The organism is Patescibacteria group bacterium (genome assembly GCA_028710985.1).
Classification (GTDB): Bacteria; Patescibacteriota; Patescibacteriia; order JAHJFT01; family JAHJFT01; genus JAQTTB01.
This window is the reverse complement of sequence record JAQTTB010000001.1, coordinates 87,542-202,533: the sequence shown is the minus strand read 5'-3', so window position 1 is coordinate 202,533 and position 114,992 is coordinate 87,542. Positions and strand designations below refer to the sequence as shown.

Annotated in this window: 115 protein-coding genes, 7 tRNA genes, 1 other RNA gene and 1 pseudogene (1 of these 124 cut by a window edge); 99 read left to right on the top strand and 25 right to left on the bottom strand. The window is 50.3% G+C overall.

Annotation, left to right across the window (positions count from 1 at the left end; all coding sequences use genetic code 11):
• Positions 1-1,310, bottom strand: partial view of a DUF262 domain-containing protein gene (locus PHW53_00975; GenBank protein MDD4995033.1) — the 5' portion only. 403 nt of this gene lie to the left of the window's left edge; the window shows 1,310 of its 1,713 coding nt (coding positions 1-1,310); it begins with the start codon at positions 1,308-1,310; its stop codon lies beyond the left edge, outside the window.
• Between the two features lie 68 nt (positions 1,311-1,378).
• Positions 1,379-1,452, bottom strand: a tRNA-Lys gene (locus PHW53_00970).
• A gap of 758 nt (positions 1,453-2,210) precedes the next feature.
• Here PHW53_00970 and PHW53_00965 point away from each other — a divergent pair.
• On the top strand, positions 2,211-3,482 hold the full coding sequence (locus PHW53_00965; protein MDD4995032.1) for a His/Gly/Thr/Pro-type tRNA ligase C-terminal domain-containing protein: 1,272 nt from the start codon (positions 2,211-2,213) through the stop codon (positions 3,480-3,482).
• Positions 3,483-3,534: 52 nt separating this feature from the next.
• Here the strand turns inward: PHW53_00965 and PHW53_00960 are convergent, their stop codons facing one another.
• From PHW53_00960 to truB, 4 genes are all read right to left on the bottom strand, one after another.
• On the bottom strand, positions 3,535-3,819 hold the full coding sequence (locus PHW53_00960) for an HU family DNA-binding protein (GenBank protein MDD4995031.1): 285 nt from the start codon (positions 3,817-3,819) through the stop codon (positions 3,535-3,537).
• Between the two features lie 69 nt (positions 3,820-3,888).
• Complete coding sequence (locus PHW53_00955; GenBank protein MDD4995030.1) at positions 3,889-4,695, bottom strand: TIGR00282 family metallophosphoesterase; 807 nt, start codon at positions 4,693-4,695, stop codon at positions 3,889-3,891.
• Between the two features lie 36 nt (positions 4,696-4,731).
• The gene (gene rny, locus PHW53_00950; GenBank protein ID MDD4995029.1) at positions 4,732-6,261 is read right to left on the bottom strand and encodes a ribonuclease Y; all 1,530 of its coding nucleotides are present in this window, start codon (positions 6,259-6,261) and stop codon (positions 4,732-4,734) included.
• 227 nt (positions 6,262-6,488) lie between these two features.
• Positions 6,489-7,193 (bottom strand): tRNA pseudouridine(55) synthase TruB, encoded by a 705-nt coding sequence (truB, locus tag PHW53_00945; GenBank protein ID MDD4995028.1) that lies wholly within the window; start codon positions 7,191-7,193, stop codon positions 6,489-6,491.
• 304 nt (positions 7,194-7,497) lie between these two features.
• On the opposite strand from truB, the gene PHW53_00940 reads away from it, so the two are divergent.
• The 14 genes from PHW53_00940 to PHW53_00875 all read left to right on the top strand — a co-directional run bounded on the left by PHW53_00940 (position 7,498) and on the right by PHW53_00875 (position 20,960).
• Positions 7,498-8,115, top strand: coding sequence for a hypothetical protein (locus PHW53_00940; GenBank protein MDD4995027.1), 618 nt, complete (start codon positions 7,498-7,500; stop codon positions 8,113-8,115).
• Positions 8,116-8,357: 242 nt separating this feature from the next.
• A complete protein-coding gene (infB, locus tag PHW53_00935) occupies positions 8,358-10,367 on the top strand; it encodes a translation initiation factor IF-2 (protein MDD4995026.1) in 2,010 nt (669 codons plus the stop codon).
• A 12-nt stretch (positions 10,368-10,379) separates the two neighbouring features.
• On the top strand, positions 10,380-10,712 hold the full coding sequence (gene trxA, locus PHW53_00930) for a thioredoxin (GenBank protein ID MDD4995025.1): 333 nt from the start codon (positions 10,380-10,382) through the stop codon (positions 10,710-10,712).
• Between the two features lie 7 nt (positions 10,713-10,719).
• Positions 10,720-11,649, top strand: coding sequence for a thioredoxin-disulfide reductase (gene trxB, locus PHW53_00925; protein ID MDD4995024.1), 930 nt, complete (start codon positions 10,720-10,722; stop codon positions 11,647-11,649).
• Positions 11,650-11,685: 36 nt separating this feature from the next.
• The gene (locus PHW53_00920; protein ID MDD4995023.1) at positions 11,686-12,027 is read left to right on the top strand and encodes a rhodanese-like domain-containing protein; all 342 of its coding nucleotides are present in this window, start codon (positions 11,686-11,688) and stop codon (positions 12,025-12,027) included.
• A gap of 123 nt (positions 12,028-12,150) precedes the next feature.
• A complete protein-coding gene (locus tag PHW53_00915; GenBank protein MDD4995022.1) occupies positions 12,151-13,029 on the top strand; it encodes a PP2C family serine/threonine-protein phosphatase in 879 nt (292 codons plus the stop codon).
• Positions 13,030-13,031: 2 nt separating this feature from the next.
• Complete coding sequence (gene leuS, locus PHW53_00910; protein ID MDD4995021.1) at positions 13,032-15,503, top strand: leucine--tRNA ligase; 2,472 nt, start codon at positions 13,032-13,034, stop codon at positions 15,501-15,503.
• 4 nt (positions 15,504-15,507) lie between these two features.
• Complete coding sequence (locus PHW53_00905) at positions 15,508-16,113, top strand: class I SAM-dependent methyltransferase (protein ID MDD4995020.1); 606 nt, start codon at positions 15,508-15,510, stop codon at positions 16,111-16,113.
• A 58-nt stretch (positions 16,114-16,171) separates the two neighbouring features.
• Complete coding sequence (locus PHW53_00900; protein MDD4995019.1) at positions 16,172-17,671, top strand: ComEC/Rec2 family competence protein; 1,500 nt, start codon at positions 16,172-16,174, stop codon at positions 17,669-17,671.
• Positions 17,652-18,539: an MBL fold metallo-hydrolase gene (locus tag PHW53_00895; GenBank protein MDD4995018.1), complete on the top strand. Its 888-nt coding sequence runs from the start codon at positions 17,652-17,654 to the stop codon at positions 18,537-18,539. Before PHW53_00900 ends, PHW53_00895 begins: the two co-directional genes overlap by 20 nt.
• A 65-nt stretch (positions 18,540-18,604) precedes the next feature.
• Positions 18,605-19,201, top strand: coding sequence for a nucleoside-diphosphate kinase (locus tag PHW53_00890; GenBank protein MDD4995017.1), 597 nt, complete (start codon positions 18,605-18,607; stop codon positions 19,199-19,201).
• An 18-nt stretch (positions 19,202-19,219) separates the two neighbouring features.
• Positions 19,220-19,684 (top strand): hypothetical protein, encoded by a 465-nt coding sequence (locus PHW53_00885; protein ID MDD4995016.1) that lies wholly within the window; start codon positions 19,220-19,222, stop codon positions 19,682-19,684.
• A 357-nt stretch (positions 19,685-20,041) separates the two neighbouring features.
• A tRNA-Pro gene (locus PHW53_00880) sits at positions 20,042-20,114 on the top strand.
• Positions 20,115-20,234: 120 nt separating this feature from the next.
• Positions 20,235-20,960: an SDR family NAD(P)-dependent oxidoreductase gene (locus tag PHW53_00875; GenBank protein ID MDD4995015.1), complete on the top strand. Its 726-nt coding sequence runs from the start codon at positions 20,235-20,237 to the stop codon at positions 20,958-20,960.
• On the opposite strand, the gene PHW53_00870 is transcribed toward PHW53_00875, so the two are convergent.
• A complete protein-coding gene (locus PHW53_00870) occupies positions 20,952-21,989 on the bottom strand; it encodes a radical SAM protein (protein MDD4995014.1) in 1,038 nt (345 codons plus the stop codon). The two genes, PHW53_00875 and PHW53_00870, sit on opposite strands and share 9 nt — an antisense overlap.
• 62 nt (positions 21,990-22,051) lie before the next feature.
• On the opposite strand from PHW53_00870, the gene PHW53_00865 reads away from it, so the two are divergent.
• The 6 genes from PHW53_00865 (at position 22,052) to PHW53_00840 (ending at position 29,337) form a co-directional block, all read left to right on the top strand.
• Complete coding sequence (locus PHW53_00865; protein MDD4995013.1) at positions 22,052-22,684, top strand: hypothetical protein; 633 nt, start codon at positions 22,052-22,054, stop codon at positions 22,682-22,684.
• 66 nt (positions 22,685-22,750) lie between these two features.
• Entirely contained in the window at positions 22,751-25,048 is a 2,298-nt protein-coding gene (locus PHW53_00860; protein MDD4995012.1) for a DUF3160 domain-containing protein, read from the top strand.
• The gene (locus tag PHW53_00855; protein MDD4995011.1) at positions 25,045-26,748 is read left to right on the top strand and encodes a CapA family protein; all 1,704 of its coding nucleotides are present in this window, start codon (positions 25,045-25,047) and stop codon (positions 26,746-26,748) included. The genes PHW53_00860 and PHW53_00855 overlap by 4 nt, the downstream gene beginning before the upstream one ends.
• Positions 26,738-27,871 carry a PEP-utilizing enzyme gene (locus PHW53_00850; protein MDD4995010.1) on the top strand — a complete coding sequence of 378 codons (1,134 nt, stop codon included), beginning with the start codon at positions 26,738-26,740 and terminating at the stop codon, positions 27,869-27,871. Before PHW53_00855 ends, PHW53_00850 begins: the two co-directional genes overlap by 11 nt.
• Before the next feature lies 1 nt (position 27,872).
• On the top strand, positions 27,873-28,808 hold the full coding sequence (locus PHW53_00845; protein MDD4995009.1) for a PEP/pyruvate-binding domain-containing protein: 936 nt from the start codon (positions 27,873-27,875) through the stop codon (positions 28,806-28,808).
• A gap of 10 nt (positions 28,809-28,818) precedes the next feature.
• Entirely contained in the window at positions 28,819-29,337 is a 519-nt protein-coding gene (locus tag PHW53_00840; GenBank protein MDD4995008.1) for a hypothetical protein, read from the top strand.
• A gap of 70 nt (positions 29,338-29,407) precedes the next feature.
• On the opposite strand, the gene PHW53_00835 is transcribed toward PHW53_00840, so the two are convergent.
• Positions 29,408-30,013 (bottom strand): hypothetical protein, encoded by a 606-nt coding sequence (locus PHW53_00835; protein MDD4995007.1) that lies wholly within the window; start codon positions 30,011-30,013, stop codon positions 29,408-29,410.
• Between the two features lie 153 nt (positions 30,014-30,166).
• Here PHW53_00835 and PHW53_00830 point away from each other — a divergent pair, with 153 nt between their 5' ends.
• Positions 30,167-32,062 carry a hypothetical protein gene (locus PHW53_00830; protein MDD4995006.1) on the top strand — a complete coding sequence of 632 codons (1,896 nt, stop codon included), beginning with the start codon at positions 30,167-30,169 and terminating at the stop codon, positions 32,060-32,062.
• A gap of 69 nt (positions 32,063-32,131) precedes the next feature.
• Positions 32,132-33,046, top strand: coding sequence for a tRNA 4-thiouridine(8) synthase ThiI (locus tag PHW53_00825; GenBank protein MDD4995005.1), 915 nt, complete (start codon positions 32,132-32,134; stop codon positions 33,044-33,046).
• 29 nt (positions 33,047-33,075) lie between these two features.
• Here PHW53_00825 and PHW53_00820 read toward each other — a convergent pair whose 3' ends face one another.
• Positions 33,076-33,249, bottom strand: coding sequence for a bL28 family ribosomal protein (locus tag PHW53_00820; GenBank protein MDD4995004.1), 174 nt, complete (start codon positions 33,247-33,249; stop codon positions 33,076-33,078).
• Positions 33,250-33,308: 59 nt separating this feature from the next.
• Between PHW53_00820 and PHW53_00815 the strand changes: the two genes are divergently transcribed.
• The 43 genes and pseudogenes from PHW53_00815 to PHW53_00605 all read left to right on the top strand — a co-directional run bounded on the left by PHW53_00815 (position 33,309) and on the right by PHW53_00605 (position 62,154).
• Entirely contained in the window at positions 33,309-33,980 is a 672-nt protein-coding gene (locus PHW53_00815) for a site-2 protease family protein (GenBank protein MDD4995003.1), read from the top strand.
• Between the two features lie 264 nt (positions 33,981-34,244).
• Positions 34,245-34,661: a 30S ribosomal protein S12 gene (gene rpsL, locus PHW53_00810; protein MDD4995002.1), complete on the top strand. Its 417-nt coding sequence runs from the start codon at positions 34,245-34,247 to the stop codon at positions 34,659-34,661.
• Between the two features lie 139 nt (positions 34,662-34,800).
• Positions 34,801-35,271 carry a 30S ribosomal protein S7 gene (gene rpsG, locus PHW53_00805; GenBank protein MDD4995001.1) on the top strand — a complete coding sequence of 157 codons (471 nt, stop codon included), beginning with the start codon at positions 34,801-34,803 and terminating at the stop codon, positions 35,269-35,271.
• Between the two features lie 13 nt (positions 35,272-35,284).
• Positions 35,285-35,488 carry a hypothetical protein gene (locus PHW53_00800; protein MDD4995000.1) on the top strand — a complete coding sequence of 68 codons (204 nt, stop codon included), beginning with the start codon at positions 35,285-35,287 and terminating at the stop codon, positions 35,486-35,488.
• Positions 35,489-35,502: 14 nt separating this feature from the next.
• A complete protein-coding gene (gene fusA, locus PHW53_00795) occupies positions 35,503-37,578 on the top strand; it encodes an elongation factor G (protein MDD4994999.1) in 2,076 nt (691 codons plus the stop codon).
• 18 nt (positions 37,579-37,596) lie between these two features.
• Positions 37,597-37,887, top strand: a complete 291-nt coding sequence (locus PHW53_00790; protein ID MDD4994998.1) for a hypothetical protein — start codon at positions 37,597-37,599, stop codon at positions 37,885-37,887.
• 201 nt (positions 37,888-38,088) lie between these two features.
• On the top strand, positions 38,089-39,279 hold the full coding sequence (tuf, locus tag PHW53_00785) for an elongation factor Tu (protein MDD4994997.1): 1,191 nt from the start codon (positions 38,089-38,091) through the stop codon (positions 39,277-39,279).
• Between the two features lie 62 nt (positions 39,280-39,341).
• Positions 39,342-39,689 (top strand): 30S ribosomal protein S10, encoded by a 348-nt coding sequence (gene rpsJ / locus PHW53_00780; protein MDD4994996.1) that lies wholly within the window; start codon positions 39,342-39,344, stop codon positions 39,687-39,689.
• 216 nt (positions 39,690-39,905) lie between these two features.
• On the top strand, positions 39,906-40,514 hold the full coding sequence (rplC, locus tag PHW53_00775; protein ID MDD4994995.1) for a 50S ribosomal protein L3: 609 nt from the start codon (positions 39,906-39,908) through the stop codon (positions 40,512-40,514).
• A gap of 1 nt (position 40,515) precedes the next feature.
• Complete coding sequence (rplD, locus tag PHW53_00770; GenBank protein MDD4994994.1) at positions 40,516-41,151, top strand: 50S ribosomal protein L4; 636 nt, start codon at positions 40,516-40,518, stop codon at positions 41,149-41,151.
• 1 nt (position 41,152) lies between these two features.
• Positions 41,153-41,599, top strand: a complete 447-nt coding sequence (gene rplW / locus PHW53_00765) for a 50S ribosomal protein L23 (protein MDD4994993.1) — start codon at positions 41,153-41,155, stop codon at positions 41,597-41,599.
• Between the two features lie 6 nt (positions 41,600-41,605).
• Positions 41,606-42,451, top strand: a complete 846-nt coding sequence (rplB, locus tag PHW53_00760) for a 50S ribosomal protein L2 (protein MDD4994992.1) — start codon at positions 41,606-41,608, stop codon at positions 42,449-42,451.
• Positions 42,452-42,454: 3 nt separating this feature from the next.
• Positions 42,455-42,805: a 30S ribosomal protein S19 gene (gene rpsS / locus PHW53_00755; protein ID MDD4994991.1), complete on the top strand. Its 351-nt coding sequence runs from the start codon at positions 42,455-42,457 to the stop codon at positions 42,803-42,805.
• A 5-nt stretch (positions 42,806-42,810) separates the two neighbouring features.
• A pseudogene (gene rplV, locus PHW53_00750) lies at positions 42,811-43,137 on the top strand (50S ribosomal protein L22).
• A 108-nt stretch (positions 43,138-43,245) separates the two neighbouring features.
• Positions 43,246-43,917 (top strand): 30S ribosomal protein S3, encoded by a 672-nt coding sequence (gene rpsC / locus PHW53_00745; GenBank protein MDD4994990.1) that lies wholly within the window; start codon positions 43,246-43,248, stop codon positions 43,915-43,917.
• A gap of 6 nt (positions 43,918-43,923) precedes the next feature.
• Positions 43,924-44,337 (top strand): 50S ribosomal protein L16, encoded by a 414-nt coding sequence (gene rplP, locus PHW53_00740; GenBank protein MDD4994989.1) that lies wholly within the window; start codon positions 43,924-43,926, stop codon positions 44,335-44,337.
• 2 nt (positions 44,338-44,339) lie between these two features.
• On the top strand, positions 44,340-44,567 hold the full coding sequence (rpmC, locus tag PHW53_00735; protein MDD4994988.1) for a 50S ribosomal protein L29: 228 nt from the start codon (positions 44,340-44,342) through the stop codon (positions 44,565-44,567).
• A gap of 6 nt (positions 44,568-44,573) precedes the next feature.
• Positions 44,574-44,825 (top strand): 30S ribosomal protein S17, encoded by a 252-nt coding sequence (gene rpsQ / locus PHW53_00730; GenBank protein ID MDD4994987.1) that lies wholly within the window; start codon positions 44,574-44,576, stop codon positions 44,823-44,825.
• 4 nt (positions 44,826-44,829) lie between these two features.
• Positions 44,830-45,201 carry a 50S ribosomal protein L14 gene (gene rplN, locus PHW53_00725; protein MDD4994986.1) on the top strand — a complete coding sequence of 124 codons (372 nt, stop codon included), beginning with the start codon at positions 44,830-44,832 and terminating at the stop codon, positions 45,199-45,201.
• A 4-nt stretch (positions 45,202-45,205) separates the two neighbouring features.
• The gene (gene rplX, locus PHW53_00720) at positions 45,206-45,526 is read left to right on the top strand and encodes a 50S ribosomal protein L24 (protein ID MDD4994985.1); all 321 of its coding nucleotides are present in this window, start codon (positions 45,206-45,208) and stop codon (positions 45,524-45,526) included.
• A gap of 4 nt (positions 45,527-45,530) precedes the next feature.
• Positions 45,531-46,070 (top strand): 50S ribosomal protein L5, encoded by a 540-nt coding sequence (rplE, locus tag PHW53_00715; GenBank protein ID MDD4994984.1) that lies wholly within the window; start codon positions 45,531-45,533, stop codon positions 46,068-46,070.
• A 5-nt stretch (positions 46,071-46,075) separates the two neighbouring features.
• Positions 46,076-46,261, top strand: a complete 186-nt coding sequence (locus tag PHW53_00710; GenBank protein MDD4994983.1) for a type Z 30S ribosomal protein S14 — start codon at positions 46,076-46,078, stop codon at positions 46,259-46,261.
• An 8-nt stretch (positions 46,262-46,269) separates the two neighbouring features.
• Positions 46,270-46,665 carry a 30S ribosomal protein S8 gene (rpsH, locus tag PHW53_00705; protein MDD4994982.1) on the top strand — a complete coding sequence of 132 codons (396 nt, stop codon included), beginning with the start codon at positions 46,270-46,272 and terminating at the stop codon, positions 46,663-46,665.
• A gap of 9 nt (positions 46,666-46,674) precedes the next feature.
• Entirely contained in the window at positions 46,675-47,241 is a 567-nt protein-coding gene (gene rplF / locus PHW53_00700) for a 50S ribosomal protein L6 (GenBank protein MDD4994981.1), read from the top strand.
• A gap of 14 nt (positions 47,242-47,255) precedes the next feature.
• The gene (gene rplR / locus PHW53_00695) at positions 47,256-47,618 is read left to right on the top strand and encodes a 50S ribosomal protein L18 (GenBank protein ID MDD4994980.1); all 363 of its coding nucleotides are present in this window, start codon (positions 47,256-47,258) and stop codon (positions 47,616-47,618) included.
• A gap of 213 nt (positions 47,619-47,831) precedes the next feature.
• Positions 47,832-48,326: a 30S ribosomal protein S5 gene (gene rpsE / locus PHW53_00690; protein ID MDD4994979.1), complete on the top strand. Its 495-nt coding sequence runs from the start codon at positions 47,832-47,834 to the stop codon at positions 48,324-48,326.
• Positions 48,327-48,329: 3 nt separating this feature from the next.
• Positions 48,330-48,791, top strand: a complete 462-nt coding sequence (gene rplO, locus PHW53_00685) for a 50S ribosomal protein L15 (GenBank protein ID MDD4994978.1) — start codon at positions 48,330-48,332, stop codon at positions 48,789-48,791.
• A gap of 5 nt (positions 48,792-48,796) precedes the next feature.
• Complete coding sequence (secY, locus tag PHW53_00680; GenBank protein MDD4994977.1) at positions 48,797-50,071, top strand: preprotein translocase subunit SecY; 1,275 nt, start codon at positions 48,797-48,799, stop codon at positions 50,069-50,071.
• Positions 50,072-50,147: 76 nt separating this feature from the next.
• A complete protein-coding gene (locus PHW53_00675; GenBank protein MDD4994976.1) occupies positions 50,148-50,792 on the top strand; it encodes a nucleoside monophosphate kinase in 645 nt (214 codons plus the stop codon).
• Positions 50,776-51,558, top strand: coding sequence for a type I methionyl aminopeptidase (gene map / locus PHW53_00670; protein MDD4994975.1), 783 nt, complete (start codon positions 50,776-50,778; stop codon positions 51,556-51,558). The genes PHW53_00675 and map overlap by 17 nt, the downstream gene beginning before the upstream one ends.
• 5 nt (positions 51,559-51,563) lie before the next feature.
• Positions 51,564-51,968, top strand: coding sequence for a Holliday junction resolvase RuvX (ruvX, locus tag PHW53_00665; protein MDD4994974.1), 405 nt, complete (start codon positions 51,564-51,566; stop codon positions 51,966-51,968).
• Positions 51,968-52,741, top strand: coding sequence for a DNA repair protein RecO (gene recO, locus PHW53_00660; protein ID MDD4994973.1), 774 nt, complete (start codon positions 51,968-51,970; stop codon positions 52,739-52,741). Before ruvX ends, recO begins: the two co-directional genes overlap by 1 nt.
• 272 nt (positions 52,742-53,013) lie before the next feature.
• The gene (locus PHW53_00655; protein ID MDD4994972.1) at positions 53,014-53,310 is read left to right on the top strand and encodes a GIY-YIG nuclease family protein; all 297 of its coding nucleotides are present in this window, start codon (positions 53,014-53,016) and stop codon (positions 53,308-53,310) included.
• Positions 53,311-53,563: 253 nt separating this feature from the next.
• The gene (locus tag PHW53_00650) at positions 53,564-54,193 is read left to right on the top strand and encodes a hypothetical protein (GenBank protein ID MDD4994971.1); all 630 of its coding nucleotides are present in this window, start codon (positions 53,564-53,566) and stop codon (positions 54,191-54,193) included.
• Between the two features lie 395 nt (positions 54,194-54,588).
• A complete protein-coding gene (gene asnS, locus PHW53_00645; protein MDD4994970.1) occupies positions 54,589-55,884 on the top strand; it encodes an asparagine--tRNA ligase in 1,296 nt (431 codons plus the stop codon).
• Positions 55,885-56,007: 123 nt separating this feature from the next.
• Entirely contained in the window at positions 56,008-57,411 is a 1,404-nt protein-coding gene (aspS, locus tag PHW53_00640) for an aspartate--tRNA ligase (protein MDD4994969.1), read from the top strand.
• A gap of 3 nt (positions 57,412-57,414) precedes the next feature.
• Positions 57,415-57,723 (top strand): hypothetical protein, encoded by a 309-nt coding sequence (locus PHW53_00635; GenBank protein MDD4994968.1) that lies wholly within the window; start codon positions 57,415-57,417, stop codon positions 57,721-57,723.
• Position 57,724: 1 nt separating this feature from the next.
• A complete protein-coding gene (locus PHW53_00630) occupies positions 57,725-58,228 on the top strand; it encodes a YbaK/EbsC family protein (GenBank protein ID MDD4994967.1) in 504 nt (167 codons plus the stop codon).
• A 3-nt stretch (positions 58,229-58,231) separates the two neighbouring features.
• Positions 58,232-58,930 carry a ScpA family protein gene (locus PHW53_00625; GenBank protein MDD4994966.1) on the top strand — a complete coding sequence of 233 codons (699 nt, stop codon included), beginning with the start codon at positions 58,232-58,234 and terminating at the stop codon, positions 58,928-58,930.
• Positions 58,931-58,933: 3 nt separating this feature from the next.
• Complete coding sequence (scpB, locus tag PHW53_00620; protein ID MDD4994965.1) at positions 58,934-59,482, top strand: SMC-Scp complex subunit ScpB; 549 nt, start codon at positions 58,934-58,936, stop codon at positions 59,480-59,482.
• 2 nt (positions 59,483-59,484) lie between these two features.
• The gene (locus tag PHW53_00615; protein ID MDD4994964.1) at positions 59,485-60,465 is read left to right on the top strand and encodes a serine hydrolase; all 981 of its coding nucleotides are present in this window, start codon (positions 59,485-59,487) and stop codon (positions 60,463-60,465) included.
• 1 nt (position 60,466) lies between these two features.
• A complete protein-coding gene (locus tag PHW53_00610; protein MDD4994963.1) occupies positions 60,467-60,964 on the top strand; it encodes a small multi-drug export protein in 498 nt (165 codons plus the stop codon).
• Positions 60,961-62,154: a glycosyltransferase family 1 protein gene (locus PHW53_00605; GenBank protein ID MDD4994962.1), complete on the top strand. Its 1,194-nt coding sequence runs from the start codon at positions 60,961-60,963 to the stop codon at positions 62,152-62,154. The genes PHW53_00610 and PHW53_00605 overlap by 4 nt, the downstream gene beginning before the upstream one ends.
• A gap of 44 nt (positions 62,155-62,198) precedes the next feature.
• On the opposite strand, the gene PHW53_00600 is transcribed toward PHW53_00605, so the two are convergent.
• Both PHW53_00600 and PHW53_00595 read right to left on the bottom strand, forming a co-directional pair.
• Entirely contained in the window at positions 62,199-62,666 is a 468-nt protein-coding gene (locus PHW53_00600) for a hypothetical protein (protein MDD4994961.1), read from the bottom strand.
• Between the two features lie 10 nt (positions 62,667-62,676).
• Positions 62,677-62,753 (bottom strand) — tRNA-Met (locus PHW53_00595).
• Between the two features lie 137 nt (positions 62,754-62,890).
• On the opposite strand from PHW53_00595, the gene PHW53_00590 reads away from it, so the two are divergent.
• Positions 62,891-63,055 (top strand): hypothetical protein, encoded by a 165-nt coding sequence (locus tag PHW53_00590; protein MDD4994960.1) that lies wholly within the window; start codon positions 62,891-62,893, stop codon positions 63,053-63,055.
• A gap of 71 nt (positions 63,056-63,126) precedes the next feature.
• Here PHW53_00590 and PHW53_00585 read toward each other — a convergent pair.
• Together PHW53_00585 and PHW53_00580 are read right to left on the bottom strand one after the other, a co-directional pair.
• Positions 63,127-63,202, bottom strand: a tRNA-Met gene (locus tag PHW53_00585).
• Positions 63,203-63,245: 43 nt separating this feature from the next.
• Positions 63,246-63,332 (bottom strand) — tRNA-Leu (locus PHW53_00580).
• 90 nt (positions 63,333-63,422) lie between these two features.
• On the opposite strand from PHW53_00580, the gene PHW53_00575 reads away from it, so the two are divergent.
• Entirely contained in the window at positions 63,423-64,214 is a 792-nt protein-coding gene (locus PHW53_00575; protein MDD4994959.1) for an AAA family ATPase, read from the top strand.
• 18 nt (positions 64,215-64,232) lie between these two features.
• Positions 64,233-65,099 carry a ParB/RepB/Spo0J family partition protein gene (locus tag PHW53_00570; protein MDD4994958.1) on the top strand — a complete coding sequence of 289 codons (867 nt, stop codon included), beginning with the start codon at positions 64,233-64,235 and terminating at the stop codon, positions 65,097-65,099.
• Positions 65,100-65,101: 2 nt separating this feature from the next.
• Here PHW53_00570 and PHW53_00565 read toward each other — a convergent pair whose 3' ends face one another.
• Complete coding sequence (locus PHW53_00565; GenBank protein MDD4994957.1) at positions 65,102-66,583, bottom strand: RelA/SpoT family protein; 1,482 nt, start codon at positions 66,581-66,583, stop codon at positions 65,102-65,104.
• A 126-nt stretch (positions 66,584-66,709) separates the two neighbouring features.
• Here PHW53_00565 and PHW53_00560 point away from each other — a divergent pair, with 126 nt between their 5' ends.
• On the top strand, positions 66,710-67,231 hold the full coding sequence (locus PHW53_00560) for a hypothetical protein (protein MDD4994956.1): 522 nt from the start codon (positions 66,710-66,712) through the stop codon (positions 67,229-67,231).
• 53 nt (positions 67,232-67,284) lie between these two features.
• Here the strand turns inward: PHW53_00560 and topA are convergent, their stop codons facing one another.
• The 5 genes from topA to PHW53_00535 all read right to left on the bottom strand — a co-directional run bounded on the left by topA (position 67,285) and on the right by PHW53_00535 (position 74,231).
• Entirely contained in the window at positions 67,285-69,477 is a 2,193-nt protein-coding gene (gene topA / locus PHW53_00555; protein MDD4994955.1) for a type I DNA topoisomerase, read from the bottom strand.
• A 54-nt stretch (positions 69,478-69,531) separates the two neighbouring features.
• The gene (gene dprA, locus PHW53_00550) at positions 69,532-70,629 is read right to left on the bottom strand and encodes a DNA-processing protein DprA (GenBank protein ID MDD4994954.1); all 1,098 of its coding nucleotides are present in this window, start codon (positions 70,627-70,629) and stop codon (positions 69,532-69,534) included.
• A gap of 232 nt (positions 70,630-70,861) precedes the next feature.
• The gene (pth, locus tag PHW53_00545; protein MDD4994953.1) at positions 70,862-71,413 is read right to left on the bottom strand and encodes an aminoacyl-tRNA hydrolase; all 552 of its coding nucleotides are present in this window, start codon (positions 71,411-71,413) and stop codon (positions 70,862-70,864) included.
• A 2-nt stretch (positions 71,414-71,415) separates the two neighbouring features.
• Positions 71,416-72,759 (bottom strand): ribosome biogenesis GTPase Der, encoded by a 1,344-nt coding sequence (der, locus tag PHW53_00540; GenBank protein MDD4994952.1) that lies wholly within the window; start codon positions 72,757-72,759, stop codon positions 71,416-71,418.
• Complete coding sequence (locus PHW53_00535; GenBank protein MDD4994951.1) at positions 72,756-74,231, bottom strand: LCP family protein; 1,476 nt, start codon at positions 74,229-74,231, stop codon at positions 72,756-72,758. Before PHW53_00535 ends, der begins: the two co-directional genes overlap by 4 nt.
• A gap of 142 nt (positions 74,232-74,373) precedes the next feature.
• Here PHW53_00535 and PHW53_00530 point away from each other — a divergent pair.
• The 20 genes from PHW53_00530 (at position 74,374) to PHW53_00435 (ending at position 101,152) form a co-directional block, all read left to right on the top strand.
• Positions 74,374-74,447 (top strand) — tRNA-Val (locus tag PHW53_00530).
• Between the two features lie 173 nt (positions 74,448-74,620).
• Positions 74,621-75,229, top strand: coding sequence for a signal peptidase I (gene lepB, locus PHW53_00525; GenBank protein MDD4994950.1), 609 nt, complete (start codon positions 74,621-74,623; stop codon positions 75,227-75,229).
• A 14-nt stretch (positions 75,230-75,243) separates the two neighbouring features.
• Complete coding sequence (gene hisS, locus PHW53_00520; GenBank protein MDD4994949.1) at positions 75,244-76,593, top strand: histidine--tRNA ligase; 1,350 nt, start codon at positions 75,244-75,246, stop codon at positions 76,591-76,593.
• Positions 76,594-76,652: 59 nt separating this feature from the next.
• Positions 76,653-76,901 (top strand): 30S ribosomal protein S21, encoded by a 249-nt coding sequence (locus tag PHW53_00515; protein ID MDD4994948.1) that lies wholly within the window; start codon positions 76,653-76,655, stop codon positions 76,899-76,901.
• Positions 76,902-76,917: 16 nt separating this feature from the next.
• A complete protein-coding gene (locus tag PHW53_00510) occupies positions 76,918-77,376 on the top strand; it encodes a GatB/YqeY domain-containing protein (GenBank protein ID MDD4994947.1) in 459 nt (152 codons plus the stop codon).
• A 32-nt stretch (positions 77,377-77,408) separates the two neighbouring features.
• Positions 77,409-79,211, top strand: coding sequence for an Ig-like domain-containing protein (locus PHW53_00505; protein ID MDD4994946.1), 1,803 nt, complete (start codon positions 77,409-77,411; stop codon positions 79,209-79,211).
• Between the two features lie 108 nt (positions 79,212-79,319).
• Positions 79,320-88,829, top strand: a complete 9,510-nt coding sequence (locus tag PHW53_00500; protein ID MDD4994945.1) for an IPT/TIG domain-containing protein — start codon at positions 79,320-79,322, stop codon at positions 88,827-88,829.
• Positions 88,826-89,287, top strand: coding sequence for a hypothetical protein (locus PHW53_00495; GenBank protein MDD4994944.1), 462 nt, complete (start codon positions 88,826-88,828; stop codon positions 89,285-89,287). The genes PHW53_00500 and PHW53_00495 overlap by 4 nt, the downstream gene beginning before the upstream one ends.
• A 35-nt stretch (positions 89,288-89,322) precedes the next feature.
• Positions 89,323-89,949, top strand: a complete 627-nt coding sequence (locus tag PHW53_00490; GenBank protein MDD4994943.1) for a hypothetical protein — start codon at positions 89,323-89,325, stop codon at positions 89,947-89,949.
• 11 nt (positions 89,950-89,960) lie between these two features.
• Positions 89,961-90,989, top strand: a complete 1,029-nt coding sequence (locus PHW53_00485) for a hypothetical protein (GenBank protein ID MDD4994942.1) — start codon at positions 89,961-89,963, stop codon at positions 90,987-90,989.
• The gene (gene ybeY, locus PHW53_00480) at positions 90,986-91,414 is read left to right on the top strand and encodes an rRNA maturation RNase YbeY (protein ID MDD4994941.1); all 429 of its coding nucleotides are present in this window, start codon (positions 90,986-90,988) and stop codon (positions 91,412-91,414) included. The genes PHW53_00485 and ybeY overlap by 4 nt, the downstream gene beginning before the upstream one ends.
• Position 91,415: 1 nt before the next feature.
• Positions 91,416-91,784: a diacylglycerol kinase gene (locus PHW53_00475; protein MDD4994940.1), complete on the top strand. Its 369-nt coding sequence runs from the start codon at positions 91,416-91,418 to the stop codon at positions 91,782-91,784.
• Positions 91,785-91,833: 49 nt separating this feature from the next.
• Complete coding sequence (ftsA, locus tag PHW53_00470; GenBank protein ID MDD4994939.1) at positions 91,834-93,087, top strand: cell division protein FtsA; 1,254 nt, start codon at positions 91,834-91,836, stop codon at positions 93,085-93,087.
• A gap of 174 nt (positions 93,088-93,261) precedes the next feature.
• Entirely contained in the window at positions 93,262-94,455 is a 1,194-nt protein-coding gene (gene ftsZ, locus PHW53_00465) for a cell division protein FtsZ (protein MDD4994938.1), read from the top strand.
• A gap of 79 nt (positions 94,456-94,534) precedes the next feature.
• Positions 94,535-95,005: a transcriptional regulator NrdR gene (nrdR, locus tag PHW53_00460; protein ID MDD4994937.1), complete on the top strand. Its 471-nt coding sequence runs from the start codon at positions 94,535-94,537 to the stop codon at positions 95,003-95,005.
• 12 nt (positions 95,006-95,017) lie between these two features.
• Positions 95,018-96,298: a trypsin-like peptidase domain-containing protein gene (locus PHW53_00455; protein MDD4994936.1), complete on the top strand. Its 1,281-nt coding sequence runs from the start codon at positions 95,018-95,020 to the stop codon at positions 96,296-96,298.
• A complete protein-coding gene (gene pyk, locus PHW53_00450; protein ID MDD4994935.1) occupies positions 96,295-97,737 on the top strand; it encodes a pyruvate kinase in 1,443 nt (480 codons plus the stop codon). The genes PHW53_00455 and pyk overlap by 4 nt, the downstream gene beginning before the upstream one ends.
• A 44-nt stretch (positions 97,738-97,781) precedes the next feature.
• Positions 97,782-100,172, top strand: a complete 2,391-nt coding sequence (ppsA, locus tag PHW53_00445) for a phosphoenolpyruvate synthase (protein MDD4994934.1) — start codon at positions 97,782-97,784, stop codon at positions 100,170-100,172.
• 97 nt (positions 100,173-100,269) lie between these two features.
• Positions 100,270-100,893 carry a hypothetical protein gene (locus tag PHW53_00440; protein MDD4994933.1) on the top strand — a complete coding sequence of 208 codons (624 nt, stop codon included), beginning with the start codon at positions 100,270-100,272 and terminating at the stop codon, positions 100,891-100,893.
• Between the two features lie 183 nt (positions 100,894-101,076).
• A tRNA-Asp gene (locus tag PHW53_00435) sits at positions 101,077-101,152 on the top strand.
• A 171-nt stretch (positions 101,153-101,323) separates the two neighbouring features.
• On the opposite strand, the gene PHW53_00430 is transcribed toward PHW53_00435, so the two are convergent.
• The 6 genes from PHW53_00430 to smpB form a co-directional block, all read right to left on the bottom strand.
• On the bottom strand, positions 101,324-102,034 hold the full coding sequence (locus PHW53_00430; GenBank protein ID MDD4994932.1) for a hypothetical protein: 711 nt from the start codon (positions 102,032-102,034) through the stop codon (positions 101,324-101,326).
• Positions 102,035-102,156: 122 nt separating this feature from the next.
• Complete coding sequence (gene rplT, locus PHW53_00425; GenBank protein MDD4994931.1) at positions 102,157-102,501, bottom strand: 50S ribosomal protein L20; 345 nt, start codon at positions 102,499-102,501, stop codon at positions 102,157-102,159.
• A gap of 2 nt (positions 102,502-102,503) precedes the next feature.
• Positions 102,504-102,695, bottom strand: coding sequence for a 50S ribosomal protein L35 (locus PHW53_00420; GenBank protein MDD4994930.1), 192 nt, complete (start codon positions 102,693-102,695; stop codon positions 102,504-102,506).
• A 4-nt stretch (positions 102,696-102,699) separates the two neighbouring features.
• A complete protein-coding gene (gene infC / locus PHW53_00415) occupies positions 102,700-103,251 on the bottom strand; it encodes a translation initiation factor IF-3 (protein MDD4994929.1) in 552 nt (183 codons plus the stop codon).
• Between the two features lie 175 nt (positions 103,252-103,426).
• Positions 103,427-103,816, bottom strand: a transfer-messenger RNA (tmRNA) gene (ssrA, locus tag PHW53_00410).
• Positions 103,807-104,256 carry an SsrA-binding protein SmpB gene (gene smpB, locus PHW53_00405; protein MDD4994928.1) on the bottom strand — a complete coding sequence of 150 codons (450 nt, stop codon included), beginning with the start codon at positions 104,254-104,256 and terminating at the stop codon, positions 103,807-103,809. Before smpB ends, ssrA begins: the two co-directional genes overlap by 10 nt.
• A 77-nt stretch (positions 104,257-104,333) precedes the next feature.
• On the opposite strand from smpB, the gene PHW53_00400 reads away from it, so the two are divergent.
• From PHW53_00400 to PHW53_00360, 9 genes are all read left to right on the top strand, one after another.
• Positions 104,334-105,401 (top strand): AI-2E family transporter, encoded by a 1,068-nt coding sequence (locus PHW53_00400; protein ID MDD4994927.1) that lies wholly within the window; start codon positions 104,334-104,336, stop codon positions 105,399-105,401.
• On the top strand, positions 105,394-105,840 hold the full coding sequence (locus tag PHW53_00395) for a hypothetical protein (protein ID MDD4994926.1): 447 nt from the start codon (positions 105,394-105,396) through the stop codon (positions 105,838-105,840). The genes PHW53_00400 and PHW53_00395 overlap by 8 nt, the downstream gene beginning before the upstream one ends.
• Positions 105,841-105,855: 15 nt before the next feature.
• Entirely contained in the window at positions 105,856-106,623 is a 768-nt protein-coding gene (locus PHW53_00390; GenBank protein MDD4994925.1) for a hypothetical protein, read from the top strand.
• Between the two features lie 2 nt (positions 106,624-106,625).
• Complete coding sequence (locus PHW53_00385) at positions 106,626-107,387, top strand: hypothetical protein (GenBank protein MDD4994924.1); 762 nt, start codon at positions 106,626-106,628, stop codon at positions 107,385-107,387.
• A 65-nt stretch (positions 107,388-107,452) separates the two neighbouring features.
• On the top strand, positions 107,453-108,625 hold the full coding sequence (locus tag PHW53_00380) for a PDZ domain-containing protein (GenBank protein MDD4994923.1): 1,173 nt from the start codon (positions 107,453-107,455) through the stop codon (positions 108,623-108,625).
• A 29-nt stretch (positions 108,626-108,654) separates the two neighbouring features.
• Positions 108,655-109,281, top strand: coding sequence for a hypothetical protein (locus tag PHW53_00375; protein MDD4994922.1), 627 nt, complete (start codon positions 108,655-108,657; stop codon positions 109,279-109,281).
• Between the two features lie 399 nt (positions 109,282-109,680).
• Entirely contained in the window at positions 109,681-111,213 is a 1,533-nt protein-coding gene (locus tag PHW53_00370) for a hypothetical protein (GenBank protein ID MDD4994921.1), read from the top strand.
• Between the two features lie 50 nt (positions 111,214-111,263).
• Positions 111,264-112,898: a putative metal-binding motif-containing protein gene (locus PHW53_00365; protein ID MDD4994920.1), complete on the top strand. Its 1,635-nt coding sequence runs from the start codon at positions 111,264-111,266 to the stop codon at positions 112,896-112,898.
• Between the two features lie 522 nt (positions 112,899-113,420).
• The coding region (locus PHW53_00360) for a MopE-related protein (protein MDD4994919.1) at positions 113,421-114,992 on the top strand (1,572 nt) is incomplete at its 3' end.

Genomic DNA, 114,992 nt, shown 5'->3' with positions numbered 1-114,992 from the left:
TTTTTAATAAGTAGAACATAAAGCAAAAAAACAAATGCTTTGTTTGCTTCTCGTAATGCACTTCTTTCTAACCCATCCTGAATCCATTCGAGATTGATGTGTTTTCTTACTTTCATAGCGGTTTGCATTTCAAGAAAGGGGAAGCTACTCATATCTTGAATCATCTTGATATCACGGCTCAACCGTGTGTCCACGCTGGAGCTATAATGTCCATTCAGATTTGCCAGCATAAACCAAGAAGTCATGCGCTCGCGATCTTCTGCGGGCATTTCCTCGAGTTTCTCAAAACTTACTTTTGAAAAATATGTCGCTAGCGGAATTAAAGTTGTTTGAGAAGGAATCAGACGCGCACTTCTCATACCAAATTCTTTTTCAATGAAATTGAAAGTAAGCTGAAGCGCTCTACTGCTCGTATTGAGTCGCCTAGCTATATCGTCGGTAGAGATTTCTCTAATTCGTTCAATATTGGCTTTAAATTGTTTCGGTTTCGCTAATTGCGTTTGTGAGAGTCCAAAATTAGAGAATACGGAGCGGATGATAGGTTGTATAAATGCATCACGTTTTTCATACTCTTGGTATAGTTGTACAACTCGTGTTTTTAACTCACCGCTTAACGTTCCGGCCAAGAAAGAAAGCATAAGTTCGACATTCCCTATTCTCAGACCTTCTTTATTAATGCGCACAAATGCCTCTGCCATTCGAGAAAATATATCTTCTCTTTCCGTTGCTTCTCCTGAAGTTTCCATAACATATTGAGGTATTGGATACTCTAGGATTTTTTGTGCTATTGCGCGTATTTTGTTGAAGTCGTCTGCGTTATAGTTATTATTTAACTCAGTGAGTGTTTCAACATCATGACGGCAGAATGCCTTTACAATTTTTGAGCAATCGATGCCCCTATTTCGGTGCTTAATAAATTTATCGGACGTGGGGTCGTATGCGATGGGGTCGCATGTTATTCTCTCGCCGCCGCGCACTACTGCCCAGTCGTTGAAAAGAAGAAGCAGAGAGGTAGTGCGTTGCTGTCCGTCAATAACGAAATACCTATCTGTAGTATTTGAGGGTGCACTATCAACCAACGGGACGGACGTTGGATCAATGTCGGAAGCAACTTCTGGCGATGGCTTCCAAAGTATGGTTGCTCCTATCGGATAATTACGTACAATAGAATCGAGCAACTCCTTGACATTGTCTGCATCCCAAACATATTGTCGCTGAAAAGATGGTAACCAATATCTGCCTGACGGAATTTCGTCGTCGATAAGTTCTTGTATCGTTTTTTTTCTTACATCGATGCTTATATTTGCCATAGGCTGTATTTAATAATTTATCAGTCGATTGCACATGCCTCTTTGTTTTTTTCCGTCCGGCTTTGCTCTGCGCCCAGAGGGATTTGAACCCACGACCGTTTGCTTAAGAGGCAACTGCTCTACCAAACTGAGCTATGGGCGCAAGGCAAAGCGGACGAGACTAAAATTTAAGCTTATTGTAGAGAAATATTTATTAATCGTCAAGTAGGGGCGACTCGCGAGTCGCCCCTACTTGACAAAATCGTAATTTATGCTAGAATTGCCTTATAAAACACAGCGCCCCGTTTTTTTGGGGTCAGCGACCCGTCACTCGCGAGCGACGGGTCAGGGAGGTGGCATGAGAGGAGAGGACTCGGTGGTTGCACGGTACGCAACGGCAGTGCGGCGAGGTACGCGCGGACTCGCGTCAACGATCGGCGGAACGCAGAAGACGTTTCCTCCCGGTCGCCGATGCGATTTTCCGGGATGCGGTACGGTCCTGTCGACTTTCAATGGCAGCAAACGTTGCTGGCCGCATCAGTTCAAGAAGCTGAGGGGAGCCAGAACACAGTGAGGAGGGTGGAGTGAGACAGAGCGAAGATGAGGAGAGATTCCTCCAGGGAGTGGCGGCTGGTCGCGTGATCGCGTCGGGAATCAGCTTGCCGGAGCTCATGGAGGATGACGACGGTCTTTGCGTCTACGGATGCAAAGAGCCAGTAGCCGAGGGCAGCGATCGCTGCTGGGACTGTCTGGACTCTTACGAACGCAAAGAGCTCATAAGGCGCAAGGGGAATAGGAGGTGCTTCAAAAAGAGGAAGTAGACGCTTCCCACAACTTAACTGTCCCGTGTTCTCGTGAACACGGGATTTCTTTTCATCCAGAATTGCCATTTGGCCGTTTTTTTGATATTATTTTCATAATATGAAGTATTCTCAACTTTTCGGAAAAACCAGAAAAACCGCGCCGCATGACGCGGAATCAGTCAACGCGAAACTGCTTTCCCAGGCCGGGTTTATTGAACAGATGATGGCCGGGGTTTACGCGTACCTGCCCCTGGGCCTCCGCGTTTTGAATAAAATAAAAAATATCGTGCGGCAAGAAATGAACGCAATCGGCGGCCAGGAGATGCTGATGCCGGCCCTGCAGTCAAAAGAGCTCTGGAGCGAAACCGGCCGCTGGGAAAAGCTTAAGGAAATAATGTTTCAGTTCAAGTCCCGCGACAAGGAGCTGGGGCTCGCGACAACGCACGAAGAGCCGATCGTCGATATCGCGCGGCGGCATGTCAATTCATACAAGGATTTGCCGTTCTATCTTTATCAGATACAGGACAAATTCAGAAACGAGCCGCGCGCCAAATCCGGCCTGCTCCGCGGCCGCGAGTTTTCCATGAAGGATTTGTACAGTTTTCATTGCGACGAGCAGGATTTGAATGATTTTTACGCCAAGGCAACCGAAGCGTACAAAAAGATTTTTACGCGCTGCGGGCTTGAAGCGATTGTGACCCAAGCCTCGGGCGGAGAATTCACGAACGAATATTCCCATGAGTTTCAGGTCGTGACTCCGAACGGCGAAGATACCATATTCCATTGCGCTTCCTGCGGGTGGAGCCAGAATAAGGAAATCGCCGAGGTGAAAGACGGCGGCAAGTGTCCGTCCTGCGGCGCCGCGGTGGCGGAAAAGCGTTCAATCGAAGTGGGCAACATTTTTAAACTCGGGACGCGCTACAGCCACGACATGAAGCTTAGCTACACGGCGGCAGACGGAAAGAAAAATGATGTAATAATGGGATGTTTCGGCATCGGTCCGTCCCGCGTCATGGGGTCGGTGGTTGAGGTCTTGAGCGACGAGCGCGGCATCATCTGGCCGAAATCAATCGCGCCGTATCTCGTGCACATTGTTTCACTTTTCGCGAAAGACGAGGATACGAGCACGGAGATTGCTTCCGCGGCGGCGAATCTTTCCGATCAGCTCGCCGCGGCGGGCATTGATGCGCTTTGGGACGACCGGGAGGGAGTGTCGGCCGGGGAGAAACTCGGGGATGCGGATCTCATCGGCGCGCCGCTTCGCATCGTGATTTCCGACCGGACCATGAAGGACAATGCCGCGGAGTGGAAATTTCGGCAGGAATCCGAAGTCCGCATGGTGAGCCTGGGCGGAGTGTTTGAAGAAATCGAGAACTGGGCCAAGGAATAATTAAAAATAAAAATTCACCCATGGATGCGGGTGAATTTTTTGATTTTGTAAATTACGCCTTACCCTTGAGCGCGTCCTTCAGGGCTTTGCCGGCCTTGAATTTTGGAACCGTAACCGGCGGAATCTGGATTTTTTCAGTCGGCCTCTGGGGATTCACGCCGATGCGGCCGGCGCGGGTCTTGGCGCTGAAAGTGCCGAATCCGGCGATCGTGACTTCACCGCCCGCTTTAAGGGTTTTTGTGGTGATATCGGTATACGCCTCAATCATGTCTTCGGCCTGCTTTTTGGTAACGCCAACGCGGTCGGAGATTTGGTTGATAAGTTCTGCCTTATTCATATTGAGTGGGGATAATTATTAATTATTAGCCTAAGTATAGCACATTTTTCAGGATATCCGCAATAGGGCTTATTTTACGTCAACCACGGTTTGCAGGAGCTTGATTTTCAGGCATTGGTGGGATTTTGAATCAATCTCAAAATAAACCGCGTTCACTTCGCACCGGCCGGTTTCGGCAAATTCGTGCATTTGCGGGATTTGGGTAATAAAATTGTTGAGAATCACGTTTTGTTTTACTCCGATGACCGAGTTTTCTTCGCCGACCATGCCGATATCGGAGATGTAACCCGTGCCCTGGGGCAGGACTTTGGCATCGGCGGTTGGTATATGGGTATGGGTGCCGAGCACGGCCGAAACGCGGCCGTCGGAGTAAAGGCCGAAAGCGACTTTTTCGGAAGTCGTTTCGGAATGGAAGTCCACAATAATCGCGGGGTTCTGCTTAATGTGCCTGTGGACCATTTTATCAAGCGCGAGAAACGGAGAGTCAAAGCTTTCGCGGAAACCGACCTGGCCGTTGAGGCTTGCGATGAGCACCGGATGGCGCTCAACTTCAATGAGGCGGCAGCCTTCGCCCGGAACACTGGTCGGATAATTTAACGGCCGGACAACGAGGCGGGAGAGTTCGGGATCATCGAATATTTTTAAGCCGGCTTTATTATCAAAGATATGATTGCCGCCGGTGAAAAAATCAATTCCCGCAGCCATGGCCTCGCGCATGGTCGAGGGCGTAAAGCCTTTGCCGTGGGCCAGATTCTCGGCATTGGCGCAAACCAAATGAGGCGCGTATTTTTTACGCCATTTGGGAACGATTTGGGCGAGGGCGCGGCGGCCGATTTTGCCGACCACGTCGCCGAAGAAGATGAACTTGAGGGTCATATATTGGACGGGTCGCATATATGCAACCCTTACATTTTATCGGGCGTATTCAATCACGCGGGTTTCCCGGATAACCGTAACCTTGATTTCACCGGGATAGCGCAATTCTTCCTCGATTTTTTTGGCAATATCATGGGCAAGCTTGGTTGCGGCCGAATCGTCAATCTGGGTCGGCGTAACAAAGACGCGGATTTCGCGGCCGGCCTGAATGGCATAAGCCTTTTCAACGCCGGCAAAACCGGTGGCGGTTTTCTCCAGGTCGCCAAGGCGCTGAATGTACTGCTCGAGCGTGTCTTTGCGGGCGCCGGGCCGCGCGCCGGAGATGGCGTCCGCGGATTTGCAGATGGCGCCTTCAACAGTCGTCGGCCGGTCTTCATGGTGTTCAATGCAAATTCGCGCGATCTCTTCGGGGAAGTTGAATTTTTTCATGATATTGTAGCCGATTTCCGGATGCGAACCCTGGATATCATGGTCAACCGCTTTGCCGATATCGTGGAAGAGTCCGCCGATGCGGCAGATTTTGACATTGGCGCCGAGTTCCTGGGCGATCAGGGTGGAAAGATTCGCGACTTCAACCGAGTGCTGAAGCACGTTCTGTCCGTAAGAAGTACGGAATTTCAAGCGGCCGAGTATCTGGACAAGCTTGGGATCAATTTCGGCAATGGAAACGCCGGTCTCGTAAAGAGATTCTTCACCGGATTTCTTCATGCTCACGGCAAGTTCTTTTTTGGCTTCTTCCACCTGTTCTTCGATGCGGCCCGGGTGGATGCGGCCGTCCTTGATGAGGCGCTGAAGCGCGATTCTCGCAAGCTGGCGGCGGATCGGAGAGAATCCGGAAATCATAATCATGCCCGGCGTGTCGTCAATCAGGATTTCGGTGCCGGTAAGCTGTTCAATTGTTTTGATGTTGCGGCCTTCTTTGCCGATAATGCGCCCCTTCATTTCGTCGTTCGGAAGCTCCACGTTCGTGGTGGTTGTCTCCTGGGCCTGCGAAGCGGCGCAGCGCTGGATGGCGAGGGAAATGAGTTCGCGTGATTTCTTTTCAATTTCTTCATCGCCCTGATTTTCCATTTTGCGGATGCGCGCGGCGATTTCTTCCTTGAGTTCGGCTTCGGTCGCCTCAAGCAGGCGTTTTTCCGCCTGTTCGCGGGTGAGCCCGCTGATTTCCTGAAGCTTGGCAATGGCGTCTTCGCGGATTTTACGGACCTCTTCCTTGACCTGCTCGACGCGGGTGATTTTTTCGTACAATTTTTGCTGTTTCTCCTGGAATTCAAGCAGTTTTTGGTCAAACAAAGACTCGCGTTGTTCCAGACGCTGTTGAAGGTGGGTGAACTCGCGGCGGCGCTCTTCTTCCTCGTGCTTGGCCTCGTCAATAATATGAATGGCCTTTTCTTTGGCAGAAAGCATGAGCTCCTGCTGCTTGACGCGCGCGTCAGCGATAAGTTTTTCGGCCCGGCCCGCGGCGGTATCGATCTGTGTTTTAATGATAAAGTGGCGGATCGTATAGCCGACAACCAGGCCGATGAGGGAGCCGGCGGCGATAAGAAGTATATAAGTTGAATACATAAAAATCTCTCTAATCGGAGAGATTTCAGGCAATGTTAAAAAATTTTCCAAAAATTAGTTCGCTCGAGCGGACTGCGCTATATCTTGCGTGAGTTGTCTTTGCCCGGTTTTTAAACGGGATGAGAAATTGAAATTCATGTTAAAACAAGCTCAAGTTTGGATGGAAATTTTTTAACAATCGACTGCCTTAATCTTCCGAAATGATTATTAATTAATGTAATTCCATACTAGCACACATTCCGGAGCTTGGCAAGGGGCAGGCGATTTTTGAGGTATTTTTCCCAATTTTCGCGGTTTATTTTTTCGAGGTTTACGGCCCGTAAAACGGGGATGCGGCCGATTTCGGTCCGCCGGAGGGCGGTAAGATACGCGCCCGTGCCGAGGGCGGTGCCGAGGTCATGCGCGAGCGAACGGATGTAGGTTCCGCTCGAGCAGGAGACCGAAAAGGCGAGAGCCGGCCAGGCGTATTTTTTAAGCCGGATTTGGTGAATAATAATTTTGTTCGGTTCGCGCGCGATTTCTTTTCCGGCGCGGGCGAGGTTATACAATTTTTGGCCGTGAATTTTTTTCGCCGAGAACATGGGCGGAATCTGCTCCTGCTCGCCGCGGAATTTTAATAGCGCTTTTTTAACTGCGGCAAGACTCGGTTTTTTTGAAATTTTCTTTTTGGTGATTGCGCCGGTTTTGTCATGAGTGTCGGAGCGGGCGCCGAGGCGCGCGATGGCCTCATATTTTTTATCCATTTTTAAAAATTCGCCGAGTTGCCGCGTTGCGGGACGGCCGATTCCCAAAATCAAAAGGCCGGTGGCAAACGGATCAAGCGTGCCGGCATGGCCGATTTTCCTCTCGCCGGTGACGCGGCGCAGATGAGCGACCACATCATGCGACGTCCAGCCCGCGGGTTTATCAATTAATATAAATCCGGTTTTCATGGGTTGATTGTATGACGCGTCAAAGATAATGGCAAGCAATGTGTCATCCTGAGCCCGAGCGGAGCGAGGGGCGAAGGATCTCACAGTTTCGGGATGACTGTTCATGGCGCCACGTCGATTTCTGCGAAATGCGAGATCCTTCGCCCCGGCATTCCGCTTCGCGGAAGTCGGGGCTCAGGATGACAGCGATAAAGGAATGCGGGTTGACGGTTGGGCGGTTCCGTGCTTTAATACAACGACGCTATGACGGCCATTGGGCTGCCCTCTAGCGTAATATCAACCCAAGAGCAAAGGACTGACTGTTATGGATGACACTCGGCTCACGCTCCACGAAGCGCGCGGATCATTAAACGATCTTAACGATAAGCTGGCCGGCAAAGAAGGAGAAACCTGGCTCGCGGCGCTCAAGCGGTTCCTCCGCAAGGAGAATCCGTGGCCGGTCGATTTCCCGGTCTGGAAAACGATCAAGCTCGGCACGGGCCTCAAGACGGCGGACGACTTCTGCCAGGCTCTTGCGGCCGCCAGAGTCCGCGTCGGCTCCAGGGCGCGCGACATTATGAATAAGCCCGCTTTTACGGCGGCAATCGAAGAGACCGAGGTTGACCTCGTGGCCGCTTCGGTAGCCGAGCTCGGTTTCCCGGAGGGTGCGACCTGGACCGAAATCAACAAACGCGCCAAGGAGCGCGGCCTCGCGCTCTGCCCGGCCGAGGTCGGCCCCCAGCTTCGGCTCCAGTACCCGGACCAGCCCATGGGCGAGCGGCGCTTAATCGCCATGGAGCCCATTACCGATTCGGATGGCGATATCAGGGTGTTCAATGTTGGACATGATGACGACGACGGTTGCTGGCTCGGCACGGACTACGACAACCCTGGCCATCGCTGTGGCGCTGGCTACCGCTGGGTTTTTCTTCGACGCAAGTAACGGCGATTCGTGAATCCGCCGCGACTGTGCTTGAACGAGAAATCTCACTTCCCGCATCTGTCTCTCGATGGATGCGGGGATTTTTTTTAAGGACGGGGCGAATGGCAATTCAGCGCCTACTGTATTATTTTTCCGATTCACCGATTAACTGATTCACTAGTTCTCCAATCTCCGCCTTGTTGACCAACCCTTGAAAATACTATAAAATGTGCCTACAAGAGCAATACGCTCTAATTTATTTTATGAACGTTACCGAGATCGCCCGACAATTGAACGTTTCCGCCAAAGAGCTTTTGGAAAAACTTCCGGAGCTGGGAATTGATATTGGCAAAAAAGCAATCAAGGTTGATCCGGCGCAGGCCGAACGGATTGTGCAGAAATGGGCCGAATATCAGCGCAAATTGCGTGCCCAGGAGCATCTTAAGGAGCGCGAAGAAATAATGGCGCACCAGGACGAGACCGCGGTAGAAGAAGCCGGGGAGATAGAATTGCCGCCGCTTGTCGCGGTGCGCGACCTCGCAAGCAAAATGCAGATGCCGGTCACCGAACTCATCAAGATTCTCATGAAAAACGGGATTCTGGCTTCGCAGAACGAGAGGATTGATTTTGAAACGGCTTCAATCATGGCCGAAGATTTAGGGTTCAAGGTAAAGAAAGAACAAGCGACCGCGGAAGGCGCCGGGGAAGAAGATCTTGAGAGAATAAAGAATATAATGGAAGCCGGGCGCGAGCATAAGGCCGTGCCGCGTTCGCCGGTAATTGTGGTAATGGGCCATGTTGACCACGGAAAAACGCGGCTTCTGGACGCGATCCGCAAAACAAACGTGATGGAGGGCGAGGCCGGCGGCATTACCCAGCATATCGGCGCTTATCAGATTGAGCGCAACGGCCGGCGCATTTCTTTCATTGACACTCCTGGCCATGAGGCGTTTACGGTGATGCGTTCGCGCGGCGCCAAGGTCGCGGATATCGCTATCCTTGTCGTGGCGGTGGATGACGGCGTTCAGCCGCAGACAAAAGAAGCGGTTGATATCATTCAGGCGGCCAAGATTCCGCTCGTTGTGGCTTTGAATAAAATTGACAAGCCGGATGCGAATGTGGAAAAAACAAAAAAAGATCTTTCCGATATCGGACTCCTGCCCGAAGAGTGGGGCGGCAAAACCGTGATGCAGGAAATATCGGCAAAGCAGGGCATTAATATCGATAAGCTTCTGGATATGGTTTTGCTGGTCGCGGATCTGGAAAAAGACCGCATTACGGCAAACCCCGACGGTCCGGCAATCGGCACGATTATTGAATCGCACGTTGACAAGGGCGAAGGGCCGGTGGCAACGGTTTTGGTGCAGAACGGCACGCTCCGGGTCGGCGACTGCCTCGGCGTGCACGGAGCAAATTACGGCCGGGTGCGCGCGCTTCGGGACTGGCGCGGCGAGGATATGGCCGCGGTTCCTCCGGGAACGCCGGTAAAAATTCTGGGATTCAAGGCGGCGCCGGCAGTCGGAGATATTATGGAAGTCTCAATTAATCCAAGCGAGCTTGAAACAAAGAAGGTAAAGGCAAATCGCCGGATAATCGACGAAATGACCGGCACGAAACGGATTCCGATCGAGGGCGAGGTCAAGGCGCAGTTTAATTTTGTCATCCGCGGGGATGTGCTCGGTTCGATTGAAGCGATTCTCGGCACCATTGAGAAGGTTGACGTACCCGGGCTCGCGATCGATGTTATCGCCAAGGGGCTGGGGAACATTACCGAGGGCGACGTGCTTGCGGCCGAAGCGACCGGAGCGGTAATCTACGGGTTCAACGTAAAGGCCTTAGCGGCAGTCGAGGAGCTGGCCCGCGAAAAAAAAGTTGAAATAAAATATTTTAAAATAATTTACGAGCTCTTTGATGATATCGAGGGCCGGCTTAACGCGATCGTGAAACCGGAAATCGTGATAACCAAACTTGGCCGGGTGCGCGTTGCGGCGATTTTCCGCCATGAGGCAAAATACATGATTGTCGGCGGGCCGGTCATTGAAGGCGCGGCCGAGGCGAATGCCAAAGTCAATATTTGGCGCGGCGAGGAGCTTATCGGTGAAGCGGATATTACGGAATTGCAATCCGGCAAGCAAAAAGTGAACGACGTGATGCTCGGCCAGGAATGCGGCCTCAAACTCGCGGGAAAAACAAAGATAGAGGTCGGCGATATTCTGGAAATTTTTAAAGAAGAGTCAAAAACTAAGGAAATAAAATTATCCGTTAAAAATTAATTATTTCAAACTATGTCCGAAGTCGAACTTAATGACAAGAATTTTGATCAAGAAGTGCTCGCGTCCAAGGTTCCGGTTCTGGTGGATTTCTGGGCGCCATGGTGCGGACCCTGCCAGACCATGCTGCCGGTTATCGGCGAGACTGCCAAGGATTACGATGACAGCACTCTCCGCGTCGGTAAATTGAATATTGACGAGAATAAAGTGACGCCGCAAAAGTACGGTATTATGAGCGTTCCGACATTTATAATTTTTAAAAATGGTCAAATTGTCGATCAGTTCGTTGGTTCACAGTCAAAGCCGTCTTTAAAAGAGCGTATTGACCAGGTAATTTCGGCGGAATAATTTTTCTATGGCCGATGAAGCGAAAAATTTAATAATTCTCGGTTCCGGGCCGGCCGGGCTCACGGCCGCAATATACGCCGGTCGGGCGGGACTCGCGCCGATTATAATGGAGGGAATGAAGCCGGGCGGACAGCCCATGGGCACGACCATGGTGGAAAATTTTCCAGGTTTTCCCAAGGGCGTTTTGGGGCCGGAGCTCGTGACCCGCATGCGCGAACAGGCCGAACGGTTCGGCGCTAAATTTTTAGCCGGCGATGCCGTAAGCGTTAATTTTAAAAAGAATCCGTTTATTGTTCAGATTGGCAAAAAAGAATATTGGACAAAGTCGCTTATAATCGCAACCGGCGCCGATCCGCGCTGGCTCGGCGTTCCGGGGGAAGAAAAGTTCCGCGGACGCGGGGTTTCAACATGCGCGACCTGTGACGGCTTTTTTTATCGCGATAAAGTGGTGGCCGTGGTGGGTGGCGGCGATTCGGCGCTTGAAGAAGCAATATTTCTGACGCGTTTTGCCAAGAAGGTAATTATTATTCATCGCCGGGAAGCGCTTCGCGCGTCGCGTTTTATGCAAAAGCGGGCAGATTCCGAATCCAGGATTGAATTTTATTTAAATAAAGAAATTGAAAAGATAGAAGGGGAAAAAGTAGTAAGCGGAGCGAGTCTGCGCGATACAGAAACCGGTGAGATTTCAAATCTTGTCTGCGATGGCATTTTTATGGCAATCGGTCACGATCCGAACACGAAAATTTTTCAGGGCCAGCTCGAGCTTGATGCCAAGGGTTATATTAAGATAAAAAATGGCGTGGAAACCAGCGTTCCGGGCGTATTCGCGGCCGGTGATGTGGGAGACCCGCATTACAAGCAGGCGATTGTTGCGGCCGGCGCCGGAGCAATGGCGGCGATTCAAGCGGAAGAGTTTTTGACTAATACGTCGGCGTAGTCATGGAAACAAGAGGCGTGATATAATAGAATGGCAATGGCAAAGATAATAAAAATTGATGAATTGAGAGCCAAGCTCGACGCCGAGGAAAATTTTTATCTCATTGACGCGCGGTCGGGCGAGGATTTTGAACATAATCATTTGCCCGAGGCGATCGGCCTCGCCTGGGGGCCGGATTTTGAGAAAAGCCTGCCGCATATCCTGCCGGACAAGGATTCAGAAATCATCGTCTACGGCACGAACGAGTCCTGCGTCATGGCAAAGGGGGCGGCGGATTTTTTGGAAAAAGCCGGATATGCGCGAGTCGGCCTTTTTAGCGGCGGAATGGTCGCGTGGATGGAGGCCGGCTATGCTTTGGAATTTGGACGGGCGAGCTAGAGCACAAAATATTGGAAACGAGGTATAAATATCGCCAAAAAGGCGATTTTTAATTTATGAGAAGATTTTGTTTGAAATAAAAGTCAATTTTTGATAAGATTATCACATAATTTGATAATCTGTATGTTTAAAAGTGAACGACCAACAAGTCCACAGTGGGGCCGAGGTCTGGAGAGAAAGGAAAATATTGAAGGTGAACCCGTGTGGCAGGAAATTGTGGGAGGCCAAATTGAGGGGAGGGGCGAGGAGCATGTTAAATACAATATGGGCCTGCAGGATGAATTTGATATACGAGAAGGATTTATGGGCCGGCGGGATACGCTTTGGGTTGGAGTTTATGATGGCCATTATTATTCGCCTGAATATGAGACTGGGGCGATTTTTCCGCAACGGATTGCCAAGACATGGATCGCGGGGATTTTTGAGAAGGAGCTTAATCAGGGCAAGTCGTACGAAGAGGCGTTCCGAATCGCTTTTGAGGTTGCGAGTGACGAGATCTGCGCGGTGGGAACCGGTGGGACGACGGCCTCGGTCGTCTTGCTTGAGGGTAACGAGGGTTGGGTGGCGAACGTCGGCGATTCACATGTTTATAAATTTTCCGCATCCGGTCAACCCGAGCAACTGAACGTGAATCACAACGTGGGGAACAATATTGCGGCGCGACAAGAGGCGGTTGGACGCGGCGGAGTTTACGCAAACGGTTATATTCATAAACCAGGCGGAACCGGATTAAAATTGTCGCGGGTATTGGGCGACAGCAGTCTCGGCGATGTAGTGAGCCATGAGCCGGCGGTATTCAAGTTTGAAATTACGGATGATGATAAGTTTTTTGTCATTGCGAGCGACGGGCTTTGGGATGATGTTGTGCTCAAAAAAGTGCAGAGTATTTTGGACACCTCGGCGAACGCACAGGAGGCACAGAAAAAATTGATGGAAGCGACTATCAAAGATGGTATTAATTACGACGATGCCACGGTTATCGTCGTTGCGCTGAAAAAATGATTATGGACAAATATATTTTTAAAAAAATTGAAGAAAAGTGGCAGAAGTTTTGGGAAAAAAATAAAATTTTTGCGGCCAAAGATTTTTCGGACAAGCCGAAATATTATTGTCTCATTGAATTTCCTTATCCCTCGGGCGAGGGATTGCATGTCGGGCATCCGCGAAGCTACACGGCGCTCGACATTATCGCGCGCAAACGCCGGATGCAGGGTTTTAACGTACTTTACCCGATCGGCTGGGACGCGTTCGGTCTGCCAACCGAAAATTACGCGATCAAAACCGGCATTCATCCGAGAGCGGCCACGGAAAAAAATATCGCGAATTTCAAGCGGCAGCTCAAGTCGCTCGGGCTTGCGTTTGACTGGTCGCGCGAGGTGAATACCACGGATCCGAAATATTACAAATGGACGCAATGGATGTTTTTGAAATTTTTTGAAAAAGGCCTGGCGTACAAGGCCAAGATGCCGATTAATTGGTGCCCATCATGCAAGATCGGGCTCGCGAACGAAGAGGTGGTGAACGGGGAGTGCGAGCGTTGCGGCGGCCAGGTAGAGAAGCGCGAAAAAGAACAGTGGATGCTGAAGATCACGGAATACGCGGAGCGGCTGCTTTCCGGGCTTGATGATGTTGATTTTTGGGAGCGCATTTCCAAACAACAGACTGATTGGATCGGCCGGAGCGAGGGAGCGGAGGTTGAGTTTGGAATCAGGAATCAGGAATCAGGAATCAGGGTCTTTACGACGAGACCGGATACTTTATTTGGGGCGACTTATATGGTTGTGGCGCCGGAGCATGAGATTCTTAGGAATCGGGAATTAGGAATTAGGAATCAGGAAGAGATTAGAGAATATGTGGAAAAAGCAAAGCGAAAAAGCGATTTGGAACGGTCGGATCTAAACAAGGAAAAAACCGGCGTCAGGCTTGAGGGAGTTATGGCAGTTAATCCGGTGAACAATGAAGAGATTCCGATATATGTCGCGGATTATGTTTTGCCGGGCTACGGCACCGGCGCGATCATGGCCGTGCCGGCGCACGATCAGCGCGACTGGGAGTTTGCCAAAAAATACGGACTGCCAATCCGTGAAGTGGTGCAGGGCGGAGATATAAAAAAAGAGGCATTTACGGGCGACGGAATTATGGTGAATTCCGGATTTTTAAACGGGAAAATCGTGCCTCAAGCGATTCGGGACATGTTGCAATATCTGGAAGAGCGTGATTTGGGCTCGCGCGAAATTAATTATAAACTGCGCGACTGGGTTTTTTCGCGGCAAAGATACTGGGGAGAGCCGATTCCGATCGTAAATTGTCCCAAATGCGGTTTTGTGCCGGTCGCTGAAAAGGATTTGCCGGTTCTCTTGCCGGAAGTGAAAAAATATCAGCCCACCGATACGGGCGAGTCGCCGCTCGCGGCAATTACGGACTGGGTCAGAACAAAATGCCCGAAGTGCGGCGGAGAGGCGCGGCGCGAGACCGACACCATGCCGAACTGGGCCGGAAGCTCATGGTATTTTCTCCGGTATTGCGATCCCAAAAACGATAAAGCTTTCGCGGACATGGAAAAATTAAAATACTGGATGCCGGTGGACTGGTACAACGGCGGCATGGAGCATACGACTCTGCATCTTTTGTATTCGCGGTTCTGGAATAAATTTTTGTATGATGAAGGATTGGTCCCGACCGACGAACCGTACCGCAAAAGAACTTCGCACGGCCTTATCTTAGCCGAGGGCGGGGAGAAGATGAGCAAATCGCGCGGCAACGTGGTGAATCCGGACGAAATGGTAAAAAAATACGGCGCCGATGTTTTCCGGCTGTATGAAATGTTCATGGGGCCGTTTGATCAGCCGGTGGCCTGGGATACAAAGGGCGTGGAAGGCGCGAATCGTTTTTTGAACAAGGTCTGGAATATTTTTTCGCACCAGATTGAGATGATAAAATTTTACGAAAAGCGCGGGGAGAAGCCGTTGCACGCCGGCGAGGACGAGCTCGTGCGCGAACTGCACCGGACCGTGAAAAAAGTAACCGAGGACATTGACGAGATGGGCTTCAACACCGCGGTGGCGAGCCTGATGTCGTTTTTGAACAAGGTGACGGCCGCGGCCGGGGAAGCAAAAGAGGAAGACGAAGCCTGGTATCTGCTTGATCGCGACGACACGCAGGATTTCCTGAAGCTACTCGCGCCGTTTGCGCCGCATATTTGCGAAGAACTCTGGTCGCGGATCGGGCACAAGACTTCGATTTTCGAATCCGATTGGCCGGGCTATAATCCCGAATTTATTGAGTTCAAAGAAATCGAGCTTGTTATTCAGGTGAACGGCAAAATCCGCGACAGAATAAAGGTTCTGGCTGGCATCACGGAAGACGAAGCGAAAAATCTCGCGCTCAAGAGCGAAAAAGTTTTAAAATTTTTGGACGGCAAAGCGCCCAAGAAGATTATTTTCGTGGCCGGGAAGCTCGTGAATATTGTGATTTGAAACTATGCGAGCCGTGGAATTGTTTGAAAAATATAAAAAAGGCAAGCATTGGGACGCGCATCCGACCGAGTACGCGGAAAGGTTCGCGGACTTTTTGAAAAATAATAATTTTCACGGCTTGGTCGTGGACATCGGTTGCGGTCGGGGCCGTGATGTCATTGTTTTTAAGAAAAGTGGATTTGACGCGCTCGGCATTGATATTTCACAGGATGAGATTGAAGCGGCGCAGGCCAATTGCCGAGATTGCCGCTTTGACCAGCAGGACGCGGAAAATTTGGAATTCGGCGACGAGGAGGTTTCGGCATTTTTTATGATTAATATTATTCATTATCTTAATGCGGAAAAAGCGCTCGCCGGGATTTATCGTGCTTTGACCCTCGGCGGATATCTGTTCATTCATTTTAATCTTTCGATTACTGACGAAAAAGGCAATGTTGATTATTCCGGCGATGAAAATGATATTTTAAAACTTGTCGAGAAATTCAAAGTTATTGAAAAACGACAGTTCACGCGCGAAGATAAATTACCGCAATTGCATAAACATGAAATTCTGGAATTTTTGCTTCAAAAACCAATAGAAGCTACTGGATTCCCGCCTGCGCGGGAATGACGCAAAAACGAAAACCTTACAATTGTCATTCCCGCGAAAGCGGGAATCCACGCTCAATATGAGGAATAGTCTCACCGTAATAGCTCACTCAAAATCAAAAATATTTTTAATCTGCTGTTTTGCGTTCATCGTCGGCATTGCGGCGGAATCGATCGCTCAAAGAAATTTTGAATGGTGGCTGCCGGCGAGCGCGGGTGCGGCCGCCATATTTTTTTTGAGCGTTTTTTGGAAAAATAAACGAGTTAGATTGATCTGTTTTTCGGCTTTATTCGTTATTTTGGGCGCGTGGCGATTTTCCGCGAGCCTGCCGGATTTCCGGGCGGATAAAATCCAGGGGCATTATGATGAATATATAACCTGGCAGGGCGTTGTTGCGGCTGAACCGGACGCGCGGATTGACGGCATTAAATACACGGTCGCGGCGCAAAGAATAATTTCTCCCGAGGATCGGAGCGTTGGCGGCCGCGTGTTGGTTTCGGCCGGGCTTTTTCCGGAGTTTAAATATGGTGATATCATTGAAACGGCGTGCGAGATCAGAAAACCGGAGGCGATTGAGGATTTCCGCTATGACGAGTATTTGGGCAAAGACGGTATATTTGCGCTTTGTTATCCGCGCGCGGAAATCAAACTTGTTTCTTCCGGGAGCGGCAATCCGGTTTTATCCGGCTTGCTTTTCGTGAAAAGCAAATTCGCCGAAATGACGAACCGGATTTTTTCCGAACCGCAGGCAAGCCTGCTTGCCGGAATACTTTATGGAGCGCGAAGCGGTTTGCCGGATGACGTAAAGAATAATTTTCAGGCGACCGGCGTATCGCACATTGTGGCGATTTCCGGGTATAACATAACCATCGTGGCGTCCGTGCTTCTCGCGATGGCATTCGGACTGGGATTTTCGCGGCGCAAGGCGTTTCCCTGGATAGTCGGGGCAATAATTATTTTCGTGATATTTACAGGCGCCTCGGCTTCGGTGGTGCGCGCCGGTATTATGGGCGTTCTCGTGCTCGCGGCCAAACAGTCCGGACGGGCGTCAAGAATTTTTAACGTGCTTGCACTCACAGCAGGGCTCATGTGCGCTGTAAATCCGCGCGTTCTCATGTTTGACGCCGGGTTCCAGCTTTCATTTATTTCAACCGTGGGACTCGTGTATCTCGCGCCGCTTCTTGAACCGTGGTTTAGTCGCGTGCCGAAAATTTTGGGACTCCAGGAGTCGCTTACTTCCACGATCGCGGCGATTGTCGCGACCGCACCGCTCATTATTTTTCAGTTCAGCCGGTTTTCGCTCATCGCGCCGGTGGCGAATCTCCTGATTCTTCCGGCCGTGCCCATTACCATGGCGCTTGGATTTGCCGCGGTGCTCATCGGCTTCGTCGCGCCGTGGATCGCGGTGATTTTTTCCACATTGCCGTGGCTCACGCTTACTTACATGCTCAAGGCCGCGGAGATTCTGGCGAGTATTCCATGGGCACAGGTCCAAGTGCCGGCTTTTCACGTCATATTTTTGATCGCCATGTACGTCTGGCTTCTGATTTGGGTATATTGTGGAAATAAAAGATTATAAGTATAAAATGAAACACGCAAAATTTTTAATTGCCATTCTTGCGGTCGCGGCGCTCGTGTACGCGTATCTTGATATTTCGAGAGATCGGGCCGCGGGTACCGACGGACCGCGCCTCACGATCGAAGCCCTTGATGTCGGCCAGGGGGACGCGATTTTTATTGAAACGTCGGAGAAATATCAGATTTTAATTGATGGCGGACCGGATAAATCGATTCTCACACAACTTGGCGATGCCATGCCTTTTTGGGACCGTTCGATTGACGCCGTGGTGCTTACGCATCCGCATTCCGACCACGTGGCCGGGCTGGTTGAGGTTTTGCGGCGGTATGATGTCGGAAAAGTTTATATGACCGGGGTCCTGCATACTTCAAGCGATTACATTGAATTCTTAAAATTGATTCAGGAAAAAAATATTACCACCCAAATCGTGGATGCTCCGTTCGAGGAAGGTTTGCCCGGTGGGGTAAGGCTTGAGGTTCTATTTCCGAAAGAATCATTTTCCGGCCAGCGCGTGGAAAATTTAAATGACACGAGCATCGTGTTTGCGGTGCGATATGGAGAGACGCGGGCGTTGTTTACAGGCGATCTCGGGATTGAGGGCGAAGTCGGGCTCATTATGTCGGGACAGGATGTTGCGGCCGATGTCCTCAAGATCGGGCATCATGGCAGTGAATATTCATCGGATGAAGGATTTTTGCTCGCGGTTGGCGCAAAAAATGCGGTGATATCAGTGGGACAAGGAAATGATTTCGGGCATCCGTCGGAGAGGACTATCAAGCGATTGGAAAGAGCGGGGATGGAAATTAAACGAACTGATTTAGGCGGTACGGTAATATTTACAAGTGACGGTAAAAATTTTACATTTTGAACCCTTGATTTTTTCGGCGCTTTGTGCTAAAATATGATAAATTAAGTCAATTATTGATTAAAAATATGTCAGACATCGCGAAAGAGCAAAGTTTGGTGCTGGTTAAGCCGGACGGCGTTAAGAGGGGGCTCGTGGGTGAGATTGTGTCCCGTTTTGAGAAAGCCGGACTGAAGATCGCGGCCATGAAAATGATTTGGGTGGACAAGGATTTTGCCGGCAAACATTATCCCGAAGCGCGCACCGCGCTTCTTGAGGGAATCGGAAAGAAAACGTTGGATACTTATGAAAAATTCGGTAAGGATCCGGGCGAAGAGCTCGGAACCAAGAACCCGCTCGAAATCGGAAAGATGGTAAACCGCTGGAACATGGATTTTTTGTCGTCCGGTCCGGTGGTGGCGATTCTTCTTGAGGGTCCGCACGCGATTGACAATGTGCGCATGGTGGTGGGCGCGACGCTTCCGGTTTTTGCCGAACCGGGCACCATCCGCGGCGATTATTCGCTGGATTCGCCGGCTCTCGCAAACGCTCGTAAGCGCGCGGTGCATAATCTGGTGCATGCCTCGGGAAATGCCGAAGAGGCGGAATATGAAAAACAGCTCTGGTTTCACAACGAGGAAATTCAGGATTATAAACGCGTGGACGAAGATATAATGTTCGGATAAATTTCTAAATAGAAAAATATGAAATTTTTTGGATACGAAACAAGTAGGCCGAGACCCGAGCAGCCGCTGCCGGAAGAGATTATGCGCGAAGCTAAGTCGGTGGTCCAGGCGGAAGAATTTGAATCAACTGCCGGGGGAGATACGGCGCGCGAACATTTGAATAAATTGCCGGAAAATGCGCCAAGACGCCAGGCGGTTGAAGCACTTGCCTATATGGTGCTGCCGGAATTTTTCGACAAGCATCCCAAATTTGAATGGCGTCCGGTGCCGGGCGTCACCCGGGAAGAACAGATCGAGACGCTCAAGTTAAATCAGGATTTTGTACAGGCGCTTATGGGTCTCGAAGCCTCTTACGGGGCGCATGGGGCACGCGCCACACTCAGCAATCAAGACGTTGAATCCGCCTGGGATTTGGCGCAGGAATATCTGGATAATCAATATGCGAAAAATAGTGAAACCGGCGGCGGAGTGATGGCAGCGTAAGACGCTGTGGATAATGTACGTTGACGCAAACCCCAATCAATTATATTTTTTAATGTAATTGAGGAGGGGGAGCGAGCATTTTGCCGATTTCGGCACCCATTATTGGGGCTTGCCTCCGACCCCCTCGATTCCAGGCCTCTTTATTAAGGGCTGTGCGGCGGTACGAGTTTCGTATCGCGGCACAGCCCTACAATAAGGAGGCTTTTTCTAATGTCAAATTTGTTTACAAACCGCACTTAAGATGGTAATCTCGTATTGTATCAGCGGGCCTGCCTAGCGGGCAGGCAGGCTGTAGCGCCCCGACGTTCCGCTTCGCGGAAGTCGGGACTAAAATAAAGCATTTCGATAATATTTTGCCGGGCTGTAGCGCAGTTGGTAGCGCGTACCCTTGGGGTGGGTAAGGTCGCCGGTTCGAGTCCGGTCAGCCCGATTAAAAGACTTTTTTATCTAGAGACTCGAGTAGTTAAAAAAATCGCCTAAACGGCGATTTTTTGTGTTTAAGCAGTAAGAAATGGTATAATTCATTTATAAACAAATTTAATTAATTTTTATGAAAAAAATATTAATTACCGGCGGTACTGGTGCTTTAGGTAAAGAATTGCTAGAGATCCTTTCTCTCAAGAAACGATATGAGATATCATTTACCTATAACAGTTCAAAAAAAGAAGCAGGAGCTTTAGGTAAAAAATTTTCTGCCCGTCCAATCCAGGTCGTGGACTTAGATATAAGAAAAGTACCCAAAAATTTTGATATTGTAATTAATGCAGTCGGAGTCGGCTCGTTCGGAGGGGCAACCCATACTGTTAAAGATGAAATGATGCGTAAAGCATTTGAAGTAAACTTAATGCTTCCTTTTAAAATTTCTAAGCTAGTGTTGCCTCATATGATGAAACAAAATTGGGGCAGAATTGTTAATATCTCTTCAATCAATGGTTTAAGAGGATATGAATATACTGTTTCATATAACGTAACGAAGTTTGCTTTAAATGGACTGACGAGAACAATGGCTAAAGAGTATGCTAAGTATAATATTACTTGCAATTCTATTTGTCCCGCCGCTATAGGTAGAAAAGGTATGGCAATTAATGCCGCTAGATTTTACTCAAAAAATACAGAAGAATTTAAAAGGGAAATTATAAATTATGAACAGTCTACCCCAATCGGTAGGATGGCGGATTTATTAGAAATAGTGAATACCATTTCATTTTTTATAAGCGAGGAAGCTAGTTATATAAACGGAGTTTGCCTTCCCGTAGATGGAGGTAAATTAGCTTAAATTTTTTGATAGAACGGGGTCAACTATTAATTGTCCGTCTTTATCTCTTACTAAATATCCGCCGAAGCATTCATCGATATCACATATTTTGCATTTCTCGGGTAAATATTTTTTGGCAAAGATCTCTTGCGTTCGGGGATCTTTTTTGATTGTATTGATCAGATTATCAACTTCATAAATTGGTTTTCCATCAAACAGGGCAAATTCTGGATTTATAACATCAAAAGATTCCCCAAATAATCTACATTTATAATCTAAGGCCCAAAACGAAAGCCCTCTCTTATATGTTTCTATAAGTTGGAAATACTTTTTATCAACCATGCAGAAAGGCGGAGTTGAATCAAGAGATATATCCGTTAAATTGAAATCATTCTTTGCCTTAACTAATTGTTTCAAAATTAAATTAAAATCATTAGGTCGCAACGAAATTGTCGAAGAATCACTTTGCAGCGCATTGCCATATGGGAATATTCTTTGCAACCAGACTTTAGTTATATTAATTTTACTTTTAAGTTCTTTAATTGTTTTATAAATGTCATTTTTATTTTGCGGCACGACATTTAAAATACAGATTACAGGATATCCTTGTCGGGAAATTTTTTCCAAGTTATTCATTAATCTAGAAAAAGAGCCAACGCAGCCGCATATTTTGTCATGAGTCTGAGCATCTCCTCCCCAAAAGGTAGCGGCCCTATCATCAATATTACGAAGAAATTTTTCTTTATTTTTTATAGATTTATTTCCATTAATATCCCAGCTGTTGCTCAATAGCTCGACTAAAATTTTTTTTGTTTTGATATATTCAACTGTTTTTTCAATAAACGGATCTAATATCGGGTTACCACCACATAAAAAAATTTCCTCGGTTTTATTATTTGCCAGAGTATCTATCGCTTTTTTCCTGATATCTAGATTAGTAATTACGCGATTTTTTTCACCTATAAAACATTCTTGGCAATTTTGATCACAGCCTAAATACCAAAAAGGGCTTACCCACTTTAAAGATATTGCTTCCATTGATTTTTTCATTGTTTTGCTGTAATTTATATAATATACACTTAATATACTATATTATTTGATTGGTTTAGACAATGAAATATAATATTCTTCAAATTAAACAAATCGATGAAACATCTTGCGCGTCGGCAGACTTCACGATGGTGGCGAATGCCCTGGGCTTGCATTATTCACTGGAGGATATCTTAAAAATTACAAAATCTGAAATAGGATTCGCTCCTTTTTGGAAGTTTTTAGTGGAAAAGAATGATGTTGAGATTGTGGATTTTAGTGAGAATAATTATAATACTTGGGCGAAAGATGGATTCTCAAAATTTCGGGAAGACATTGACCCCAAGGCGTTTATTTTTTTAAACGATAGAATCGCTAATCCCGCCGAATATCAAGTTGATCTTAAGTATTTATTGGCAAGTAAGAATTTTAAATTTTATTATCAAAAGCCGACAGTGTCCTTGCTGAAGGATTTTTTTTCTAAAGACTATGTTTGTGATGTTATGCTAGACCCATGGGTAATATATGGTGAAGAACCGCCGCGTTATTCTTTGCATAGGGTGGTTATATTAGATATTAATGGTGATGAGATAGTAATTCACGATCCTTCATTCGACGGAGAAGCCTTTTATAAATCTGATGCAATTAAATTTGAAAAATCTTTTCAGATTGAGGGTGCCGAATTAACTTGTTATAAAAGAATAGAAAATATTTAGCTTTTGCAAGTCCCAAATTGGACTGTGCGACCATTCCAGACATTTTGAAAAATTAATAAAAACAGTATGCCCAAACAAAAAGCAAAAAAGAGCCGCGGAGTAAACGTGATTTTAATAATTTTGATCGTCGCCCTTGTTGGATTAGCGGGCGCGGGCGTTTATTTGTATCTGGCGAATTATTCATCCGGCGGAAAAACCGGGGACATCATCCAGAATATCGGCGACGCGATCGGCGATTTGGTTGAACCGCCGGTTGCCGTGGCGTCGCGTTTCGCGGACTATGAGGCCGTGCCGGTCAGTTTTACCGCCCGGGTGCCGATTTACGCCGTTGAAGCGGATTTTGCCAATATCACCAACCGGGACAAATTTGAATTTTCTTCAAGCGCCGAGGAGCTACTTGCAAAGGATGCTTTTGTGGTTATTCCGGCCGCGTATAAAGAATTTTTTTCAGTGTATGAATCGAACCGATATGACAATATTCCGAATTTTGTAACCACGGATTCGATTTTGCATAATTATCATCTCTTGTTCGATCATCTCCTGAAAACCGTGGAGGAGGAGTATCTTGCGGCCGAGCTCAAGAATCTCAACGCCCTGATGCTCGCGGAGAGCGAAAAGCAGTATGAGGATCTGCGCGGCACCGCCTGGGAGAACGCGGCAAAAAGGAGCGTCGGATTTTTCGCGGTTGGAAGCAAACTGCTCGATTCGAGCATTGAGACTCCGGATTACGTCAGTGACCTAGTGAATGCCGAGCTCGCTCTCATCGCCGCGCACCAGGGGATCGCGGTTTCGCCGCTCATGAACGCAGGCGCTCGCCCGCTAACGCCTGAGCCTGCCCGCCAGGCCTACGCCGGCCAGGCGATGGCAGGCGGGCGTAGCGATGGCGAGCAGGCGCCGGTTAATCCGGTTGAAAATCTCGAAGAAGATTATTCGCAATATATTCCACGCGGGCATTATGATCGAAGTGAGGAACTAAAAGCATATTTTAAATCAATGATGTGGTATGGCCGGATGACTTTTCGTTTCAAGAGCGACGATGAGACACGTTCCGCGCTCCTTATCACCGTGGCACTCATGAACGAGAGCAACAAAGACGTGTGGGAGAGAATTTACGAGCCCACGAATTTCTTCGTGGGAAAGAGCGATGATATTTCTTTTTACGATCTCGGTAAACTCGTGGAGCAGGTCTACGGGCTTGAAACCGACAGCGCGGGAATTCTCGGCGACGAGAACAAATTCATGAATTTCTGGGAGGGGGCAAAAAAGCTTGCCCCGCCGCAAATCAATTCAATTCCGATATTTGACGAAAGCCTGAATCCGGACCGCGAGCGCGAGATTTTGGGTTTCCGGTTCATGGGCCAGCGCTTCACGCTTGATGCGTCGGTTTTTCAGCGACTTGTTTACCGCGAGGTCAAGGAAAATCCGGACGGCGCGCGCCGCATGTTGCCCAAGGGCCTGGATATTCCGGCGGCAATGGGTTCGGCCGAGGCTTACAGCATCTTGCAGCAGGCGGGAGAAACGAAATATGAAAATTATCCCGAAAACATGGGCAAGATGAGGGAATATATCAAGGGGCTTGATGCCGAAACCTGGACGCAGAATCTTTACTGGGGCTGGCTTTATTCAATTTTGCCGCTTACGGGCAAGAAGGATTACGGATATCCGGTTTTTATGACCAATCTCGCGTGGGCGCGCAAGGAGATCAATACTTACCTCGGATCATGGGCCGAACTCAAGCATGATACGATTCTTTATGCCAAGCAGGTTTATGCCGAACTTGGCGGCGGGCCCCAGGAGCAGGTTGACGACCGCGGTTATGTTGAACCCAATCCGTATGTTTACGCACGCCTTGCCGCGCTTACTAAAATGACGCGCGAGGGTTTAGATATTCGCGATCTTTTGAGCGATGACAATCAGGATAATCTCGCGCGCATGGAAGAGCTGACGCTCTCGCTCAAGACGATTTCTGAAAAAGAACTTGAGAATGTATCTCTCACTGATGATGAATATGAAATAATCCGTTCGTTCGGCGGCCAGCTGGAACATTTCTGGATCGAAGCCTTCCGCAACGAAGGTATATTATCCGTGTCGCAACTCGATGACCGTCCGGCGGCGATTATCGCGGATGTGGCAACCGATCCGAGGGGTTATGTTCTCGAGGAGGGCGTGGGTAATGTTTCGGAGATCCTCGTGATTGTTCCAATCGACGGCGCGCTTCGCATCGCGAAGGGCGGAGCATTCTCTTATTATGAATTTCCATGGCCGATGAGCGACCGGCTGACTGACGGGAAGTGGCGCGAGCTTCTCGAAACAGCGGATGCGCCGGAGTTACCGGATTGGACGCAGGAATTTACGGCAGAATGAAGAAATCCGTTTTAATAATTTTTTGTGCGAGCATTGCCATTGCCACGGCATCAATTTTGTGGTACGAGAGCCTTTTTATTTTGAGCCGCAAAAATTATATCATACCGTCCCCGACCGCTGTCGGGGCGGCGCAGGACGCGCAGCCGGTATCGGAATTTACAAATTTTAAGGCGCGAAAATTGGAGCTTCCCTCCGAGCCGGAGGAGGCTTCTTTGATTTTCGTGGGGGATGTGATGCTATCGCGGGATGTGGCGACAAAGATGCGCGCAAAGAAGGATATAAATTATCCGTTTAGCGCGATGGGGGATTATCTCCGCGGGGCGGACATGGTTTTTGGCAATCTGGAATCGCCGATTGTTGCGGGACGTGAAATTAAGACTTACGAAATGGTTTTTCACGCCGATCCCGGAGCCGAGCGGGCGCTCGCGGACGCCAATTTCCGGGTAATGTCGCTTGCAAATAATCATATTTTGAATTTCGGCGCCGAGGGCCTCGCGAGCACTTATAAATTTCTTGATGCCGAAGGCATTCAATATTCCGGCGCGGCCGATGATCCGTACGCGCCGGTTTACCGCGAGATCAAGGGCATGCGTTTCGCTTTTCTCTCCTACGCGCAAAATAATTTTGTTAATAAAAACGCGGATGTCGCGGTCATGGACGCGAAGAAGATGCAGGGCGCGGTGCGGCGCGCGCGGGGAGAGGCGGATTTCGTGATCGTCTCAATGCACGCGGGCGAAGAGTATCAGGCCGAGCCGGGCAGGACACAGACGGATTTCGCGCGCGCGGCGGTTGACGCCGGCGCGGACATGGTTATCGGCCATCATCCTCATGTGGTGCAGTCGGCGGAAATTTATAAAGGCAAATATATTTTTTATTCACTGGGAAATTTTGTGTTTGACCAGATGTGGTCCGAGGAGACGCGGCGCGGGATTGCGGTAAAAGCATTTTTCACAAAATCCGGCGTATCGAAAATTGAATTAATGCCGGTTAAAATTTTTGATTATGCCCAGCCCCAGCCTGCGGATGAGAAAACCGGCGCGGCAATCGCGGCGAGGCTCAAGATTCAGACCGCGAACCGGATGATTGTGCGCGGAAATGTCGATGCGGTTTCCGGGCGGCCGGCCATATATCCGGACCGCGAAGCGCAGGAATATAATTTGTTAAAAATTATGGTGCAGGATCTGGATAATGACAAAAATTTAGAGCAATATATTTTGGAAAACGGCACGCTCACTATAAAAGAGAGCGAGGGAATTGTCTGGCAGTCGTCCGAGGACTGGTGGGTTGATGATTTTACGCTTGCGGATTCAACCGGCGACGGTGCGCCGGATATCAGCATGTCGGTCTGGAAATCCGGAAGTTTCGGCGATTCGCATCCTTTCTGGGAAGAGGGCGGCGCGGAAGTAAAAAATCATTTTTTCGTGTTTGATTACGCGGATAAAAAAATGACCCCGGTTTGGCAGTCGTCAAATCTGGACGCGCCGAACCGCGAGTTTGCCATAAACGATATTGATGAAGACGGCAAACCCGAACTTGTGGCGATCGAGGGGGATTATGGCGGCGAAAACCGGTTCATTGCCGTCTGGCGCTGGAACGGCTGGGGTTTTTCCAATCTCTGGCGGAGCGCGGCCGGAAATTTCGCCAATCTGGGAATTGAAAAATTGAACGGGATAAACTATATTGTAAGTGATGAGTATTAATATTTCCCGCGATATCAAGAGGCAAAAATGGTTCTTCGGCGTGCGGGTCGATGAGTCCATGTTTTTTATTACGTCAGCTTTTTTAAACCGGAATGCGCTGATGAAACAGTACGGCTGGCCGGGCACGATCGGTGAAATTTGGGTGGCGTCCGGCCGGGTTTTGCCGGTGCGAATTTTTAATCTGGCCGATGCCAAACGGTTTCATGCGCGTTCGCTCAAGTGTGCTTTGCGGGACAATGGAATTATTAATAAATATATAAAGCAAGATGACGCGCTTTGGCCGAAAATGAGAGCCGCGGCACGGGCCGGTGATTTTGAAGAATTCCGAAAAGTTTACGGCCGGCACAGCGCGCTTTTTTTGATAATTTTTTCTTTGGGCAAGGTGATGAGGGAAAATACGGAAAAATTTTCCGGCGCCCTTGCTCGGCGCGCGCTCGCCGAGCACGATCGCTGGCGCAACGCGCAGGCTTTGCCCGAGGAAAAATTGGGGGAGATGCTTTTTAAAAGCATCCGGCGGCTGATTCGGAGATTGAATATTAAAATTTCCGCCAAGGATATAATGAAATATTTTACGGTTGAAGAAGTGATAAAAATTAAGCGCGGAGAAATTACGGCCCGCGAGGCGCGCCGAATCGTGGCGCAGGGAAAGGCCGGAAAACGAATTTTTGTTTGCCTGAATGGCCGGGAGGCGGAAGTAATCAGCAATAAGAAAGTCGTTCCCGGGATCGTGAAATTTTTGGACATTCTCATGGTTGCGGAAAATAAAAAATATCAGATGAAAGATAATCAGGTTTTTGGCGCACCGGCTTTTCGCGGCCGGGTGCGCGGACAAGTCGTGCTGGCGCGCAATGCCCGCGAACTGGCGCGCAAAACTAATAAAATCAACGGCCGGGTGCTGGTCGCGGTTCAAACAACGCCGCATTTTATTCCGTATCTCCGGGGCGTCAAAGCAATCATCACCGACGAGGGCGGCATCACCTGCCACGCGGCCATCGTTTCCCGGGAATTTAAAATTCCGTGCATCACCGGCACCAAAATTGCGACGCAGGTTCTGAAAGACGGGGATGAGGTGGAAGTGGACGCGACGCGGGGAAGCGTTACCGTAATCAGAAAGGCAAAATAATATGTTTATCAAAAATTTTAAACAGCTTTCTGCCAAAGACGTGGCTATTGCCGGCGGCAAGGGGGCGTCGCTCAGTGAGATGACCCGGGCCAAGATGCCGGTGCCGCCCGGATTCGTGGTGCTCGCTTCGGCATTTGACGAATTTTTGAAAATTTCGGATTTGAACGTGGAAATCGCGGCGATTCTCAAAAAAGTAAATTCACAGGATATTAAATCCGTGGAAGAGGCGTCAATAAAAATCCGCGACTTAATCCGCGATGCCGAGTTTCCGGAAGAGATGGCGAGAGAGATTAAAAAGTCATTTAAAGATTTGGGCGCGGAATTTGTGGCCGTGCGTTCATCCGCCACGGCCGAGGATTCGGCAATTGCTTCCTGGGCCGGAGAGTTGGAATCATATCTTGATATCACCGAGGGGCGGATCGCGGCCGCGATTCAAAAATGTTGGTCATCGCTTTATACGCCGCGCGCGATTTTTTACCGTTTTGAAAAAAATCTGCATGAAAGAAAAGTTTTGGTAGCGGTTGTCGTACAAAAGATGATTCAGTCCGAGGTTTCGGGCATTTGTTTTACCGCGCATCCGGTAACCAAGGATTTAAACCAAATGGTGATTGAGGCGGGCTGGGGACTGGGTGAGGCGATTGTCGGCGGCATCATCACGCCGGATACGTATATTGTCGATAAGCCAACGCTCGCGATTCTGGACGTGAATGTGAGCCGCCAGGAAAAAATGATTTCACAGAGCACGGTCGGCACCAGGGAGACCGCGGTTCCCCGCGAGCGCCAGACCGTGCAAAAAATTTCCAATAAAGACATCGTCGCGCTTGCGAAAATTTGTAAAAAAATCGAAGAGCATTACGGCGCGCCGCAGGATATTGAATGGGCGCTTGAGGGCGGAAAATTTTATATCGTCCAATCACGGCCGATTACAACTCTTTAATTTTTTTATAATGCCGCAAGAGAAGGATAGAAAATTAAACCGTTTGAGCGAGTACGATTATTCGCAAAACGGTTTTTATTTTATTACCACATGTGTTAATGATCGTTCGCATGTTTTCGGTTGCATTCATGACGGCGTGATGCAATTAAATAAATTTGGCGAGATTGTCAAAAAACAATGGTTGTGGTTAGCGGAACAATATTTATATATCAAATTGGATCAATCCGTTGTAATGCCCAACCATTTTCATGGAATAATAATCATCAATAATCCCATCGTAGGGACAGGTCGCGACCACGACGTAGGGACAGGTCGCGACCTGTCCCTACCGGGAAAAATTAAACCGATTCCCGAATTGATTGGCGCGTTTAAAACCACATCATCAAAATTAATTCATCAAATGGGTTTAACGGATTTTCGATGGCAAAGATCGTATTATGATCATATCGTCCGATGCGATGACGATTTGGAGAGAATCCGCAATTATATTATTAATAATCCGATTAAATTAATTGAATTGGGCGAATAATTAAAAAAAATAACCGATGACAGAGAGTCGTCGGTTTTTTCGTGCGCCGCGGCCAAGGGGCCGGGGCCGCTCACTTGAGGTTGAGATCCGCGAAGCGGATGTAGTCGGTGTCCATGACCGCGTATCCGCCCCTATCCGGACCCATGGAGTAGATCAAGGAATCGCAGTTTGCGATGGGGTAGGGTGTCTTGTCGGCGCGCGTGGTGGCGAGTTCGGCGAAGGCGCCGTGGGAGACGACCCAGGCGACGTTCTGGCGGTGCTCGCGCATGTCCATGGCGAGTCCGTGCAGGGTGAGCTGTAGGTGATCGCGCTGGCGGCGGACCCGGGCCGAGAGTTCGCGCGCCGCCTTGACCATGCCGCCGGCCGCCGCGATCTCGCTTTCGATTCTTGCCTTTTCGAGCTCATTCTCTCCGGGCAGAACGAGTTTTGGTGCGGTCAGGAAACCCTGGTTCTCTTCGGGCCGGAGTTCGCACATGTTCACCGAGATGCCCATGAAGCTCGCGGCCATGCGCGTGTGGACCGTTCCCGAGTGGACAATGCGCTCGGGCATAAATCCCCGGTCATCAACCAGGTAGCGGGCGAGCTTGATGGCGTTCACGATGCCTTCGAGCGTGATGCCCCTTTCGTTATGTCCCGGGTGGCGGCAGACGATAATGGTGATTTTTTCCTCTTCCATGTCCCTTCCTCCTCCAAAAATTAAGGTGCGTTTTACTGAAAGGTGATAATACCCTGTTTTGAGCGGGGAGTCAAGGGGCTTGACAATAAAGCGGATTTTTGTTATACTTCAGCGTTAAATACGTTATAATTGCCAATGAATAATACTCAATTTATGTTTAAGAAAATCACGATATATTTACTAATTTTGAGCCTCGGGCTGGGGTTTTTTGTTGTTCAGACGCCGGAGGCGGATGCAAACACCCAACGCTGGGATTTTGCCGAGGGAATTAATGACATCTATTTAGCCAATGGAAAATTATACGTGAGCAACTCGGATATTTCGGTGATTGATGGGGGCGTGAATGCAAAAAATTTAAATATAGATTTAGAAGGATGCGCGGCGGGTGAATCGTGCGACACTCGGATTTTTTCTACGGTTCTTAGCAAGGATGGCAGCACATTATATTTTGCCGGTCGTTTTACCAGCGTGAATAATGAGGCAAGGAATGGCTTGGCTGCGGTTGATGCATTAACCGGTGAATTAAAGCCTTGGAATCCTGCCCTGCATATTGATATACATAAATATCCCAACGGACATATTACTGATTGGGGCAAGTTAATTTTAAGTCCTGATGGCGCGTCGCTATATTACACGGATACTATGGCCAATCCAGATCTGCCAAAAATTTATAAAGTGAATGCGTCTTCGGGTACGGTAAGCGAAGTCCATGTTAATTGGGGTATAGAAGATGGTGCTAATAAGTCGTACTCAATCCAGGATCTTTTTATCAGCCCTAATGGCAGAAAGTTATATATATATTTTGACAGGATTTTTCCGAGTCGTTACACCATGCATCTGGCGGAAATAATTGAGGTTGATATTGGCAGCGGCGCGGTCAGAAATATCCACGAAATAAGACCGGATGATAATCACCACTATGGTGGCGTTTACCACATGGCGATGAGTCCGGACGGGCAAACATTATATATTAGCGGTTTATCAGACATGGTCACAGGTTCGACAATTTACAGTTATTATTTGAGGGTGATTGACATTGATTCAGGCTCTTATCGTAATATACTTTTAAAAAGGGTGGATGCCGCGGTAAGTCTGAATTATAATTCCTACGAAGATATTTTTGTCAGTCCTACGGATGGAAGAATATTTATTATCTTGGAGACGATGTATTCCACTTCCGGTGACGCTCATGTAAATGATAACGGCGAACTCGTAATCAACGAACCTTTCACCATTAATACTTTGGTGGAAGTCGATCCGGATGATGGTGATAATGTCTCAATAGGTTTGCCAGGTAATTTTATATCTAGAGAATGTGCCATCAGTGAAGATGAGGAAAATATTTTCGTTTCCGGTTTATTCTATATCGGCGCTCCACGCTCTTCGGATTATGAAATTTCCTATGCCGCGGTTAAGCTGTCACTTGATAATTCTTATGTGGCTGGGTCAACACAATCATCCGGTACTACGGTTACGGTCATGGATAATAATTTTCTTACCGGCGAACTGGCGAAAGAAATCGGCAAGCCCACGGTTTATCTTTTGCGCAACGGTTACAAATATCCGATTTTGAACGGCCAGGTTTTTGAAGCCTGGGGCTGGCGCTGGGAAGATGTGAAAGAATATTCAAGCCTGGCGCAGTATCCGACCTCGAGCGTGATTAATTATCCGACAGTCAATAATCTGCCGAGCGGCACCTTGGTAAAGGGCAGCCAGGCGGCGGTTTATGTGGTCGCCAAGGGCATCAAATATCCGATCAAGAATGAATATGTGTTTGAGCATCTCGGTTTTCAGTGGAATAAAATCCGTAATTTTACCGACGCGGAAATTAATAAATTATCTTCCGGCACAATGATTTCCGAACTGGTTCATCCGGATGGTTTGCTGATTAAATATAACGGCAGTCCGGCGGTGTACTTGATCGAGAACGGCGCGAGAAGGGTGTTTGCGACCGAGGCCGCATTCTTCGGCCATGGATATAGCTGGGGACAGGTTTTGAATGTTTCTCCAACCATAACCTATCCGACCGGCGCAACGATAGCGATATAATTAAAAAAATAAAGCCCCCCGTTCGCGGGGGGTTTTTGTTTTTATGCGGCATCGTGTTATTATTGATTTATGTCTAAAGCTCTCTTATTATTTTCCGGCGGGCTGGACTCGTCGCTCGCGTATAAGATTTTAGAATCACAAGGCGTGGATGTGACGGCCTTGTTTTTTCGCACGCATTTTTTTGATGAAGAAGCGGCGCGTGAGATTGCCGAAGCGAATGAGATAAAATTACGGGTTGAAAACGTGGGTGACGAGCATCTCGCGATTGTCAAAGCGCCGAAGTTCGGCCGGGGGAGCGGAATGAATCCGTGCATTGACTGCCATTTATTTATGATCCGCAAGGCAAAAGAAATCATGGAGCGCGAGGGTTTTGATTTCCTCGCGACCGGCGAGGTGCTGGGACAGCGGCCCATGTCGCAGAATCTCGGGTCGATGATGAAGATTGAGCGCGAGGCCGGCCTCGCCGGAAAAATCGTGCGGCCCCTTTCCGCCAAAGCTTTGCCCGAGACCGAAGCCGAAGAAAAAGGACAAATTCGCCGCGAAAAATTATTTGATATCCGCGGCCGGAGCCGCGGCACGCAGTTTGAACTCGCGGATAAATTCGGAATAAAAAAATTCCAGACTCCGGCCGGCGGGTGTCTCTTGACCGACCCGGATTATTCGCGCCGCCTCAAGGAACTTAGCGAACACTGGCCCGATTATACGGCCGATGACGCGGACATACTCCGCCACGGACGGGTTTTTTGGCACGGCGAAAACATGATTGTCGTGGCGCGCGACGCGCAAGATTGTAAAATGCTTATTAAAATTGCCAAGCCGCGGGATATTGTTTTGGAACTTGCCGATATTGTCGGACCGACTGTAATTATTCGCGGTAAAGCGATCGATGATTCGGCGATTGAAAAAGCAAAAGAACTTTTAATGAAATATTCTCCGAAGGTGAAAGGAATTGCATCGCCTGAATTCAAAATTACAAAAATATAAAAACGTCCCGATCGCGATCGGGACGTTTTTTATTTTGTCTTGGACATGGTCCTGATGCACTGCGTGCAGATTTTTACTTTCTTGCCGGCGATTTTTTTTGACTGGAGATTAATTTCATGGGTCCGGAGGGTGGCAATATTTGATTTACTGCGCGAGTGGGTAAAACTTTTTCCTCTCTGGCAAATGTCGCAAACTTTAGCCATAATGGTTGCGTTAGTGTTATAATATGGTCGTAGTTTAGCATAGTATTAAATTTTTTGCAATGGTCCTGGATTTGCTTCTGAAAAATCCGTTATTATTTATCGTCTGGGTTCTGGCGGTTGTTTTTGCGCTTACGGTCCACGAATTCTGCCACGCGCTTGCCGCTTACGTTCTGGGCGACAAGACCGCGGCCGGAGCCGGGCGTCTCACCTTAAATCCCATGGCGCACATTGATCCAATCGGTTTTTTAATGCTCATGGTCGTGGGAATCGGCTGGGCAAAGCCGGTGCCGTTCAATCCGTATAATCTTAAGTACCCGAAATGGGGGCCGGTTCTCGTGGCGCTTGCCGGGCCGGCGTCCAATCTCGCGAGTTTTTTTATTTTGGGATTTGCGGCCCACGCGTTAATCGGTTTCGGACTCGGATATCAAAATTTGCTCGTGGTTCTCCTGATTTTTACAATTTTTATTAATGCGATTTTGCTTTTCTTTAACATTATTCCCGTGCCGCCGCTTGACGGTTCAAAGATCCTCTACGCGGTCCTTTCTTCGCCAAAATACGCCGGGCTCCGCGCGCGGCTCGAACTTCAGGGCCAGTATCTTTTATTGATGCTGCTTGTGATAAATTGGGTGACAAACGGACTTGTGCTTTCGCCGATTTTCGGCGGCGCGCTTTATTTGTTCAAGATAATTGGACTAGTTGACCCGCTTGTGGCAACGTTCGGATTATTTTAAGACGGTTGATTTTTTTAGGGATTAAGGGCTAAATAAAATTAGCTCTTTTTTGATTGAGGAGGGAGAAGATGAAGAAAAAGCGGAAATGCGGCTTCATGTAAAAATGGCTTAACTTAGCCCAAAAATGTCGATCTTTCGCCTGCGCTGCGTGCCGGTCTTGACCGGTTCGTTTTTTTATGTTATTTTAGTCTTGCTCTGTTACAAATATTACTCTCTTGACTCTTTTTTGTTTTTAGGCTAAAATCACATCAATCTTATTTTATTATGCCAACAATCAATCAGCTAATCCGTAAGGGGCGGCATCAGTCAAAAAAGAAGTCCAAATCTCCGGCCATGCAGTTTACCATGGACACGCTTCACCGCCACAAGACCGAGCTTCCAACCGGAAGTCCTTTTAAGCGTGGCGTTTGCGTAAAGGTTACAACCACGACTCCGAAAAAACCGAACTCGGCTCTCCGCAAGATTGCCCGTGTCCGTCTCTCAAACGGCATGGAGGTCACGGCTTATATTCCGGGAGTAGGGCACAATCTGCAGGAGCATTCAATCGTGATGATACGTGGCGGGCGTGTTAAAGATTTGCCGGGCGTGCGCTATCACATCGTGCGCGGCGTTTATGATACAACCGGTGTTGAGGGACGCCGTCGCAGTCGTTCGCTTTACGGAGCTAAGCATCAAAAATAAACCCGTCCCTGCGGCAATGCCGCAGGGCACCAGGGCGGGTTTTTTAGACAAAGTGTCGCCTGCCTGCCGGTAGGCAGGGCTCCGCCGACCTTATCAAACATAATTGCCCCGATAGTCATCGGGGCCACTAATAAACCCTATGCGTGGAAAATCCCAAGCAACAAAGCGTAAAATAAATGCCGACCCGAAGTACGGATCGATCATTGTTTCAAAGCTCATCAATCATATTATGAAGGGCGGTAAGAGGAATACGGCCGAACGCGTTATCTATGATGCCTTTGAATATATTTCGCAAAAAACCAAACAGGATGCCCTGGAAATTTTTGAAAAAGCGTTAAAGAATGTTACTCCGATTCTTGAGATAAAATCCCGGAGAATCGGCGGCGCAAACTATCAGGTGCCGACGCCGGTGCACGGAGACCGCCGCAATATGCTCGCGTTCCGCTGGATTATCGGAGCGGCGCGCGCCAAAAAAGGCCGGCCGATGCACATGAGAATCGCCGAAGAGCTGATCGCTGCGGCGGATAATCAGGGAGATGCGGTCAAAAAGAAAGAAGATGTTCAGCGCATGGCGGAAGCCAACCGCGCTTTTGCGCATTTTGCGCGCTAATTTAGCGAAAAATATGCATCCCGAATTTACGGATTTTTCTTCCGAAGAGCGTGAAAAAATTATACAGGAAGTTGAAGAAAAATTGGAAGAAGAAGACAAATATCCGGATCTCGAGATCCGCAGTGAAGATAAAAGCATGAGCAAGGCGGTGCGAGCCGGACGCGGCAGCAAAAGAAAGGGTGTCGGACGAGCGCCGGGTAAAAAAGTGAGGATTTAAATTTTTTTTATTTTATGCCAAGGGAATACAGTCTGGAACAAACAAGAAATATCGGAGTCATCGCTCACATTGATGCCGGAAAAACCACGGTCAGTGAGCGCATTCTTTTTTATACCGGAAAAAAACATAAAATCGGCGAGGTGCATGAGGGCGCGGCGGAAATGGACTGGATGGAGCAGGAGCGCGAACGCGGCATCACCATTACTTCGGCGGCAACGACTTGTTTTTGGAAAAATTCACGCATTAACCTGATTGATACCCCCGGCCATATTGACTTTACGGTTGAGGTAAAGCGGTCGCTCCGTGTTTTGGACGGCGCGGTCGTGGTTTTTGACGGCGTGGCCGGCGTTGAGCCGCAATCCGAAACAAACTGGCACTATGCGGATGATTACAATGTGCCGCGCATTTGTTTTATCAATAAACTTGATCGTACGGGCGCGGATTTTTATTGGGACCTGGGCACCATTCACGAACGCCTGACAAAAAGAGCGTATCCAATCCAGCTCCCAATCGGCACGGAAGCGAATTTTATGGGCCTCGTTGACCTGCTTGAGAAAAAAGCTTATCTCTATAAAGATGATTTGGGAAAAGAAATCGAGGTTACCGAGATTCCGGCCGATCTTGCCGATAAAGCGGCTGAATATCGCGCCAAGCTCGTGGAGGCAATCGTTGAAAATGATGAAGCGCTGATGAATAAGTATCTTGCGGGTGAAGATATTCCGCTTGACGCTTTGCGCGCGACGCTGCGCAAGGCGGTAATAAAGGGGGATATTGTGCCCGTGCTTTGCGGCAGCGCCCTCAAGAACAAGGGCGTACAGCATATGCTTGACGCCGTGGTTTATTATCTGCCATCGCCGCTTGATGTTCCTCCGGTTATTGGTTTTGATCCGAGTGATAAGACAAAGGAAATTGAAGTTAAACCCGATGATAATGGTCCGTTTACCGCGCTTGCCTTTAAAATTGCGACCGATCCATTTGTCGGTAAATTGGCGTTTTTTCGAGTATATTCGGGCAAGCTTTCCGCGGGTTCATACATTTTAAATTCCTCAAACGGAAAAAAAGAGCGCATCGGACGAATTCTGCGTATGCATGCAAACCACCGCGAAGAGGTTAATGATGTTTATGCCGGGGAAATTGCGGCCGCAGTCGGACTCAAAGAAACAACGACCGGCAACACGCTTTGCGACGAAGCGCATCCCGTGGTTTTGGAATCAATCGTGTTTCCGGAACCGGTTATTTCGGTCGCCATTGAACCTAAGACAAAAGCCGACCAGGAAAAAATGGGTATGGCGCTCCAGAAGCTCGCCGAAGAAGATCCGACCTTCCGCGTCCGGAGTGATGAGGAAACCATGCAGACCATTATTTCCGGCATGGGCGAACTTCATCTGGATATTATTGTTGACCGCATGAAACGCGAATTCAAGGTTGAGGCAGATGTCGGCAAGCCGCAGGTCGCTTACAAGGAAACAATTAAAAATAAAGCCGAGGCCGAAGGAAAATACATCAAACAATCCGGCGGCCGCGGACAATATGGGCATTGCTATCTGCGTGTTGAGCCGAATGAACCGGGCAAGGGCTATGAGTTTAAAGATGAAATCAAGGGCGGCGTGATTCCGAAGGAATATTTGCCCCCGATCCAAAAGGGCGTCAAGGAAGCAATGGAACGCGGTGTGCTCGCCGGATATCCGGTCATTGACGTCAAGGTTGCCTGTTATGATGGTTCGTTCCATGAAGTCGATTCTTCAGAGGCGGCGTTTAAAATTGCCGGTTCCATGGCCTTCCAGGAGGCCGCGCGCCGCGCCAAGCTTGTTTTGCTTGAGCCGGTAATGAAGGTTGAGGCGATTACTCCGGAAAATTTCATGGGTGAAGTAATCGGCGACCTGAATTCACGCCGCGCCAAGATTCAAGAAATGCGCGACCGCGGAAAGTTGAAAGTGGTGGATGCATTCGTGCCGCTTTCCGAAATGTTCGGTTACGCCACGGATCTGCGTTCAATGTCTCAGGGCCGAGCGAGCTATACCATGGAATTTGATCATTATGAAGAGGTGCCTAAAAACGTCGAACAATTGATTATCGAGGGAAAAAAATAATATTAATAAATTAATAATATGAATTGGCAAAAGTTTCTCAATCTCGTAAAAAAAACCGGAGACCGGCTCATTGTTACGGATCAGGGGGAGGGGGAGGCTTATGTGATAATGTCGTTTAGCGCCTATGAAGAGCTGACCGACCGGCTGAATAATCAGAACCGTGTTGAGGAGGCGAGCGAAAAGTGGGCGGGAAATGGGGATCTTGGCAATAACGATTTTGCGGAAGTCAAAGAACCGGTCGGTGAACCATCGTTTGATGAAACGCCAGTAAGTGAAGAAGAGCGTTTTTATCTTGAACCGATTGAGTAAAGGGCTTGCAAAAGATTTGAATTGTGCTATAATTTTATTTGCTTTTAGTTCAATTTGGCAAAATTTATTCTAAATTTAGCGTAAAAATTGCCTTTTTGGACTCAGAGAATTTAATATATTTACTAATTTACCTAGCAGCGGTTGGGTAAAACCCTTCGCTTCACCAGTTGTGGAGGGGCCGCTCGCAATAGGAGAGCCAATATGGCAGAGAAATTTCAAAGAACAAAGCCGCACGTCAATGTCGGCACAATCGGCCACGTTGACCACGGCAAAACTACGCTAACTGCCGCTATTCTTGCGGTTATGAACGCGCATGGCATGAAGGCGCAGTCTAAGTCAGTTGACCAGATCGACGCGGCTCCGGAAGAGCGTGAGCGCGGCATTACCATTGCCACGGCGCACGTTGAGTACGAAACCGAAAAAAGGCACTATGCCCACGTGGATTGTCCTGGCCATGCTGATTATATTAAGAATATGATCACCGGCGCGGCCCAGATGGATGGCGCGATTCTTGTGGTTTCGGCTGCGGACGGACCCATGCCGCAGACTCGCGAGCACATTCTTCTCGCAAGGCAGGTCGGTGTTCCTTCAATTATTGTTTTCTTGAATAAGGTTGACATGGTTAATGATAAGGAGCTTATTGACCTGGTTGAAGAGGAAGTGCGCGACCTTTTGAAGAAATATGAATACCCGGGCGACACAACTCCGATTATCCGCGGTTCAGCCACCAAGGCGCTTGCGAACCCGTCGGACGAGGAAGCCTCAAAGCCGATTCTCGAGCTCTTGAAACAGCTTGACGAATATATTCCGGAACCCAAGCGTGAAACCGATAAACCTTTCCTCATGCCGGTTGAAGACGTGTTTTCAATCGAGGGCCGCGGCACAGTAGTGACCGGTCGCATTGAGAGAGGCGTAATTCATATTAACGAGGATATTGAAATTGTCGGTATCAAGCCAACCCAAAAAACCGTGGCGACGGGCATCGAAATGTTCAATAAGTCATTGGATGAGGGCCAGGCAGGCGACAATGCTGGTATTTTGCTCCGCGGCACCAAGAAAGAAGAAGTGGAGCGCGGCATGGTTATCGCCAAACCCGGTTCGGTGACCCCGCATACTGAATTTGAAGCAGAAGTATACTGCCTTACGAAAGAGGAAGGCGGACGCCATAAGCCGTTCTTCAAGGGATATAAGCCTCAATTCTATATCCGCACGACCGACGTGACGGGTGAGGTTGAACTCCCGGAAGGCACGGAAATGGTTATGCCCGGCGATACGGCGAATCTCAAGATAAAGCTTATTGTTCCGGTTGCGCTTGAAGAAAAGATGAAGATTGCCGTCCGTGAAGGCGGAAAAACCGTGGGTGCCGGTGTGGTAACCAAGATCATTAAATAAAAAAAAATATTGGCCCCCTGGCGGTAACGTCGGGGGGCCAATAAGGCATTGATCTTTCTAACATGTCAGAAGAAAAAACAACTAAAAAGGAAAAAGAAGAGGAAATAAAGCAGAGAATCAGAATAAAGATTCGGGCGTATGATAATAAGATTATTGATCAGGCGACGCGGACAATCTTAGATACGGCCGAAAGGACCGGCGCCCAGGTTTTGGGACCGGTGCCTCTTCCGACTGAAAAAAGAAAGTATACGGTAAACCGTTCCACGTTCGTGCATAAAGACGCGCGCGAGCAGTATGAGATGAGAGTCCATAAGCGTCTGATTGACATTATCGATCCGACGCCCAAGACCATTGATTCCCTCATGAGCCTCAATCTGCCGGCCGGCGTGGATGTAGAAATAAAAATGTAAATTTATTCATCTTTTCATGGCAGCAAAGAAAGATTCTTTCTCCGATAAGTCGGAGCGAGAAAAACCTTTGTGGGTCAGCGAAAAGAGCAGGAGAAGATTGTAAATTGAATATTCATTAAAAAGCCTTTGATTGCGCCGCGGGCGCTCGCAAAGAGCTGGAAGCCTCAAAGCAAAGCAATTTGTTTTTGGACTTCTGGTTTTTAATTATCACCAGAAATTATGAAATTTATACTGGGTAAAAAACTTGACATGGACCAGGTTTGGGATGAGAAAGGGATTAGAATCCCGATTACCTGGATTGAGGTAAAGCCTTGCCAGGTGACTCAAATTAAGTCCAAGGAAAAAGACGGTTATACAGCCGTACAGATTGGTTGCGGTGAGAAGAGCAGGCTGAATAAGCCGCTTGGCGGACATCTCAAAGATCTTCCGAAGTTTAGGTATTTGCGTGAATTTAGAATTGAAAATTCGGAAACTTTTCAGCGCGGTCAGGAAATAAAAGTTACAATTTTTAAACCCGGTGAAAAGGTTGTAGTTGCCGGCATTTCAAAGGGAAAGGGGTTTCAGGGTGTTGTAAAAAGACACGGTTTTGCCGGAAGCCCAGCGACCCATGGCCACAAAGATCAGCTTAGAATGCCGGGTTCCATTGGCGCGACCGATCCGCAGCGCGTTTTTCTCGGCACAAGAATGGGCGGCCGCATGGGATGTGACCGCGTCACGGTAAAAAATCTTGAGATTATTCAGATCGATGAAGCGGGTAATCGTATTGCGCTTAAAGGCGCGGTGCCGGGAGCGAAAAATTCACTTATTGAATTAGTCGGAGAATAATATGGCCGAAGCGAGCGTTTACAATAAGGAAGGAAAAGAAATAGAAAAGATTGAATTAAATCCGAAGATTTTTGGCGTGGAAATAAATCCCGTGCTGGTTCACGAGGCCGTGGTTGCGGCAATGGCGAACAAGCGCCGGATTTATGCCCATACCAAAGGACGCGGCGAAGTGCGCGGAGGCGGCAAGAAACCGTGGAGACAGAAGGGTACCGGCCGCGCGCGTCACGGTTCAACCCGTTCTCCGATCTGGGTTGGTGGCGGTATAACGTTTGGTCCGACAAGTGAAAGGAATTATTCTGTAAAAATCAACAAGAAGGTTAAGAGAAAAGCGCTCCTGATGGCTCTCTCCGCCAAGGCGGGAGAGGGACAGATTATTCTTATCGACGATTTGGAAATCTCATCTCCGAAAACCAAAACGCTTAACGCGATGTTCAAGAAAATGCCGGGCGTGGGTAAGAAACTGCTTTTTGTCTTAGATAAACCGAACCGCGAGATTATGCGCGCTGTCCGCAACATTTCCTGGGTTAACGCAATCGGCGCCAATAATCTGAATTTGATGGACGTGCTTTCCTATCCGCAGATTCTTTTTCCAAAGAACGCTCTGCCGGTTATTGAGAAATTATACAGTCTGAAATAATATGGGATTTTTTGACAAATTTAAAAAGGTGAAAGAGAAGCAGATTGGCGACAAGAAGATTGCGTCAAAGGTTATTAAGGATAAAGAAAAGAAAGCTGCGACGAAGGTCGGCAAAGCCGAGCGCAAGGAAAAACAGGCGGCGCGCAAAGAGTCGGTTGATACCGGGCTCGCTTATCGCAATCTGGTTGAGCCGATGGTTTCGGAAAAGGCTTCAATACTTGCCGCACAGGGCAAATATGTTTTTAAGGTGAACCGGGAGGCGAATAAAATTGAAATTAAAAAAGCGGTTGAAAGAGTTTTTAACGTAAAAGTTCAGGATGTGAATGTAATTAATATGAGAGGTAAAAAAGTGCGTTTTGGTCGCGTCAGTGGAACAACTAAGTGCTGGCGTAAGGCGGTCGTCACACTCGTGCCGGGAGAAAAGATTGAATTATACGAAGGCGTTTAATAAATTATGCCAATCAAACATTACAAACCCACAAATAAGGGACGCCGACTTTCTTCGGTGCAGGATTTTCGGGATATCACAAGGCATGAGCCGGAGCGCGGTTTGATTTTGGCGAAAATGAATAAGGCCGGCCGCACCGGCGGTAAGATTACGGTGCGTCATCAGGGCGGTGGCGAGAAACGCTATATCAGAATTATTGACTGGAACCGCAGTAAATATGATATTCCGGCGCGCGTCGCGACAATTGAGTATGATCCAAATCGCGGAGCCCGCTTGGCGTTGCTTATTTATGCGGACGGAGCAAAGAGCTACATGATTGCTCCAGATGATATTAAGGTCGGTGATTCGGTCGTGTCCTCTAAGACACTTGGCGAAATAAAATCAGGCAATCGTTTTCCACTCGGACTCATTCCGCCGGGCATCCCGGTATATGACTTGGAATTAACACAGGGCAAGGGCGCCCAGCTGGTGCGGGGTGCCGGTGTGTCGGCGGTAATCATGGCGGTTGAAGGGGAGTATGCGCAGATAAAAATGCCGTCTGGAGAAATTAGGCTCATTCCCAAGAATTGTATGGCGACCATCGGTCAGGTTTCAAACCCGGATTGGGGTTTGGTGCGCTGGGGAAAGGCCGGCCGCACGAGACTCAGGGGTATCCGTCCGAGCGTGCGCGGCAAGGTTATGAATCCGGTTGACCATCCGCATGGAGGCGGCGAAGGTAAGAACCCGATCGGCTTAAAGCATCCAAAGACTCCGTGGGGCAAGCCGGCGCTTGGTGTTAAGACCAGAAAGCACAAAGGTTCGGATAAATTAATTCTTCAAAGAAGGATAAGTAAAAAGAAAAAAAGACAATAATTTATGTCACGCAGTTTAAAAAAAGGTCCGTATGTCGACGAAAGGCTTCTTGCGAAGGTCGCAAAGTTGAAGCCGGGCGATAAAACGGTGATTAAAACTTGGGCGCGTGCGGCAACTATTACACCGGAAATGGTCGGATTTATTTTTGGCGTGCATAACGGAAAGATTCATCTGCCGGTTCTTGCCACGGAAAACATGGTCGGTCATAAGCTCGGAGAATTCGCGCCGACCCGCAAATTTATCCGCCACGGCGGCAAGATGCAGAAAGAGCTTGAAACAAAGCAGGAAGAAGGCGCCGCAGCGGCATCTAAAGCGGCGCAGGCACCGGCCGCTGGTGGAAAATCAGCTAAATAAAAAATATGGAAGTTAAAGCAAGAGCAAAATATATAAGAATCGCGCCGAAAAAAGTCCGGCTCGTTGCCAATCTCATCAAGGGGATGGATGTCGAGCGCGCGCTTTTTGAACTCGCGCATCTCAGAAAAAATGCGAAGGTTTGCGTTACAAAGCTTTTAAATTCGGCGATTGCTAATGCTGAACATAATTTTTCACTAAAGAAAGAAAATTTATTTATCAAACAAATTACGGCTGACGGCGGTCCGATACTGCATCGATCCATGGCGCGGGCTCACGGGAGCGCGGCGCCAATCAGAAAGCGCACTACCCACCTTGCGATCGTGCTCGCCGAAGTTACTCCAAAGGAAGTAAAACCGGGCAGGGAATCCAAAAAACCGGTCGTCAAATCAGTTAAGAAACCGGCCGTAAAAAAAGAGGAAAAAATTACCAAAAAATAATTTATGGGACATAAGGTACATCCAAAAATTTTCCGCATAAAACAGATTTTCGGTTGGAATTCAAAATGGTTCCAAAAGCGCGGAAATTATAAAAAATTACTTAAGGACGATATAATGATCCAGGATTTTTTGGATACTAAACTCAAAGAAGGCGGCGTTGACCGGGTGGAAATCGAGAGATCAAGAAACGCGATTACTATAATTATTCGCACCTCCAAGCCCGGTATGATAATCGGCCGTTCCGGCGCGGGCATTGAGGATTTGAAAAAACAAATAAAGGATAAGTTTTATCCAGGAACCAAAACTGTCATCAACATCAATATTCTTGAGGTTGCGAAGCCTTCACTTTCCGCCGCGATTATTGCGGAACAGATGGTGGCGGATACCGAAAAAAGACTTCCATACCGCCGCGTAATGAAATCGGCGCTTGATCGCGTCAAAAAGGCGGGAGCCCTGGGCGTAAAGGCAAGAATGGGCGGCCGCTTGAACGGCGTCGAAATCGCGAGAACCGAAACGCTTTCTTGGGGAAAGATACCTTTGCAGAATTTGCGCGCGGATATTGATTTTGCCTACAAGGTTGCGCATACAATTTATGGAACAATCGGCGTAAAGGTCTGGATTTACCGCGGAGAGGTTTTTGAAGAGCGTGAAGCAAGTCCGTTTTTAAAGAAATAGTAAAATATGTTGATTCCAAAAAAAGTAAAATACAGAAAATCCTTCAAGGGAAGACGACGCCAGGAAGGCGTTGCGAGTCGCAAGACGCGGATTGCTTTTGGTACGTTCGGACTTAAGGCGATGGAGCATGGCTGGGTTTCGTCACGCCAGATTGAGGCAGCCCGCCGTGTAATGACAAGATATATCAGAAAAGGCGGCAAGGTTTGGATACGTGTTTTTCCGGATAAGCCGGTAACCAAAAAGGGCGCTGAGGTTCCGATGGGCAGCGGTAAAGGTACGGTTGACCATTATGTCGTAATCGTTAAGCCGGGAATGGTAATGTTTGAAATGGACGGCGTTGACGATAAATCGGCCCACGAAGCCATGAAATTTGCCGGGCATAAACTTTCGGTGAAAACGCGTTATATCGCAAAACAATAATTATGGAAATCAAGGAATTAAGAAAAAAATCAAAAGAAGAACTCAGGAAGATGCTTGCCGAACTTCGCGAGAAGTACCGCAGCATGAGGTTTAAGGTTTCAACGCGCGAGCTGAAAACAGTCCGCGAGGTTAGGATCAACAAAAGGTTGATTGCCCGCATATTGACCATACTCTCCGAGCGCCGGGACGAAAAAGAGGCGCCCGCTGTTGCCGTGGCTAAAAAAGAATAATTTTTTATGGAAAAAGAGAACAAAAAATTAAAGAAATGGACCGGAGTGGTGGTTTCAACGAAGATGAGTAAAACCATCGTCGTACGCGTTGATCGGGTCATGACCCATCCGCATTACGGAAAGAAAATGACGTCAAGTAAGCGTTTTAAAGTCCATTGCACAAATCCGGATATTAAAGAGGGCGATAAGGTTTCGTTCGTCGAATGCCGGCCGCTAAGTCGCGACAAACGCTGGAGATTGGTTTCAAAGATTTTTTAAATATATGGTTCAGCATAGAACAATGTTAAAGGTTGCGGATAACACCGGGGCGAAAAAACTCCAGGTTATTCGCGTTTTGGGCGGTTATCAAAAACGATACGCGCATCTCGGTGAAATTGTGACCTGCGTGGTTAAGGAAGCCGTGCCGCGTGCGACGGTGAAAAAGAGCGACATCGTGCATGTAGTGCTCGTACGGACGCATAAAGAAACCCGGCGCGCAGACGGCACCTATATACGCTTTGACGATAATGCCGGCGTTATCATTGACAAGGGGAGCAAAGAGCCCCGCGGTACAAGAATTTTTGGGCCGGTTGCCCGCGAACTTCGTGAAAAAGGATTTACAAAGATTATTTCTTTAGCTCCGGAAGTATTATAATTTTATGAAGATAAAAAAAGGCGACAAAGTAAAAATGATGAGGGGAAAAGATGCGGGAAAGACCGGCAAGGTGATTCAGATTTTTCCGAAAGAAGGTAAGGTTGTGGTAGAGGGCTGCAATATTTTTATTAAAAATGTCAGGCCGCGCCGTCAGAATGAGAAGGGCCAGAAGATTGAATTTCCGGCGCCGGTAAACCAGGGAAATGTAAGGCTAATCTGCCCGAAATGCGGCCAGTTGGCGCGCATCGGCTATAAAATTCTTGGCGGCGATTCAAAGCAGAAAAAAGCGAGACTGTGCCGCAAATGCAAGGATGTAATAGAATAATTTTATGAAGATGAAGGATTTATATAAAAAAGAAGTATTGCAAAAACTTAAGAAAGATTTTGGTTATAAAAATGATCTTGCTGCGCCGCGCATCAAGAAGGTTACGGTTAATGTCGGTTTGAGCAAAAATGCGAGTGAGCAGAGTTACAAGGAGGCAGTCGGAAAGACCTTAACCAAAATTACCGGCCAGAAGCCGGTTCCGACCAGGGCAAGAAAATCAATTTCTACTTTTAAAATACGCGCCGGAATGGATATCGGTATGAAGGTTACGCTCCGCGGAGACCGGATGTATGATTTTTTGGACAGATACATCAATATTGTGTTGCCGCGCGTGCGTGATTTTCGTGGCTTGGATCCGAAGTCGGTTGACAAGTTCGGCAATCTTTCGCTCGGTATGCGCGAATCGCAGGCATTCCCGGAAATAAAACCGGAAGAGGTCGAAGTAGTCCATCCGCTTGAGATTACGGTTACTTCCAATGCCGGAAATTACGAAAATGGTTTAGCATTATATAAATATTTAGGTTTTCCATTTAAAACAAATTAGAAAATATGGCAACGGAATCACAAATCGCAAAATCGAAGAAAAAGCCAAAGTACAGCACTCGCATCGTGAGGCGCTGCTGGCGCTGCGGCCGAAAACACGGATACATGCGCGATTTTGATTTATGCCGCATTTGTTTTAGAGAGCTTGCCAACCGCGGACAGATTCCGGGGATTACAAAGTCAAGCTGGTAATTAATATTATTATGTTTACAGATCCAATCGCAGACATGCTAACAAGAATAAGAAACGCCTCAAGGGTACAAAAGGCGGAAGTCCATATGCCGGCATCCAGGCTAAAGTTTGCAATTGCCAAAATTCTTGAGCATGAAAATTTTATTAAAAGCGTTGTCGAAATTCCAGAAGCCCATGGCGAAATTGTTATTACGCTTCGTTATGAAGATGACGGTCAGCCGACAATTCGCAATATTCAGCGCGTCAGCAAGCCGGGCCGAAGAGTTTATGCCGGCAAATATGAATTACCGCGCGTGCTTAATGATTATGGCATCGCGATTATTTCAACTTCGCGCGGGCTGATGACGAATAAAGAGGCCCGCAAACAAAAATTAGGCGGAGAAGTGATTTGCGAGGTTTATTAAATATCCAATATGTCTAGAATAGGAAAAAAACCAATTATACTGCCAGCCGGCGTCGAAGCCCAGATTACGGCGGATTCAATTAGGATAAAGGGACCGAAGGGTGAAATCACGCGGGCGCTTCCGCTGCATCTCTCCGCAGAAATTGTGGAAGGGGAGGGCGAGAAACAGATTCAGATTAAGGTTGAAAATCCGGAAGAGATTTCGCAGAACGCGGTCTGGGGTACGATGCGCAGCATTATTAATTCAATGGTTTTAGGCGTGACGACCGGATTTGAAAAAAAATTGGAGGTCGTCGGAGTTGGTTATAAGGCTGCGGTTTCGGGCAAGGTGCTGACGCTCGACGTCGGATTTTCGCATTCGGTGCCGTTTGAACTTCCGGCGGGCATTGAAGCTACGGTTGAGAAAAACGTGATTACGCTGAAGGGAATCGACAAAGAGCTCATCGGACAGGTTGCGGCTAACGTCAGAAAAATCAGGAAACCCGAACCGTACAAGGGCAAGGGGATTAAATATATTGACGAGGTCATCAGGCGCAAAGCCGGCAAGGCCGCGAAGGCGGCCGGCGCGACCGGATAAATGCAATTTTGATTATGAAAAACGCGATGAAGATAAAACAAGAAGTGCTTAAGCGGAGAAGGGCGCGGGTGCGCGCCAAGGTTTTTGGCACGGCCGAGCGGCCGAGGCTTTCGGTAGCAAGAACGCTTAAACATGTTTTCGCGCAGTTAATCAACGACGACTCCGGCAAGACGCTTGCCGCGGCCTCGGATTTGAAACTCACCGGCAAGAAAGCCGGAACAAAAACCGACCGGGCCCGCGCCGTCGGCGCCATGATTGCCGAGGCGGCCATTGAAAAGAAAATTAAACGCGTGGTTTTTGACCGTTCCGGAAGAAAATATCACGGACGAATCCGGGCGCTGGCCGAGGGCGCGCGCGAAGCCGGTCTTGAATTTTAATTTATCATTATGCCAGACCAAGAAGAAAAAATAATTCCGCAGGATGCCAAGGAGCCGGAAGCGGCCCCGACAGCGGTTGGGGCGGCCGAAGCCGCCGTTGAATCCCCGATAGCGATCGGGACGCCGGAAGCGGTTCCGGCAACGGTTAGCGTACCTGATGTCCCCAAGGAAGAACCGGCAAGGGGTGGCAGATTTGAGCGCGGTCGAAGGAGAATGGACCGCGGACCGAGAGGCAGGGGCGGACGGCCGGGCGACAGTGAATACGATCAGCGCACGCTTGATATCGCGCGCGTTACCCGCGTTACCAAGGGCGGAAAACGCATGCGTTTCCGAACGCTTATCGTGATGGGCAACCACAAGGGACGCGTCGGTTTTGGCATTGCCAAGGGCGCGGACGTATCCATGTCGGTCAATAAAGCGACAAACAAGGCAAAGAAAAATATGATTGACGTGCCGATTGTCAATGAAACAATCCCGCATGACGTGCGCTCCAAGTTTGCCGCCGCCCGCATACTTCTCAAGCCGGCAAGCCGCGGCAGCGGTATCAAGGCCGGCGGCGCGGTTCGCGTCGTTTTGGAACTCGCCGGAGTGCAGAATGTGACGAGCAAGATTCTCGGCGGTTCGAACAAGATCAATAATGTCAAAGCGACTTTTAGCGCGCTTCGCCAGCTCCGGGCTCCGAAGGGCGAGACTAAAAATAAAGAATAAAATATGAAACTCGAACTTGGGAATTTAAAAAGCGCGGCCGGCGCCAAGAAGAGAAAAAAGAGAGTTGGGCGGGGCAATGCCTCGGGCCACGGAACTTACAGCTGCCGCGGCGGCAAGGGCCAAACCGCGCGTTCGGGCGTTTCGGGCCTCGCTCATTTGGGTTTCCGCGACACGCTGCGCCGCATTCCCAAGGTGCGGGGGTTCAAGAGTTTCGCGCCGCATTGCGCGGTTATCGATCTTGATGTTTTATCCAAACATTATAAAGACGGTGAAAAGGTGAGTATTGAGACGTTGCACTCCAGGGGATTAATCGGTAGAATAGATAAGAAGAACCGCGGGGTTAAGATTCTGGGCGGCGGAGAGCTCACGAAGAAACTGATTTTTGAAGGCGTTAAATTTTCAAAAAGCGCGCTGGAAAAAACTAAACAAGCGGGCGGCGAAATAATCGAACCCAAAAAATCTTAATTTTTATGTGGTGGAAAAAACTTTTACAGGTTTGGAAAATTAAAGATTTACGCAAGAATATACTTTTCGTTCTGGGGATTCTTGTAATTTTTCGCATTGGCGCGCATATCCCGATTCCGGGCGTCAACACCGATAAACTCGCCGAATTTTTTGCTTCCAACCAGGTCCTCGGTTTTCTGAACGTGTTTTCCGGCGGTACGATGGAGAATTTTTCCATCCTGGCTCTTGGCGTGGCGCCTTATATTACGGCTTCGATTATTTTTCAGCTGCTCGGCATGATTGTTCCGAGCCTTGAAGCGCTGATGAAAGAAGAGAGCGGCCGCCAGAAGATAAATCAGTACACGCGCCTTCTTACGGTTCCGCTTGCCGCGCTCCAGGCATTCGCAATGATTTCGCTCCTGCGCCAGTCGCAGCTCGGCATTATCGGCGCGCTTTCTTCGTTCCAGTACGCGATGATTATTGTAACCGCGACCGCGGGCACGGTTTTTCTCATGTGGCTCGGCGAGCTCATCACGGAAAAACATGTCGGCAACGGCATCTCTTTGCTTATCTTTGCGGGTATTATTACCGGTTTGCCCAAATTCGTGCAGCAGGTGGCGGTGACATTTGACCGCGATCAGGTTTTCACGCTCGTTATGTACGCGGCAATTGCCGTAGTGACGGTCGCCGGCGTGGTGGCAATCAATGAAGCGCAGCGCAACATACCGGTATCATACGCGAAACAGGTGCGCGGCCAGAAGCTTTACGGCGGCATGAATTCTCATTTGCCGCTCCGCGTCAATATGGCCGGCGTGATTCCGATTATATTCGCGATTTCCATCATTATTTTTCCGTCAATGGTCGCGCAGTTTTTCATAAAGGCGCGCACCGAGTGGGTGGCCGCCGGCGCCCAGTTTATTATCGATATTCTCCAGAACCAATTATTCTACGGAATATTTTATTTTGTTCTGGTGGTTGCTTTTACCTATTTCTATACGGCGGTTATTTTTCATCCGGACCAGATTTCCGAAAATCTGCAGAAGCAGGGCGGATTTATACCGGGCATCCGGCCCGGCCGCTTTACGGCCGAGTATCTCGGCAAGGTGATAAACCGCATTTTGCTCGCCGGGTCGCTTTTCCTGGGCCTGATTGCCGTTCTGCCGCTTCTGGTTAAAGCCGCCACCGGCAGCCAGATAATGGTAATCGGCGGCACGTCAATTCTTATCGTGGTGAGCGTGGTGATTGAAACCGTAAAGCAGATTGAATCACAGCTTACGATGCGCGAATACGAGGGTTTTTAATACAAAACCGCAGAAGCCTGAATCGGCCCGGGAGAGGCCTAGAGCGGGCTTATTTTTTTTGCTATAATAGGTGAGTATGAATATAATTTTAATCGGCACACAGGGATCGGGTAAGGGGGCGCAGGCCGAGCGGCTTGCCAAGCATTTTTGCATACCGACAATTTCAACCGGCGAGATTTTGCGCGAGGAAATTTACAAGAAAACCGAGCTGGGGCGGCTGGCCGCCTCATACGCCGGGCGGGGCAATTTGGTGCCGGATGATTTGATAAATTCAATCGTGCGGAAGACGCTTCTCAAAGAGGAATTTGCCGGCGGAATAATTATCGACGGTTATCCGCGCAATATCGTGCAGGCCGAATCACTGGAGCTTTTTTTCCATCCGGATTATGTTTTGCTTCTTGATATTACGGACGACGAAGCGGTTCGCCGCGTCAGCGGCCGGCGGGTCTGCCGCGGCTGCGGCGCAACCTACAATATTGTTTATAAAAAACCCAAGTCGGCCGGGCTTTGCGATAAATGCGGCGGCAAGCTTATCCAGCGCGAAGACAGTACGCCCGAGGTGATTAAAACACGGCTTGCCGTGTACCACCTGCAGACCGAGCCGCTGATTGATTTTTACGAAAAGCGCGGCGTGCTTATTAAGATAGACGGCGAACAGAGCATTGCAAAAGTTTTTCAGGAAATTGTTTCAAAGTTAAAGAAGCATGGCATACGTAACTAAAAAATCGGCGGAAGAGATCGCGATATTGGCCGAGGGCGGCCGCATTCTTTCGGAGGCGCTTAAAGCGATCAGGGAGCGCGCGGTGCCCGGATCCGGAACAGAGGATCTCGAGATGTTCGCCCGCGCCGAGCTCGCGAAGCGCGGCGCGGAGCCGTCTTTTTTAAATTACCGGCCGTCCGGCGAGCGCGAAGGATATCCGGGCGCAATCTGCATTTCCATCAACGAAGAAATTGTGCACGGCCTGTCGGTGCCGAACCGCGTTCTCCGGAAAGGCGATCTTGTCAGCCTGGATTTCGGCGCAAAATATAAAGGGCTTTTTACGGACATGGCCGTTACGTTTTATCTGGGACGGCCGCCGCAATCGGTTCGCCGGCTTATTGCCGCGACGCGCCAGGCGCTCCGGCGCGCGGTAAAGACAGTGCGTCCGGGCGCCTATCTCGGCGATATCGGCCGTACGATTGAAAGACATGCCACGAGATACGGATTTGGAATCGTGCGCGATTTGACCGGCCATGGCGTGGGATACGCGGTGCATGAGTCGCCGCGCGTACCGAATTACGATGATCCGTCGCTTTCCGACATTTTGCTTGAGCCGGGCATGTGCCTCGCCATTGAGCCCATGCTTACGATGGGCGACCATAGGATTAAAACCCGGCCGGACGGATGGACAATCGTGGCGGCGGACGGAAATTTATCGGCCCACGCGGAAGTGACGGTTGTGGTGACGGAGCGCGGCAGAAAAGTGATTACGCCATTTATCGATTAACATATATGCGATACCTGGGGATTGATTACGGGGGAAAAAGAATCGGGCTTGCGTTCGGGGACAGCGAAACAAAAATCGCGGTTCCTTTTACGGTTCTGGATAATCCGGGCGTGGAAGCAGTGCTTGATAAATTAACGCGAATTATTAAGGACGAAGATATCGGCGAGATCGTGGTCGGCATGCCGTATTCGCTCGGAGAAGACACGGGCGCGCCCGGCGAGCAGGAAAAAATTATTTCGGATTTCATCGCGCGGCTTGGCGCCGCATCTCCCGTACCGGTCCGTGAGCAGGATGAGCGGTTTACATCGGCTCAGGTTGAAAAATTATTAGCCGGGCAAAAATACCCAAAAGAAAAAAAGGACGCGGTCGCGGCAATGCTGATTCTGCAGGGATATCTTGATAAAATTTAATGCCATCAACTTTCCGCACCGAATCAATCGTGATAAAAAAAGAGCCGTGGCGCGAATACGACCGGCTCTATACTTTGTATACGCGCGAAGCCGGAAAGATCCAGGCCGTGGCGCGCGGGTCGCGGCGTTTCCAGAGCCGCATGGCGGCGCATCTTGAGCCGTTTATTATCACGGATGTAATGATCGCGCGCGGCCGCCAGATTGACAAGCTTGCCGGGAGCGAACGAATTCATAATTTTACGGCAACGCACGCACGGCTCGAGGGCATCGCGCTCATGACGTATTGTTTTGAGGTGCTGGATAAGCTCATAAGCGCCGGCCAGCCGGATGAGCGCATTTTTAACCTCACGCGCGAGCTCATGGAAATCGTGGAGCAGAACCATCTGCTCCGGGAACGAAGTTTTATGGTGGCGCGGATTTTTTCCCTGAAGCTGCTCGGTTTTCTGGGCTATGAACCCGAGCTTTCGCGCTGCCTGGATTGCCGCAAGGAAGCGGAAGGAGAGGGATATTTTTTCAATGCGGCCCGCGGCGGCGTTGTTTGTCCGGTTTGTTCCGAGCGGCTCGGCGGACGCATACTGGGGCAGATCGCGATAAGCGGGGAGGCGATCAATACTCTCCGCGAATTCACCTGCCAGGGCTTTACGGCCACGCTTGAGTCGTATATTATGCCGCAAACCGCCCGGGTTTTGGACTTAGCGATTGATGAATTCTTAAAATATCATCTGGACCGCGAGCTCAAGAGCGAGGCATATTTTTACGAGGTGTTTGCTTAGGGTGGGAAGGGAGTATATTGGAACGCATCTCTCTGTCATTCCCGCCCCATTCGCATATGTACTACAGGCTCCGGCGGGAATTTAGACGGTAGAAACACTATTCAACCTATCGTCATTCCCGCCCCCGCTTTCGCGAGGGTAAACTCCAGCGGGAATCCATGCCCATGGTAATTTATTTAGTTGCAACGGATAAAAATAAACCGCACATCCGTCATTCCCGCGAAGGCGGGAATCCAGATACTATAAGCCGCCAAGATACATCAATCGCACAAATGCCCGATTATCGACAATTCTATATTTATATCCTCGCAAGCGACAGAAACGGTACTCTTTATATCGGTGTAACGAATAATCTTAAGCGCCGAGTTCTTGAGCATAAGCAAGGAGAAGATAGCATATTCACGGCTCAATATGGCGTGCACAAACTTGTCTATTATGAAATATTCGATAATATTGAGGAGGCCATATTACGGGAAAAACAATTAAAAAAATGGAAACGTAATTGGAAAATTAGAATAATTGAAGATTTTAATCCTCTCTGGAGCGATTTGTACGATAATATTCAATAGGATTCCCCCGGTATATTGAACTTGGATTCCCGCCTTCGCGGGAATGACAGATGACACCAAGATTTTTTAGCAAGATTCCCGCTGGAGTTTACCCTCGCGAAAGCGGGGGAGGGAATGACGTAAAGGTCTTGACAATTTGGCTAAACCATGATATTATTGCGTATTATTTGTTCTTTGCACGGCAAGCCTTAGGTCTGGCGCATGGTGCGTTGGATAAGGGGTAGGCCAAGATAGCTCCGGAGGAAAACGGAGCATGAGGTGTAAGATGGCACGGAAAAAGAGCGAGTTCTTGAGCGGATTAGGTACGGGCTATGAGATGCTGAAGAAGCTCATAGACGCCGTGCTCGCGAAGGGCGGCGGCGATGAGGACTTGCGGCGCATACTCAACGAGCCAGAGCTCGTGGAGAGCATGGCCAGCCTCATCGTGCGCAAGACCGTGGCTGCGGTCGCCGATTCATTCTCGGTCACCGTGGACTACTCCAAGTCTCTCGCCGAGATGATCGCCGTCGGCGACTACGACTTCGTGAACTCGGACATCACGGCCGAGCACTTCCCAATCTCGGGCAAGGGCAAAGTCTTGCGCAAGCTCGTTCTCGTCCACCTCGGCCGCGAGGCAACCACGGACGAGGCGCTCGTGGAGATGAAGCTCCGCGGCCTCAAGCCGGCAGATATAGAAGGCATTCTCGCCTTCGGTGCTGCGTACCCGGATGAGCAGAGGAAGTTCCCCATTGTCGGCCTCGGCTCCTCGTGGGTCAGTGCGGACGGCTACCGCCGCTTCCCGTATCTTGGCGGGAGCGATGGCGGGCGCGAGCTCGACCTGGACTGGGGCTGGGGCGGCATCCGGTGGTACGGGCCCTGCCGTTTCCTTGCTTTCTGCGAGTAGGCTCTCGGTCCCTTGGTCTCTTGGCCCTTGGACGCGTACGCTTTTTCCTGCGTGGACATTCTGTCTGCGCGGGAATTTTTTTTATTTTTGTGTGCGCATTTTGGAGCAACCGCATTTCGTAGGGGTTGATTGCAATCAACCCCTACATGATGACAAACGAATGGGGGCAGGCGCAAGACCTGCTCCTACATTTACGTTTTTTCATCCAAGCGAGTTTTATTCATGGAGGCATTGGGTCATGCCTGAGGCAGATTCGCCTCTGGCGAAGAACCCCGTCTATTTGCAGAACCGTCTTTTTTTGCTAAAATTAGCCAAAATTTTGGTGTGGCGGGCGAGGACGGCAATTTTTGACGAAAAACGCAAAAAAATGTATAATCTAAGCATAAATTTTCGATATGGAACTGGTAAAAATTTTTCAACTTTCGGATTTTAACGACAAAGAAGTGGAAATTTGGGGTTGGGCGGCGAATTTGCGTTCGTCCGGTTCTTTGATTTTTCTGGAACTGCGCGACGGTTCAGGATTCTGCCAGGCAATTGTTGACAAGGGGAGCGTTTCGGCTGAAGTTTGGGACGCGGCCGAAAAAATTACCATTGAAACATCCTTAAAGATCGGCGGCCGCGTCGCGGCTCATCCAAAGCGGGCCGGAGAATTTGAACTGCATGCAAGCCAGCTTGAAATCGTGCAGATTGCCGAAGAGTACCCCATTTCCAAAAAAGAACACGGCCCGGATTTTCTTCTGGACAACCGCCACCTCTGGCTCCGGTCAAAACGGCAATGGGCGGTGATGAGGATCCGCGACACGATAATCAACGCCATGATGGGCTGGCTTAATGATAACGGGTTTGTAAAAATCGATTCCCCGATATTGACCCCGACTTCATGCGAGAACACGACCGAGCTTTTTGAAATGGATTATTTCGATCTGGGCAAGGCCTATCTTTCGCAGTCCGGACAGCTCTATAGCGAGTCGGCGATTTTCGCGCACGGTTCGGTTTACGATTTTGGCCCGGTTTTCCGCGCCGAAAAATCCAAGACCCGCCGCCATCTTACCGAATTCTGGATGATGGACGCGGAGATGGCCTGGGTGCATCATGCCGGAAGCATGGAAATTCAGGAAAAACTTCTGAGCCACATCGTGCAGAGAGTGATTGAGACAAACAGCCCGGAACTTGCCATACTTGAACGCGATATTGAGCCGTTGCGAAAAGTGGAGGCGCCATTTTACCGGTTGACGCATAAAGAGGCGGTGGCGCGCGTCCGCGAACTTGGTTCGGACATTGCCGAGGGCGCGGATTTGGGCGGCGATGATGAGACAAAATTATCCGAAAAATACGACAAGCCGGTTTTTATTGAAAAATATCCGGCCGCGGTCAAGGCGTTCTACATGAAGCGTGATCCCGAGGATCCGGAAAGGGTATTGTGCTCGGATTTGCTTGCGCCGGAAGGCTACGGCGAGATAATCGGCGGGTCGGAGCGCGAAGAGGATTACGAAACACTCGTGAAAAGGCTGGAAGAATATAAATTATCGCGCAAGGATTTTGAATGGTATCTGGATTTGCGCCGGTACGGATCGGTGCCGCACTCGGGCTTTGGACTCGGGCTTGAACGGGTCGTGGCGTGGATTTGCGGGCTCAAGCACGTGAGAGAGACGATTCCCTTCCCAAGAATGATAAACAGACTCAATCCATAAACCCGCCCCTGCGGCAGGGCCGCAGGGTATCAGGGCGGGTTTTTTAGACAAAGTGTCGGCTCCGCCGACCTTATCAAACATAATTGCCCCGATAGTCATCGGGGCCACTAATAAAATAAAAATATGGCAAGAATATTGTCGGCCGATGCGGCAAAACTTATCGGTGAACGCATAACGCTATGCGGCTGGGTGAATGCGCGCCGCGATTTGGGAAAAATTACTTTCATCGATCTTCGCGACCGAAAGGGGATAATTCAGGTTGTTTTCGTGCCTTCCGAGCTCGATGAGGATTCAAAAAAATCCGTCGGCGATCTTCGGCCGGAATATGTGATTACGATCGAAGGCGTGGTTCAGGAGAGAAATGAAAAAAATAAAAATCCGAATCTGGCGACCGGGAATGTTGAAATTTTGGCTAAAAACCTGAAGATTTTGAATGCCTCGGAAACTCCGCCGTTTGAGGTTGATAAAGACACGCGCGGCGTGAACGAGGAACTGCGCCTTAAATACCGGTATTTGGATCTGCGGAGCGAGCGCATGGCAAAAAATATCAAAAAACGCCACCAAGCGATCACTTACATGCGCGAGTTTTTGAACGCGTGCGATTTTATTGAGATCGCGACGCCGATTCTCACGAAATCCACTCCGGAGGGGGCGAGGGATTTTATCGTGCCGTCGCGCCTGCACGCCGGAGAATTTTACGCGCTGCCGCAGTCGCCGCAGCAGTACAAACAGCTTCTGATGGTGGCCGGAATGGAGCGCTACTATCAGGTCGCGCTTTGCCTGCGCGACGAAGATGCGCGTGCCGACCGCAGCCCGGGGGAATTCTATCAGCTTGATATGGAAATGTCTTTTGTGCAGCAGGATGAAATCATGGATCTCGTGGAAGAGCTGATGCTCGGGCTCGTGAAAAAGGTTTTTCCGGACAAAAAATTAACATTTGATAAATTTCCCAGGCTGACCTGGGAGGAGTGCATGAAAAAATATAAATCCGACAAGCCGGATTTGCGCACGAACAAAGAAAATCCGCAAGAACTTGCCTTTACATGGGTGGTGGATTGGCCGCTCTTTGAGCCGGAGAAGGAAAACGGACATTTCGCGCCGGCTCATCACATGTTTACGCGCCCGAAAGACGAAGATATAACCATGCTGGACAAGAATCCGGAACGCGTAAAATCCTATCAGATGGATTTGGTACTCAACGGATTTGAAGTCGGCGGGGGAGGCCTGCGCATTCATGATCCGGCGATGCAGACCAAGATTTTCGACCTTATCGGTTTCAGCAAAAGCGACAAGGAATATTTCAATCACATGCTTGAGGCTTTCCGCTACGGCGCGCCGCCCCATGGCGGCATCGCGTCGGGCATTGACCGGCTTCTTATGGCGCTAATCGGCGAAGAAAGCCTGCGTGAAGCAATCGCGTTTCCCAAAACCGGCGATGCGCGCGATCTTACGGTCGGGGCGCCGAGCCCGATTTCGAAAGAGCAGCTTGACGAGGCTCATATTTCAATAAAAAAAGGAAAAAAATAATATATGCGGCTCGGGCCTCTGCAAAAATATATTCTGATCGTCTGCCGTTCGCGGCGGGGTCCGGTATCGCGCGACGTGTTTTTTGACTATTACAAGGGCAAGAAAGGAGCGCCGAGTCTTGAAGATAAAATCAACGCGATTACCAAGGCGCTGGAAAAAATGATCGCCGAGTCGCTGATTGTCGGAAACGGAGCCAGGACCGCGGAAAAATTTTTCATTAAAACAATCGTGTTGACACCGGGCGGCCGCCGCGCGGCAAAGAGCATATTCGGCTCGCAGCAGCGGCTTCCGATAAATATTAATAATAAATAATATGGCAATCCCAAAGAAGGTAACGAATTATCTGGACAAGGCAAAGATAAAATACGAGGTGCTGGCGCATAAGACCGTATTTACGGCGTATGATCTCGCGGCCACGTTAAAAGAGAAAATGAAAAATATCGCCAAGACGCTTCTCGTCAAGGTTGATAAGAGATACGTGCTGATTGTCCTGCCGGCCCATTTTAAGCTCGATCTTGCGGCCGTGAAGAAATTTTACAAGGCAAAGACCGCGGAGATTGCCAAAGAAGGCGTAATGAAAAAACTGTTCGGTTTTGAGCCCGGGACGCTCACGCCTTTCGGCGCTCTTCATAAAATTGATGTGGCGATTGATAAGGGAATCGCGCGGGCGGATAATGCGGTGGTGCGCGCCGGCAGTTATACGGAATCGCTCCGCATGAAAATTAAAGACATTAAGGAGCTTGAAGACGCGGCAGTCGGCGCGTTCGGCAAACTGATTGAAGTCCGCAAGGCGCAAAAAAAGAAAAAGAAGAAATAAGACATGAACGAATATAAAGTAGAAATTGAACAGTTTGAAGGGCCGCTTGATTTGCTTCTGCAGCTGATTGAGAAAGAAGAGCTGGATATTACAAAGGTTTCGCTCGCAAAGGTGACGGACGATTATTTGCAGCACATTAATAATTCGCCGGCTATTCATCCGGAGGAGCTGGCGGATTTTTTAGTTATTGCGGCGAAGTTGATACTCGTCAAATCAAAACTCCTGATGCCGAATCTCGTATTTGACGACGATGACGGCCTGGACCTGGAAACGCAGCTTAAAATGTACCGGGAGTTTGTCGAAGCATCCAAAAAAATTAACTCAATGATCCGCTCGGGGCGCTGGTCGTACGGCCGCGAGAGACTCGCGGCAAATGAAGTCATCGGCTTTTTCCCGCCCAATGATATTAACGCCGGCATGCTTTGCGAAATGTTTGAAAAAATCGCGCGAAAGCTTGAACCGTTTATTTCTTTGCCGAACGAGGCTTTGAAGAAAACAATTTCCATCACCGAAAAGATCGAGCACATCAGGAATCTTATTTCAAACGCGGTAAGGGCGAGTTTCAGCCAGGTTTTGAAATCGGCGAGGAATAAAACCGAGGTCATCGTCAGTTTTCTTGCCCTGCTTGAACTCATAAAACAGCGCGTCGTGCAGACATCCCAGGAAAAAATTTTTGAAGACATAACCATTCAAAAAATATAATATATGAGTCTTTCGTCGCAAATCGAATCAATTCTCTTTGTCACCAATAAGCCGATTACGGCAACGCGGCTCGCGCAGGTTTTGGGCGTCGAGCCGGAAAAAATTGAGGAGGAAATGCCGAATATCATGGAAAGATACAACTCGGCGGAAAGCGGCGTGCATGTTTTAAAAAAGGGCAAGGAATACCAGATGATGTCCAGTCCGGATAACGCAAAATCGGTTCAGGCTTATTTGCAGGATGAGGCGACCGGCGAGCTGACCCGGCCGTCGCTTGAAACCCTCGCCATAATCGCTTATCGTGGTCCGCTGACCAAGCCGGAGATTGAACAGATCCGCGGCGTGAATTGCAGTTTGATTTTGCGGAATCTTTTGACGCGCGGCCTGATTGAGGCCCAGGAGGACGCCGAGCGCCAGTCCACGGTATATTCGGTGACTTTTGATTTTATGCGTTTTCTGGGAATTTCAAGCATGAGCGGGCTGCCGGATTATGAAAATTTGCGGCATCATGAATTTGTTGAAAAAGCCCTGGAAGCGCTTCAGGAAGAAAAATAATTATGATATTTAAGGCAATCGGAAATTTAATCATTGCGGCCGTGGCTTTTCAGCTCGTGCCGGGCGCCTGGACCGAGGTGGCGGTGCATCCCGGTACGGCAACCGTCGAGATTGTGAGCGGCGTTATTTCATGGGAAAATGAGCTGCCGGCGGCCAAGGATGTTGCGGCCGCGGCACTGCCCCAGGCGGCAAGCGTCAGGGCGCCGCAAAGGACTGGCGACCAGAGTCTTGGCGTTGTCATTACGGCGCCGAGCGCGATCGTCGCGGATTTGGCAAGCGGCAAAATACTTTTTGAAAAAAATCCTGACAATGTTCGGTCGATTGCGAGTATTACCAAACTTATGACGGCGCTGATTTTTCTGGAAAAAAATCAGGATATGTACCGGGTCCTGGAGATCAAAAACCGTCTGGACATCGGAAATAATGATTTTTATGCCGGCGAGAAGGTTGGGGCGAAGGATCTTTTATATTCCGCCCTCATCGGGTCGGATAATACGGCCGCGGAAAATCTCGCGCTTTCTCTCGAGATGAGCAAGGATGAATTTGTTGAGGCGATGAACGCGAAAGCGGCCGAGATGGGCCTTGAAAAAACGCATTTTGCCGATCCGGTCGGGCTTGGCTCGGGAAATAGATCCACGGCGCTCGAGGTAACGAAAATTTTAAAAGAAGCTTTCGATTATGACGACATTCGTCAGGCCGCAAAAATAAAAAGTTATGAATTCTATTCGACGAGCGGGAAATATCATTATATAAAAAATACGGATGAACTCTTGTCGTCATTTATTAACCAGCCGCCTTACTCAATCGTGGCGGCAAAAACCGGTTCGCTTCCGGCCGCCGGCTACTGCCTTGCCATGGCAGTGGAGAATGAAGGCAATGCCATAATAATCGTATCTCTCGGCAGCCGCGATGACGATTCGAGATTCCAGGACGTGAAGTCTCTCGCCTGGTGGACGTTCAGTAATTATAAATGGCAGGAATAAGATGATTGAATGGTTTTTGAATTTAAATATCCCGCCGGAGCTGATCACTTTTTTTATCGCGATGACGCCGATTGCCGAACTCCGCGGCGCGATCCCGATTGCCCTGGGAGTTTTTAACCTTTCGGTGCCATCCGCATTTTTCTGGGCCTGGCTCGGCAATATTATTCCGGGAATCTTCTGGGTTTTTGCCCTGAATTTCGTTTCGCGCACACTCTCCGCTCATTCAAAAGCATTTAAAAAATTTTTTGAATGGCTTTTCCGGAGAACGCATGAGAAATTCTGGGGGCAGCACGAAAAACTCGGATCCCTCGCGCTCGTGGTGTTCGTGGCAATCCCGCTTCCAGTTACCGGCGTTTGGACCGGCGCGGTGGCGGCATTTATTTTCGGCATCCCGAAGACGCGAGCAATTTTGCTGCTTTCGCTCGGAGCGCTCGGCGCGGCAATAATCGTGACGCTTATTTATCTCGGCGTGTTTTCTTTTTTAAGGTTCTTATTATGAGAATCGGCATTGATTGCCGGACAATACTTAATCCCGGTTTCGGCGAAGGCGCCGGAGTCGGCCATTATACGTATTATCTGGTAAAAAATATATTGAGGATTGACCAGGAAAACGAGTATTTTTTATATTTTGACGATCTGATCACCGATGACGCGATACTGGAGGTGACGAGCGGCGCGCCGAATGTTAAGACGCGCCGTTTTCCTTTTCATGAATACAAGAAATTTTTGCCGTTTGCGTATTCCCATATACTGGTTTCCGGTTTTCTGGGCCGCGACAGCCTTGATGTTTTTCACGCGCCGTCGGGCATTATGCCCTATACCTACCGCGGGAAAACGGTAATCACGGTGCATGATCTTGCGATATACAAGCATCCGGAGTGGTTTCCGGACGGGCGCGTTTCAAAAAGCGTTTCCACGAAAATGCTCGTGCCCAAGGCGGTTGCCGCGGCAAGCCGGATAATCACGGTTTCCGAATCCACGAAACGCGATCTCATCCAACTTTTTCATGTTAATCCGGAAATTATTCACGTGATATATGAGGGCGTTGAACTTCCCGGAGAAATGGGCCAGGACGGACTTTGCCGGCTGAGCCAGCCCATAAAAAATAAATACGATATTAAAAGCGAATATATTCTGAGCCTCGGAACGCTTGAGCCGAGAAAGAATTTGATTTTAGTTATTGATGCGCTGAAGAACATGCTTGAAGAAACGCCCGAACTTTTGCGCGGCAAAGAATATCTGATTGCCGGCGTCAAGGGATGGAAGTTTCAGGAGCTTTTTGACAAAATGGATGAAATAAATATTTTGGCAAAGGCGAAGATCGGAGCACCCCTCGTGCGGTACCTGGGATATGTTCCGCACGGAGATAAATTTCCGCTGATGGCGTGCTGTTTATTTTTTGTGTTTCCTTCTCTGTACGAGGGCTTCGGCCTGCCGGTGCTCGAGGCCATGAAACTCGGGGTTCCGGTAATATCATCCAATGTTTCGTCAATTCCGGAAGTCGCGGCCGGCGCGGCAGTGCTCACCAATCCGGAGGATATCGGCGAGATGAAAAAGGCATTAACCGATTATTTGAGAGATAAGGAATTGCGCAACCGGTATTCGGAGCTCGGCAGAGCCAAGGCGCTGGAATTCAGCTGGAAGACCGCGGCAATAAAAACGGTTGAGGTTTATAGAAAATTGCAATAAAAAAACGCAGGGGTCGCATATATGCGACCCCTGCGTTTTTATTTTTATAAAAATTGGGCGATTATGACCGTGATGGCAACGAGCTGCAGGATTATTGCGTAACGAAGCCGAATGTCTTTTGCCCGGTCGGTGATGATGTTATGACACCAGAAGTGGATCCAGTGGATCGGCGCGGTAATGCGATTCGGTTTATATTCATGAAAAGCAACGATCATGTCCGGAAGGATGCCGCCCAAGATTCCGGCAAGCGTGGGCCACCAATAGCCCTGTATTTTAAAAATTAACAAGTAGGCGGCAAGGGCAGTCATGATGATGATATCGAAGGCGAGCTGGTAGAAAAGTTTTTTTGAAACGCGGTTGGTTTCGCGATAATGGCGGCACTCTTCGGTGTCGCCGTGCGGAATAATATCCATCAAAAAATGCAAGACCAGGCTTGCGAGAAAACTTATATATGAATTTTTTACCAATTGGCCGACAACCGCGCCGGTGATCGCATGAGTGACGATAAGCATAGAAAAATATTGGTAGCGGGGGTGGGGATCGAACCCACGACCTAAGGCTTATGAGTCCTTCGCTCTAACCAACTGAGCTACCCCGCCGTAAAAATTACAATAAAATGATAGCAAAATTGGCTATTTTTTGCAAGAAATGGGGGAGAAGGGGCAATTGACAAAAAACCATTAAAGTGGTATATTATGTCCTTGAAAGTCAGCAATGATTTTCAAAGGAGGAAAACATGAGAGGGCGGATAATTGCTCTTTTCTCCCTTCTCACTACTGGCTGTACAGAAATATCGGCGAAAGACCTGGCGATCGCGGGGAGCGTCCTCGGCATCATGGCAATCATCTTCACAGGCTACATTTACGCCATAAGCAGGTGGGGAAATAAGAGTGACGACTGACCGGCTCCGGATCTAACTTGATTCGGAGTATTTTTTATCAAAAAAATCCCATCATGGGGATGAGATATTTTTGGTTGCGGGGGCTGGACTTGAACCAGCGACCTCCAGGTTATGGGCCTGGCGAGCTGCCAACTGCTCTACCCCGCGATGTAGTTTGAATTCTATTATATTTACGTCGTATTGTCAATCATGGTGCCGGAGGAGGGACTTGAACCCTCATGAGGGGTTACCTCACACGATTTTGAGTCGTGCGTGTCTACCATTCCACCACTCCGGCTTCGTGCCAGTATGTTTGCGATTATAGCCTATTTTTACATAAAAGTCAATGCTTGCCAAATTCGGCGGTTTTGGCTATACTTTAAGCAATATGGCGCAAATTATTACCGTGGTGAATCAAAAAGGGGGAGTCGGAAAGACAACGACGGCCGTAAACCTCGGCGCGTATCTTGCGGCAATGGGCAAATTTATTTTGCTCGTGGATATGGACCCGCAGGCCAACGCGACCTCGGGGCTGGGCATTGATTATCAAAATCTGGACAAGGGCATTTATGAAGTTTTGATCGGCGAGCATAAAGTCAGGGACGTAATCAAGCCGACCGAGCAGGAGGGTTACCGCGTGGCGCCGGCAAATCTTAATCTCGCGGGCGCGAGCGTGGAACTTGTAAACGCGGAAAATCGTGAATACCGCCTGCGCGACGCCTTGCTTGAGATCCGGAATGACTATGATTATATTTTGATTGATTGTCCGCCGTCGCTCGGGCTCTTAACCATCAACGGCCTTTCGGCCGCCGACCAGGTGCTCATACCGGTGCAGTCAGAATATTACGCGCTTGAGGGTTTGGGCCAGCTCCTGAACACCGTGAACCTCGTCAAGGAGCATCTCCAGCCAAATCTTAATGTGCGCGGCGCGGTGGTGACCATGTTTGACCCGCGGACCAACCTCTCTAACGAGGTTTTTCAGGAATTGTACAAGTATTTTCCAAATAAAATTTATCGTTCCGTAATTCCCCGGTCCGTGCGCTTGGCCGAAGCGCCGAGCTACGGCCGTTCAATCCTGCATTATGATCCAACGAGCCGGGGAGCGCGCGCGTACGAAAGACTCGCAAAAGAGTTTTTGCTTCAGGAGCGCGGCGGAGAAGGAAATCAAAACTCATTTTAATATCTTGTTTAATATTTTATGATGCTAGGCAAAGGAGGACTCGGACGCGGACTCAGTTCGCTTATTCCATCTAGCTCACCGTCCGCTGAGGCGGCGGGTGATGCAAAGCGGCCGGTGGCGACGGGACGGGAAATCGCGGAAATTTTGATTGAAGATATTGTTCCCAATCCGCACCAGCCGCGCGAAAGCTTCCATCATGACGAAATGGAGGATCTTATTGCGTCAATCAAGGAGCATGGCATCCTCCAGCCCCTGATTTTGAGCCCCAAGGATGATAAATATGAACTTATTGCCGGCGAGCGCCGGTGGCGCGCCGCAAAGATGGCCGGACTCCGCACCGTGCCGGCAGTTGTGCGCACGGTCAAGGACCAGCAAAAACTGGAATTCGCGCTTATTGAGAACATCCAGCGCCAGGATTTAAATCCCATGGAAGAGGCAAAGGCTTATAAGCGTCTGATTGATGAATTCAGCCTGACGCAGGAAGAGGTGGCAAAGCGCGTGGGCAAGAGCCGGCCGCAGGTCGCGAATTTTGTCCGGCTCCTGGATCTGCCGCTTGAAATTCAGGAAGCGGTGGCAAGCGGCGAGATGCCATACACGCAGGCCCGCACCCTGCTCGCGCTCGATTCGCCGCGGGCTCAGCTCAAGCTTTTCAAGAAAATTATCCGCGATAAAATGACGGTTCGGGATACGGAGAAGCGTGTCGGCATGGGCCGGGTTTCGGCCGAGGCGGCGAGCGATCCGAATCTCGCGGCCAAGGAAGACGCGCTGCGCACCGCGCTCGGCACCAAGGTTGAAATAAAAAAACGCCGCGACGGCGGGCAGATTATCATTGAGTATTATTCGGACGAGGAGTTCAATAATTTGATATTGCGGCTGACGGAGTGATACTATTTTTTCATCGGAGGGATCACGGATTTTAACCAGTCCGTGATTTTTATTTTTGTTTTGGTGCGGATTTTCGCCTTGGCGCTGGAGGTCTTGGCGAATTTTAACCAATCGGGATTCGGTCCTTTGCGTTTTTTATCAATAATAATTTCCACAAGGTCGCCGCTCTTTAGCCGGGTATCAAGATTCGTCATTTCGCCGTTGATTTTTACGCCGACGCATTTGTCGCCGATTTCCGAGTGAATCGCGTACGCAAAATCAACCGGCGTGGAATCTTCGGGCAGGTCGATGACATCGCCCTTTGGGGTAATAACAAAGATATGGGTCTGGAAAACATCAATCTTCAGGTCCTCGAGATTTCTTAAATACTGCGTGCGGGACTGGAGCTGTTCCTGGATTTGGGCGAGTTCATTCACCCACTGAATTTGTTTTTCGCTGCGGCGTTTGGATTTTATTGACTCTTCATAGTTCCAGTGCGCGGCGATACCAAGTTCGGCTTCGTCGTGCATTCCTTCGGTGCGGATTTGGAATTCAACGATTTCTCCGTTATCGCAGAAAACCGTGGTGTGCAGGGATTTATATCCGTTGGGTTTCGGCTGGGCGATGTAATCTTTAATTCGCGCTTTCATTGGCGGCCATTTTGAGTGGATAATACCAAGCACGCCGTAGCAATCGGCGATGTCTTCTACGATGATGCGGACGGCAACCAGATCGTGAATCATATTAATGTCGCGGTCGTAGCGGAGTAGTTTTTTATAAAGCGAATAGATATGCTTGGCGCGGCCGTGTATATCAATAATATTAAAGCCGGATTGTTCAATTTCGTGGCGCGCTTTTTTTATTATATCCTTGAGGGATTTTTCCTTAACCTCACGCCGTTCGGTCATGAGTCCGATTGTCCATTGATATTCTTTTGGATATACATACTTGAATGATAAATCTTCAAGGGTGCCCTTTATTTCACCCATGCCGAGTCGGTTGGCGATCGGCGCGTAAATTTCAAGAGACTCTAGAGCGATTCGGTAGCGTTTTTTTGGCGAATGAACGTCGAGGGTGCGGAGATTATGGATGCGGTCGGCGAATTTAATAAAGATTACGCGCACGTCGCTTGCCATGGCGATGAACATCTTGCGCAGATTTTCGATATAGCGGTCCATACCGCGGTATTTGATTTTACCGAGCTTGGTAATCCCCATAACCATCTGGGCGACATCGGCGCCGAAATTTTTTTCAATTTCTTCAAGAGTGGTGTCCGTATCTTCCGGCACGTCGTGCAGTAGGCCGGCCTGGATAATCGGAACATTGAGTTTCATTTCGGCCAGGGTTTTCGCGGTTTCAAGAGAGTGTTCAATATAAGGTTCTCCGGAGAGGCGGGTTTGGCCATGATGAGCTTGCTCGGCAAAATCAAAAGCGAGCCGGATTGAGTCCAAATCGGCTTTGGGGTTGTTCTCTTTGGCGATTTTCAGCAAATCATTGATGGTCATAGAGGTATTTTTTATTATATACCGCGATTTGATAAAATGTCCACACCCCTCTCGGGCGGGAATTTTTTTGACAAACTGACCCTTATCATGTAATACTTATATAAATAAATAATTATTCTAATTTTTATGCCAGAGGGTTATCCAAGGACTCCGGAGGAGTCGGTTGATGTCCTGGCCAGCGCCAAAGCGGCTGGTGAAAAAGAGCGTCAAGAAAGTAAAACACCGGGGACTCCGGAGGAGTCGGTTGATGTTTTGGCGCGCGCCAAGGAATCCGGCGAGAAAGAACGGGAGGAGAAAGAAGCTGCGGGAGAGTCAAATAAAGAGAAGAAACAACGGGCCAAGGCTGAAGAGAAAGCGGTTGAAGAAGGGGTTGCTAAAGTAAAAAAGCAGATTGAAGCGCTTCCGGTAAGAGAAAATGACGCTGAGCAAAGATTTGATAAGGCGGAAGAAAAAAAAGTGCGCAAGGATATAAAAAGAGGCTCAGTTATTTCCGGGTATGGCAAGGGATTGGCTGCCGCGCCGTTTATTGCGGCCGGGGTTTTGATTTACGGTGCGTATAAAGTTATAAAGGCAACGATTTGGGATCATTGGCTTAAGAAATATCTTGGCGGCATCGCTGATATCCTGGAGACTGGAAAAAAGAAATAAAAAAATCGCCTCGGGGCATCGCATATATGCGACCCGTACGCCGGGGCGATTTTTTATTTTATAAAATCGCAGTCTTTATTGGAGCAGGCGACTTGCTTTTGATTTTTTTGAACGATAAGAGAGCTGCACTTAGGACAGATCTCGCCGGTCGGCCTTTGCCACAGGGCAAAGTCGCATTTTGGGTAGCGGCTGCAGCCGTAGAAAATTTTGCCGCGCTTGGAGCGCCGAGAAATTATGTCTCCCTCTTTGCATGACGGACATTTTACTCCGGTTGATTTTTGGGTTTTTTTGATGTACTTGCAATCTGGATAACGCGAGCAGGCGAGGAACGCGCCAAACCGGCCGTGCTTCGTCACGAGCGGCGCGCCGCACTGCTCGCATTTTTCGTCGGTCGCCGGAATTTCGGATTCGCCGCCAATCGGTTTGGTGTTGCGACATTCGGGAAATCCGCTACAGGCGAGGAACGCGCCAAATCGGCCGATTTTTTTAATCATCGGTTTGCCGCATTTTTCACAAGCTTCTCCGGTCGGCTCTTCGGTTAATTCTTTTTTCGTAAGTTCTTTTTCTTTCTCCAGAAGGTTTTTATGGAATGGAACGTAGAATTCTTTCAATACTGGCGTCCAGCCTTTTTTGCCCTCGGCGATTCCGTCAAGGTTTTCTTCCATTTCGGCAGTGAATTTAAAATCAACAATTTGCGGAAAATGTTCGCAGAGTATGTCGTTCACGATAAAAGCCATTTCTGTGGGTGCGAGCCGTTTTTTTTCATCGCGCGTCACGTAGTTTCTTTCAATGATGGTGGCGATGGTCGGAGCGTAGGTTGAAGGCCGGCCGATGCCATATTCTTCCAGGGCCTTGACGAGCGTGGCGTCGGAATACCGGGCGGCTGGTTCGGTAAAGTGCTGTTTGTCCAGAAGTTCTTTGAGATTAAGCTTCTCACCTTTTTCAAGCGGGGGTAGAATATTTGTTTCGCTATATTCGCCGTAGGCTTTGAGAAACCCGGGGAAATCAATTACCGAGCCGGTGGCGCGCAATTCGAAGCGTCCGGCGCTGATATCGGCCGTGGTTTGCGAGAGATGGGCGGACTCCATTTGCGAAGCCAAGGAGCGGCGCCAGATGAGGTCGTAAAGCCGATATTGGTTTGCGTTTAAGAATTTTTTTACATCGTTCGGGCGGTTAGCCGGGTCGGTCGGACGGATGGCTTCATGGGCTTCCTGGGCGAGTTTGCTCTTTGTCTTGAAGCGCCGCGTTGTCGGAGGCAGATATTCTTTTCCAAATTCGGATTGTATAAAATCCTTGGCTTGACCGATGAATTTTTCTGCGAGGTTCACCGAATCGGTACGCATGTATGTGATAAGACCGACTTGTCCGCGGCCGCTGAGCTCCACGCCTTCGTAAAGCTGCTGGGCGAGCATCATGGTTTGTTTGGCCGAAAATCCGTGCCGGCGGTTCGCATCCTGCTGGAGCGTTGAGGTGGTGTAAGGCGGCAGGGGATTCCGCTTAATTTCTTTCTTTATCACGTCGTTAATCAGATAATCGGCAGACCGGAGATCTTTCAATATTGGAAGCACTTGGTCTTTATTTTTTAAAGCGAGCTTGTTCAAAGTTTTACCGTCGATTCTATTCAGCCGGGCGGTGAAATCGCCTTTTCCGCCTATTTTCGCGAGCATGGCTTCGATAGTCCAGTATTCCTCGGGTTTAAAAGCCAGGATCTCGCGCTCGCGTTCAACGATGAGGCGGACGGCCACGGATTGGACGCGGCCGGCAGATAAACCCTTGGCGACCTTGCGCCATAAGAATGGTGAAAGTTCGTAGCCGACCAAGCGGTCGAGAATCCGGCGCGCCTGCTGGGCATCAACCATATTCATATCAATATGGTGCGGATTTTCGAGTGCTTCTTTGAGCGCGCTTTCTGTTATCTCGTGAAAGGTTATTCTTTTGGATTTTGCGGGATCGTCGCCCAGGATCTGCGCCAGATGCCAGGCAATGGCTTCGCCTTCGCGGTCTTCGTCAGTCGCATAATATATTTCATCGGATTTTTCCGCTTCTTTTTTGAGAATCGTTACCTGTTTGCGTTTATCGGCCGGAATTACGTAGGAAGGAGCAAAATTATTTTCAACGTCAACGCCCATTTTGCTTTTCGGCAAATCGCGCAGGTGTCCAAAAGAAGACTGGACATTGAATCCGCTCCCTAAGAAACGCGAGATTGTTTTTGCTTTTGTCGGCGACTCAACGATGAGAAGTTTCATGGAGTATGATTATTTTTATGCATTATATATTTTTTTGTATGAGTTTGGCAAATATTATCTCCCGAGTACGTAATTCATTCCGCCGAGATTGCGCACCTTGCCTTTCATTTCCATGAGTGAAAGCGCGCCCGCCACGGCGGCGGCCGGGATGCCGCATTGTTTGATAATTGCATCAATGTGAGTTGGCTCGCGGGTGAGTAGGGCGAGGATTTTTTCCTCTTCGGACGAGGCTGGGAGAATTTTCTGGTTTTCAATATAATTTTTGACCTGATTCAAATTCAGCGCTTCCAATATATCGCGCCATTCGGTGACCGGGTGGGCGCCCATTTTAATAAGCGCGTTCGGGCCGGCGGCGGTCGGGGAATGAATCGGACCCGGAACCGCAAAAACTTCGCGTCCCTGGTCAAGAGCGGCGCGGGCGGTGATGAGCGAACCGGATTCTTCGCCGGCTTCAACCACGAGCGTGCCGAGCGCAAGCCCGGAGATGATGCGGTTGCGCGCCGGAAAATGATGCTTGAGCGCGAGGCTACCAAGCGGCAGCTCGGAGACGACCGCGCCGCCGGAATCAACGATGCGTTCAGCTAAGCGACGGTTGGTATGCGGATAGATGCTTGCGCGGTCCAGGCCTGAGCCGAGCACGGCGATGGTGCGGCCACCGGTCGAAAGAGCGGCTTCATGGGCAAGAGAATCGATGCCAAGGGCGAGCCCGCTCACGATGCAGAGTTTTTGCACCGCGAGATCGCGCACTAGTTCTTCGGCGACCTGTCGTCCGTAGGGCGAGGTTTTTCTTGTGCCGACCACGGCAAGGCGGAATTCGTCCGGATTTTCAAGATTGCCGCGGTAATAAAGAAACGGCGGCGGATCATAGATTTCTTTAAGTATGGCCGGATAATTTGGATCATTAATTGTCGCGACGGCGATATCCTCGTCAACCACCCTTTGCCAGAGTTCGGCCGGATTCAGGGTGGAGCGTTTAATAAAAAAATCATCCACCGCCTCCTGATCCAGGCCGGCGCGATGAAATTCGTCGCGGCTTGCAAACCAGGCGGTTTCAAGCGACGGGAAGTAGGAAATAATTTTTTTGAACCTTACGGGCGTGAGGCGTGAAATTTGGCCAAAAGCGACCCAGTAGGCTTTTTCGGGAAGAGACACAAAAATTAAAAATTCAAAATTAAAAATTCAAAATTGCGGTTTGATTATATATATTATAGTATATGCGCGGGTTGGTCAAGAGAGGCGCTGGTCTTGACAAATTACGGCTATTCGTGCTAAGGTTCGATAATAAAAAAATTCCCGCGTTCCTGCCGACTGGTCTTTCTTGTGCTGGGCACCCCTCCTATCCAGCTACAAGAAATGGCTTCTGTTGGCAGGACCGCGGGCGTTTTTAATTGTATTTATTCATGGCCGCTGGAGGGCCGGATTGGGCCGCGGCTTCACCCGCTTCAATCGCGAGGCCGACCATTTTATCGGCCCTGATGCGGTCGGCTTTGGAGAATTTTTTCAGCACAAAATCCTCGGACGGAATTTTTTCGGAAGCCGGTGTTTTGGCGCCCAGGCGGAAGCGGACAAAATCCTTTGTGCCGAGCGCGTCAATAATGCTCTCCACGCCGCGGTGGCCGGCGGCCGACGCGTTTCGGCTGATCCGGATTTTACCGAGCGGCAAATCAATATCATCCTGAAAAACCCAGATATCCTTGGGTTTTATTTTGTAATAGTTCGCAATTGCACTGACGCTCGCGCCGGAGAGGTTCATGAATGTTTGGGGCTTGGCAAGCAGCATCTCCCGGCCCAGAAAAATGCCTTTGGCGATTTGGGATTTGAATTTTTTATTCAATTTAAAATCCGGGCACAGCCGGTCGAGCGCGTCAAAGCCGAGGTTGTGCGGAGTATTTTTGTATTTTGCGCCCGGGTTGCCCAGGCCGATGAGAAGAATCATAGCTATCTGCTTCTTGATTTTACTATAATTGGGGTTCCTTGAAAACCGAATTTTTCGCGCATTCGTTTTTCTATGTATTTGAGATAATTCGGATGGATGACGTGTTTGGTTTTTACAACTATTTCAAATTCCGGCGGGGCGATGCCGATTTGCGCCATGCCGTAGATTTTCGGGGGGACGGTCATGCCTTCGCCGCCGATGGGGCGCGAATGTTTGAGCGCGGACCGAAGAAATGATTCAAGCTCTTCGGCCGGAATCGTGCGCTCGCGTTCTTTTTGAATCGTTTCAGCGATTGATAATATTTTTTGTACATTACGGCCGGACTTCGCGGAAATAAAACTAATCGGCGCCCAGGCGAGATGGGGGAGATGGGCGTGAATATATTCGTTCATCCGGGCGCCAATTTCTTCGTGGCGCTCGAGCAGATCCCACTTGTTCGCGATGACGATGACTCCCTTGCCGGACTCGGCAACCAGTTTCGCGAGCATTTTGTCCTGAACTCCGATCGGCTCGGAAATATTCAGAACAAAAAGAATTATGTCAACAATATCGGCAACGGTTTTGGTTTTTTCCACACCCTTTGTTTCAAGGCCTTTTTGTATCTTTGCGTGTTTGCGGATGCCGGCCGTGTCAACGATGAGATAATTTTTTCCCTCAAGCGAGAGGAACGTATCCTGCGGTTCGCGGGTAGTAAACGCGATATCCGACACAATCATGCGTTCTTCGCCGAGCAGGGAATTCGTGAGCGAAGATTTTCCCACATTCGGTTTGCCGATGACGGCAATCTTCAGGGCCTGGATTTTATCAATCGGCTGGGGCGGATGTTTTATTTTTTTTAAAACCGCATAGGCCTCATCCAGCGCGTCGCCGAGACCGACGCCGGAAGCGGCGGAAATCGGACGCGGCACGCCAAGGTTGAGGCGGCGCCATTCGGGATCATGAACCCGCACGGACAGCATCTGATTATCGGACTTATTGGCAAGAAAGATTACTTTTTTATTGAATTTTTTTACCAGTTTTGCGAATTCTATATCTTCGGGCAAAACTCCGTCCTGAATGCTCGCGACGAAAAAAATCAGATCCGCATCGCGCAGAGCGGATTCAATCTGTTTTTTTATGCCCGCGGTGATTGATCCGGTTCCGCCATGCTCATATCCGCCGGTGTCAATAATCTGAATCAGGAGGCCTCTCCAGAGGCAGTCGGCAAAATTGCGGTCGCGGGTCGTGCCGGGTATGGCGGAAACCAAAGCCTTATTGCTCTCGGAAAGTTTATTGAAGAGCATGGATTTTCCGACGTTGGTCCGGCCGACAATGGCGATCAACGGCTTTTTTGTATTTTTTTTCATTGTAGAATATTTTTACTTTCCATGCCGAGGATAACCAGAAAATCAACATTTTCGGCCGTGGTTTTAATCTTTGAATTTTCGTCAGTGAGCGTCACCTCGCTCGGTACGATAGTTGATGTGAATATCCAGCCCGAGGTAGAGATGGAGACATCGGCCGCGAGTAGCGAGCGCAGAAGGGCAAGATCTTCGGATTTTTTTCCCTGGGTCAGATCAAAAACGACGCTTTTTGCGAAATCTCGCTTTTCGGCATTGCCGATTTTTACGATTTCAAAATTATTTTCTTTGAGCAGCATGGATGCCGAGTAGGCGAGGCCGGAAAGAGCAGTGCCGTTCTGGATTTCAACGCGGATTTTTTCCGGCTCTCCGGTTCCGGCCGCTCCGGTTGAAGTCTGTGCGGATCCGTCGGAATTTTTTTCAAACATATTGGCGGCGATCGCGCGCACATTGTCCCAGGTCCCGCCCCGCGGCAATATCATGTAGGCGCCGTCGATGCTTGTGGCGTAGAGCGGACTTGACGGACCGGCATCGAGTACGATGTTGTCGATATTATTCGCATCGACGCGCAATCCAATGTTTGCAAGAAGCAAGATTTCGCGGGTAGTCAGATTCGTTTCAACGCTTTTTTGTACGGATTCATAAAGGCTTAAGATTTTTTTTGGATTCAGCATAACCGACGGCGTCAGTATTTTGTTTTTTACCGCGGCGATGACGAGCTGCTGGCGGCGGCTTCGCGCAAAATCCGAAGCCTCGCCGTTGGTGCCATGGCGCGACCGCACGAATTTTAAAGCCGCTTCGCCGTCCATATTTTGCAGGCCCTCCTCAAAGGATACAACCTGGTATTTATTATCGCCGTTAGGGTAAGAATAATCGGTGAAGCTTTTTTCCACATAAACATCAATGCCGCCGATTTCGTTAATGAATTCAACGAAGCCGTCAAAATCTACGCGAACGTAGTAATGTATTGGCTGGCCAGTGATATTGGAAACGACCTGACTTGCGAGGATCGGGCCCTGGCCTTCTTTGTCCCATTCGCCGAACGCATTGGCATGATTGATTTTCCGCCATCCGTATCCGGGGATATCCACGGAAAGATCGCGCGGTATGGAAAGCATTGAGACACGGCCGTCGGAGGGGCGGAGGCTCGCCATGATGATCGTATCGGTGAGATCCGGGCCTTCGTGGCCGGCGCCGCCGATTCCGAGCAGAAGAAAATTAATGCGATTTTCGTTCTGACCGCGCAGGCCGCGCTCGGCTGTGCCGGTCAGGAATTTGAGGCCGCTAAACACCGGCAAACGGGAAATGCGGCTCATGATGCCCTCGTCGGCCGCTTGTTCGGAGGCGACGATTTTATAAGAAAAAACTCCGGCCGTTACTGCAAAGATTATCAGCACGATAATGAATATTCTGCCGAAAAAAAATAATCCCTTTCTGGATTCGGAGAGTTTGTTGTCCGGGAGGAGGTCGACGCTCATTGCTTTGTGGATATTATGTTGTTTTGGGTAAATTATAGTACATTTCCGGATATTTTTCCAGTAGTGGCGGATGGCTTAATTTCCTGATATTTTACGGCTTGATTTTTAGCTCACGGCGTGATATATTGGGGAATAATCGTCCGGGCAACTAGCTCAGCTGGTTAGAGCGTTCCGTTCACATCGGAAAGGTCGCTGGTTCGAGTCCAGCGTTGCCCATTGTCTAAAATCATTCGGAAAGGTCGCTGGTTCCCCGCCAGGGGCGGGTCCGCCTCGGGCGGAGAGTCCAGCGTTGCCCATTGTCTAAAATCATTCGGAAAGGTCGTCCCGACGGGTCGGGACGTTGCCCACCATGGAGCGAGCCCGAGAATAACAAATATCAAAATTACTTTATGGGATTTTTTAAGAAAAATAAGCCGGAAGAGGAAATTCTTAGGCCAAAGAGCACGGCCGCGGTTGCAGTTGGTTTTATTTTTGAGATTGTCCAGGTCGTGGCGATTTCGCTCGCAATTATTATTCCGATCCGCTACTTTTTGATACAGCCTTTTTACGTGAAGGGCGCTTCCATGGAGCCGAATTTTTATGATCACGAATATTTGATTATCGATGAATTGAGTTACCGCCTCGGCGATCCGGATCGCGGTGACATTATTGTTTTTCGGTATCCGGCCGATCCGAAGCAGTATTTTATAAAAAGGGTGATTGGATTGCCGAATGAAACAATCGAAATCAAAGACGGCCAGGTATTTGTCTATAATGAAGGTAACGCCGAAGGCACAGAAATGCAGGAAGAATATCTTGAAAATGTCTATACTGCCGGTCAGAAGAAGGTAAAACTAAGAGGCGATGAATATTATGTGTTGGGTGATAACCGCGGTTCGAGCCTTGACTCGCGGAGTTTCGGGCCGGTAAACCGCGATTATATCGTCGGGCGGGTTTGGCTGCGCGGCTGGCCGGTCAATAAGCTCAAGATGTTTCAATCACCGGAGTATAATATATAAATATTTCCAAGGATATGGTCAAAAAAGCAAAAATTGATAAAGGACCGGCTAAGCCAAAGGCGGTGCCGGCAAAACGGCAGAGCCACATGCCTCAGCTTTTGCGCGGCATGAAGGATGTTCTGCCCGCTGAAGAAAAATACTGGAGCCACATTTATAATATAATAAGTAAATTGGCGCGGGATTATTCATATGGCCGAATTGAGACCCCGGTTTTGGAGGAAACGACTTTATTCATCCGTTCGGTGGGCCGCGATACGGATATTGTGGAAAAAGAACTATATTCTTTTCAAGATATGAGCGGAGACAACGTTTCATTGCGTCCCGAGGCAACGGCTTCAATCGTCCGGGCGTACGTCAATCACGGCATGCTCAATTTGCCGCAGCCGGTCAAACTATGGTATTGGGGGCCGATGTTCCGCCACGACCGGCCGCAGTCCGGTCGCTATCGGGAATTTCACCAGTTTGGGCTTGAGGCAGTCGGCGAAGCGAGTTCGGTGGTTGATGCCCAACTTATTGTCATTGCTTACAATTTTTTTAAAGAACTGGGCCTGCCGGTAACGGTGCAGATAAACAGCCTGGGCATGCCGGAGTCAAGGCAGGCGTTCAAGGTTGAGCTGGTTAATTATTACCGGGCGCACCGCGGCCAGTTGTGCGAGGAATGCAAGAAACGGCTGAACAAAAATCCGTTGCGTCTTTTGGACTGCAAGGAGCCCGGCTGCCAGGGGATTAGGGGCGAGGCGCCTCAGATCGTGGATTGGCTGGACGAGGATAGTAAAAATCATTTCATGAAAGTGCTTGAATGCCTGGATGAGGCCGAAGTTCCGTATATTCTTAACCCATTCTTAGTTCGCGGACTGGATTACTATACCCGTACGGTTTTTGAAATATGGTCTGAGGATGAAGATGAGGAATTGCGCCAGTCGGCGTTGGGCGGCGGCGGGCGATACGATTTATTGGTTGAAACTCTGGGCGGTCGGCCAACCCCGGCCTGCGGATTCGCGATCGGGGTGGAGAGAGTGGTGAGTCATCTCAAAGACAAAAATATCCCGGTTCCTGAGTATGAAGTGCCCAAAATATTTTTTGCCCAGCTTGGCGAACAGGCGCGTATCAAGGCAATCAGCCTTTTTGAAGATTTTCGCCGGGCAGGCATCAAGTTGTCTGAAGCTTTTTCCAAGGATTCGCTCAAAGCCCAGCTTGAAGTTGCCAATCGTCTCGGAGTTAAATTTTCGCTAATCTTAGGTCAAAAAGAGGTGTTGGACGGCACAATTCTAATTCGGGACATGGAGGCTGGCATCCAGGAAATCGTTGACCAGAAAAAGGCGGTCCGCGAGGTTCTGAAAAAGCTCGGGCAGGGAACTGAATAAGTCGTTTGACTTTTTGGGCTAAAATTACTAAAATAATCGTGAAAGGAAGGTGAAAATTTGTGGCAGAAGTTAAAAGGCGGCGGGGCGAAAGCTTCGAAACGCTAGTTCGGCGTTTCTCGCGCCGTGTTCAACAGAGCGGAAAGATTCTTCAGGCAAAGAAGGTCAGATTTAGGCCGGAAAATAAGAGCTACACAAAAAGAAAGGCGAGCGCGCTACGGCGCGAGTCTCTGCGCAAAAAAAGAGATTATCTCATCAAGACCGGCCAGATTAGAGAAGAACTGGAAAAGGCGTATCGCCGATATCGCTAATCTTTAATTCAGGCGCATGTCTCTCCATGAAAAAATAAATCAGGATTTGGTAGCCGCGTTAAAAGAAAAGAACGAGGAGCGTCTTTCTACTCTTCGTTTTTTAAATTCCGCGATTAAAAACGCGATAATCGCCGAGCGGCTTGACCGCAACGCCGCACTTTCGGATGACGGGGTGATGAAAATAATAAAGATGCAGGTTAAGCAACTCAAAGAGGCAATGGCGGAATTTAAGGCCGGCGGCCGTGATGATTTAGTGGAAAAGAATCAAAAAGAAATTGATATACTTTCGGTATATCTTCCTGAAGAAATGGGAGAAGAAGAGCTCAAAAAGATTATCAAGAATAAAATTATGGAAGCCGGCGAGGTAACGGCTGCGGACTTTGGACGTATTATGAGCGCAGTGATGAAAGAGACCGGCGGCCGGGCCGACGGAGGAACAGTAAAACGCCTAGTCGAAGAAGAAATTGCAAAGTAAATAGGCTTTATAAAAATTAATCCTTTCTTCCCATGCGGAAAGGAAAACAAAATTTCGAGAAGAACGCGAGGCTTATATTTGTTTTAGTAATAAGCTTTGCGTTCTTTTTTATTTTCGCGACTCCGACGATAGTCGGAGCGGTTGATGTGGGTTTGGAGCCGGTCGGCGAAGCCATCGGCGCGTCGCAGACCGATATCCGGGTGATTGTCGCGCGGATTATCAATGTCGCTCTCGGTTTGCTCGCGGTGATCGCTTTGTCTCTCACGCTGTACGGAGGATTTTTATGGATGACGGCCGGCGGAGTTGAAGAAAGGGTAGAAAAAGCGAAAAAGGTTTTGACCAACGCGGCGATCGGGCTTGCAATCATTCTTATGTCCTGGGCGATTACCTATTTTGTATTTTCCGCGCTCTTGGGTGAGGGCGGAATTTTTGGTCCCGGAGGCGGGCCGTCCGGGCCGCCGGCGACATACGAGCAGTTCTCAAGCGCGCTTGGCAACGGCGTGATCAGCTATCATTATCCGGCGCGCGGGGCGACCGATATTCCGCGAAATACCAGGATACTCGTGACTTTTAAAAAAGAAATGTCCATTGAATCGTTTATTTCCGGCTACGATGACAATGATACGCCGCTTGATGTGAGCGACGACACGGCGAGTGACTTGCTTAACGGCGCGAACGTCAAGATATACAGGACGGCCGACGGAGAGGGAAGCGCGCTTCGCGAAACCGGCGCGTGCGTGCGGTTCACGGACGATTTGAAAACTTTTGTTTTTCAGCCCGTCGAGTGGCTCGGTTCGGCGAGTGAAAATGTTTCCTATACCGTTTCGCTCGGGCCGAATATCAAAGATGCAGAGGGTGATGATGCGTTTCAGGGCTCAATGAGCGACGGTTACCAGTGGAATTTTCAGGTGAGCACTTTTGTGGATTTGACGCCGCCGGAAGTAAGAAGCGTATTCCCGCGCGCGAGCGAGGAATATCCCAAAAACGTGGTTATTCAGATTAATTTTTCCGAACCGGTGGACCCGACATCCGCGACCGGCCATACGAGTCGCTTCAGCAATCTCATGGCCGAGGGCGGCGGAATTATTCTCGGCACATTCAGCATTTCCAATGAATACAAAACTGTGGAATTTTTATCGGATGAGTCTTGCGGCACTAATTCATGCGGTGGAGAGGTATTCTGCCTGCCGGGGAACGCGGACATTGGCGTGACGGTCAAGGCGGCAAGCATGGCGTCGGATGAGGCGCCGGCCGCGATATTCCCGTATAACGGCGTGGTTGATATGGCGGGCAATTCTCTTGACGGAAACGGCAACGGCACGGCCGAAGGGCCATCAACGGACAATTATCTTTGGACTTTCAGAACGACGGATAACGTGCTGATTGAACCGCCGTCGGTGGTGTCGGTAAATCCTTCAGCCGGCGAAGGCGTGGTAGCGCCGGATTTGCCGGTTGAAATTATCTGGGATACGCTCATGAGTTTTTCGGGTTTGAATTCATCCAATATTCTGCTCGGAGATAATCAGGAAGATGAGTTTGCGATCTGGTATTCATTTGATTCCGAGAATTTGACTGAAGACGGTCTTGCGGCCGAAGGAGAACTTGTTCCTCATCATACGCTGACCAGTATGCGCCACGGTTTATTCCTTGAAGAAACCGAATATTATCCGGAAATATTTTCTGACGTTAAAGATGTTTATCAAAATTGTTTCAGCCCGGCCGCGACGCCCGGTTGTCCCAAGGATCGGGATGGAGCACCGTGGTGTTGCGATGAACAGCCGTCAAATTCACGTTCAACCGGAGCCTGTCAGAGTTTTCCGGTAAAGCAACGATAGATGAAAAGTCAAAAGTCAAAAGTCAAAAGTCAAAAGTCTAAGTCAAAAGTCAAAAGTTTTGTTTTGGCGGGTATTTTTTTGATAACTGCGGTTAGCATTTTGTCGTTCATGCATGCGGTTTTGGCGGTAGACGTGGGGATTGAGCCGGTGGCAGAGGAGATCCAGCTCGGCGGCGGAGATATCCGCGTGATTGTCGCGAGAATTATCAACATCGCTCTTGGTCTACTCGGTATTATCGCGCTGATCTTTGTGCTTTATGGCGGATTTTTGTGGATGACGGCCGGCGGAGACGAAGAAAAGGTTGGAAACGCGAAAAAGGTTTTGACCAATGCGGTGATCGGGCTTGCGATCATTCTGACATCTTTTGCGATTTCTCAGTTTGTACTGAATTCATTGCTCCGGGCAACCGGGGTTGAGGAGGGTGCCGGTCCGACCGGTCCGGGCGGAGGCGGAATCCCCGGCGGCGTAACAAGAACATTTCAGGTTGAAAGCATGAGTCCGCAGGGCGCGGTGCCAATCCGCAATGTTGCGATCAGAATTTTATTCAACGCCGCGGTTGACGCGGGAACGATTGAGCGGAATATTACAGTCGCGCGCGCAGCAGATGGCACGCGCGTTGAAGGTGCGTTCAGCGCGGCGGGAAACAAGGTGATTTTTGTGCCGGACGCGGCGTGCCCGGATCCGAACCAGAGTAAAAAATGCTTTGACGCGGATACTGAATACCGCGTTTCGATAGCGACCGGACTTCGGAGTTCGGGCGGAATGTATGTGAGCTGCAGCGGATTCGGCGCGATATGCGAAGGTTCATTTTCAACCGGCAATCTCGTGGACGTAACCGGTCCGAATGTTGTTTTAAATTATCCAGATAACGGTCAGGGCATTCCGGTAAATTCAATAATAACTTTTCAGGCCGAGGCCACGGACGATGCCGGGGTTTCGGTCGTGGATTTTGATGTTGATGGCGCGCTTTGGTCAAGCGACGGGCCGCCTTCGCCGACGCCCATGAATTTTACTGCCGAGGTTGACTGGGATACGACCGGCCTTGAGCTCGGTTCGCGGCATTCGGTTCAGGCGCGGGCCTATGATATTGACGACAATAGCGGAACATCGGAATCGGTTTCCGTAGTTGCTCGGGCTGAACATTGTTTTAATGGCGTGCGTGATAGCGAAGAGACCGGCATTGATTGCGGTGAGGATTCGGGGAGCGCGGAATACTGCGGTTCCTGCGCCGGTGGAACCTGCACTATGAGCGAAGAATGTTCATCCGGTTATTGCGAGGGCGGAATTTGCGTTGCGCTTCCGCTCATTGAAGGTGTTGATCCCCTGGACGGCGCACCCGGTACGCTTGTCACGATTGCGGGTCAATATTTTGGAGTTGCGCGCGGAACAGTAAGATTTTTGGGAGCCGCTGCCGAAGGGGATGAGATTGAAGCTCCGCTTGCGGCATGCACGAGCGTCTGGTCAAATAATCAAATTATTATAACTGTCCCGGCGGCAGCGCCAAGCGGCCCGATTGAAGTTGTATCATTGGCCGGCGAAGCAGACACCACGGACAATACCCGCGGACCGGTGGTGGCGGATTTTCTCGTGAATACGATAGCGCGTCCGGGCATCTGTGAAATAAATCCGAACCAGGGAGAAGCCGGCGATGCGATTTCAATTTCGGGTTCGGGATTCGGTGAGGCTGAAGGCGCGGTAACGGTCGGCGAAGTGCCGGCCGGCCGGATTGAGTCGTGGGCGGCCGGAGCCGTGCGCGCGACTATTCCGCCGATGGGGGAAGGTGAATATCCGGTGCGCGTTTCGGTCGGGGGAGTTTCTTCAAATGGAGTAGATTTTCAAGTTGTCGAGCGGGGGCTCAGCGGCAAACCGGTGATCGCGGAAGTGAGTCCGGCTATGGGTCCGATCGGCGAGTATGTGACGCTGCGCGGCAGTAATTTTGGTTCGTCGGTCGGTAAAGTGACTTTTATAAATACATCCACGGGCCAATCAGCGCTCGGGGATTTTAATTTTCCCGAAGCCTGCGGCACGGATTTTTGGATGGCGGACAGCATTACGGTTAAAGTGCCGGCCGCATACGCGGACGGCGGAGCGGTATCGGCCGGCGCGCATGAAATACGCGTGACGCGTTCTGACGCCAAAACAAGCGACGCGGCCGCGTTCACGGTGACGACAGCGGCGCTCGCGCCGGGAGTCTGCCGAATTTCGCCAAGCGCCGGTCCGGCGGGAACCGCGGTTGTTATTTTTGGCGAACGGCTCGGCGGCTCGGCCGGTTCGGTAATGTTTTATAATTTGAAAAACGCGCAAATCAATGCATGGTCAAACACTGAAATATCATCCGTTGTGCCCGCTGGCGCGGCGACCGGTCCGGTGGTCGCGACTTCATCCGGAGGATTGCCGTCAAACGGCATAAATTTCCGGGTTGAGAACTGTCTTGACGAGCCGGCGGCCTGCGACGCGGATCAACAGTGCTGCGCCGACGGCACCTGCCGCGGCGCGGATGAGGAATGCGCGGTCGGCCCGCGCGAGGCGTCTTTCGTGTGGCGTTTTTCAACCGGAATTATCCCGATTACGCCGCAGGTAATTGAATCCTGCGCGGCCGAGGATTTGCCGGCATCGCCGTCGCCCTGGGATGCGCGGAGCGGCGAGGCCTGCGTCAATGCCGTACCGACAGTGCGATTTAATGTGCCCATGGATACGGCGAGGTTTACGACCGAAAATATTAAATTTTATAAATGCGTAGCTGGCGCGGATGATCCATGTTCAGCCACGGTTGATGTTGAAACGTCAAAAATTAACGCGCTTGGCGACAACCGGGGTTTCCAGATTTTGCCCGCGTCGGCGCTTGATTCATCAAGCGTTTATGAGGTTAAGCTCGCGACCGCGCTTCGCGGTGATGCGAGTGTCGGAAACTTAAATATGGAAGAGCGTTCGGCGTGCGGTGAGGGTTTTGCATATTGCTATTCATGGAAGACCCGCGCGACGAGTGAGCCGTGCGCTTTGGGACAAGTCGCGGTTACGCCGGATTACAAAATTGCGAAATCCAAGGATTCGATTCCGTATGCCGCGGCCGCGGTTTCATCAGATGATATTTGTCTTGTCCTAAATCCGAGCGGTTATGACTGGCTCTGGTCGGCAAGTGATATTTTAAAAGCGCAGATTGCGGTGCCGGATCCGATAAGTGATTGGCTCGCGGAAGTTTTGCCGCTCACCGAAACGCGCGGCGAACCGGTTTCGATCTCCGCGGAAGCGGAGGGTAAGAGTGGCGTCGGAGAGCTGGTGATCGATTTTACTGATCCGACGGTGATTTTCTACGAACCGAACTGCACCGAGGCTTGCCGCAACGCCGGGGTGCGCATTGGTTTTAATACACTTATGGACGCGGATTCGCTCATGGCTCCGGGAAACATTCAGATTCTGGAATGCGAGAATGAAAATTGCCGTTCATTCGCGGGCGGCAATCTCGTAACCGGCGTGTCCGCGGTTGACATGTCAACCTGGGAAGAAATTGTGGTGAATCATGCCGTATTCAAACAAAAAACGTATTACCGGGTAATTTTGTCAGATCAAATTAAGAGTTATACCGACACGAGCCTGACGGGTTTAAATTACGGCGAGAGTTTTTCGTGGATATTTAGGACAAAGGATACGCCTGAGCTTTGCGCCATTGATCGTGTTGAAGTCGCGCCGGTCAACGGAATAACGCGTGGCCAGGGGGAGCGAGTACAGTATTCGGCCGTGCCTTATGGCGAAGCGGATGAATGCAGTGCCAAGGGCCAGAGCCTGGATCCGTGGGGCTACAACTGGGGCTGGTCGTCGGGAGACGAGGATGTCGGGCGGTTGCTTGCGGCCGGAATGATTGATACGGCGCCGGCAAGCGTTTCGGCATGGTGCGGCAAGTCAAATTGTTTGCACTTGGGTTCAAGAATGAATATCGCGGTTTGCGGCAACGGCAATGTCGAAATATCGATGGGTGAGGAATGCGATGATAAAAATATTTTGGTTGGCGACGGTTGTTCGGCGCGGTGTCTCAGGGAAGCGGTGGAGACGGTTGCGTCGGGCGGCACCTGTGGAAACGCAGATATTGACGATCCGACATATATTTCACCATGGAGCAACGTCTGGATTACGGGCCACGAAGAATGCGATGACGGCAATAATATTTCCGGCGACGGCTGCTCCGAAGGCTGCCAGAATGAGGGAGCGACGCTCGCCGGTTCGGTTTGCGGCAACGGGGATTTGGGAGACGGTGAGGATTGCGACGATATGAACCGTCGGAACGGCGACGGCTGCTCAAGTGAATGCTTGAACGAAGGTTCGGATTCTGGACCGCTCGCAGTTTGCGGCAACGGTACGGCGGAGCGCGAACTCGGTGAGGATTGCGACAACGGAAAAATTTGCGCGGACATGAGAACCACGTGCCGTTCCAATCTTGAATGCGCGGGTATCGGCGACTCTCAATGCCGGCCGCGTTCGGGCGACGGCTGTTCGGATAAGTGTCTGAATGAAGGTACCTATCCCTGCTCCGATCCGACGGTCGCAAATTGCTGCGGCAACGGCCTCAAGGAACAGGGAGAGGATTGCGACGGCGGCGAAAGCCTGCCTGCCGGTAGGCAGGGATGCGGCAAAAATTGTTTGGCGCTCGGTTCATCGGGAGAATACGCGATGTCGTCATTTTGCGGCGACGGCGTGGTTGGGACGGGCGAAGAGGCGGGTTGCGAGAGCGTGGACGGTGACGGACTCGCTGATCCGGTTCAGGTCGCCGAGGCGGTTGGCCGCGGGGAAGTTAATGAACAGGGCAATCAGGCAACGGAAATTTTCGCAGCGACTGAGGAAAAAACCGGAACTGCTAATTTTACAATTCTTTGCGGATTCACGACTGATGCTGAATGCCGCGCCATCGATCCGGAGCTCGGACTTGCGGATAATTCATGTTGTTATCCCATGCCGCGGGTTTCGGCCGTGATTCCGGCGAACAGTTCAAACGATCAATGCCGCAACGCCGCGGTGAAAATTGATTTTTCGCAGGCTTTGAATGCCGCTTCGTTAAAATACGATCAAGGCGGGACGACAAAAAACCGGATAATTTTGTTAAAAGGTAAAACGCAAAATTGTAATGCCGGAGAAGTGAATTATACATCCGTGCTTGTGACGCGCGCCGATGCTTATCTGCCGTGGTGGCGTGCCGTATGGCAGAGTTTTAAAAATTTATTCGCGGGTATTACGGGCAGATTTGCCCAGGCGCGGGCGCCGGAAACGCCGGATCCGGAAACGCTGAATTATTGCGAGGGAGATATCGTTGACGGCGCAGTTGAGCTCTCGGCCGATGGTAAATCGGTTTATTATAGATATAAAGGAACTTTAGAATCGGATACATGGTACCAAATTAGGGTTTTAGAAGCCGTTGAATCGGTTGACGGCGTGGCGTTGAATAATTATTACGCCAGTTATTTCGGCACGGGCACGGAAATTTGCAAACTTGATTATGTTTACATCGCCGATCCGGAAGAAGATTTTTTCTTTGACACCAAAGACGCGGCGAGCCTCGAAGAGCCGCATGGCGCGCGGAGTTTTTCCGCGCTCGCAGTGAGCCGGCGCGCCGGACTTTCACCTACGGCGATTCAGGAAACGCCCGGCCAATACGAATGGGAATGGAGCTGGGCTTCGGCAATTCCAGACGATACGACGACTGATAAAAATATAGTCAACGTTACAACAAGCGACGCCGCGGATCAGATGGTGACGCCGGCCGGACTAAACGGCGAAGAGCAGGTGAGCGCGCAGGCTAAGGTTACAATTAATAATTTTTTTGGAAAAGCATGCGCCCGTGATTCGGACTGCCCGCGAAATTTATGCGTTGGGGAGTCGGAAATTGCGCCGGGCCGCTGCGCCGGCGAGACGGTGACCGATTCGGTAACCGCGATGGTCAATCTTTGCGAAAATCCGTGGCTGATTTTTGCAGATCCGACTGATTTTCATTTCGCCACTACTTATTGTCGCGACAGCGCGCCCGAACTTTTGCCCGAGCTGGAGGTGAAGAGGGTTGAATCTCCGCCGGCCGGGGTGCTTAGAGATTATCTTTTGGTTTATAAAAATTCGGATCCAGCCGCGGCTTGGGCGCGCGACGCCATCGGTCTCCGCGTTATGCCGAATCCCAGCCATCTTTCGGCTGAAGAGTGGTATCGGAGCCAGGGCTTTGGCGGCGAACCGGAGGTAATGGAGGTTGACGGTTATCCGGCAGTGCGCGTCGGCACGAGCGTGTATATTAATGCAGCAAATAAATTCGGCGATCCGGCGCTTTTCACTAATATTTATATACTATCGCGCAACGAAGGCGCGAACGAAATGACAGTCGGCATTTTTAATCAGATGCTTAATAATTTCGTATTGAACTATGACAATGTAAATAATGCGCGCGTTTGCCGCAACGAATTCGGCGATTTTTTGCGGAGCGAGGACGGAAAGATAATTTCCTGCACCAGTAATCTGGACTGTCTTGCGACAAATCCGCGTTCGGCCTGCGACGCGGATAAAGACAAACTGCGGCGCGACACTAAGAGGATTACGGATCTCATGTCGCTAGAGGCGAGTTTTGAATCATATAAAGCAATGAGCGGCGGCATGCCGGCCTTGGCGTCGGGCTCGTATCTCCGGTCGCTTTCCACGAGTCTCTGGCCGTCATGGAAGATTGAGCTCGGCGGCGCGCTTGGCCAGGTTTTACCGGTTGATCCGGTCAATAAATTCGCGGCCTGCGGCGAGGGCTATGACAGCGCGACTTGCTTTGACGCGACGGGCCTCCGGTTCTTCTGCCCGGCCGAATCCCTGGTATATCAATACCGGTCGCTTGGCGCCGGAGATTACGAACTGCTCGCATCGCTTGAATTTCCGAATTACTGGACTCCGGAATCTTTGCCCGCGCATTTAACTCTGAACCAGGGCTGCGCGAATAATACTTTTGCAAACGATAATTTATGCGGCGACAGCGTGCGCGGTCCGGATGAAGAGTGCGAACTCGGCGACAAAAAATTTGTAAGCTGCACCGGGGCGAGCTCGCGGCCGGTTTCCTGCGTCAAAGAGGGGAGCGCGTGCCGCTGGGCGGTCTCGGGCGAATCCGGATACGGCGAATGCGCGGATTCACTCCCGGCTTGCGGCAACGGCGTGCGCGAAGGATTCTGCATGGGCGGTGCGTCTGACGGCCTGCTCTGCCAGCGCGATACCGACTGCCCGGGCGCATTCTGTTTTATGAGCGAGGCGTGCGACGAGGGGTCAAATAACGGAAAATACGGACATTGCAGCGCGGACTGCGCGGGCAGCGCGGCATATTGCGGCGACGCAATGATGGCCGGAGCCGAACAATGCGACCGCGGAGTTTTGAATGGGCAGTATGATTCGGGCTGCAGCTGGGATTGCCGCGTGCCGGGTCCGATGTGCGGCGATGATATTTTACAGCCTGAAGAACAGTGCGAAGGCGATGACCATCAAGAAACAACTGATGGTGTTTGCCGCTATTATCCGGAGATGAAATGTACCACGGATGAAAATTGTCCCGGATCGTCGGCCGGCTATTATTGGCCGGGAACGCTTGAGACCTGTACGTTTGGCAGCCATCATATTACTTATGGGGATTGCGAGTACCGCGTCAAACAATCGTTTACGTCCTGTAATCTGCCATGTGGCATCGACCCGAGTACTGGCTATCAGTTAAAATACGTGCGTACCTGCGCGAGCGATGCTTGTAAATGGAATTCGTGGGGCATGAGCTGCGTGACGGACGGGGTTTGCGGCAACGGCATACTTGAGGGCGTTGAACAGTGCGACGACGGCAATACGGATAACACCGACGGCTGCATCATTATTTCGGGCCGGGAAAACGATACTGCGGTTTCCTGCCGCGTATCGCGCTGCGGCGACGGTTATCAGTACGCGGGCATTGAAGCCTGCGACGCGGGTTCGGCAAATGGCACAGCGTGCACGCCGCGCTACGGCGATACCTGCACGTTCTGCACCGACTATTGCGGATTTGCGACCGTGACCGGTGATTATTGCGGCGACGGAATAAAAGAAGAGGGAATTGAGGAATGCGACGAGGGTCCGATTGCCTGCTGGTATCCGACCCTGGGGACCTCGGGCAATTATCACCCAATGGAAGGCTATATATCATGCGATCCATATGCTGCGGACGCGTGTCCTAATGTTTTAACCTCAATTACTCCGGGCGGGTTTGTTTATGGGGAAGGCATGGCACCGACTTCAGGTTTGGGTTATGACGAAGGAGTCTGCCAGGGGCAGAATATTTCTTATAGGCATGTGCCGGCCATCGCACCAAAGGCGCCGGGTGATTATGGTTATAACGCCGAGTATTGCGATTCAACCTGCCACATTGCCAAGCGCGAGAGTCCGCGCTGCGGCGATGCGATTATTCAGAGCATTCCTTATCCGCCGGTGCCGGGGACTGAAGAAGGAGAGGCTTATTGGGGGCTTGAACATCCATTACAGGCATGTGTTTCCGATGCCTCATGTCCGGGTGATCAAGTCTGCGCACAATCCGGCGATAGCACGCTGTCATTGGGGTATTGCTACCGTTGTGAAGACCCCGCGACGCGCAGCCGTTGCGTCAAGGTAATTGAAAACGAGGGCGAGGTTTGCGATTCCGGGGTGAACAACACGCCCGATTACAACGATATGTTTGACCGCTATTGCAATGCTTCCTGCACGGCTTATGCACCATACTGTGGCGACGGCAACCAAGACCAGGCCGATGGAGAAAAATGCGATTGGGGAATCGCAAATTTTGACGGAAAAGTTGATGCGGTCTTTATCACAACCATGACCAGCTACTCAGTTGACGTTAAGACATGCGATACTATGAATAATGTAAAGATGATTTGTCCGTTGATTGATTATACGATTTCTGGATTTCCTTACTATGATATTAAAAAAACATTCTATCTGGCAAATGAAAATAACTCTTTTAAATATATTTTATATGAATCTGACGTGGCCGCCGAAATCGAAGGCTGTATTGATAACATAATTCCAATCGGCGGAAAACTTAAAGATTTCCATAGTGTCGAGCTGGAACCCTATGGGGGGCTTTCGAGCCATGATTTGTGCGGCAGGGAATGGGCGTCCGATTTGGGCAACTGTCAGGCCGACGGGCATTTTACCGGATTAAATGAAACGCCGTCATGGGCGCGCGCGGTCGTGGACGTGGTGGCCGGTCATGAATGGCGGACCGGCGCGTTGCGGCTCGTGGTGGTGATTGATAGCAATACACCATTGAATGGGCAATGGACGAACGCTGACAATGACGCGATGAACGCCCTCAAGGTTTATTTTAAAGAATTTCCTCAAAATGAAAAACCGAGACTTTATTTAATTTCCAAACGAGAAGAAAGTTCAAACTGCTCGCGCAGCACGTCAGCTCCTAGCAATTGGACACGACTCGAAGATTCAATCTATAGCTATGGTAGTCTCATAAGTTTTGGGGATAGTTGGGGAAGTGGCGCGATTGCGAATTATTATTCTAATGAAACCGAGGCGCGGACGGTTCTTAGAAATGTATTTAATTCAATATTCTGTGAGAACAACTGCGCCTGTTCAGCGCCAATCTGCCTATGATGAATTATAAAAATATTATTATAATCGCGGTTCTGGCGCTGGCTTTTGGATTTTTGGCTTTTAGCGTGGGATTTTATTTAAAACAAAAAGCCGCAAGCGTTGAGCTGCCGGCGGAGGTTCAAGTTACAAATCAAACCCAAGAGCCGCCGGCCGCGGAAATTACTTATACCGAAGAATGGTCAACGATATTTATGGAAGCGCGGCGGGCGCGCGACGCGGCGAAGTGCGAGTCCATTTCCGACCTGGCGGCGCGGCGCGACTGCGGGGACAAAATAAATCTGGGAATCGCGTATGAAGATAAAAATATTGATCTCTGCCGGGCGATTTTTACGCCGGCGCTGCGCGACGACTGTTACACGAATCTCGGGATAGAACTTAATGTTAATTATTGCCGGTATCTTAGTTCCGAAGAATTTCGGAATTTGTGCAACGCGGAGCGGACAGCGGCGCAGTCTTAATTTGAAAATAAAATTCATTAATAATTTTGAAATATATGATTTTCGAAAATCAACCACAGGACACGGAGGACATTTTTGAAAAAATTGAGCCGTCGGCGCCGTCAGTGGGGACCGAAATGGGCCGGCCGGTGCTTCGCGCGGTCGCGCCGGGCGCCATGCCGCCGGTTGCTCCGCGGAGCAGTGGGGGAGCGAGAAAAACCATCGTTACGATTCTTGTGGTGACTTTAATTGCGGTTGCGGCGGGTGTGGGTGCGTGGTATTTCTTGATTGCTCCGAGTTCAACCCCGATCGAGGTTACACCGGCCAAAGAAGAGCCGATTATTACTCCTGAGGAAGAGGCCGAAGAACAGGCTCCGATAGTTGAAGAGGGGGTTGAAGAGACGATTCCAGCGGCCGAAGAAGGGACTGGGGAACCGGTCGCGCCGGTTGACACGGATAGAGATGGCCTTGAGGACACCGAAGAAGCGATCGCCGGCACCAACCCCAATCTCGCGGATACGGACGGCGACGGGCTTTCAGATAGCGAAGAGGTGATTATTTTTAAAACCAATCCTTTGAATATTGATACTGACGGTGATACCTATACGGATAAAGCCGAAGTCGATAATGGTTATAATCCAAATGGCGAAGGCAAATTGCCGGCCCTGCCGAGTGGATTATAGTGTTTAAATTTATGGATCAGCCAGAGATGCAGCAATTTGAGAAGCCAAAAAGCGTCACCCCGATCGCGGTCGGGGGCGCGGGCGAGCCGGAAATCAGCGTAATGCCGGAAAAATTTCGCGGCGTCACGCTTGAGGCGAAAATTCCGGAGATGAGTGTGCCGGCGGCGCGCCCTTCGGAGTCAAGACTCGAGCCGGGGAAGCCCACCGCTCCGGGCGAACAAAAGAAATTCCCGTGGTTTTGGGTTATTTTAATATTTGTAATAGTAGCAGCGCTGGGGGCTTCAATATTTTTCGTTTTGCAGGGACTTCGGGTCCCGGCGTCGAAGCCCATAGTTCAGCAAACCCAGCCCACGACGCCCGTAGTAACGAAGCCGGTTGAACAGCCGATTGCGACGCGTGAGGTTACCATTCCGGCCACTGCTGAGATCTCGCTCCCGGCCACGGTGGAAGTGACTTTGCCGCCGCTTGTGGAAGAGATTGTCGGAGGAGTGGACGCGGACAGCGACGGTTTGACCGACATTGAAGAGGCGCTCTACGGAACCGATTCGCGCATTCCGGATACTGATCAAGATGGATTTTTGGACGGCAATGAGGTTTATCATTTATATAATCCGGGCGGAACGGCGCCGGTTACTCTGCTCGAATCCGGTTTGGTGAAAAATTATCAAAACGCAGATTTTGATTATCAGATTTATTATCCCGCGGTTTGGAATGCAAATGTTGAAAAAGGTGCGGACACGGTGCTTCTTTCAGCGGCGTCGGGTGAGTTTCTGCAGGTTTTGGCGCAAGACAATCCGCAGGATTTGTCTCTTGAAGACTGGTATTTGGCCCAGGCACCGGGAGTAAATGCCGAGGAATTAAAAACATTTACCAACAAGGCCGGTCTCGTCGGTTTGCAGAGTCCGGATCGCTTGACCGCGTATTTCAAAAAGGACAGCCGGATTTTTGTGATTTCGCTCAATCTCGGCGCAAAAACGGTGATTGAATTCCGGCGGACATACGAGATGATGCTTAACAGTTTTAAATTCGGGCAGCAATGATTAAATTCGAATTAAATCCCGTCATCGGGAAGCGCTTCGGTGAGGGGTGGATTCGTTCTGCCGAGCGCGCAATAAATCGCGTTTTGAAAATTAAAAAAGATTATTTGGTCTCGGTCGCGCTTCTTTCACCGGCGCGGATGAGGGCGTTTAACCGGCGATACCGGGGCAAGGACAAGCCGACTGACGTGCTTTCCTTCACCACGATTGAATTAAAAAATCAAAAAGGAGTGAATTTGCTCGGAGAAATCTTTATTTCACCGGCGGTGGCGGCATCCGGCGCGAAGGCGGCCAGCCACTCCACGGTTCGGGAAATGCAGTATCTTCTGGCGCATGGCGTTCTTCATCTTTTGGGATACCGGCACGCGCGGAATGCCGAATCAAAAAAAATGTTTAATTTGCAGGATAAAATACTGAAGAATATATAATATGGGTTTCAAAAAACTGACAAAGAGTTTCATTTTTGCGGGGCAGGGGATTAGCCAGGTCTTTCAAGAAGAACAGAGCTTCCGTATTCAGCTCGCGGCCGCGCTTGTGGCACTTGTTTTGATGATGATTTTTCCGCTCGGTCTGATTGAGCGGCTTATCATCATAATGCTTTGTATCGCGGTCTTGGTGCTTGAAATAATCAACAGTATCTTTGAGCGCATTGTTGACATTTACAAGCCGCGACTGAATCCGTATGTCCGGGACATTAAGGACATGATGGCCGCGGCTGTGCTTATTGCCTCAGTCGGCGCGCTCGTGATCGGCATAATGATTTTTTTTCCGCATATCCGTGGTCTTTGGATAAAATAATTTCATTTATTGCGATTTTGTTCTATAATATAATGTGCTTTGTTAGATTATGTCTGATCAAATAATCACCGGCTTGGATATCGGTTCGTCCCACATAAGAATTGCGGTGGGGCAGATAATCCCGAGCGAAGAAAAAAGAGAAACCCATATCATCGGAGCGGTTGAAGTGCCGTCCGAGGGCATTTCCAAGGGTTCAATCACGTCCATTGAAGACGCGGTCTCTTCGGTTTCCGCGGCATTGGAGCAGGCGGAGCGCGTGACCGGCGTGCCGATCTCAAGCGCCTGGGTGGGAATCTCCGGGAGCCACATTATTGCTCAGGAAAGTCGCGGTGTGGTCGGCGTATCGCGTTCGGATGGGGAAGTCAAAGAAGAAGACGTTGAGCGCTCGATTGAAGCGGCGCGGACCGTGGCGACCCCTTCGAACTATGAAATACTTCATGTTTTGCCCAAAAGCTTTACCATCGACGGACAGGGCGGAATCAAGGATCCGGTCGGTATGACCGGCATCCGGCTCGAGGTGGATGCGGAAATTATCCAGGGGCTGACTTCACAAATAAAAAATATTACAAAATGCGTTTATCGCACCGGTTTGGATATTGACGATCTGGTGCTCTCGGTCCTGGCGTGCGCCGAGGCGGTGCTTACGCCGCGGCAGAAGGAGTTGGGGGTGGCGCTCATCAATATCGGAGCGAGCACTACGAGTCTTATTGTTTTCGAAGAGGGGGATGTTATTCATACCGTAATTGTACCGATTGGCGGCGATCATATCACTTCGGATATCGCGATCGGACTTCGCACCTCAATTGACGTGGCTGAACAGGTAAAAATCGAGCGCGGTACGGCGCTGCCGGCCGGAATCAGTAAAAAAGAGGAGATTAATCTGGCCGATTACGGAGCCGCGGACGAGGAAATGGTTTCATTGAAATATGTTGCCGAGATAATTGAAGCGCGCGTTGAAGAGATAATGGAAAAAATTGATGTTGAGCTTAAAAAGATCGACCGGAGCGGTATGTTGCCAGCCGGCGCGGTGCTTACCGGCGGAGGGGCAAAGCTTAAGGGCGTGATCGACGTGGCTAAGGGGAGGCTTCGGTTGCCGGCTTCGCTCGGATATCCCATGGGAATCACGAGCGTTACGGATAAAACCCAGGATTTGGCATTTGCGACCGCGATCGGACTCGTGCAATGGGGGGGAGAGATCGTGGGGCAGAAATCAAAATCATTCGGCAATATTCTGAATAAATATAAGGCAGTGGGTAAAATTTCCGGCCAGGTTAAAAAATGGTTTAAATCACTGATTCCCTAGGCGGTTGATAAAAAAATTATTATTATATTATTATGTAGGGGGCGCCCCGACGATCCGTCGGGGCGCCCCCTACGTGTTTATATTAGCTTGACATTGAATTTTGATAATTATATCCTATAAGGGATAGCGGTTTGAAGATAGCAGATTGCATAAATAATTTATTCAACAAATTTTATGCCAGAGATTAAACCTGACGTTGAGTCGTTCGCCAAGATAAAAGTCGTTGGCGTGGGCGGCGGAGGTTCATCGGCGGTAAATCGCATGATTCAATCAAAGATACGCGGCGTTGATTTCATTGCCGTCAATACCGATGTTCAGGCTCTGCATTATTCATCCGCACCGACCAAGCTGCATATCGGTAAAACGACTACGCGGGGCTTAGGCGCGGGCATGAATCCGGATTTGGGTTCGCAGAGCGCGGATGAGAGCCAGAACGAAATAAGGGAGATACTGAAAGGCGCGGACATGGTATTTATTACCGCGGGCATGGGCGGCGGCACGGGATCCGGTGCCGGACCAAAGGTGGCGCAGATCGCCAAAGAATTGGGCGCGCTCACGGTTGCGGTCGTGACAAAGCCTTTCAGCTTTGAGGGAACACAGCGTTTGCGCATTGCCGAGGACGCGCTGGACCGCATTTCCGAGTATGTTGATACAATTATCACGATTCCGAATGACCGTATTTTGCAAATTATCGACAAAAAGACCAGTTTGCTTGACGCATTTGACATCGTTGACGATGTATTGCGCCAGGGCGTGCAGGGCATTACCGAGGTGATAACCGTGCCCGGGCTCATTAACCTTGATTACGCGGATATCCGGTCAATCATGGAATCCGCCGGGTCGGCCTTGATGGGCATTGGCCGGGCATCGGGTGAAAACCGAGCCGTGGACGCGGCCAAAGCGGCGATTTCCAGCCCGCTCCTTGAGCTTTCGATTGACGGCGCCAAGGGCGTGCTCTTTACCATTGCCGGCGGGCCGAATATGAGCATGCATGAGGTGTCCGAAGCCGCGGAGACCATTACCGCCTCGGCGGATCCGGATGCGCGCATCATTTTTGGCGCAATTATTGATGAGGCGCTCAAGGACGAGGTAAAGGTGACGGTTATTGCGACCGGATTTGATAAGCGCTTCAAGTCGATTAACACGGCGCCGAGCCAGCCCAAAGCAAGCTATGAGCCGACGAGTTTCGTAAAAACCAAAGAAGTTGAGGAAAGAAAGTCAGAGGCGAAAAAGGCGGATGACGCGGCGGGCGGACGTAAGTTCCCGTTTGCCAAGCGTCCGGCGCGCGCCGACGTGGCTCAACCGACGCCGGCTCAAGAAGAAGAGGATTTGGAGATACCGGCGTTTATCCGGAAGAAAATGATGTAAAAATATTTTTAGTAGGGATCGCAAATCGGCGATCCCTACTTTATTTTATGTAAAAAATTTGGTAGAATATGGGCATCTTATGAACTGTCCGGTTTGTAAATCAAAAGACACAAAAGTCGTGGATTCGCGTATTTCCACGGACGGTTTGAGCATTCGCCGGCGGCGGGAGTGTGAAAAATGCAATTACCGCTTTTCCACCATTGAGGAAGTGGAACTTTTGGATTTGACGGTAGTAAAAAGCGACGGCCGGCGCGAGACTTATTCGCGGGAAAAAATAATCCGCGGCCTGAAAAAGGCCCTGGAGAAGCGTTCGTACACCGAAGCGGAATTTAAAAAGCTGGTGCACAATATTGAGCGCGATATCCAGAAAAAGAAACGGGGAGAGCTCACGAGCAAGGAAATCGGCGAAATTGTGATGAATCGGCTAAAGGGTTTTGACAAGGTCGCTTATATCCGTTTTGCCTCGGTTTACCGGCAGTTTGAGGATGTGCAGACTTTTCAGCGCGAGCTCAATAAATTAATGGCGAAAAAGAAAAAATCCGTGAAATAAAATAGTTTATATATGGCCACAAATCAAACAGTCAATATGAGAACTAAATTGATATTGACAACGGCCACGATCGCTCTGGCGGTTGGAATTATCTTTGGCGGGATTTCCGGCGCGGTGACTGGCGCGTTTTCAATAAAATATATTATTCCTTGGGCTGAGAGAAATTTGAATCTCGTTTTGGGCGGTGAAAATTCGGCTGATTCGGGCCCGGGCTCATTGATCCTAGCGGAAGATTCGGCCACTGTGAGCACGGTTGAGGCGGCGAGTCCGGCCGTGGTCAGTATTATAATTTCAAAAAAGGTTTCGGTTTCCAGCGCGACCGGCGAAGATATTTTTCCGTTTGATTTTTTCGGTTTTGAGTGGCCGGGCATCACCGTGCCGGAAGACAGCGGAGAAAACGCGGAACCGGTGGAACAGGAAATCGGCGGCGGAACCGGATTTATCGTAACTCCGGACGGCCTGATCGTCACAAATCGTCACGTGGTGTCTGACGAGGAAGCGAAATATTCCATAGTGATGAATGACGGTGCAAAATATGATGCCAAGGTTCAGGCAATGGACACATTCTTTGACATCGCGGTTCTTAAGATTGATGCCGTGAATTTACCGACGCTTGAATTCGGCGATTCGGACAATCTGAAAATCGGGCAGACGGTGATTGCCATCGGCAACGCACTTTCGGAATACAGCAACACGGTCACCAAAGGCGTAATATCGGGCATTAACCGGCGCGTGGTGGCTGGAGATAATTTTGGGCAGAGCGAGGTAATCGAAGAGGCGATTCAGACGGACGCGGCTATCAACCCGGGAAATTCAGGCGGTCCGCTCCTGGATCTCGCCGGCCGGGTCATCGGAGTGAATACAGCGGTAAGCCAGCGCGGCCAATTGGTCGGTTTCGCCATTCCGGCGAATTCAGTGAAAAAAATCGTTGAGAGCGTGAAAATAAACGGCCGAATCGTGCGTCCGTGGCTCGGAGTGAGATACGTGATCGTGGATAGCGAGATGGCCAAAGAAAATAATCTCGCATTCGATTACGGCGCGCTCGTGGTGCGCGGGGAGAATGAAACCGAAATCGCGATTGTGCCCGGCAGTCCGGCGGATAAGGCAGGAATCGTTGAAAATGATATAATACTAGAGATTGATGGGCAGCGTATTGATGAAGATAATACGCTTGCCCGGCTTATTGCGAAATATAATCCCGGAGATGAGATTAAACTTAAAATATCGCATAAAGGCGAAGAAAAAGAGGTCATCGTGACGCTCGAAGAATATAAACAGGAGAATAATCAATGAAAAAAGTAAAGAGAACCAAGATAGTTTGCACCATTGGTCCGGCTTCGGAAAAACCGGCCGTGCTTGAGGCGATGATAAAAGCGGGCATGAATGTTGCCCGTCTTAATTTTTCTCACGGAACCCACAGCGAACACCGCCGGCTGTACAAAACAATCCGCGCGGCCGCAAAGCGCGCCGGCGAGCCGGTGGCAATTGTCGCGGATTTATCCGGACCCAAAATCCGCATTGGTGAAGTGCCAGGGAAGGGAGTGAATCTCCGGCCGGGCGATACAATAGCGCTTTCCACGGCCACGGATAAATACCGGGACAGAATTATCCCGGTTGGTTATAAAAATTTGCATAAGGATGTGGGACCCGGGGATGCAATTTTGCTTGATGATGGCTTAATTGAACTCGAAGTCCAGGCCGTGGCCGGGCGCGTAATAAAGACGCGTGTCACGGTCGGCGGGCTCTTGACGTCGCACAAGGGGATTAATCTTCCAACCGCCACTTTGAGCGTGCCGGCGATCACGGATAAGGATAAAAAAGACATGAAACTCGCGGTTTCGCTCGGCGTTGATTATATGGCGCTTTCGTTCGTAAAGAGCGCCAAGGATGTTTATGATTTGAGATATATGATCCGCGACTCGGAGAAACGGCTCAAGAATTCGCCGGACCATCCGATCCGCATTATTGCCAAGATTGAAAAGCATGAGGCACTAAAACATATTGATGAGATAATTGAAGCGGCGGACGCGATCATGGTGGCGCGTGGCGATTTGGGAATCGAGACTCCGGCCGAAGACGTGCCGCTCGCGCAAAAGCGAATTATCGAAAAGTGCCTGGACGCGGCCAAGCCCGTGATTGTGGCGACGCAGATGCTTGAATCAATGACCCGCAATCCGCGGCCGACGCGCGCCGAAGTTTCGGACGTGGCGAACGCGGTGATTGACCATACCGACGCGGTTATGCTCTCCGGCGAGACGGCGAACGGCGCCTATCCGGTGAAAACCGTGGAAACCATGGCAAAGATTATCGTTGAGACCGAGGCGTCGCATTATGACGATTTGGTTTTTAAGAAGTATGTCAAAAAATTGCAGCCCATCGAGGAGGCGATTTCACAGAGCGCGCATCTCCTGGCGGCAAGCGTTGGCGCGCGGCTCATACTCGTGGCATCGCTTTCCGGAAGCGCTGGGCGACTCGTCAGTCGCTACCGGCCGGAACTGCCGATTTTTGTCACCACCGACGACGAGAGGGTAATGCACCAGCTCAATCTTTCCTGGGCGGTGCGTCCGTTTATGCTGCCGTCCTGTCGCAGTATCGAGGAGCTGGTTGACCGTTCGCTCGGATATCTCAAGAAAAATAAATTTGTAAAAAAAGAAGAAAGCATCATTGTGATCGCCGGCGAGCCGGTTGGACGCTCGGGGAGGGTAAATTTGGTGGAAATTCGCGAGGTATAGAGGGTCGCATATATGCGACCCGTACAAAAAATATATTAGGACGTATGAAAAAAAAGAGGAGGTTTATTTTGTGGTTTAAAGACATCCGCGCGAAGGATGTTTCTTTTGTTGGCGGGAAAAACGCGTCGCTTGGCGAGATGTACCATTCGCTTACGCCGGGGGGCATAAAAATTCCAAACGGATTCGCGGTGACGGCGTACGCATATCAGCATTTTTTGAAAAGCAACAAGCTTGATAGAAAAATCCGGCTGATTCTCGGCGGCTTGCGGAGCCATGATGTCCGCGCCCTCGCAAAATGCGGTGAAGAGATCCGCCGGCTCATGCTCGATTCGGAAATGCCGGCAGACCTTGCACATGAAATCAAAACGGCTTATGTCAAACTCTCCCGCGAATACGGTGAGGCGTTTACCGACGTGGCAGTCCGTTCGTCCGCAACGGCCGAGGATTTGCCGAGCGCGTCATTTGCCGGCCAGCAGGAGACATATCTTAACGTGCGCGGAGCCGAAAATTTGGTGCAGCGCTGCAAGATGTGCTTTGCTTCGCTTTTTACCAACCGTGCGATCTCGTATCGCGAGGACCAGGGCTTTAGCCACATGGGCACTTATCTTTCGATCGGGGTGCAAAAAATGGTGCGCAGCGATTTGGGGTCGGCCGGGGTCATTTTCACGCTGGATACGGAAAGCGGATTTTCGGACGTGGTTTTGGTTAATGCCTCCTGGGGTCTCGGCGAATATGTAGTAAAGGGGCGCGTGACGCCGGACCAGTATTATGTTTTTAAACCCACGCTCGCCAAGGGATTTCCGGCGATTATCAGCAAGATTATCGGCACAAAGGATGTGAAGCTTGTTTACGCGAAGGGCGGGACGCGCCAGGCGAAAATGCCGGCGGCCCTCCGGGACCGCCTGGTGCTTTCGGACGCGGATATCCTGAAGCTCGCGCGATGGGCAATAAGAATTGAAAAGTATTACGGTCGGCCGCAGGATATCGAATGGGCAAAAGACGGCCGGACCGGTGAAATTTTTATTGTGCAGGCGCGGCCGGAAACCGTGCAGTCGCAAAAGAACAAGAATGTGATTTACGAATACCGGCTTAAAAAAAGAGGGCGGGTCATAACAGCCGGCTCGAGCATCGGGTCGCGCATCGGCCAGGGCAGGGCAAGAATAATCCGCGATCCGCGCGACATGAAAAAGTTTCATCCGGGCGAAGTGCTTGTAACGCGTATTACGGATCCGGACTGGGAGCCGCTGATGAGAATCGCGAGCGCGATTGTAACCGAACAGGGCGGCAAAACTTCGCACGCGGCAATTGTGTCGCGCGAGCTCGGCATTCCGTGCGTGGTCGGCACCGGAGACGCGACAAAAGTTATCCGTTCGGGACAGAGCGTGACCGTAAGCTGCTGCGAGGGCGAGACCGGCTATGTCTATAACGGAATTCTCGCGTTTATCCGCCGTAGTACGGCTTTAAAAAACATACCGCGCACGAAAACTAAAATTATGATGAACGTGGGCGAGCCCGAGCTTGCGTTTGAATTTTCATTTTTACCGAATGACGGAGTGGGGCTGGCGCGCGAAGAATTTATTTTTACGAATTTTATAAAAATACATCCGCTTGCCATTCTCAATCCGGGTAAAATAAAAGACGCCGCCTCGCGGCGGGCGATCGCGCGGCTCACCCGCGGCTGGCCGGATAAAAGCGAGTACGTGGTGGCAAAGCTTGCCGAAGGAATCGCGCGTATTGCCGCGGCTTTTTATCCCAAGCCGGTGATCGTGCGGCTTTCGGATTTTAAAACCAATGAATACGTGAGTCTTATTGGTGGAAAATATTTCGAGCCGAAAGAAAATAATCCCATGCTCGGCTGGCGCGGCGCGAGCCGATACTATGATCAAAAATTCAAACAAGCCTTTGGCTTGGAATGCCGGGCGATTAAGCGGGCGCGGGAAAAGTGGGGGCTTAAAAATATTATCATGATGATACCATTTTGCCGCACGCCCAGAGAAGGCGAGCGGGTCTTGGCGGAAATGGCCAAGTCCGGCCTCCGGCGGGGCGAGGGCGGGCTCGAGGTTTATGTGATGTGCGAGATTCCCTCAAACGTGATACTCGCCCGCGAGTTCGCGAAAATTTTTGACGGGTTCAGCATTGGCTCCAATGATCTGACACAGCTCGCGCTCGGTGTTGACCGCGATTCCGAGCTCGTGAGCCATATCTACGACGAGCGCAACGAGGCGGTAAAAATTCTGATCCGCCAGGTCATCCGCGAAGCCCACCGCGCGGGCCGTAAAGTCGGCATCTGCGGCCAGGCGCCGTCGGATTATCCAGAATACACGGATTTTTTGGTAAAAGAGGGGATTGACAGTATTTCGTTGAATCCGGATACCGTACTCGCGACACGGCGGCGGGTGGCGGAGATGGAACGGAGCAAAGGCAAAGGGCGCTGATAAATATTGACAATGCCCGCAGATGGATGTATCGTTGTATACATCTTTTTTGTTCCTTGAACCTCAACCTAGAAAAAGAGAGAAAACAGGAGGCGAGATGGAAGAGATCTTGGGTACGGTGGCGAGCAGCACAGCGAGGCTGCGAAGGGAAAGCGAGTGCGGCGAAGCGGATATGGCGATCAATTTCATGAAAGCCATGCTTGGCTGCGCCGGGTATCTAGGCGATCCGCCGATAGAATGGGTGGCAGATCCGCGGTCATTGCTTTCACCGGGATTCTACCGTTTCTATTTGCGGCCGGAGGAGGGAGGCAGAGTTATCGTCAAGAAATCCCGCGACATTTGGGAAATCGTCGAGTGGCTGGTTGCGTCACTGAAGAGCGGGTGCTACGAGATGCTCTCGTGCCCGGGCGCGCCAACCGGCCGCATGGGCGACGAACCCTGCGCCGCGCTTGATCCGGTGACCTGGATGTGGGACCTGAACCAGCTTGCCTGCTGGTCTCTCGGCCTGCGGGGCAATGTCTTCAGTTCGCTCGAAGGTTCTCTTTTTACCCGGGACGAGAACGGGCCAATCCATCTCATACTGGGCGGAGAGACGGCGTCAATTCTCGCGCGGACCGGCCTGCGGTTCGAGAACCACTGTCCGTGGATGTTCGGACTGCACATCGTTAAGACCCTGAAGCGGGCCGGACGGTTTCCTTTCATCGGAAGCATGTTCCTCTAGGTTCTTCAGAACGCACCCCTTGGTGCGTTTTTTTATTCCCGACCCCTTGTCAATTTGATGCTGTTTTGATAAACTATGGACATAAAAAATTCCATCGCGGACCGTTGGTGTAGCCTGGTTTAATCCCGCACCGCAAGGGTGCGGGACAAGCACGCTAACCTAGTTCTTTAAAAAAATCTCAGCGGACCGTTGGTGTAGCCTGGTTTAACACGCCTCCCTGTCACGGAGGAGACCACGGGTTCGAATCCCGTACGGTCCGCTGAGATTTTTTTATTTTGCGCCTTCCTGCCTGTCCTGCACTCGCGAGCGAAGCGAGCGAGCTGCGGGATCACGGAGGAGACCACGGGTTCGAATCCCGTACGGTCCGCAGTGGAATTTTTTTATTTAAACAAAAACAAAAGGACCCGAGAGGGTCCTGGAAGAGGAGAGGCTATTTGGGTTTGCAGTCAGTGAACCAGATTTTACCGTTCGGCATATCAGTCGGATGATTGCTGTCATCGCAGTACAGGGTTTTTGGAACGGTGCCGGCGGGCCGGGGTGGGAACCAGTGGCAGCCGGTGTATTCTATGCGGCCGGCGGTGACGGTCTTGACGCTTTGCTCGTCACAGATCAGTACCGGCGGTGCGGGCAGTAGGCGCGTCAGGTGCGTCGGAATCGGAGCCGCTAGGTGAGGGTGGTGGTGAGAAATAGAATCGTTCACCAGTGCGGCGATCATGGCAACGAGTATCACCGAAACAAAGAGCACGATAATGGCTCCGGTGACGAGATGGAGCAGGTCGTGATCCTGGCCGGCGATTCGGATGAGGCGCCGCTTTTCCTCTGCTTTCGGCGGCGCGGCGGCCTTGGCCGAGGGCGCGGGTGTGGCGACGCGGTTCAGCGCCTCTTGTACCTGGGCTTCGGTTGGCGCGGGCATGACGGGTTCCAGGGGTTGAGGCTGGGTGACTGGCCGGACCGGAGCCGGGTCGTCCGCGACTTCCTTCAGGGTGAGGTGCGTGGGTTCGGGCGCGGGCGCTGGTGCGGCCGGCGGGACGGCCGGAGGGTTTTTGATTCCGATCAGTGTCCCAGCCGAGGCCTTTTTATCTTCTTTCTTTTCGTCATCCGACATTATCGCTTCCTCCTTCTGAGGTTTGGTTTGGGTCAAAGGACTTATTATGTTGATTTATCACACGGATTGCCGCATGTCAATGGCTGAATTAGAATAAAAAACATTCCGATCCTGCCTGCCGGCAGGCAGGTCGCGGTCGGAATGTTTTTACAAATTGATTATTTTACGGCTTTTACAATTGCTTCAAATATTTTGGGTTCGTTTTCCGCGAGATCGGCAAGAACCTTGCGGTCCAGTTCAATTTTCTTTTTCTTCAGTGCGTTCATAAATCGGCTGTAGGATAATCCGAGTGGACGGACGGCGGCGTTTATCTTGATGTGCCATAGACCGCGGTTCAGCCTTTTTTTATTCTTGCGGTCGCGGTAGGCATGGGCGCCGGCTTTTGTGATAGCGGTTTTCGCAAGTTTGATTCGGTTTTTGCGGCCCCAGCGGTAGCCTTTGGCCTGCGCGAGAATTTTATGCCGTCTTTTTAAATGAGTTGTGCCTCGTTTTACTCTTGGCATATTTATTTACTTACGGATGCTTTAATTAATTTCCCCCAGGCCTTGTAAACGCTGGTATCGCGGCGTTTTTTTCGGGTCTGATTTCCAGAATCGCGGGCGTTAAAATGATCCTGTCCGCAATAGCGTTTCAAGACTTTTCCAGATTTAGTGATGGTAAATCTTTTGGAATAGGCTTTTTTTGTTTTCGGTTTCATAGATTTAAGTTTTTGTAACAAGCGCGGTTACCATTCCTCCCTGGCGCGTCGCCGGTTGTTCAATTTTTAATTTTATTACGTTCGAAAGCTGATTGATAAATTCGCTGACCTGCTCAAAGGCGAGTTCGGGATGCTGTTTCTCGCGTCCGCGCAGAAGTATCTCAATTTTTACGCGGTCGCCGGAGTCAAGAAATTTTTTTGCCTGTTCGCACCGTATGGCAAGGTCATGGTCGCTGATGCGCACGGAAAGGCGGATACCTTTTACTTCCACGCGGTGGGCTCCGGCGCGCAGTTTTCTGAATTCTTTTTCTTTTTGGTATTTAAATTGGCCGTAATCCATTATTTTCGCAATCGGCGGAACGGCCTTGGGATTAACCTCCACAACATCGAGTTCCCGTTCGGCGGCGATGCGGATTGCTTCATGGGTTGGCATGACGCCGAGGTTCTGGCCGTCTTCCGCGATGACCATGATTTCGGGCACGCGGATTTTTTCGTTATAAAAATACTGGGGTTCGATATTAACCGGTTTTTTGTATCTTTTTCTTGATATTCTCATCGGTATTATTGGAATTGGTGGAGATGAGGGGAATCGCCCCTCGCTCCGCTCGGGGTCCGGGGCGCTGCGCACCGTCCCGACATTTCGTCGGGACTCTCGCGCCCGTGCGATTCCTTGGACTACTATTAATACCCCGATCGATAAATATTGAATACTCTTGGCTGCATGAACTGTTTGGTGGAGATGAGGGGAATCGCACCCCTGTCTAGTGAGCCGATCCATTGGAATTCTACGAACATGTCCGGATTTGATTTTTTAATTTCGATGGTAGGAAATCCGACAAAATTACACCGAAACGAGCTCTGGGTTGTTTAAGTTCCGGCCGCGAGCAGCGGCAGGAGCCGAGCTTGCAGATATGACACCCGGCTCCCGGTGAGCAAGCTTAACCGGGTCGGATGGGCCATCGATTTTATGCGATAGCCATTTGGAATGAAGGAACGCTGAAAGCGCTCTTCACTCTCGCCATGAAATTGGCATTTGTTGATTGGCCGAGGATTTGCAAGGTTCGGGCCGCCCTTGGTTCGCATCCAATGAAAGGATCTCCTATCGATTCTTTTACATCCCCCTTTTAAGGGCTCGGGCAATTTGGCGCTTGACATCGCGTTCTTTCATTACATCGCGCTTATCATGGCTTTGCCGGCCACGCGCCAGCCCGATTTCCAACTTAATTTTACTTCGTGAAGTATACACTGAAACCGGCACGAGTGTCAACCCCTTTTCTTGGGTTTTTCCGGTTAAATAACGGATTTCCCGCTTGCGGAACAGGAGCTTGCGGGTGCGCTGGGCGTCGTAATCCGGCAGAGGGCCGGCGAAGCGGTATTTTGGGATTTCGGCGCCAACGAGCCAGGCCTCGCCGCCGCGGACGCGGACATAGGCGCCGTCCAGGTGCATCTGGCCGCCTTTTACGGATTTAACCTCCTGGCCGGATAAAACAATGCCGGCCTCGAAGCGTTCCAGGATTTCGTAATTGTGCAGGCCTTTTTTGTTGATACTGATGGCGGGCATACCGTTATATTATAGTGGTTTGACCGGCATGTTGTAAAATTGGTATACTATATATTAATAATAAGTAAAAAATCGCTATGACAGTTGAAAAATTTCCACATTCGGGGCAGGGAGTCGTGGGTATCTCCACGATGACAATAATCAAAGTGGCGTTAGTCGCGCTCACCCTGGTTTTTTTATGGATAATCAGGGATATCTTGGCCATATTTTTCGTGGCATTGATCCTCGCCGCCTTGATTGATCCTTTTGCAGACTGGTTTCAAAGACACCGGATTCCGCGCTCGCTCGCCGTAATATTTATTTATGTAGTGCTTCTGGCGCTTCTCGCGGTTATTCTATTTCTGCTTATTCCACCGCTCGTGGAAGAAATTGGACAGCTTGCTGCGAATTTTGAGCATTATTGGGAAAAAATTACATCCGGCTTTAATGTCGTTAAGGGATATGCCTATTCCCGCGGAATTGAATCCGGAGTAGAGCGCGGGCTCGTGGCGGCCGGAGAATGGTTAACCGGTGCGATGAGCGGCCTCTTTGGCACAATTACCGGATTTTTTGGAGGCCTTGCGGCAATCGTGCTTATATTAGTATTGACTTTCTATATGGTTGCGGAGGAGAGCTCAGCGAAGCGCACCTTCCATAATATAACACCAGTGAAATACCAGCCGTACGTCGCTCAACTGATTTCTCGCATGAAAGTCAAAATCGGACTTTGGCTGCGCGGTCAGATTTTGATCAGTTTTTTAGTCGGGCTGCTTGTATATATTGCTCTTACCATTTTGGGCGTGCATTATGCTTTAATGCTAGCGCTTATCGCAGCAGCGGCTGAATTCGTGCCGTATCTCGGTCCGGTTCTCGCCTCCGTGCCAGCGATATTTCTCGCATTCGTGCAATCGCCGGTCAAGGCGCTTTTGGTATTGATAGTTTATATTTTGATTCAGCAGCTTGAGAATAATGTACTAACGCCAAAGATTACTCAAAAAACCGTGGGCCTGAACCCCATTGTGAGCATCGCCGCGCTTTTGATCGGCGCCAAGCTCGGCGGTATCGCCGGGGCCATACTTGCAATACCGATCGCCACGGTGGTGAGCGTTTTTATCCAGGACATGCTCGACGACTGGTCAAACGATTCGAAACGAAAAGATGCATAAATTTGATTTATCAAAATTTTCATTTTGGCTGCTTCTTTCGGGCGTAAGCCTGGCGCTCATTTTAGTTATTGCCGTTTCAATGACGTCGCCGGCGCCTTCGGCGGACGAAAACGGTACCGAGGTGCCGGCTTCTTTGAGCCGAGAAGTTGTAAAAGCGCGGTATGACAAAGCGATAAAAGAATTAGTCAGTGATTATTCAGGCAAAATAGGGGATTTGGATAAGCTTACGGTTCGTTCGCCGTATCTTGGTTTGACTTCGGAAATAAAAGTGACGGCCTTGGAGCTCGCGGTGCCGGAAGAGGCAAAGTCAATGCATCTGGATTTCGTGATTGCTCTGAATTTTTTGGAAAAAGGATTCGGCGGGAGCGCGGAGGATCTCGACGAGGGCCGCGGCATGTTTAAACAATTGCTTGAAGAAAATCAGTGGTTAGCCGAATAATTCCGATAATAATATATGACGCGCGTTGAAACCGCCCAAGATCCGGAGGACGTAAAAAAAGAAATTCGCAAGCAGGTTGAAGTAGATATTCACAAAGAGGCAAAGCGGCGGAAAATGTTCCGTTGCTGTTCATGCCTGGTTATTTTTTTGATTTTGGGCGGAGGGGTCGCCTTTCTCGCGGCATGGGGAGTCGCTAAGACCGGAATTTATGATATACCCTTTATTTCAAGCTGGGCGTTTCATGTTCCCGAGCCGGTGCACGAGGTAAGGCTGGAAGAAGATTATCGTAAGTTTGATTTCTTGGAGAGCATGCGCAGCGACATTAATAATTTGATGGAGACTGAATATCCGGGGAAATTGCAAGCGTCATCGGCTAGTGTTTCGCTTCCGGAATCGGCAATCACGGCCTTTATCCTGCAAAATATTATTCCATTGGCCGAACAGAGCGGGTTTACAGTGGAGAAAGCGCAGGTGGCGGTTGAAACTGCCGGGATGGAATTGTACGGCCATATTAAGCGCGGTGATAAATCATTCTATATCACCATAAATGCGGTGCCCGAAGTGGTTGAAAACGACATTCGGCTCAATGTAACGAGCGCAAAGTTCGGTGATTTGAAAGTTCCGGTTTGGATCGCGGATGCAATATTCGGCACATTCCTGGATTCGGTTCTTAAGGCCCTGAAATTACCGCTCATTGGCTTTGTTAATTTGGAGCGCATGGATCTTGTTCGTGAAAAAATAGTTTTGTACGGCACGATAGAATATACAACTTTCAAAAAATAAATATGTTACTATTACGGCGTTTCTGCCCGTATATTCTTGGAACAATCACGGTTTTCGGATTTCTCATTATTCTCGCGGCGCCGGTGCTCATTTGGCCGCTTCTTGTTTTTTTGAGTTTATTGATTGCGGCTGCGGTTTTTTTACTTAACGACCTGCGGTTCAGCGCCAGTTTTTTTCACAATCTGATTACTCCGCTTTTTCTTTTTCTGTCCGGATTCGCCTTTAATCTTTTTCTTGAAAGTCAGATAATCAAGATCGTGGCGGCGGCATTGATAGGTTTTTTGATCTTTCTATACACCGAGCATCTTTTTTATCACGGTTATCTGGAAAAAAGATATCAGGAGGGGGCGTTGGAAAATCTTTGTTTTTACTTTACTGTTCTTTCGGTGTTTCTTTTTTCAGCGAGTCTTTTTGGTTTTTACATTTTTCTTCATGCGCCAAAACCGCTGCTACTTGCGATTATCGCCGCACTTACGCTGATTTTAAATTATCAGCTTTTTCGAATTATGAAAGTAAATTTTTGGGAAAGCTGGCCCTATAATCTGGTTTTGACGCTCACGGTTTTTGAATTTTTTTACGTCCTGATGCTGCTGCCGACCGCTTTCGTGGTTTCCGGCGCAATGCTTACCATACTATATTATTTTACAGCCGGCCTGCTGCGCTATCACTTCTCTCATGAGCTTGATGCGCGAATGGTCAAGCGTTACGCGCTTATTGGCGGATTAATTTTTTTCCTGGTGGCCGTAACGGCGCGCTGGACGTGACGAGGAATTAGCTTGTAGGAAGTTAGCTTGTAGCTTGTAGGTTATAGATTAAAATATATAAAAATATGGATGAAGTCAAAAAAGAACCTGAAGCCGCGGCGACAAAGCCGAGTTTGTGGCACTTTACGTTCCGGACGGCGCTTTTTGCGATAATCGGCATTGTGGCAGGTGCGGCCGGGGCGCTTTTGGCGTTTGGGTATTTATCAGATTATTTTTCCAGCCTGGTAGAGCAGCCGGTTGCCCGCGTTACGAGCCCGACGGCGCGGCTTGTTTCGCCCGGGACTTTTGAATCGGCGGTAGAGAATGCCAGAGAGAGGGTGATACCGGCGCTCGCGGTTTTCTATACCACGAAATCGGGCAAGGCGGTTGAAGATGGAATTTATTTTGATACCGACATTCTTGGATATGGCGTTGTTTTTACTTCGGACGGATGGCTAATCGCGCCGGGTGAAATTTTTAAAAATACCAAAATTGGAAATGCACTCGCCAAAATCGGAGGCAGCATTTATTCATTGGACAGCATGCTGATCGATAAAACAACCGGCGCAGCTTTTGTAAAAATTACAGCTCAAAATCTCGCGGTTGTGCAGATTGCGGATGAAGAATTCATGGATTCCGGCGATCGGATCGCGATCGTGTTCGGGCGGGATGAATTTATTTCATCAAATATCGTAAGCAAGTTCTATGATCCGTCAGGCGTAACGACTTATCTTCAGAATTCTGACACGCCGGCGAATCGGCTGCTTATTGCGGCGGGAGGCGCGCCGCTCGGCGCGCCGATCTTGAATTACGAAGCCGAAGTCATCGGTCTCGTTTGGGGCAAGGATGCCGAGGGCGGGATTGGTCTTTCGTTCGAACTCTTGACTCCGGCGATGAAGAGTATGTTGAAGGAGGGAAGGATTACGCGGCCTCTTCTCGGAGTCCGGTACCTCGACCTTGCAAGGATTTCCGGAATTGACGACGAGATTACGGCCGGGCAGAAAGAGGGCGCGCTCGTATGGCCGGGCAAGGATGATGTGCCGCCGGCGGTTGTGGCGGATTCTCCGGCCGAGGCCGCCGGAATTCGGGAGGGCGATATTATTTTATCGCTCAATGACGTAATCTTGAACAGCCGTGGTTCGCTCGCGTATCTTTTGCTTGAATACGCGCCAGGTGATAAAATAAGCTTAGGGATATTGCGAGATGGGAAGACTGAAATAGTATCAGTGACCCTGGGTGAGAGTGAAGAAAAATTTTGAATTTTGAATTTTTAATTTTGAATTAATGTATGATGCGTCCAAATTATTTAAAACTCATTCAATATAACTGGAAAAAGATTTTTCTATTCGGGCTCCTGGTGATGATTTTTGCCGGGGCGTTAAGTTTCATTGAACCACTGAAGTACAGCACCACGGTGAGATTTTTAGTAATCCAAAAAAGCGTGCTCGGGCTTGATCCGTACACGGCCGTGAAATCTTCGGAACGGGTGGCGATTAATCTTTCGGAAATAATTTACACCACATCCTTTTTCAACAAGATGCTGGAGGGGGATTACGCGATTGATAAAAGTTATTTCAACCAGGATGACGAAAAGCGCCGCAAGCAATGGTCGGACATGATTTCTTCCAACGTTGAAGGCGGCACCGGACTTTTAACCATCGCGGTTTATCATCCGGACAAAAATCAGTCGCTCGCGCTTGCGCAGGCGGTCGCGGCAACGCTCTCGTCTGAATCGAGTGAATACGTGGGCGGCGATGTGCAGATAAAACTCGTGGATGACCCGCTTTCATCCCGATTCCCAGTGAAGCCGAATGTTCCGCTGAATGCGGGATTGGGCTTTGCGTTCGGCCTGGTGCTCGGATTTGTCTACGCGGTCTGGAAAGCCAAGCCGCAATTCGGGGCCGAGAGCTACTAGGCAGGCCTGCCCCGAGCAAGGTCGAGGGGTTGACAAAACATAGTTTTTTGGGTAAGAAGACTGAAAGAGCATCAGTCTTTTTTCGTTATATTCTAGTGCAAATTCAGCCTTGGCCTTGCGTCCCTTGACAAAAAAGCAAATTTATGCTAAAATACCCTGTTATTCATGAAATAGGTTTCATGCAGGTCTGGCGGGTTTTGAGGCTGTTTGGTTAAGGATTTGGAGCATTTCCTCCTTGCTCCATGATCCTTACCAAACAACCTCAACACTTGATCATTGCCTGTCCGGAAAAAAGTGTTGGAAATATGATTCTCGTGCATTTTTGATATGCGCGGAAATGATCTTTGACACAACACTAAATCCCCAGAGATGGGGTAGAAAGAAACAAGGAGAAAGGCCATGAAGAAGATCACGATGGTGCTCTGGTGTGCGATGTGCATGTTCGCGTCACCGGCTTTCAGCCAGAAGGATGCCGAGAAATCGGACATCCCGATGATGAAGCCCGAAGCCGCGTGCAAGTTGTGCGCCAACACGACTTCCAGCGTGTCGATCGACGGCAGCGTGGCGGACTGCGAGAACGGCAAGCAGGCATGCGAGAGCAAGCTCGATTCCTGCGTTGCGTACCTCGGTGCTTGCTACGACATGTGTCCGATTCCGAGCATGCCCTCACTGCCGGGCGTGGAAGACTGCGACGACGGCGTGGACAACGATGGTGACGGCAAGAAAGACTGTGCCGATCCGGCGTGCAAGAAGGACTCGTCCTGCAAGAAGGACAAGGTCGCGGACGACAAGCCGGTGAAGCACAAGGGGTGCGATGACCGGTGCCAGTGCGGCAAGAAGAACGGCTGGTGGGTACCCAATGGAGTGGGACTCCCGGGCGACATCGAGGGCTCCATGGACGGGCGCTGTCTCACCCTGGTTCAGTTTCACGCCTGGGCATGGGATACGGACACCCGCATCGAGGATCTCGCGGCCGCGCTCAAGGGGCTCGAAGCCCTGATGGGCAAGTGCTGCGCTGCCAAGGTCGAGGAGAGTGAGATACACTACGATTACTCATACTCGGCTCCGGCTTCTTCGTGCGAGTGCAGTGTGAGCCCGGCGGATCTGGACATGCTTCGCAAGGAGCTCTCGGCATTCCGCGCGCGGTTCCAGGAGATCGTGAACGATCTTCAGGCCCAGCTTGCTGACAAGGCGAGCAAGGGTGAGCTGGACGCGCTCGCCGCCGAGGTCAAGGCCCTCAAGGCCCGGCTCGACGGACTGGACAAGCGCCTCGCCAAGGTGGAAGAGCGACTGGACGATCTCGAAGATCGCATCGCTGACTTGGAGAAGCGCCTCGCGAAGGTGGAGAGCGACGTCGAGGAGCTCAAGAAGGCAAAGGCCAAGAACCTCGGTTCCGGTCCCGGCTTCCATGCCCTCGGCATGGTGACGTTCAACGGCGAAGTCTTCGCCGGCGCGGTCGTGCAGTGGACCATACTGCAGATCCGCGGATCGAATGTCACGGTCAACTTCAAGGCCCACCTGGGGCCCATGGGAGGACTGACCGAGGACGAGAACTTCGGCATGCTGGCCGGAGGGCGAGTGGAAATATTCCCGGGCACGAAAGGAATCTTCGGATTCTTCCTAGGGTACGACCACCTCGCAACCGGGTACGAGGAGCTCTGGTTCAGGAACCACCCGGACCCGAAGCGCAAGGACGATATTGCGCTCATCGGCATCGATGTCGGTAAGTCGTGGCCCTTCGGAAAGGACCCTAACAAACCGGCAAAGGTGTCGGGATACGTCCGGTTCGGCGGAACTCTGGGTATTGGACTCGATCACTACGAGTACAATATCAACGCGGACGAGAGCGAGCCGACTACACCCCAGGGGGTGCGCGGCTGGACCGGCATCGTGCAGGCCAGCGTCGGGGTCGAGATTATCCTCTTCTTCTAATCCCACCTCATTGTTCGTTCCTTCAACCCAATAACATAGCTTGGCGGGAGTTGCACATCTCGTGCTCTCCCGCCCGCTTCCTCAAGCAAATCAAGATTGATTTTCTTAAGAAAGCGTTCTTTACAAGCATCTGGTTTCGGTCGCAGGGTTTAAAAAAATTGGAGGGATTTTTTATATCTTGCGACCGAAATCATGACCGAAATCAACCATTTTTCTCCAATGAGGAGAAGGAGGACAGGATGAAGAAGCTCATAACGGTGTGCCTTGCTCTCTGCCTCATGGGATGCCAGGATATCATGCTCGAGCCGGGCCACGGTCCGGACGAGGAGATCTGCACCGACGGCTACGACAACGACGGCGACGGGCTCGCGGACTGCGACGACCCCGATTGTGGTTGCATCGATGCCGACGGCGACGGACACTTCCGCAAGCCGGAAGGCGACGACTGCAACGACAGCCGGGCGGACATCCACCCGGGCGCGACCGAGGTCTGCGATGACCTGATCGACCAGAACTGCGACGGCCGCGATCTCGAATGCGAGTGCGACGACGCGGACGGCGATGGTTACTGCAGCGAGGACGATGGCGGCGATGACTGCGACGACTCGCGCGCGAGCGTCCACCCCGGAGCGAATGAAATCTGCGACAACGGTCGCGATGATGACTGCGACGGTGACGTGGACAGCGAAGACTCGGAGTGCGAATGCGTGGACGCGGACGGCGACGGACACTGCGCAATCGGATCCGGAGACGGCGACGATTGCCTGGATACCGACGCGTCGGTTCACCCGGGCGCAACCGAAGTGTGCGAGGACGGCATCGACCAGGACTGCGATACGCGCGACCTGGAATGCGGCCACGAGGACTGCGACGATCACGCCGACAATGACGGGGACACGCTCATCGACTGCGTAGACCCGGACTGCAATGGCGACCCGGCGTGCGAGACAGACCCCGAGGACTGCGACGACCACGTGGACAACGATGGCGACACGCTCATCGACTGCGTAGATCCGGACTGCGACGGCGATCCGGACTGCGACGTCGAGTGCGAGAGCGGGGATTACCGCGACTGCGGACCCGCGAGCGACCTCGGCGTGTGCCAGTTCGGCCGCGAGTACTGCGAGAGCGGCGACTGGTCGGGAGACTGCGAAGGCGCGGTCTTCCCTTCGTCCGAAGTCTGCTCCAGCGGACTGGACGAGGACTGCGACGGCTCAACCGACATGTCGGATCCCGATTGCTCGGAGCCCGGCGACCTCTACACCTTCCGCATTCACGCCCGCCTGTCTACCTCGGACCGCACGACGCTCTTCGTGGCGACCGGCACGATCTGGCCGGCCGGACTCGGAACCACGGGAGTCTACTACTCCGACTCGACCGGTCTCTCGGATACGGCAGGACATCACTGCCGGTACACCGACGGCCGGAGCGAGTTCACGTGCGAGCTCCGCCTGCCATACAGCGCGGACTTCACCAACATCAACTTCTTCTACAGCCTCGTGTCCGACGGCTCCATGTGGGGCTGCCGGTGGGACAGCGGAGTGCACACCGACATCCTGTCGCCCATCCTGGAGTGGGACATAACCTACCCGGATGGACACGTGGTGTCCAAGTCTACGCTCGGAAGCGATCACGGTCGCAACTACGGTAGTAACGGCTGTGACTGGAGAAGCGACTTCGACTGATCTTTCTGGGTCCTCCGGGACCCCTGCGACAAGGCCCGTCAAAGTTATTGAGAAATCAATACTTTGGCGGGCACTTTTTTATCTTAAAAATCAAATCTCAAATCTCAAAAATTTTGATAAAATTATTTTGGCTTAAATTAGCGAAAATAATTCACCTGTCTGCCTCTTGACAAAAAGGCCATTTTGCGCTAAAATAGGGTGTTAAATTAATGTAGGTTTTGCGTTAATACTATAGACTTAATTTTTGGCTAGAATAAGGCAGATTTGAGCTTGATGAACCGTTTTGGGAGGAAATAGGAGGAAAAACGGGAGAGGGAATGGTTCATCAGGCAAAGATCTGTTCATTACAACAAACCTTTGCGGCCTGACTAGGGTTTCACATAAACTTCTAGTGTTTTTATTTTGTAAATTCTGAAACGGCAATAAACTCCAGAAAGGGAGAAGAAGATGGAGAGAGTGACGAGCGATCAATCCCGTAGCGGGATGTGCTTCAACGCCAGCAACAACCACAAGGAGGATGCTATGCTGGGAAACAATCGGACCCTGTGCTTGTGTCTTGCTGCCCTGTTCACGGTGAACTGCGGCGGCATCCAGATGGAGAAGGGCAACGCGGATGCCGATGCCGACGTGATCGGCGATGGCATCCTGCCCGACGGGAACACCGATGTGGTGAACCCGAACTGTGTGCCCGCGGTCGAGACCTGCGACGGCGTGGACAACGACTGCGACATCGCGGTGGACGAAGCCGGCGCTTGCGTGGAAACGCAGGCCGAGTGCTGGGACGGACTGGACAACGACGACGACGGACTGCCGGACGCGTATGACCCCGACTGTTTGCCATTTCTGGACATGGATGGCGATGGTTACACCGGATTGCACGACTGCAACGACACCCCCGGCGTGGGCGAGTCCATCAACCCGGATATGGAGGAAGCCTGCAACGGCGTGGACGACAACTGCGACGGGAGTGTGGACAATGGTTGCGTATGCGCTCTCGGTCAGGAGCGACCCTGCGGCGTGTCCGAGGGCGTGTGCACCTTTGGTGTGCAGCGCTGCCAGGACGACGGCCTCTGGGGTCTCTGCGACGGGATAGCGCCCGAAGCCGAGATCTGCAACGGCCTGGACGACAACTGCGACGGGTACGTGGACGAGGACTGCGAGTGCCGCGAGGGCGATCTACGGCCCTGCGGTTCGAATATCGGCATCTGCTCAACCGGCAGCCAGGAATGCATCGACGGTTTCTGGCAGCTGTGCACCGGCGTGATGGCCGATTCCGAGACATGCGACGCGCTCGACAACGACTGTGACGGATCTATCGACGAGGACTGCGGGTGTGTCGATGGTTCGCATATGCCGTGTGGTACAGACATGGGTGTCTGCACCACGGGTGAACAGACCTGCCTCGGTGGGTTCTGGCAACTCTGCGACGGCACCATGCCGGACTCCGAATCCTGCGACACGCTGGACAACGACTGCGACGGCACGATCGACGAGAACTGCGAATGCACGGACGGGCGTACCCAGCCATGCGGAACGGATCTCGGCGAGTGCTCTCGCGGCGTCCAGACCTGTGCCATGGGTCGCTGGGGCAGCTGCTCGGGCGAGGTCGGACCTTCTTCGGAAGGCTGCGACACGCTCGACAACGACTGCGACGGCGACATCGACGAGGGCTGCGGCTGCACGGACGGGCGCACCCAGTCCTGCGGCTCCGACGTGGGCGAGTGCTCACGCGGCAGCCAGCTCTGCTTCCTCGGCCGCTGGGGCGAGTGCCTCGGCGGAGTGACCGAGCAGCCCGAAGTCTGCGGTGACGTGCTCGACAACGACTGCGACACCGAGATCGACGAGGACTGCATCTGCACGCCGGGCGAGACTCGGATGTGCGGTACGGATGTGGGAATCTGCTCCTCCGGAGTCGAGACCTGCATGATCGGCCACTACTGGAGCTCCTGCGTGGGTGCAACCTACGGGGACTCCGAATCCTGCGACACGCTGGACAACGACTGCGACGGCACGATCGACGAGAACTGCGAATGCACGGACGGGCGTACCCAGCCATGCGGAACGGATCTCGGCGAGTGCTCTCGCGGCGTCCAG

Bases quoted from the DNA above. Each gene is read 5' to 3' on its own strand.
- PHW53_00965 (MDD4995032.1), top strand. From the start codon at position 2,211: ATGAAGTATTCTCAACTTTTCGGAAAAACCAGAAAAACCGCGCCGCAT.
- PHW53_00960 (MDD4995031.1), bottom strand. From the start codon at position 3,819: ATGAATAAGGCAGAACTTATCAACCAAATCTCCGACCGCGTTGGCGTT.
- PHW53_00955 (MDD4995030.1), bottom strand. From the start codon at position 4,695: ATGACCCTCAAGTTCATCTTCTTCGGCGACGTGGTCGGCAAAATCGGC.
- rny (MDD4995029.1), bottom strand. From the start codon at position 6,261: ATGTATTCAACTTATATACTTCTTATCGCCGCCGGCTCCCTCATCGGC.
- truB (MDD4995028.1), bottom strand. From the start codon at position 7,193: ATGAAAACCGGATTTATATTAATTGATAAACCCGCGGGCTGGACGTCG.
- PHW53_00940 (MDD4995027.1), top strand. From the start codon at position 7,498: ATGGATGACACTCGGCTCACGCTCCACGAAGCGCGCGGATCATTAAAC.
- infB (MDD4995026.1), top strand. From the start codon at position 8,358: ATGAACGTTACCGAGATCGCCCGACAATTGAACGTTTCCGCCAAAGAG.
- trxA (MDD4995025.1), top strand. From the start codon at position 10,380: ATGTCCGAAGTCGAACTTAATGACAAGAATTTTGATCAAGAAGTGCTC.
- trxB (MDD4995024.1), top strand. From the start codon at position 10,720: ATGGCCGATGAAGCGAAAAATTTAATAATTCTCGGTTCCGGGCCGGCC.
- PHW53_00920 (MDD4995023.1), top strand. From the start codon at position 11,686: ATGGCAAAGATAATAAAAATTGATGAATTGAGAGCCAAGCTCGACGCC.
- PHW53_00915 (MDD4995022.1), top strand. From the start codon at position 12,151: ATGTTTAAAAGTGAACGACCAACAAGTCCACAGTGGGGCCGAGGTCTG.
- leuS (MDD4995021.1), top strand. From the start codon at position 13,032: ATGGACAAATATATTTTTAAAAAAATTGAAGAAAAGTGGCAGAAGTTT.
- PHW53_00905 (MDD4995020.1), top strand. From the start codon at position 15,508: ATGCGAGCCGTGGAATTGTTTGAAAAATATAAAAAAGGCAAGCATTGG.
- PHW53_00900 (MDD4995019.1), top strand. From the start codon at position 16,172: ATGAGGAATAGTCTCACCGTAATAGCTCACTCAAAATCAAAAATATTT.
- PHW53_00890 (MDD4995017.1), top strand. From the start codon at position 18,605: ATGTCAGACATCGCGAAAGAGCAAAGTTTGGTGCTGGTTAAGCCGGAC.
- PHW53_00885 (MDD4995016.1), top strand. From the start codon at position 19,220: ATGAAATTTTTTGGATACGAAACAAGTAGGCCGAGACCCGAGCAGCCG.
- PHW53_00875 (MDD4995015.1), top strand. From the start codon at position 20,235: ATGAAAAAAATATTAATTACCGGCGGTACTGGTGCTTTAGGTAAAGAA.
- PHW53_00870 (MDD4995014.1), bottom strand. From the start codon at position 21,989: ATGAAAAAATCAATGGAAGCAATATCTTTAAAGTGGGTAAGCCCTTTT.
- PHW53_00865 (MDD4995013.1), top strand. From the start codon at position 22,052: ATGAAATATAATATTCTTCAAATTAAACAAATCGATGAAACATCTTGC.
- PHW53_00860 (MDD4995012.1), top strand. From the start codon at position 22,751: ATGCCCAAACAAAAAGCAAAAAAGAGCCGCGGAGTAAACGTGATTTTA.
- PHW53_00855 (MDD4995011.1), top strand. From the start codon at position 25,045: ATGAAGAAATCCGTTTTAATAATTTTTTGTGCGAGCATTGCCATTGCC.
- PHW53_00850 (MDD4995010.1), top strand. From the start codon at position 26,738: ATGAGTATTAATATTTCCCGCGATATCAAGAGGCAAAAATGGTTCTTC.
- PHW53_00845 (MDD4995009.1), top strand. From the start codon at position 27,873: ATGTTTATCAAAAATTTTAAACAGCTTTCTGCCAAAGACGTGGCTATT.
- PHW53_00840 (MDD4995008.1), top strand. From the start codon at position 28,819: ATGCCGCAAGAGAAGGATAGAAAATTAAACCGTTTGAGCGAGTACGAT.
- PHW53_00835 (MDD4995007.1), bottom strand. From the start codon at position 30,013: ATGGAAGAGGAAAAAATCACCATTATCGTCTGCCGCCACCCGGGACAT.
- PHW53_00830 (MDD4995006.1), top strand. From the start codon at position 30,167: ATGTTTAAGAAAATCACGATATATTTACTAATTTTGAGCCTCGGGCTG.
- PHW53_00825 (MDD4995005.1), top strand. From the start codon at position 32,132: ATGTCTAAAGCTCTCTTATTATTTTCCGGCGGGCTGGACTCGTCGCTC.
- PHW53_00820 (MDD4995004.1), bottom strand. From the start codon at position 33,249: ATGGCTAAAGTTTGCGACATTTGCCAGAGAGGAAAAAGTTTTACCCAC.
- PHW53_00815 (MDD4995003.1), top strand. From the start codon at position 33,309: ATGGTCCTGGATTTGCTTCTGAAAAATCCGTTATTATTTATCGTCTGG.
- rpsL (MDD4995002.1), top strand. From the start codon at position 34,245: ATGCCAACAATCAATCAGCTAATCCGTAAGGGGCGGCATCAGTCAAAA.
- rpsG (MDD4995001.1), top strand. From the start codon at position 34,801: ATGCGTGGAAAATCCCAAGCAACAAAGCGTAAAATAAATGCCGACCCG.
- PHW53_00800 (MDD4995000.1), top strand. From the start codon at position 35,285: ATGCATCCCGAATTTACGGATTTTTCTTCCGAAGAGCGTGAAAAAATT.
- fusA (MDD4994999.1), top strand. From the start codon at position 35,503: ATGCCAAGGGAATACAGTCTGGAACAAACAAGAAATATCGGAGTCATC.
- PHW53_00790 (MDD4994998.1), top strand. From the start codon at position 37,597: ATGAATTGGCAAAAGTTTCTCAATCTCGTAAAAAAAACCGGAGACCGG.
- tuf (MDD4994997.1), top strand. From the start codon at position 38,089: ATGGCAGAGAAATTTCAAAGAACAAAGCCGCACGTCAATGTCGGCACA.
- rpsJ (MDD4994996.1), top strand. From the start codon at position 39,342: ATGTCAGAAGAAAAAACAACTAAAAAGGAAAAAGAAGAGGAAATAAAG.
- rplD (MDD4994994.1), top strand. From the start codon at position 40,516: ATGGCCGAAGCGAGCGTTTACAATAAGGAAGGAAAAGAAATAGAAAAG.
- rplW (MDD4994993.1), top strand. From the start codon at position 41,153: ATGGGATTTTTTGACAAATTTAAAAAGGTGAAAGAGAAGCAGATTGGC.
- rplB (MDD4994992.1), top strand. From the start codon at position 41,606: ATGCCAATCAAACATTACAAACCCACAAATAAGGGACGCCGACTTTCT.
- rpsS (MDD4994991.1), top strand. From the start codon at position 42,455: ATGTCACGCAGTTTAAAAAAAGGTCCGTATGTCGACGAAAGGCTTCTT.
- rpsC (MDD4994990.1), top strand. From the start codon at position 43,246: ATGGGACATAAGGTACATCCAAAAATTTTCCGCATAAAACAGATTTTC.
- rplP (MDD4994989.1), top strand. From the start codon at position 43,924: ATGTTGATTCCAAAAAAAGTAAAATACAGAAAATCCTTCAAGGGAAGA.
- rpmC (MDD4994988.1), top strand. From the start codon at position 44,340: ATGGAAATCAAGGAATTAAGAAAAAAATCAAAAGAAGAACTCAGGAAG.
- rpsQ (MDD4994987.1), top strand. From the start codon at position 44,574: ATGGAAAAAGAGAACAAAAAATTAAAGAAATGGACCGGAGTGGTGGTT.
- rplN (MDD4994986.1), top strand. From the start codon at position 44,830: ATGGTTCAGCATAGAACAATGTTAAAGGTTGCGGATAACACCGGGGCG.
- rplX (MDD4994985.1), top strand. From the start codon at position 45,206: ATGAAGATAAAAAAAGGCGACAAAGTAAAAATGATGAGGGGAAAAGAT.
- rplE (MDD4994984.1), top strand. From the start codon at position 45,531: ATGAAGATGAAGGATTTATATAAAAAAGAAGTATTGCAAAAACTTAAG.
- PHW53_00710 (MDD4994983.1), top strand. From the start codon at position 46,076: ATGGCAACGGAATCACAAATCGCAAAATCGAAGAAAAAGCCAAAGTAC.
- rplF (MDD4994981.1), top strand. From the start codon at position 46,675: ATGTCTAGAATAGGAAAAAAACCAATTATACTGCCAGCCGGCGTCGAA.
- rplR (MDD4994980.1), top strand. From the start codon at position 47,256: ATGAAAAACGCGATGAAGATAAAACAAGAAGTGCTTAAGCGGAGAAGG.
- rpsE (MDD4994979.1), top strand. From the start codon at position 47,832: ATGGACCGCGGACCGAGAGGCAGGGGCGGACGGCCGGGCGACAGTGAA.
- rplO (MDD4994978.1), top strand. From the start codon at position 48,330: ATGAAACTCGAACTTGGGAATTTAAAAAGCGCGGCCGGCGCCAAGAAG.
- secY (MDD4994977.1), top strand. From the start codon at position 48,797: ATGTGGTGGAAAAAACTTTTACAGGTTTGGAAAATTAAAGATTTACGC.
- PHW53_00675 (MDD4994976.1), top strand. From the start codon at position 50,148: ATGAATATAATTTTAATCGGCACACAGGGATCGGGTAAGGGGGCGCAG.
- map (MDD4994975.1), top strand. From the start codon at position 50,776: ATGGCATACGTAACTAAAAAATCGGCGGAAGAGATCGCGATATTGGCC.
- ruvX (MDD4994974.1), top strand. From the start codon at position 51,564: ATGCGATACCTGGGGATTGATTACGGGGGAAAAAGAATCGGGCTTGCG.
- recO (MDD4994973.1), top strand. From the start codon at position 51,968: ATGCCATCAACTTTCCGCACCGAATCAATCGTGATAAAAAAAGAGCCG.
- PHW53_00655 (MDD4994972.1), top strand. From the start codon at position 53,014: ATGCCCGATTATCGACAATTCTATATTTATATCCTCGCAAGCGACAGA.
- PHW53_00650 (MDD4994971.1), top strand. From the start codon at position 53,564: ATGAGGTGTAAGATGGCACGGAAAAAGAGCGAGTTCTTGAGCGGATTA.
- asnS (MDD4994970.1), top strand. From the start codon at position 54,589: ATGGAACTGGTAAAAATTTTTCAACTTTCGGATTTTAACGACAAAGAA.
- aspS (MDD4994969.1), top strand. From the start codon at position 56,008: ATGGCAAGAATATTGTCGGCCGATGCGGCAAAACTTATCGGTGAACGC.
- PHW53_00635 (MDD4994968.1), top strand. From the start codon at position 57,415: ATGCGGCTCGGGCCTCTGCAAAAATATATTCTGATCGTCTGCCGTTCG.
- PHW53_00630 (MDD4994967.1), top strand. From the start codon at position 57,725: ATGGCAATCCCAAAGAAGGTAACGAATTATCTGGACAAGGCAAAGATA.
- PHW53_00625 (MDD4994966.1), top strand. From the start codon at position 58,232: ATGAACGAATATAAAGTAGAAATTGAACAGTTTGAAGGGCCGCTTGAT.
- scpB (MDD4994965.1), top strand. From the start codon at position 58,934: ATGAGTCTTTCGTCGCAAATCGAATCAATTCTCTTTGTCACCAATAAG.
- PHW53_00615 (MDD4994964.1), top strand. From the start codon at position 59,485: ATGATATTTAAGGCAATCGGAAATTTAATCATTGCGGCCGTGGCTTTT.
- PHW53_00610 (MDD4994963.1), top strand. From the start codon at position 60,467: ATGATTGAATGGTTTTTGAATTTAAATATCCCGCCGGAGCTGATCACT.
- PHW53_00605 (MDD4994962.1), top strand. From the start codon at position 60,961: ATGAGAATCGGCATTGATTGCCGGACAATACTTAATCCCGGTTTCGGC.
- PHW53_00600 (MDD4994961.1), bottom strand. From the start codon at position 62,666: ATGCTTATCGTCACTCATGCGATCACCGGCGCGGTTGTCGGCCAATTG.
- PHW53_00590 (MDD4994960.1), top strand. From the start codon at position 62,891: ATGAGAGGGCGGATAATTGCTCTTTTCTCCCTTCTCACTACTGGCTGT.
- PHW53_00575 (MDD4994959.1), top strand. From the start codon at position 63,423: ATGGCGCAAATTATTACCGTGGTGAATCAAAAAGGGGGAGTCGGAAAG.
- PHW53_00570 (MDD4994958.1), top strand. From the start codon at position 64,233: ATGATGCTAGGCAAAGGAGGACTCGGACGCGGACTCAGTTCGCTTATT.
- PHW53_00565 (MDD4994957.1), bottom strand. From the start codon at position 66,583: ATGACCATCAATGATTTGCTGAAAATCGCCAAAGAGAACAACCCCAAA.
- PHW53_00560 (MDD4994956.1), top strand. From the start codon at position 66,710: ATGCCAGAGGGTTATCCAAGGACTCCGGAGGAGTCGGTTGATGTCCTG.
- topA (MDD4994955.1), bottom strand. From the start codon at position 69,477: ATGAAACTTCTCATCGTTGAGTCGCCGACAAAAGCAAAAACAATCTCG.
- pth (MDD4994953.1), bottom strand. From the start codon at position 71,413: ATGATTCTTCTCATCGGCCTGGGCAACCCGGGCGCAAAATACAAAAAT.
- der (MDD4994952.1), bottom strand. From the start codon at position 72,759: ATGAAAAAAAATACAAAAAAGCCGTTGATCGCCATTGTCGGCCGGACC.
- PHW53_00535 (MDD4994951.1), bottom strand. From the start codon at position 74,231: ATGAGCGTCGACCTCCTCCCGGACAACAAACTCTCCGAATCCAGAAAG.
- lepB (MDD4994950.1), top strand. From the start codon at position 74,621: ATGGGATTTTTTAAGAAAAATAAGCCGGAAGAGGAAATTCTTAGGCCA.
- hisS (MDD4994949.1), top strand. From the start codon at position 75,244: ATGGTCAAAAAAGCAAAAATTGATAAAGGACCGGCTAAGCCAAAGGCG.
- PHW53_00510 (MDD4994947.1), top strand. From the start codon at position 76,918: ATGTCTCTCCATGAAAAAATAAATCAGGATTTGGTAGCCGCGTTAAAA.
- PHW53_00505 (MDD4994946.1), top strand. From the start codon at position 77,409: ATGCGGAAAGGAAAACAAAATTTCGAGAAGAACGCGAGGCTTATATTT.
- PHW53_00500 (MDD4994945.1), top strand. From the start codon at position 79,320: ATGCATGCGGTTTTGGCGGTAGACGTGGGGATTGAGCCGGTGGCAGAG.
- PHW53_00495 (MDD4994944.1), top strand. From the start codon at position 88,826: ATGATGAATTATAAAAATATTATTATAATCGCGGTTCTGGCGCTGGCT.
- PHW53_00490 (MDD4994943.1), top strand. From the start codon at position 89,323: ATGATTTTCGAAAATCAACCACAGGACACGGAGGACATTTTTGAAAAA.
- PHW53_00485 (MDD4994942.1), top strand. From the start codon at position 89,961: ATGGATCAGCCAGAGATGCAGCAATTTGAGAAGCCAAAAAGCGTCACC.
- ybeY (MDD4994941.1), top strand. From the start codon at position 90,986: ATGATTAAATTCGAATTAAATCCCGTCATCGGGAAGCGCTTCGGTGAG.
- PHW53_00475 (MDD4994940.1), top strand. From the start codon at position 91,416: ATGGGTTTCAAAAAACTGACAAAGAGTTTCATTTTTGCGGGGCAGGGG.
- ftsA (MDD4994939.1), top strand. From the start codon at position 91,834: ATGTCTGATCAAATAATCACCGGCTTGGATATCGGTTCGTCCCACATA.
- ftsZ (MDD4994938.1), top strand. From the start codon at position 93,262: ATGCCAGAGATTAAACCTGACGTTGAGTCGTTCGCCAAGATAAAAGTC.
- nrdR (MDD4994937.1), top strand. From the start codon at position 94,535: ATGAACTGTCCGGTTTGTAAATCAAAAGACACAAAAGTCGTGGATTCG.
- PHW53_00455 (MDD4994936.1), top strand. From the start codon at position 95,018: ATGGCCACAAATCAAACAGTCAATATGAGAACTAAATTGATATTGACA.
- pyk (MDD4994935.1), top strand. From the start codon at position 96,295: ATGAAAAAAGTAAAGAGAACCAAGATAGTTTGCACCATTGGTCCGGCT.
- ppsA (MDD4994934.1), top strand. From the start codon at position 97,782: ATGAAAAAAAAGAGGAGGTTTATTTTGTGGTTTAAAGACATCCGCGCG.
- PHW53_00440 (MDD4994933.1), top strand. From the start codon at position 100,270: ATGGAAGAGATCTTGGGTACGGTGGCGAGCAGCACAGCGAGGCTGCGA.
- rplT (MDD4994931.1), bottom strand. From the start codon at position 102,501: ATGCCAAGAGTAAAACGAGGCACAACTCATTTAAAAAGACGGCATAAA.
- PHW53_00420 (MDD4994930.1), bottom strand. From the start codon at position 102,695: ATGAAACCGAAAACAAAAAAAGCCTATTCCAAAAGATTTACCATCACT.
- infC (MDD4994929.1), bottom strand. From the start codon at position 103,251: ATGAGAATATCAAGAAAAAGATACAAAAAACCGGTTAATATCGAACCC.
- smpB (MDD4994928.1), bottom strand. From the start codon at position 104,256: ATGCCCGCCATCAGTATCAACAAAAAAGGCCTGCACAATTACGAAATC.
- PHW53_00400 (MDD4994927.1), top strand. From the start codon at position 104,334: ATGACAGTTGAAAAATTTCCACATTCGGGGCAGGGAGTCGTGGGTATC.
- PHW53_00395 (MDD4994926.1), top strand. From the start codon at position 105,394: ATGCATAAATTTGATTTATCAAAATTTTCATTTTGGCTGCTTCTTTCG.
- PHW53_00390 (MDD4994925.1), top strand. From the start codon at position 105,856: ATGACGCGCGTTGAAACCGCCCAAGATCCGGAGGACGTAAAAAAAGAA.
- PHW53_00385 (MDD4994924.1), top strand. From the start codon at position 106,626: ATGTTACTATTACGGCGTTTCTGCCCGTATATTCTTGGAACAATCACG.
- PHW53_00380 (MDD4994923.1), top strand. From the start codon at position 107,453: ATGGATGAAGTCAAAAAAGAACCTGAAGCCGCGGCGACAAAGCCGAGT.
- PHW53_00375 (MDD4994922.1), top strand. From the start codon at position 108,655: ATGATGCGTCCAAATTATTTAAAACTCATTCAATATAACTGGAAAAAG.
- PHW53_00370 (MDD4994921.1), top strand. From the start codon at position 109,681: ATGAAGAAGATCACGATGGTGCTCTGGTGTGCGATGTGCATGTTCGCG.